Here is a 114,492-nt window from a genome sequence, read left to right on the forward strand (position 1 = left end):
CATGGGCGATCTCATTCCTGATCTGCAAAGCAAGGTTGCGACGCTTCAGGACCGCAATGCCCACCAGTATCGGGCGTTCCGGTTCGACGACAACGGCGCGATCAAGGCCTGTTTCACCTTCGTCCGTATGGGCGGAGCGATGGATGAGGTGCCTGCGGAGGTCATCGCATTGTCGCAGGCGGTGCAAGCGATGCTTCTGTGGTCGGACAAACAGTTCACGCAGGACAGTCCACTTGCCGTGACCGAAGAGGGCACGGTCATTCGTCCGGATGTCGCGAACCTGATGCGGGCAGCCTACGACCCGATGCTCCCCGTTGCGGCGCGCGATGCGTCCCATGCTTTGCGTCTCTATGCGCGTGTGATCGCTGGCTGAATGCGGGCATTTGTCGGACTTCCGTTGCCGGATGATTTGACGGATCGTCTGGAAGAGCTCGCTGCGGGGCTGCGTTTTGGTCGTGCCGTCCCTGCAGAGAATATGCATGTGACGCTGGCGTTTCTGGACGAACAGCCGGAAGACGTGCTCGCAGAACTTCATGCCGTCCTCGAGGAAGTTGAGTGTCCCGCTCCGACCATCAATATTGAGGGGCTTGGGCTTTTCGGCGGTGACAAGCCGAGGTTGCTGTTTGCGTCCGTGGAGCAAGGCACGGCTCTGAGTCATCTGCGCGAAAAGGTGCGAACTGCAGCCCGGTCCGCGGGGGTCACTCTCGCGCATAAGCGGTTTCGCCCCCACATCTCGCTCCGACGTTTTCAGCGCTTGGCGCCGACCGAACGGATGGAGCTGGACACCTTTCTGGCGGCAAGAGGTGCCTTCACATGGCCAGCCTTCGACGCCTCTGAAATGCAGCTTGTCCAGTCTACATTGAGCCACGATGGCGCGCATTATGATGCGCTTGCGACCTATCCGTTCGAAACCTAATCTGCGATGACCCAAGAGGACGATGAGATGACCCACGAGTTTCCAGTTCACGTGTATTACGAAGACACCGATCTCGCTGGGATCGTCTATTACGCGAACTACTTCAAATTCATCGAACGCGCTCGCACGGAATGGGTCCGTGATCTCGGCATTGATCAGGTCAAACTCAAGGAAGAGGATGGGGTCGTTTTTGCCGTTCGTCGGGTTGAAGCGGACTATCTCTCGCCCGCCAAGTTTGATGATGATTTGATTGTCGAGACCACTGTCGAGGCCATGACAGGCGCGCGCATTACGCTCAATCAGGTAGTGAAACGCGACGAGGAACGCCTGTTTGTGAGCCAAGTGACCCTCGTGGCGCTCACCGCAACCGGCCATCCGGCGCGTCTTCCGGCAATTCTCCGCCGAAAACTGCACTGAAAACGCACCAATTTTGTGATTTCACGCTTGCTTCACAGGTTAGTGTTGGCCTGTGCCCTGAGATTGAGGTAAATCTTAGGGTAATGAGAGCCGTGAAAACGCGGCCCGTTAGGCAAAAGAGCAGGTTTATGGACCACACAACACTTGGCATGGCGCAGGAGATCGATTTCTCCCTGCTGGCGCTATTCATGCGCGCAACGCTCACGGTGAAGATCGTGATGCTCCTTCTGATCGTGGCCTCGTTCTGGTCATGGTCGATCATCATTCAGAAATTCATCGCATTCAAAACGGCGCGCGCGACAGCGGCAGAGTTTGATCGTGCCTTCTGGTCCGGTGAACCGCTCGACGAATTGTATGACCAGATGCAAAATCGCCCGCTAACGGCTCCTGAACGGGTCTTTGCGGCGGGGATGACTGAGTGGCGGCGGTCCCATCGTGCGGATGGCGGGCTGATCGCAGGTGCGCAGTCGCGGATTGATCGCTCAATGGATGTGGCGATTGCGAAAGAAAGCGAAGAGATGACGAAAGGTCTCTCCTTCCTCGCAACGGTAGGCTCCACCGGCCCCTTCATCGGTCTTTTCGGCACGGTTTGGGGGATCAAGACGGCGTTTGAGGATATTGCCATGGCGCAGTCCACGAACCTCGCTGTTGTGGCGCCGGGGATCGCAGAGGCGCTTCTCGCGACCGCACTTGGTCTGTTGGCTGCTATTCCGGCGGTGATCTTCTACAACAAACTGAACGCGGACAGCGACCGCATCCTCGGGGGTTATGAGGCCTTCGCGGACGAATTCGCGACCATTCTCTCGCGCGAACTGGATAGCTGACATGGGCGCGGGTGTTGTTCAGAAATCGGGGGGAGGTGGCCGCAGAGGTCGCCGCCGTCGCCCCGCAGCGATGAGCGAGATCAACGTGACGCCGTTCGTCGACGTCATGCTCGTTTTGCTGATCATCTTTATGGTCGCTGCGCCAATGATGACGGTCGGTGTGCCGGTCGAATTGCCGGAGACCGCCGCGACCGCGCTCCCGCAAGAGGAAGAAGAGCCGCTCACCATCACGCTCACCGCCGATGGTCAGGTTCTGCTCATGGAAAACGAGACGCCTGAAACGGATCTGGTTGCCAAGCTTCAGGCGATTGCAGCCGAGCGCAATGATGACAAAGTCTTCCTGCGCGCGGATGGATCTGTGACCTATGAGCGCGTGGCTCAGGTGATGGGCGCACTGAATGCAGGCGGGTTCCGCTCTATCGGTCTCGTGACCGAGCAGGGTGGACCGCGTCTTGACGGTTCCGGTAACTGACGCACACCGAGGCAAAACGTGAACACGGGCCAATATATTTCTGCAGCGGGCCATCTGGGTCTGATTGCCTACGCGCTGTTCGGGGGGCTGTTCCTTCGTCCCGACGCGCCAGAGGCCGTGGCCGTGCAGGAAGTCGCGCTCATTTCCGAGAGCGAATATGCCGCTTTGGTGGAGCGCTCCACAGCTCCTGAAGACTTTGAGGAAGCACCGGTGGTGACCGCGCCAGAGAGCGAACTGCCGCCGGATGTGGTTCCGTCTGAAGAGGCGTCTGCGCCTGAACCGACACCTCAACCGCCCGCCGAGCCAGAGCCCGTGGTTGAACCAACGCCACCAGTCGCACCGCCTGAACCAGAGGTCTCTCTAGAAGACCCTGGCGCGAACCTTCCTGATGCAGCGGAGCCGACACCGCGACCGGTGCCACGTATCTCGGATCAGGTTGTGACAGCACCTGAGCCCACTCCCGAAATCGCAGAGGTCCCTCAAGAGGCGATCTCTGAAGAGGCCGAGACGCCTGAGATCGTCGAGGAGCAGACGGAAGAAGCCGCGCCGCAGGAAACGACGACGGAGATTGTCACAGAAGCCGAAAAGCCCGCAGGCATGACAAGCTCGCCGCGGCCTAAAACGCGTCCGAGCAATCTTGCCCAAGAAGCGGCCCAAGCACGAGAGCCTGTTGAACAACCTGAGCCACCTGTCACACCAGTTCCGGATGCGGCTGATGCCGTCGCCGAGGCTGCCGCCGCAGCAGCGGCTGCACTTGCGGCGGAAGCAACTGGCGCACCTGCCGCGCCGGAACGTCCGGCTGGACCTCCGCTCACTGCGGGGGAACGCGAAGGCATGCGCGTCGCGGTGTCCCAATGTTGGAATGTGGGGTCGATGTCGTCTGAGGCAATGCGAACTGTGATACGCGTTCGCATGTCGATGAATGAGGACGGAACACCCCAGATCGGCACAATTGAGTTGATTGACTTCGAAGGAGGTTCCCAGGCCTCCGCAGACCAAGCATTTGCCGTTGCGCGCCGAGCGATTATTCGCTGTGGCCAAAGCGGTTTCCCATTGCCCGTGGACAAATACGCCCATTGGCGCAACATCGAACTACGCTTCGATCCCGAACAGATGAGGTATAAATGAAACGCCTGAAGACACTCGCCTGCGCCCTCGCTGCGGCTCTGTCACTGGGTATGGCCGCGCCGGTCGCTGCACAGGACCCCGGTCCGCTGCGCCTCGACATTACGCGCGGTGTGATCGAACCCCTGCCTTTGGCCATCCCCGATTTCATCGCGGAAACGCCGCAGGTGGCCGAGTTCGCCCAGCAGATTTCCGACGTGATCGCGTCCGATCTCGTGGGGTCCGGTCTCTTCCGTGAAATTCCTCCGGCGGCTTACATTTCTCAAGTCACGAACTTTAGCGCACCGGTGTCCTACACCGACTGGAAGGCGATCAATGCGCAGGGCCTCGTGACGGGGGCGGTCACGCTGGATGCCGATGGCAACCTCATCGTGAAGTTCCGCGTGTTTGACGTATATTCGGAGGCCCCGCTCGGGTCAGGCCTGCAACTCGGCGGCTCCACCCAGAGCTGGCGCCGCATCGCGCACAAGGTTGCTGACGTTGTTTATTCGCGGATCACGGGTGAGGGCGGCTATTTTGACAGCCGCGTCGTCTTCGTGTCCCAAACCGGCCCGAAGAACGACCGCAAGAAGCGGCTCGCGGTGATGGATTACGATGGGGCGAACCTGCAATACCTTACGGACGACAGTTTCATCGTCTTCGCGCCGCGCTTTTCGCCGACCGGTGATCGCGTGCTCTACACTTCTTATGAGTCCGGCACGCCTCAGATCATGATGCTAGACGTCGGCACAGTGACCCGTACCCGTCTGCCTGTGCCTGCCGAAGCCGTGACCTTTGCGCCGCGGTTTTCTCCGGACGGCCGGTCCATCGTCTATTCTATGTCGACGGGCAGCAACACCGATCTCTATCGCATGGACATCGCGACGAGTCAGATTACCCGTCTGACGAACACGCCCGCGATTGAAACCGCGCCGAGCTTCTCTCCGGATGGATCGCAGATCGTCTTTGAATCCGACCGGTCCGGCACGCAGCAGCTTTACATCATGCCCGCTGCAGGTGGCGAAGCGCGTCGCATCTCCAACGGCAAGGGCCGATATGGCACGCCAGTCTGGTCTCCGCGCGGTGATTTGATCGCGTTCACGAAGCAGAACCAAGGCCGCTTCCACATTGGTGTGATGCGCACAGACGGCTCTGAAGAGCGCCTGTTGACGGCGTCCTTCCTTGATGAAGGTCCGAGTTGGGCGCCAAACGGGCGTGTGATCATGTTCACCCGTGAGAGCCAAGGCGCCGAGGGCGGCAGCGCGCTCTATTCCGTGGATATTACCGGGCGGAACCTTAAACGCGTCCCGACGACGGCGGGCGCGTCGGACCCTGCGTGGTCGCCGCTTCTGAAATAACTTTACCGGACGTGAGGCGCATATGTGTAACACGTCTGAGAAAAACGTGAAATTTGGCACTCTCCCCAACTCTGCGGGAGGGTGCTATAGTCCCCAAAAAGAGCAGTTCACGCGTTTGACGCAAAGGATGATCCAATGTCCAAATTTCTGACTACCAAATCCGCTCGCGCCGTTTTTCTTGTCGCAGCACTCGGCCTGACGGCCTGTACCAACCCGGGCCGTTTCGGTAACGGTAGCGGCGTCGGGGCCGATGGCGGCATGGCTGCGGGCTCAGTCAATGACCCAAGCTCGGTCGCTTATTTCAACCAGACCATCGGTGATCGCGTCCTCTTTGCGGTCGACCAATCGACGCTTTCTGATGATGCACGGATTGTCCTCATCGGTCAGGTGAACTGGCTCAAAGCCAACCCTGCCTACACGGCGATCATCGAAGGCCATGCCGACGAGCAGGGCACGCGCGATTACAACTTTGCGCTCTCCGCGCGCCGCGCCGCTGCGGTTCAGGAATTCCTGATCAGCCAAGGCATCGCTCCGAACCGCCTTAAGACCATTCCATACGGCAAAGAACGTCCTCTCGCAGTGTGTTCTGATGAAAGCTGCTATAGCCAGAACCGCCGTGCTGTGACTGTGCTCGCTGCGGGCGCAGGCGTCTAATCGATCAACGAGGGATAAGCGCCATGAAATCGACCTTTGCCGCATGTCTGCTTGCGTTCGGTCTGTCTGTTGGAGCGGCGGCTGCGCAGGACGCGCAAACGCTTGCCGACATCCGGCAGGAAGCAGCCGTTTTGTCGGTCGAACTCGCGAAGCTCAAACGCGAGTTGTCGACGACAGGTGCGCCGAATACCCAGATCATGGGGGCGGATACGCTTGAACGTGTCGATCTCATGGAGGCAGCCCTCACAAATCTCACAGCCAAGGTCGAAGCCATCGAATTCCGGATCGAGCGGGTCGTCGATGACGGCACCAATCAACTGGATGATCTGAATTTCCGGCTCTGTGAGTTGGAAACGGGCTGCGATATTGGCAATCTGCCGCCGCTCAAGCCGCTCGGAGGCGAGATGGGCGGGGCCATGGATGTGATCGTCACAGGGCCGGGTTCCGAACCGCCGATGGATGGCACAGCTGATCTCGCGATGACGGAGCAAATGGATTTCGATGCGGCGAAAGCGCTCTACGAAGAGGGCAATTACGCAGAATCCGCCGCCGCGTTCGAGATGTTCACGTCGACCTACACCGGTGGCTACCTGACGGGCGAGGCGCACTACATGCGGGGAGAGGCATATGCGGCGATGGGCCAGACGACGCAGGCCGCGCGCGCCTACCTCGACAGTTTTTCCGGCAGTCCGGAAGGCGACCGCGCGCCGGACGCATTGCTGAAGCTCGCGGGTTCGTTGGGGCAACTCGGACAAACGGAAAAAGCCTGCGTGATGTTCGGCGAAGTCGGCGCGCGTTTCCCAGGGTCTTTCGCCTCGCAACAGGCGCTCGTCGATGCGCAGAACCTCGGGTGTCAGTAAACGAGGGTGACTGCAATGGCGAAGGAAACCGGTGACACGGAAGGCCGCCGACCGGACACCCACGCCATGTTGCGCCATTTCGTTGGGACAGCTTTCGCTTTCGATAAGCCAGACAAGGTTGCGGTTGCTGTTTCTGGTGGCGGCGACTCGATGGCGTTGCTGCATCTCATGGCAGAGTGGGCCTCGGAGGAAGGCGTTCGGCTAAAAGTCGTGACGGTAAACCATGGTCTTCGATCTGAAGCTGCTGAAGAGGCTCGTTTCGTCGCAGAAGTTTCGAAACGTCTTCAACTACAGCACACCACGCTCAACTGGACAGGTTACACAGGCAGCGGGAATTTGCAGGATGCGGCCCGCCGCGCACGCTATCGTCTCATGGCGGATTGGGCGAAAGCGGAGGGGATTTCCACAATCGCTCTGGCGCACACGGCGGATGATCAGGCCGAGACATTCTTTATGCGCCTTGCACGCGCGTCCGGTATCGACGGGCTCACAGGGATGCAGCGTCGTCGTAGCGCGGAGGGAATCACATGGGTGCGGCCCTTGCTCCTACAGGAGCGGGCGGAACTCCGGGATTATCTGCGCGACATTCGCGAACCTTGGGTCGACGATCCGACGAATGATGATGAGGCCTATGAGCGTGTTCGCGTCCGCAAGGCTATGGTCGAGCTAAACAAACTCGGGATTGATATGCATGTGGTCGGACGGGTGATGGATCATCTCGGCCACGTCCGTTCGGCGCTCGATTTTGCGACTCACGATCACGCTCTTTCCTGCGTGCGCGAGGAAAAGGGCGATTTGATTATTGATCGGCGACGCTTTGCTGAAGCCGCACCGGAGATCAATCGTCGCCTCATCGCGCAGGCCCTGCGGTGGATTGCCTCTGCTGAGTATGGCCCGCGCGGGATGAAGCTTCAGGAATTTCTGTCCGCCATGATGCGCGGTCGTGATGCGACACTCCATGGGGTTCGCTTGCTCGGGGGGAAGGCCAGCTTTCGCCTCACGCGTGAATATGCCGCCGTGTCAAACACTCGAGTGCCCCTGGGTGAACTCTGGGATGGGCGATGGATTGTTGAAGGTTCTGAAAATATGGACTTTTACGTCCGTGCCTTGGGCGAAGACGGGCTTCTTCAGTTAGGCGAAAGACCCGAATCCGCGCCGCCGCGTGAGGTGCTCAAGGCCTCTCCAGCCGTATTTCAGGGGAATACGTTGATCTCGGCACCCTTGGCAGAACACGGTTTCGCGACGGCTCGCCTTATCCATCCTGAAAACGGGTTCTATACTTCGCTTTTATCGCATTGAACTCGGGGCGGGGATGCCTATTTTAGGTAGAAAGCTGCGCGTGGAGTCTCTCTGCGCGCCGAGACTATTTCGAGGAGATCCCCGTTGGGCAATGCGCGTAATCTCGCCTTCTGGCTCGTGCTCTTGATGTTGGTGCTGGCCCTGTTTCAGGTGCTGGGCGGCAACCAAAGCACGATGTCGTCTGAAGTCGTATCCTATTCCGAATTCATGTCGAAGGTTGACGACGGCACCGTCTCGTCAGTCGATATTGATGGCGAAAAGGTCTATTTCATTGGCGAGGACAGCCGCCGCAAATACACGATCAATCCGGGCGATGAGAGTCTTGTCTCTGAACTCCTCTCCAAAAATGTGACCGTCGAAGGACGTCCTCAGGAAGAAAGCGGCTTCATGCCCTTCCTGATCTCTTTCCTGCCGATCTTCCTGATCATCGGTGTGTGGATCTATTTCATGAACCGCATGCAGGGCGGCGGCAAAGGCGGGGCGATGGGCTTTGGCAAGTCGCGCGCAAAGCTGCTGACCGAAAAGCAGGGCCGTGTGACGTTTGACGACGTTGCCGGTATCGACGAGGCCAAAGAGGAACTCGAAGAAATCGTGGAATTCCTGCGCAACCCGCAGAAATTCTCCGCGCTTGGCGGCAAGATTCCAAAAGGCGCTCTGCTTGTTGGCCCTCCTGGCACCGGTAAAACCCTTTTGGCTCGTGCGATTGCGGGTGAAGCAGGCGTTCCGTTCTTCACGATCTCCGGTTCTGACTTCGTCGAAATGTTCGTCGGTGTCGGTGCATCGCGTGTGCGCGACATGTTCGAGCAGGCGAAAAAGAACGCACCGTGTATCGTCTTTATTGATGAGATCGACGCCGTCGGTCGTCACCGTGGCGCAGGCTATGGCGGTGGGAACGACGAGCGTGAACAAACGCTCAACCAGTTGCTCGTCGAGATGGACGGCTTTGAGGCCAACGAAGGCGTGATCATCGTCGCTGCGACCAACCGTCGTGACGTGCTTGACCCGGCCCTTCTGCGTCCTGGCCGCTTTGACCGTCAGGTCACTGTGCCGAACCCGGATATCAAAGGCCGTGAGAAAATCCTCAACGTGCACGCACGCAAAGTGCCGCTCGGCCCGAATGTGGACCTGCGTATCATCGCGCGCGGTACTCCAGGCTTCTCCGGTGCTGACCTCGCGAACCTTGTGAACGAAGCCGCACTTATGGCCGCTCGGATCGGTCGCCGCCAGGTGACGATGGACGATTTCGAACAGGCGAAAGACAAAGTGATGATGGGTGCGGAGCGCCGCTCCATGGTGCTGACGGATGAGCAGAAAGAGAAAACTGCCTATCACGAAGCTGGCCACGCGATTGTTGGTCTGAAACTGCCTAAATGCGATCCGGTCTATAAAGCGACGATCATTCCGCGCGGTGGTGCGCTTGGCATGGTGATGAGCCTGCCGGAGATGGACAAGCTTCAGATGTTCAAAGACGAAGCCCATCAGCGCATTGCAATGACGATGGCAGGTAAGGCCGCCGAAATCTTCAAATACGGTCCGGACGAAGTGTCCTCGGGACCGGTTGGAGACATTCAGCAGGCATCTCAACTCGCCCGTGCCATGGTTATGCGTTACGGCATGTCTGACAAAGTAGGTAACGTTGATTACGCAGAGGCCGCTGAAGGCTATCAGGGTAACACAACGGGCCTCTCTGTTTCGGCGCACACCAAAGAGCTGATCGAAGAAGAGGTGAAAACCTTTATCGAGGACGGCTACAATCAGGCCTACCAGATCATCTCCGAGAATGCGGATGAGTTCGAACGCCTCGCACAGGGTCTTCTCGAATACGAAACCTTGACGGGCGAAGAGATTAAACGGGTGATGGCCGGTGAGCCGCCGCATGGCGGCGATGATGACGGTGCATCAGGGACATCGGATGATGACACCGCGTCGATCACCGCGATCCCGAAAACAAAGAAGAAACCGAAATCTGATGGCGGAATGGAACCCACACCGTCGTCTTAATCGGATATGAATTCTGAAGGCCGTGCTCGTTTGAGTGCGGTCTTTTTTTGCAAGACTGAGGAGGAGGCTCATATGAGCGACTGGAGCCCAACGGATTATGCCCAATATTACGATCTGCGTCTTTTGCCGGCGCGCGACCTACTAACTGCGGTGGGAGATCTGCCCGAGGGGCGCATTCTTGATCTCGGGTGTGGCTCTGGCGGCGTCGGGCATCTGTTCAAAGAACAGTTCCCCGGGCGCACGATCGATGGCATCGAAAATTCGCCGGCCATGCGCGAAGCCGCGCAGGCAACTGGGGTTTATAATTCCGTCGAGGACGGCGATCTCGCAGCCCATGATCTCGGCACCGAGAATGCGTTGATCTTCACTAACGCGGCGCTGAACTGGGTGAAAGATCACCGCTCTGTTTTGCCGCGGATTGTCGAGCATCTCGTGCCAGGTGGCTGGTTCGCAATGCAGGTGCCGTCTCAACACGAAGCTCCGTCGCATGCGCTCGCACGCGACGTCGCGACTAAGATGGACCCTGAAGCATTCCCCGATGCGGACGCAAACTCGAATGTCCTGCCGCCGCGCAGTTATGCGAGCATGCTAGCACCTTTCGGTGACGTGCGTGTCTGGATGACGGAATACATGCAGGAACTCACCGCACCGTTCGGACATCCAGTTCGCCACTTCACACAGGCGACTTATCTGCGCCCGTATCTGAACCATTTCGAGGCTCAGGGACGTCTCGATGATTACGTGAAGGCCTATGAGACGGAACTCAATGCGGCCTATCCGATCAATCGGCAAGGTCAGGCGTGGTTCCCGTTCAAACGGCTCTTTGTGACGCTTCATAAGACCTAAGCGTCTGTAGGCTTTTCCCCGCGGGCGCTGCATGCTAAAGCGCCCGCAAGAGGAAGACCATGACGCTCAAACCACCTTCAGAAATTGCCACTATGGCTGATTTGCGCGTGCAGATCGATCAGATCGACCGCGACCTTATTGCACTGTTGGCGATACGCCAGTCCCACGTGGACCGCGCTGCCGAGCTCAAACCAAGCGAAGGCCTACCTGCGCGCATCGCAACGCGTGTGACCGATGTTTTGGACAAGGTCGAAGCTGCGGCAGATCGTTCCGGTTTTGATGCCGCTCTGGCCCGCGAGATGTGGGCTCTCATGATCGAAGAAATGATTGCGCGTGAGGAAAAAGTCCTCGGGCCCAGCAGCGAGGAGACGCAGCCATGACAGCACAGTTGATCGACGGAAAGGCATTTGCCGCCTCTGTTCGAGAGAAAGTCTCGACGCATGTGGCGCAGATCGCGGAAACGCACGGTGTGACTCCTGGGCTCGCTGTTGTGCTCGTTGGCGAGGACCCCGCGTCTGAGGTTTATGTGCGCTCGAAAGGTAAGCAAACCGTTGAAGTCGGGATGAATTCCTTTGAGTACAAGTTGTCCGCGGAGACGTCAGAGGAGGCGTTGCTCGAACTGATCGAAACGCTGAACGCAGATACGAGCGTCCACGGGATTCTTGTCCAGCTGCCTTTGCCTGCACATCTGAATGAAAGCCTCGTGATTAACGCGATTGATCCGGCAAAGGATGTGGACGGGTTCCACATTTCTAACGTGGGTCTGCTCGGGACGGGGCAGAAGTCGATGGTGCCTTGCACGCCGCTCGGCTGTCTCATGATGCTACGCGATTACCATGGATCACTGTCCGGCCTGAATGCCGTCGTCATTGGGCGTTCGAACATCGTCGGGAAACCGATGGCGCAACTTCTTCTTGGCGATAGCTGCACGGTGACGATCGCGCACTCGCGGACAAAAGACCTACCCGAGGTGGTGCGGCGTGCCGATATCGTTGTTGCTGCGGTGGGGCGTCCGCACTTTGTGCAGGGCGATTGGGTGAAACCGGGTGCAACCGTGATCGACGTCGGGATCAACCGAATCCCAGCGCCGGAGAAAGGCCTTCGCGACGATGGCAGTGTGAAAACCCGCCTTGTCGGGGACGTCGACTTTGATGCTGCTGTTTCTGTCGCTGGCGCGATTACGCCGGTGCCGGGAGGAGTTGGGCCGATGACGATTGCCTGCCTGCTCGCCAACACGCTGACCGCCTGCTGCCGTGCGCACGGGTTCGCGGAGCCCGAGGGGCTGACGGCCTAAACAGAAAATGGTTATACGGATGAAAGAGCCCCAGCGTCGTCCGCTGGGGCACTTTTCGTATCTTAGGTGTGTATCGCTTAGCTGATCGGCTTTAGCCCGCGCATGGCTTCACGGACGACTTCCGGCAAAGCGGTGTCTGCGCCTTCAGGGGCGGCATCCAAAGCGCATGTGACATCTTTAACAAGGATGCCAATTGTGTTGTCGTCCTGAAAGCCGTGATGTGCGAACTCGATTTGGTCAAACCGTGAGGTGAACCAGTTCTGCCCCGTCGCGGTGCCGATGAGGTTGAGGAGTTTTTGACGATCCACTCCGGTCTTGTCGGCCCAATCGAGCACGAGGCGCGACATAGCCGTATGTGAGGAACACAGCAGGTTGTTGAGCACTTTGCTTTGCATACCGTCGCCGAACCCGCCCATATGGTGAATGTTCGTGCCCATTGCTTCGAACATCGGCATGAGCGCAGCGACGTCCAGATCTGCCCCTCCGATCATGAAGGCCAGCGTTCCCTCGCGCGCGCCAACCTCCGCGCCCGACATGGGGGCATCGACCAATGCAATGTGATCTGGCACACGCGCCCGTAGAGCCCGCACGTAATTCGGCGAAAGGGTCGAGCAGATCACGACCGTCTTGAGCGATGCGGCGCGGGTTACAAAGCCTTGTGTACCAAAGAGCACTTCGTCGGTCTGGTCCGCATCCCGCACCACGGTGAAGAGCGTTTCTAGCCCGTCCGCAAACGCGTCCGCGTCCGAGGAGACAGGCAGGTTCGGGAAATCGCTCTCCGGCCGAATGTCAAAGCCTGTGGTCGAAATCCCCGATTTTAGCATGTTGGAAAGCATACCGCTTCCCATCCGGCCGACGCCTGCAAGGCCAAGTTTTGTCATGAATTTCCTCCCTTATCTCAAGGGAGGATGACCGGAAGATCGCCGTTTGCAAAGCCCTTCAATGCGGTTCCAATCTAGTGCGCGAACTCGCTCTCTGCGACGAACATGTTCGCCCAGGCGCGTTCGACCAGTTCAGGGGTCATGCGGTAGGGGATGCCCTCGAAGTCACAGACCGAAATCATCTGATCGATGAGGAAGGTCGGTTGATAGTTCGCGTAAACGTTATCGATTGTCGGGTATTTCTCTTTGAGGAGATAAACGAGCGCCTTTTCATCTAGAGCCATCTTCTTCTTTTTGGCGACCATCGCGAAAATCTTGAGGAAGCCCGCCTGATCGGGACCGTCGATCTTGATCTTGTAGAAAATACGACGGAGAGCCGCGGAGTCGAAGATCTTGTTCGGGTGGAAGTTGGTGGAGAAGAGGACCAAGGTATCAAAAGGCACCTCGAATTTCTCACCGGATTGCAGGGCGAGAATGTCCTTGCTCTCCTCGAGCGGGACAATCCAGCGGTTGACGAGCTTCTGCGGAGGTTCTTCCTGACGGCCAAGGTCGTCGACGATGAAGATGCCGCCGGTGGACTTCAACTGCAGAGGGGCCTGATATGTTCGCGCCGTGGGGTTGTAGACGAGGTCGAGCATGTCGAGCGACAATTCACCACCGGTGACAACCGAGGGGCGTTCGCAGCGCACATACCGGCGGTCAAACCGGTTAGCGGTTTTGCGAAGGGACGTCGTATCATCCTCTGCATCTTCTTTTTTTACGTGCATCAAAGGGTCATACACGGTGATAACGGAGCCGTTGTATTCAATCGCACGCGGCACATAGATCAGGTCGCCGAGGGCGTCGCGAATACCGTTCGAGATAGAGGACTTACCGTTGCCCGGCGGTCCGTACATCAGGATCGAGCGACCGGCACCGACGGCCGGCCCGAGCTGATTGATCAGATCCGGCGGCAAGATCAGGTGCCCCATTGCGCCGAGCAGAGCTTCGCGCGTAATTTTCATATTCCGCACAGATTGGCGTTTGACCTGCAATGCATAATCCTCAAGAGGAATAGGCATTGCGCCGTAATATTCCGACTGGCTCAGTGCATCGAGCGCACGCGATTTCCCGGTGTCGGACAGACGAAATCCCATCTCTGATCCTGCGCCAGCGTGCAGCGTGCCGGTCGCTTCTACCAGGCCTTGTTCTCGCGCGGAATCGATCAACACCTGCGTCACAGATACAGGAAGGCAGATCGCCTCGGACAAGCGGGACACCTGTTCGAGGTTTGTTCGGAACATTGTTTTCAGGAGGATGTCTCGCATCATCACGGAAGACAATCCGGTGTCCTCTGCGCGTCGCAAAGCGACAGGCGCGATTACATTTGGCGTTACTTCGACATTCATAGGTATGCTCTTTGATCTCTGGTGCTCTCCCGAATTCACGGCGGGAGACGCCCTTTCGCTCTCGCTCGCATTTTGCCGTAGGTCATTGTCAAAGGCCAACATTTTCCACGTCTACCTTTGCAAAGAAAACGGTTTGATCATAACCTTGCCGAAAAATGCACGAGGCGACGCAATGAACAGGGTATCCTCCCAAAAATATTCGGCTTATCTGGTCATCCTCATCGTCCTGATGGGCGGGGTCGGCATGGCGAAGGGGGGGCTCTACACCACGCGACATGAGGGTGATACGGCTCATATGGTCGAAATCATCCTGCGGATGTTGTCGGGCCAAACGCCGCACATTGATTTCTCGACGCCGATTGGAATTTTCGCTTTTGCTCCAGTTGCCTGGTTTTCGAAGATGGGCCTCGGAATCGGCCAGTCTTTTATCGCAGCCCAAATCTTCATTGCAGCCATCCTTGCTCCGATGGTTCTACGAGTCGCGACTTCCCGACTGAACGGATTGGCCTCGTGGGCGTTTGGGGTGGTCATCATGGGGATGGTGATGGCGCTCGTGCATGGCGAGGACTTCACTGCGCTCTCGGTCTCTATGTATTATAATCGCTGGGGCTGGGCCTGCGCCTTCATCGCCATTCTGCTCTCTGTGCTGCCGCCGCATGAGAACGCTAAGGCTCCCCGCCTTGACGGTATGATTGTCGGTGTCATGCTTGCAGCTCTGGCTCTCATAAAATCCACGTATTTTGTCGCATTCGTGATCCCTGTGGCGCTCGGGTTTCTTGTTCGAGGAGATAAGAAGGGCCTGGTCATCGGAATAGCGACGGGGCTGGGTGTCGCAGTTCTCACGATCATTCTCTGCGGCGTTGATTTCTTTCCCGCCTATATTCAGGACCTCCTATCTGTGACGCAGTCCGAGACGCGGGCCAAACCGGGCGTTGCCTTGATCGAAGTTCTCAATGGACCGCGGTTTTTGATTGCGACTTTGACCCTATTGATGTCGGTGATCGTTCTCCGCCAATCCGGAGAGGAACGTGCTGGTCTTCTGCTGCTACTTCTCGGGCCGGGGTTTGTTTACGTGACGTACCAGAACTTCGGCAACGATCCGAAATGGTTGATCCTGCTCGCACTGTTTCTCATCACACTTCGGCCCTCACGGGGCAGGCGTGTCCTCTTCAACGCGGATGCGCGAAATGCAATCGCCGCGCTGGCACTCGTGGCTTTCGCGCTGATTGCACCGTCGATGCAGAATATGTTCACGAGCCCCTTCCGTCATCTGGCCACGAGCCCCGACGGTTTCGCAGCCCAGTTTGCAGAGATTGAAGAGGTAAGTGACGTATTTGTCAGGACCGAGCGCACAGGAATGGTCCTCGCCCGTGTTGCGTTTGTGGATGAGCATCCCGAACTCGCGCCTTACACCGTTGAAGATGATATGTTTGAGCCAGTGACTTTCCTCGGTGAGACGCTACCGCGCTGCATGTTGATGGCCGGTGATTCTTCTCTGCACGGCTACATGGCCGACCGCCTCGCCGAACCGCCTTTCAATTTCCCGCCGGAAACACAATTCTTCGTCACCGACATTGCCTCTGCAATCTGGATTCTCGGTGGCTTCTCTCCCCTTCAGGGTGGCGCGCCGTGGTATTATTCCGGCACGCCGGGTCTCGAGAACGCGGATGCGATCATTGTGCCGACTTGCTCGCTTGATATGGAAATCGAACGCAATGCGCTTGCCGCAGTGGAGAGGGCGGGGCTGACACTACGCCCTCCACTGCGTGATCCGCTGATGCTGGTGTATCCGATCGTAAAAGATGCCGAGGCGGTCGTGAACTGACCGCCGGGCGTTTTACAAAAACGCAGCGAGTGCGAGATAGCTGACCATTGTGCCCGCGAGCGCGAGGCCCATCGGGAATTTCTTGTTATCCCAAGACACCCAGTCCGGTGTTGCCCGTCGCACCGCCGAAACAGTGCGCAGCGCGCGATGTGCAGCAAAGGCCGCGAGTAGGAACGCAGCAAAGAGTGTGAGGACAACACTGAGGTCGGCCAGCGGGATGAAAAGTGACATGGCCATCGCAAACTTCCCGTCGCCGGCGCCAACGCCGAGATACGCGTATGCGAACAGAGCTACGGGATACATGACGATGCCGTGAGAGATGCCCCAGAGATAGGTGTCGATTGGCAACAGGAATATCCCCATGAACAGATAGGTTCCGGCGAGGCCGAGAACCAAGTCGTTCGGGATTTTCATCCGCTTGAGATCGTGAAAGGCGGCGATGAAGGAAATCAGAGCCACAGGCCCCAAGAACCACAGCGCCGCCATTGCGGGCAATGTGAACATCAGCCGTTTGAAACGTTGGCTTCTAGAGCACGCAAGCTGCGCACAGCTGCCTCAAAGTGCTGCGGATGCGTGTCGATGGCTTCTTTGATCAATCCTGTGCCGATCGCGATATCACCAGCTTTCACTGCCGCAAGGCCGAGGGTGTAAAGCAGTTCTGCACGTTCGGTCTGGGTCATTTCCATGACCGGAAGATCGTATTTACCCTGCGCGCCCCGCGCGAGAACGAGGTTGTTCTTCGCTGTGAACATCTTCGGGTCATAGGTGACCGCTTGCGAGAAGAGACGCTCCGCGTCGCCGAATTCACCGCGTGTGAGCTTTGAGTAGCCCCAGTTGTTGAGCACGCTTGCGGGACGGGTCGTCAGCCCTGCTGCAGTCTCATAGAAACTATCGGATTTGTCCCATTCTTCGTTACTATCCGCGACCATCGCTTCGAGCCGATAGCGCTTGTAGGTTTCATGGGTTGGCGGCACGCTGTCGAGTTGCGCTTCAGCCGCATCCCAATCACCGGTGCGGATCAAAGCGTCCGCGTAATCGATGCGGTCATCTGCGGTGGACTCGGAATGTGCGATAACCGCTTTCCATGCCGTCACCGCGGCATCATTGTGCCCTCCCCGGATGAGGGATTTGGCAAGGCCGCGTTGAAGGTCGATGCGCTCGGGATCTTCGTTCAGAGAGCGCGTGAAATACGCGATGGCTTCATTCGGATCCGCAGCATTGAGCATGATGTCCGAGAGACCGCTTTCATCAATGGCGTTGACGGTGGTGTCGGCACGCCGCACGTCGCCAACGTTTTCCTCACAGGCCGATAGGGCCAGTGTGCCCGCCATAGCGAGCATAATCACACGAATATTGCGCATGGTGCCTGCACCTCGTTTTCTGCTCGGATCACGGGCTTTGCGCCTCTGTTGGATCCTATTGCCTCTATGTCCTTCACCGTTGTTCTTGCCGCGCCCGATTTTCAGGTCATTTGGCCTAGCGTGCGAGGATCTGATAGTCTCCAGTTCCGCGCCGCACCAAGGTGAAGCCGCTCGTATATTCTTCACTATACGTAGGATTTTCGAGTTTTGCGAGCGCCAAGCGCAGGTTTTCGCGAATTTCGGCAGATTGGCCACTATCGAGAGCGAACGCCGTTCTGAAGACCCGCTCAGCCTCGCCGTAGTCACCCTGTTCCATCAAAACGACGCCGAGATTGTTCCACGCTGGCACAAAGGTTTCATCCATCTCGATTGCAAGCCGAAGATCCTGCTCAGCCTGCCCGAGGCGTCCCAAGCGCAATTTCGCAGAACCGATCGCAGAGCGCGTATCGACAGTCATTCCTTCATGCGCTGCGGCTCTATAATAGGCCTTTAGGGCCAGCTCATACTCCTCGGCGGCCATGAGGCGATGCCCAACTGTGAGGCCATCGACAGAGACCTCGCTGGGGTCAACGCCCGGAGGCGCATAAGCCCCTCCATCCTCAAGCGGAGCGAGAACGCCATCATCCGCGCAAGCTGCGAGTAGGGAGGCACATACGGCAGTCAGAACGAGCGCGCGTCGGCTCAAGCGGGAAGGTTTGCCCACACCGGCACCTTTTCGTCAGAAGTTTCCGAGGAGGATGTAGATGTCATAAACCGACGGGCCGATCAGAATGATCAATAGCGGAGGCACGGTGAGCATCATTGTCGCCAGCGTCATCTTCGTAGGCAATTTGTTTGCCGTTTCCTCAGCGCGCATCACGCGTTTGTCACGCATTTCTGTCGCGTAGACACGCAACGCGTCGGCGATTGACGTGCCGAACTGTTGCGACTGGATGAGCACCGTCACAAACGACCCAACGTCTGTCACACCGCATCGCTCCGCCATATCCTTGAGAACGACGGTTTTGTCTTTACCTGCTTTGATCTCGTAGGAGACGATCTCGAATTCGTCGGCAAGCGAGGGAAAGCCCGCCCGTATTTCCTTTGCAACGCGAATGATCGCCTGATCCAGAGACTGACCCGCCTCCACACATACAAGCATGAGATCGAGCGCGTCAGGGAAGCCGTTCGTGATTTCCTCTTTACGGGTTTCGACGCGGCGCGTGACCCAATATTTGGGGAGCATGTACCCGATACAGGCGGGCAGGAGCACCGTCAGCACCAAGGACTTTGGTGTCATGTCCTCATTCTGCGATTTCAGGAGCGCAAAAACGAGGCCGCCGGCGAGAGCCAGAAGGCCGAGGGCGAACTGCGAAAAGTGGAATAGGCGAACGGCGTTTTTCGAACGATAGCCGGCCTGGATCATCTTGAGCTGGGCGGCTGAATACTCTTCCTCATCCTGAGGCTCGAGAAATGCAGAATATTTCTCTAGCTTTGCGCCCTTCTGTTCCTTCGTGCGCAAGCGGGCAGGTTTGACGGCGTTATCTTGTTGGGCCTTCTGCTCTTCTTTCAGACGGTCCATCGGATTGCGGCGCTTTTTAAGCAGTACCGGAAGAGTCACCAGAATAAGGATCGCACCGAGCGTCCCGATAAGGATCAGGGGGCCGAAGGGCCCGAGTTGTTCTCCGAGCAAGTTTTTGAATAAGTCCTGCATGTTCAAACCACCTCAGACCTTGATGTCGACGAGCGAGCGCATGACGAAAATGTTGACGGTGAGAAAGCCCGCGACAACCAGACATGCGGGGATAAACGCCGGGGTGTCTTTGACTGTGTCGTAGTAATTTGGCTTTGTCACAGAGATCATCAGCAGCGCCAGAAGCGGGAAGCCGGACAGGAAGTTTCCGGACCACTTCGCTTCAGCGGTGATGGCCTTCACGCGGCGGAAGAGTTTGAAGCGGGCGCGGATAACCTTCGCAAGACCGTCGAGCACCTCGGCGAGGTTACCACCGGATTGCTGCTGGATCGTCACGGCAACCGCGAGGAAGCGCAAATCCTGCATGTCGAGACGTTCGGCCATATCTTTGAGCGCTTCGCCGACGTCTCGGCCATAGGCGCTTTCGTCAGCAATCACACCCATTTCGGTTCCGAGCGGATCGGGGACCTCTTTCGACACGATGTTGAGCGCATTGGAAAACGGGTGCCCGACGCGCAAAGAACGCACCATGAGTTCCACGGCGTCCGGCAGCTGCTCTTCGATGAGCGCAAGGCGTTTCTTGGCGGTCGATTGAATCCAGACGTAAACGGCCCCCACACCCATCGCGATGGACACAATGAAGCGGATCGGTGGAGACGCGGAGGTGCCCACAGAGAGGCCGATAAACGCCACGAGCGAGAGCACCCCCATCACCATGATCAACTGGGCAGGAGAAAACGCGATATTCGCTTTCTGAGCTTTCTCGGCCAAGATGGAGTAAAGGGGGATTTGGCGCGATTTGAGGTGCTGGCTCATCTCTTTGCGCAGCTGGTTCAGGACCTCTTCGCGATTGCCCGACCCCTTTTCAAGAAGCTCGTACCGCCTGTTGACTTTAGAGTTCAACGAGATGGATTTGCCGAATACCGTTAGGTAGATGCCTTGCACCAGCAAAAGCACAGCGACAAACACAATGCCGTAAATCACCGGTTCCATTGAGATGATCATGGCTGAAATCCTTAGCGTGGGTTGGTCGGTTCAAAGAGGGAGGGCGGTAGGTCATAGCCCCACATACGGAAGCGTTCGGAATAGTGGCTGCGGACGCCTGTTGCCGTAAAGTGGCCGATGATCTTGTTGTCTGGCGTGAGGCCCGTGCGTTGGTAGCGGAAGACCTCCTGCATGGAGATCACTTCACCTTCCATGCCCGTGATTTCCGTAATCGAGACCATGCGACGCGAACCATCCTGAAGGCGCGAGGCCTGAACAATGAGGTTCACAGCCGAAGAGATCTGGGAGCGGACAGCCTTGAGTGGCATTTCGATACCAGCCATGGCGACCATGTTCTCAAGACGGCTGACGCCGTCACGTGCGGAGTTGGCGTGGATCGTGGTCATGGAACCGTCGTGGCCGGTGTTCATGGCCTGCAGCATGTCGATAACCTCTTCACCGCGGGTCTCCCCTACGATGATGCGATCAGGGCGCATACGCAGTGCGTTGCGCAGACAGTCGCGCTGGGTGACGGCGCCTTTGCCCTCTACGTTGGCGGGCTTGCTTTCCATTCGTCCCACGTGCGTCTGCTGGAGCTGAAGTTCCGCTGTATCCTCAATCGTCAGAATGCGTTCGTCATTGTCGATGAAGGAGGACAATGCATTGAGCGTCGTCGTTTTGCCGGAACCGGTACCACCAGACACGATCACGTTGAGACGCGTGGACACAGCGGCCTGAAGATAGGCTGCCATCTCTTCCGTGAACGCACCAAAACGGACGAGATCGTCAATGCCGAGTTTTTCTTTTTTGAATTTACGAATGGACACCAGAGAGCCGTCCACAGCGACCGGCGGCACCATCGCGTTGAAACGCGAACCGTCGGCGAGGCGGGCGTCGACGTAAGGGTTGGATTCATCGACGCGGCGGCCAACGGCGGACACGATCTTGTCGATGATGCGCAGCAGGTGTTTTTCGTCTTTGAAGGTGATGTCGCTCAGTTGCAGTTTGCCGGCGCGCTCCACAAAGATTTGTTGCGGCCCGTTCACGAGAATATCGTTGACCGACTCATCTTGCAGGAGCGGTTCAAGAGGACCGAGGCCGCGGACCTCGTCGTAAAGTTCCTGGTTGAGAGCGACACGCTCTTCCCGGTTAAGAACCAGCCCCTGATCGGACAGAAATTCTGTCGTGATGTCCGAGATCTCGGACTTGAGATCTTTTTCCGTCGCAGTTTCGAGAGCCGCGAGGTTCAGGTCTTCGAGGAGACGTTTGTGCATCTCGACCTTGATGTCGCTGAGGCGCTCCTTGCGGCGGCGTTCCTTATCGACGGGGGCGACCTGAGCAGGACGGCGCGCCTCGACGCGCTTCGCAGTCGGCTCTGGCGCGGGTTTTTCCGCTATCGGCGCCGCCGGTGCGTCCGGTTTCGGTGCTGGTTTGGCTGCGGCGTCAGCTGCAGTTTTGGTGTCACGTGCGTCCGTTTTCTTATATCTCGAAAACATTTACGGTGTCCCTTATGAGAGCCAATCTCTACTGAGCTGCTTCGAGCTGCTCGTGGTGGCGGGCATGAATTGAAGTCGCCAGTTTCTGAATTTCTTTACACATCGGATTTTTAGGAGCTTCGATCCCGAGCGGAACGCCTTGGTCGCACGCCTCGCGCACCGCCTTGCCTCCGTCGGGGAATTGCACATCAATCGCAATCTCCAAATTCTCTGCCATCCGTTTGGTGCGGGCTTTGGCCGTGAGGTCCATCCCCTTCGGGGCGTAATTCAAGAGGAAACGATATTTGTCGAACGGTAGCTCTTCGGCTTTGAGCGCATTGCGGATGCGAAGAATGTTTTGAGCGGACCGCAGATCAAGTGTGATAGGCGCAAAATAGAACTCAGCGGCTGTGAGGACAGTTTCGGTCCAGCTGACAAGCGTGCTCGGCATATCGATGACAACGTAGTCGAAATGTTTGCGCGCCATGTCGAGAATGCGTTCGACATCTGCTGGCTCGATAATGTCGAGCGGCAAAATTTCCGGCGGAGAGGTCAGAACCGACAGTTTGTCGTGAAAATTCATCAACGCGCCCTTGAAGCTATCGTCGTCCATGATCTCGGTTGCGGACAACAGTTCATACACGGCTTCGCGGCGTGGCATGTCGAGGTAGGTTGAGACAGCGCCAAACTGCAGGTTGAAATCCATCAGGATCACGCGCGGCTGAGGGCCCTTCTTTTCAACGTTGGCGAGTTCCCATGCGAGGTTCACGGCGATAGTCGTCGCGCCGGCACCGCCAGCAACTGACTGAACCGGCAGCACGATCCCATTTGCGCCACCGCCTGCCGAGCCGCCATGGGCGCCGGCCGAGGCAGCGACCTCGACAGCGGGCGCATTGGCCTGCTTTTCCAGTCGCTCGATGGCCTCATGGAGTGCGTTTTCAGGAAGGGGGTAGGGGATGAAGTCTTCTGCGCCGAGCTGAAGTAACCGGTGCAGCGCCATCGGGGACACTTCGTTCGCGATAACGATGACTTTTACATTCTGTGCCTTCGCCGCGTTGATCAGATCGACAACGCCATCGAGCACGGCCTCGTCTTCATGGTCGAGTGCAATGGCAACGAACTTCAGCCCGCGGCTTTCTGGTTGGCGGAAGAATAGTTTTGCGTCGTCAAAAGAAAGATCGCCCCAAGACTCGCCGAGTTCGGTCTCCATGTCTTCGATCAACAGATCGAAATTCTGCACATCTCGACTCACGGTGCATGCCACCAATGGCGCCGGTTCATTGTGTGACAGAGTTTCACTCGTCATGGTTCGTTTGTCCTTTTTATCATACACCAGTCCTCCCATTGGCCCTGCCGGCCCGAAAGGGGACAGCACAGCCTGCGAATCCTTAGCGCATTCTACCCGACTTGGTTTTGGGCACACTGCTCCGATGAGGCTCCTATGGAGCCCGGGAGCTGGTGCGCCATTGGGGCTGAACCAGCGAACTCATTCCTAAACTTCGGACGATATTATCAATCCGGGACGATTTCTCTAGCGCCAAAATTCACGAGATCAGACGGCGCAGTTGCACTCGCAATATATTCTCTGTGAATGATTTCTGCATAGCGTGCATCCATCACCAGTTGCTCGTTTTCAACGAACCCTGACACTTCGGTCACAGTGCGACGGTTCTGGCGCTCGGGCTCCTGAGTCACGATCAGAGGCTGTGTTTCGCCATAGGAAACAAGGGCTTCCAAGCGCGACTTCGAAATTCCGTTGCGCGCCAATTCATTCACAACTGCGTTTGCACGTTTCAGTCCGAGTGACTTGTTGTAGGCGTCTGAGCCCACGAGGTCGGTGTGGCCGTAAACACGGAAGCGCACTTCAGGGAACTGCGCCATGAACTGGGCCTGCTTGCGAATCGAGTCGCGTGCAACGCCGTCGAGAATCGCAGAGTTGAATTCGAAGTTCACGGTTGCAGGGACTTCTTCAACGAAGCGGTTGTTGAAGTCGACCACATAGGACAGCTGTCCGGTCTGCACGAGGGTGTTGTTCATCGTGGAGTTGCCGAAGGTGCCAGCGTCGAGGTAGCCGCCTGCCTCCTGGTACCAGGACGAGAAAATCTTCTGGTCGGAACATGCGCCGAGAGACAACAGGGCTGATGCTGCGAGCGTTAGTTTCAATGTGCTGCGCATGGTCTTACTCCATCACGTATCCGTAGGACCCGGAGAAGTCCTGTTTAGCAACTTCTGCGGCGGTCCCTTTCGGAGCACGCTCTGTGCCGCCGTAGGTTCTGCCGAAGAGGAACAATTCGCTCTCGGTCGGGATCTTCACCCGATCCGTCGGCAGCGCCAGCGCGAGACCATTCGTCGGGGAGACCAGGTGCGGGGTGACGATGATCACGAGTTCGGACTGACGACGTGAGTAGTCGGTCGAGCGGAAGAGGGAGCCGAGCACAGGGATATCACCGAGCCACGGAACCTGACCGACGAGATCTTCGAAGTCATCCTGGAGAAGACCAGCGATTGCAAAGCTCTGGCCATCACGCAGCTCTACCGTTGTAGAGGCTTCGCGGCGTCTGAAGGAGTTGAGCGTAAAGCCGTCCACAGAATAGTTCACGGTCGAGTCCACGCCGGAAACGGAGGCGCGCAGCTCGAGGTTGATCTGTTCGCCATTCACGACACGCGGAATGAACTCAAGCTCCACGCCGAATGGTTTGTAATCAATGTAGATGCCGTCGCTGCTCGAAACCGGGATCGGGTATTCGCCACCAGCAAGAAACTTTGCCTGCTGGCCGGAGAGGGCAGTGAGGTTTGGTTCGGACAGGGTGCGGACGAGACCTTTTTCTTCCATCGCCTCGAGCAAGATGGACACTTCAGTCGAGCCGATGCCCGCGCCAAGCTTGATCGCACCAAGCGCGCCGTCCCGAGTCTCGATGGTCCCGCCTTGAGAGTTGTCGCCGGAAAGGAACGTGCCGGTTTCGCCAGCGCTCCAGTTCACCGCATTGCCATTCGAGTCATAGCTCGTCGGACCTGTTACCGCGAGCGAGCTCGACAGGTCTTTCGATACAGAGCGCGACATCTCGGCAAAGCGGACCTTCAGCATGACCTGCTGTGTGCCGCCAATGTTCAAAAGATTGGATACGCGACCCGGGGCATACCGCTCGGCGAGTTCTACAGCGCGTTCCATCATCGTAATCGAGGAAATGACACCGGAAAGCACGATGCCGTCATTCGCGGTCCGCACTTCGATGTTCTCACCCGGCATGATCTGCCGCAGGCGTTCTTTGAACTCTGTAATGTCGGGGGTCACCTGAATCTGGACGTTGGTGATCAGCGTTCCATCAGGCGCCAGGAGCGTCATCGTTGTCAGGCCTGGAGTGCGGCCCAAGACATAGATCGAGCGATCCGAAAGTGTGGAGATATCTGCGATTTCCGCATTTGCGACGGAAATCTCTGCGAAGGGCTCGTCACTTTCGACGACCACTGCGCGGTTCATGGGAACATTCAAAACGCCCGACGGAGAGCCGGTCAACACACGAAGTTTCTCAGCGTGCGCCCCGGTCGGGACGGCGCCAAGAACGGCGAACCCTACGAGGGCTGCCTTGACGAAATTCAACATTTTCATGTGACCCTGCCTCTATCGATCACGCCTCAGGATTGGACTCTTCAAGGTCCGATTGTGGCGAGGATGCGTCAAATTCGCTTTTTTTGCAACTATCAATGTGTTGGTGGATTTGGGTGATGTGGATAAGTCACAGATTTAAAGACACTCCATCCTTCGTATCGGCAAAAATAAAAGACGGCCGAATCTTGCGGCCGCCTTGTCATTTTCGAACCAAGTCGCGCGTTAATCAGAGCAGGGGATCGGCGTGTCGATGATCTCGCCGCCTTTCCGAGTGCGGATTGTGCAAACGCGGGGGGCCTGCGGCGTGAGGATGACTTCCTCTTCTTGCTGGACGATGCCGAAAAGGGTTTCCTGATCAACTTGGACAGCATCAACAACTGTGTCATCGCCGCGACCCACGAGCGCGAGCGACAGGCGGCCCGAGCTTTGCGCCGTCGCAAGTCCCGCGACCTGCGTTGGCGTGGCTTCAACAGTCACTGTTCGCGCAATCGTTGAAGACTGACGGTCTGCATCAGAAGACTGGTCAACCGCAATAAGGCTCATTGCGGGGAGAAGTAGTCGCGTCACTTCGGAGGCCGATCCCGGAAGGCGACCGGTCCAGTAGACATCCACACGGTCTCCAGGCCTCAACAGGCCGGAAACGCCGCTCGAGACATCCACACGTATGGCAAACGCGCGCATACCTTTAGAGAGGCGGAATGCAACACCCGCAGTCTCACCTGGGAGTGAAACCTTGATGCCCATGAGCGGCTCCATCGGTTCCATCGTGCGGCGTGCCACGCGTTGAACATCTGGACCATCAGGAAAAAGTTGCTCTTCGGCAAAGAACGGTTGTTCAGGCACAGCTTCAACGGGCCATTTTACCTTTTTCACCATTTCCGGAGTGATCGGCTGTCCGTAGGCAATCCGCACAGCGGCGACATAGATTTCAGCGGTGTCGACTGCTTGCGCCCGAAGGGACTGTTCTCGGTCCTGATAGGTTGCAAGATAGCCGCGCGTCATATGAACGGCGAATCCTGCAAGCGCGACGCCGATGATCAGCACCAATCCAAAAACTATTCGCATTCCTTGTTCCTTTTGCTGGAGGTGGGTGCCTCAAAGAAGCACTCACCAATCGCGTCAGTGGTCAACTTGAGTCCGAAATAAGGCAATTTGGTGTTCATGCCTCACGTCATTTAAAAATTTCTTCTCATTTGGCAACAAAAGGCCCGAATCGATAGCTCTGTTTACCGCCCGGAGCCGAGTTGGACAAAAGTCAGAAGTCTCCACGACTTCTCTCACAAAAAAACCGCGCTTCGCAAGGCGAAGCGCGGTCACATCTTTTTTTCGGCCTTACGCCTGACTGGATCAGTATGCGATCACAGTGCGGGAGGTCAGGTCGGAGGAGATGGTGGAGCCGAGAGACTTGGTACCGTTGGAAACGGTGGTCAGAACGGCGATGCCGAGGCCCACAACAGCAGAGGTCAGAACAACCCAGTCAACGGTCACAGCACCGTCTTCGTCGCGGGAGAATTTGTTGGCGAGTTTAAAGAATTTCATGTCTTTTCTCCAGTGAAGCGCTAGCGATTAGTAAGCGATAACGGTGCGGGACGTCAGGTCGGACGAGATGGTGGAGCCGAGGGATTTCGTACCGTTGGACACGGTGGTCAGAACGGCGATGCCAAGGCCCACAACAGCAGAGGTCAGAACAACCCAGTCAACGGTCACAGCACCGTCTTCGTCGCGGGAGAATTTGTTAGACAGTTTGAAGAATTTCATTGGTTATCCCTCCAGAGGATATTTTCAGCACAGTTTCCACGTAATGGCGATTTGGAGCAGCGGCCTTTCCACAGGGCCTTTCGTCGCTCTTCTCGCCGTCGATTAGGTTAATTAGCCGCTGAACTGGGGCAAGATTTAGGCAGCATTGGTACGATTTTGGAAACGGAAGGAAATCGGGGGCGTTTTAAAATAAATTATTGATAAAAATGAATAAATATTTTGATCAAATTGTTGAGCGAAAATCATGTTGATAATTTGAAAGCGCTTTCATGCTTAAAAAAGACCCCGAATTGAGTCGTGATACTGGCCGGATCATCGAATTTTTGACAAAATGACGACAAATAAGCGGAAAATCCGCTGCAATCATGAGCAGTTTTAAAATGATTCTATTAACCATCTGGGCGAGTGCGACACGGACCGCTGCGAGAATCGCGATGATTCTCGGAGTATTAACTCTTCCGGGATACGCAGAAGACGGAACGGATCCGCCTCCTTGGCCGGAGGTGCGCCCGAAGCGGATCGGAGTTCCGACGGGACAGGCGGGCAATCTCATCGACATTCAAATCAGGCCCGGATCGAAAACAGTGAAAGCGCCTGCTGCCGAGGAAGCTGAAACGCCGGCGCAGGTGGATTTGCTCGACTGGTATTGGAATGCAGTTCCGCACGACCTGAGTGGTGCGGGGCCTGAGAGGTTTCCGGCCGCGATCGCTGCTCTCGATCTTGATCCCGGGGGTGCCATCCCGCGCCCGACTTTTCAGCAAATCACCGATCTCGCAAATCTGTATGGGCCGACGCTCCTGTTGAATTCGGTCGGAACTCAGGTCAGCCCCGCGCTTGCGCTCGCAGTGATCGCGGTCGAGTCCGCTGGTGATGTCGCGGCAGAGAGCAGCGCAGGCGCGAGAGGTCTCATGCAGTTGATGCCCGCGACTGCGGAACGCTTCGGGGTCGATGCGACGATCCCGGAAGAGAACATTCGAGGCGGGATCACCTATCTCGATTGGCTTCTGACAGAGTTCAACGGGGATCTCGCATTGGCTCTCGCGGGATATAACGCTGGCGAGAATGCCGTGAAATCCGCGGGCGGCGCGCCGCTTTTTGCCGAGACGCGCCTTTATGTGCCGAAGGTCATGGCGGCGTGGCAGATCACTAAAGATCTTTGCATCACACCACCGGATATCTATTCGGACGGCTGCGTCTTCGCAACGAACGCCCTGCGCGCCAAGAATTGAAAAGGGGGCGTCATTTGGCCCCCTCTGCCTTTTGCGTGATGCAAATACTCAGATCGACATCTTCTTGAAAACCATTTCCGGAATATGCCGGATGATCAACATGATGTAGCGCCAGAAGAACGGCGTGTAGATCACGTTCCGCTTTTTCTCCACGGCTTTGAGGATGTCTTTTGCGACGTCATCCGGTGAGGCCACGAGGAACATGCCTTCGATCCCCCACGTCATTGCTGTGTCTACGAACCCCGGTTTGACTGTGACCACATGCCCCCCGGCGCGGGTTAGTCTGTTCCGCAATCCGGAAAGATAGGTCGCAAAGCCCGCTTTTGCCGAGCCATAGACATAGTTCCCGATCCGCCCTCTGTCGCCCGCGACAGAGGTGACGCCGACGACTGTCCCCATTCCGCGTTCTTCCATGAGGGGGGCGAGCATGGACAGGAACGTGGCCGGTCCGGTGTGGCTGTCCTGAATGACACCTGCAACGAGGGTCGGGTCCGCATCAATCGCGGATTGCTCGGGCATGGACCCAACGAAAACGGCGCAATTGATTTCGCCTGCCTGCGCACGTGCTGTTTCGATGATCGGCGCAAAGGTGTCCGTATCTCGGGCGTCGAACTTTAGTGCCACTGCCTCCGATGCTCCTCGCGCGCGCGCATCCGCCGCCGTGGCTTCCAGATCGACGATGTCGCGGCCGCAGAGGAGAAGCGTCGCGCCCTCTTTCGCCAATCTGCGTGTCATAGCGCGCGACATTGAAGACGTCGCGCCAAGGATGATCCATGTCTTATGCATCTGCAGCCTCCCGAAGTTTCAGGCGTTTCACGAGATCGGTGGATAGGGCTCCGTTCGGGTCGACTTTTGAGGTGGCCGTCTGCCACTTCTCCAGATCCGGATACATTCCCTCAAGCTGATCTGCGCGGGCGAGGCTGTCTTTCGCAAAATAGATCCGACCATCCGCCAGCCGCGTCCTGTCGATCAGGTCCGTGATCAGGTCAGATGCGTCCTGTCGGTTCGGGAAATCAACGGCGAGTGTGTAGCCCGCCATGGGAAACGACAGGTAGCCCGTTCCTGCGGCCCCTGTCTTTTTGAGCACGGCGAGGGGTGAGGCGAGGCGGGATGCAGCGATCTGGTCGAGCATCTCGCGCAGCACGTCTGCGTTTTCCGCCGGGACAACGCATTGAAATTGGTGGAATCCCTGTTTGCCGTAGAGTTTGTTCCACTCGAGGATCGCGTCGAGCGGGAAGAGCACTTTAGAGATCGGCTTGACCGAAGAGCGTCCGTTCTCCGGCACACGATTGAAATAGGCCGTGTTGAACGCGCGCACGACCGGGGCGGAAAGCGCCCAGCGGGGGGCATTCAGCGGCACGGATTTCGAGGTGTCATCGCGTTCTGCGACACCCGACACGACTTCGCTCTCCTCAAAGATGCCGCGTCCGAGCGCGTCGCCACGTGCCGTGGCGTCGACCCAACCCACTGTGTATGGCGCTTTGCTCTCGTCAAAGGCACTCAGAAACGCGTTGAAGTTCGCTATCCGCCGCTCGCGCAGTTGCATCACTTCACCGGCGCATGGGATCAGCTGAATTTTCGCCCGCGCGATGATACCGGTTTGCCCGAGGCCCCCGATGGTCGCCCTCCATGTCGCGCCGCTTTTCGGCGTGATCGTTTTTTCGCCGCGGGCGTGGATCAGAGTGATCTCGGTGACATGCGCGCCGAATGTTCCGACCTCATGGTGGTTCTTGCCATGCACATCGTTGGCGATGCAGCCGCCAATTGTCGCATAGCCAGTGCCGGGCATCACCGGCGGCAACCAACCCCGCGGTGCGCAGGCGCGGGCGAGATCACCGATCAAAAGACCTCCCTCGACATGAACGATGCCGGTCTGAGAATCAAGCGCGAGGACACGATCCAGCCGCGTCATATCGTAAGCATGGGCCCCGTCGCGCAAGGCAACATCACCGTATGACCGACGTTGGCCATGGGCGGGGGCGAGTGTTTCACTCGCCTGCCGGATCAACGCGGCTTGGCGTTCTGGGCGTGCAACAGGGCCGGTCGCAGACTGCGCGCGGCCCCATCCTGAGTAGGAAATATTATTCCAGGTCATGTTGGACCTTCTTTGAGTGACGTTCCGCGACTGGAAAGACCGCAAGGCCGATCAGGATCGCGAACCAGAGGGTTGTCAGGCGGATGATGGCGGTGGCAGGCACAGACATGGCGAGAGGCACGCCTTCGAGCGAGAGAAGCGCGATCATTGCCGCTTCGGCGCCGCCAACGCCACCGGGGGCGCCCGTGAGTCCACCCGCGAGCGTAGAAAAGAGGAAGATCGCGATGGCTGTGCTCATCGTCGTCTCAGCCCCCATCCAATGAAGGAGGAGATAGAAGGCGACCCCTTCAGCGAGCCATCCGAAGAGAGCCAGAACCGATCCTTTGAAGAGTGCGCCACCTTTTGAAAACGGTTCGAGTGCTCGCGCTGCGCGGCGGACACGCGCGAAAAGGCGCGGGAGCCGTCCAGTCAGGCGATGGCCGAGTTTCGCGACCGAAGCCAGCAGTTGAGGACGGGTCGCGACGAACGCTGCGAGGAGCGCCAAGATGACGACAGGAAATCCGCCCGATATTTCCGTGCTGGACAATAGCAGGGCAGCGCCCATCAGGATCGCCATTGCGGCAAGGTCGGAGGCACGATCCACGAGAACGAGGGGTGCGGAGCGTTCGAATGCCGTCCCTGTCTCTCGCGCGATCCAGCGCATCCGGACGAGTTCCCCGACGCGTCCCGGTGTGACCGTCATGGCGAAGCCGCCAAGGAAGTGAATAAAGTTGGTGAGTAGGGGCAATTTCAGCCCAAGGTGCCCCGAGAACAGGTGCCAGCGCAGCCCGCGCAATCCGTAGTTCGCGAGCGAAAGAAGAAGAAGCAAGACGACCTGAAGTGCTGAGAGCTTTGCGATCTGATCGAGCGTTTCTTGCCAGCCCGTCGCGGCGGCGGCCCCGATCAGGCCGATGATCACAAGCGCCAAGAGACCGAGCAGCACGAACCGGTCACGCCCGCTCGCGGAGCGTTTGACGGTCTGTAGGGGTGTCTGCTCAAGTTGCATCGTCATCTACGGCTTTCGGGCGCGGGCCTGTTCTACGAGTCTTTAGAAAACAACTACGGCGACAATATGAATTCGTTTCATCATGGCGCGTTTCACAGGAGCCGGAAACAACAATGCGGCCCTGTGACAGAGCCGCATTGTGTGACGATTATTCGTGTCGAAATCAACCGATGATTGTCGCCTCGGTTGCGGCCTTGATGTCGTCTTCGGTGATACCGTCGGCGCACTCGAGAATCTTGAGACCGCCTTCGACCACATCAAGCACACCGAGGTTAGTGATCACGCGGTCTACGACTCCTTGACCCGTGAGGGGCAGGGTGCACTCTTTTAGGAGCTTGGATTCACCATGTTTATTGGTGTGATCCATCACCACGACCACGCGGCCAACGCCCGCGACGAGATCCATCGCGCCGCCCATGCCCTTGACGAGTTTGCCGGGGATCATCCAGTTCGCCAGATCGCCTTTCTCATCGACTTCCATTGCGCCGAGGATCGCCATGGCGATCTTGCCGCCACGGATCATGCCGAAGGACGTTGCGCTGTCGAAATAGGCGGTGTTCGGGACCTCGGTGATCGTCTGTTTGCCTGCGTTGATTAGATCCGGATCTTCGTCGCCTTCATACGGAAACGGCCCCATGCCGAGCATGCCGTTTTCCGATTGCAGCGTGACGGTCACGCCCTCGGGGATGAAGTTCGGAACGAGCGTCGGAATGCCGATCCCGAGATTCACATAGGTGCCGTCTTCAAGCTCTTGCGCGGCGCGCGCCGCCATTTGGTTGCGATCCCAGCCTTTTTTCACGTCGGCCATGTCTTTCTCCTCCTATCAGGATAATCCTGTCTCATGTTCTTCCGCCTCTGCGATTGGCAGAGGTCGAATCTCCAATTTCGTTTCGGCATAGGCGCAGAAGACCTGCCAGCCATAGTCCGCATTCATGTGTCGGTTGTCGACCTCGTCGTCCGGCACTCCGGCCGACGAAGGTTGCCGCGAAAAATGATCTTGTGTCGTCAGGAAGGTCTCGCGCGTTTCGAGCGGCTGCGGGACCAAGTCGAGGCGCGCTGCTGCCATTTCTGCCGCGATAATCTCTTCGTACTTAAGCCCCCACGTGACACCCGTCTCTTTGCGCAGGACGGCTTTCAAGGCCTTCTCCTGAGCGGGCCCCTTCAGGGTGCTGCGATCGAGCGGGTAGGGGGCAGCCAGAAAGCTAAATCTCGGATCGCGTCCGAATTTGGTGATCAGCCCCTCAACCTGCTGGGCGATAAGCGCCTCTAGCAAACCTGACATGGCGGCTTCTGACATGAGAGGACGTTTGCTGCGCGTCACCTCTTCCAGAATGTCGTAGCTCATGATCAGGCGCATCGCAGAGCCAAAGGCGAAGCGTTGGCCAACGAACAGGGCGCGGTCAAACTGTCTTACATCAATCTCACGGCTGTCCATCCAGTCGAACTGTCGCTGGCGCTTTTCCGGGGCGCGGAAAATGCCATTCTCAAAGGTCGCATGAAAGTAGGCCGATCCTGGTAGGCCGAAATAGTGGACATCCAGAGATGGAAAGGCCTGTGCGATCCGGTGACGTGCGGCTTGGAATGCGCCTGTGTGTGAGCTTCCGAGGATCAGAATACGCTGTTTCTTCATCATGCGCGCCCCGCCTCGATAAGGGCCTCTTCGCAGACCAGTTCGCGCGCATCCTCGTCGTCGCCTCCTGAGCGGAGTGATGTGCCGCGTAGATCGCTTGCCTCATGCGCGGAGAGGAACATGTCCATGACGGCCGCGACGCCCGACATTGAAACCGTTCTGAGATTCGCATCGTAGAACGTGCCCTTCGCAGAGGGGGCGGTGATCAGCTCGTAGGACGGAAAATAGTCGACGTCCTTATACATGTCCGCGACCTCGGCAGCGGCGGCGCGGAGGACAGACTTAGAGTAGGTGGTCGCCGAGAGGACATGTGTGCCAGATCCCGTTGCCGTGAGGGGGACGGGCGAGACGGTCAGCAGAATTTTCATGCCGGGTTTGATCTCGTGGAGCGTCGTCCGCAAATCGTCGAGATCTTGCTGAACCTCGGCCATCGTGAAGTTGTAGAACACGTACTTCTCAGGATCGTGCTCACCCGCGAGAATGCCCGGAGCACTCGGGTAGACAGTGCCGTCGTCGCGATGGACCCATGCTTCGGTCAATCCCAAGGTGAAGACAAAAACATCTGTGCTACGCACCGCGCGCAACACGTGCTTCAAATGATCTGCGCGTGCCTCGCGCACGAGACGCGGTCTGCCGAGACCTTCCGGTTCGACATTCGGGCGCAGAGCGTCGAAGAAGCGTCCGTCTCGCTGCCAAATGGGCTCGCTGGGTGTGCGTCTGCCAAGGGCCTCTTCGAGAAGCTGCACCATCTGGCGCGCTGTGTAGATGTTGCCATAGCGGGCCGAGAAGAGGCCGTAGCCGTATCGATTGAGCGCCGCCCGTGGCAGAGCGATGCTCGGTGTTTCTGTGTCGATCACATTCCATGCGCGATCCTGGAGATGACGGTGGACATGTTGCGCAAAGCAACTGCCCGCCGTCATAATCGCGGTGTCAGGTGTTATCGGAAATTTGCGCACATACAAACCCTCAAGCGCAGTTGGCACCAATTCGGCGACCGCGCTTTGCCACTCGTGCGTGGCAGGAGAGAAGGGTGTGCCCAAGTGCGTCGTCCTTACGCTGCAGGGCGCGGGCGTGTGGTGCGCTGTTCGATGCGTTTCTCGTGCTCGCCCTGAATGAGGCGGTGCACGTAAATGCCCGGCAGGTGAATGCAGTCCGGATCGAGCGAGCCAGTCGGCACGATTTCCTCGACTTCCATCACGCAGATCTTGCCGCACATGGCCGCCGGCGGGTTGAAGTTGCGAGCGGTCTTGCGGAAGATCGCATTGCCGCTTTCGTCGGCTTTCCACGCCTTCACGATGGAGAGGTCAGCAAAGATGCCCTCTTCCATGATGTAGGTCTCGCCGTTGAACTCTTTGTGCTCTTTGCCCTCAGCGATCACGGTGCCCACGCCGGTTTTGGTGTAGAACCCCGGAATGCCGTGACCCGCCGCGCGCATACGCTCGGCCAGAGTGCCCTGCGGGTTGAATTCGAGCTCCAGTTCGCCAGAGAGATACTGACGCATGAACTCCGCGTTCTCGCCGACATAAGACGACATCATCTTTTTGATCTGGCGCGTCTCCAGCAGTTTGCCGAGGCCGAACGCATCCACGCCCGCGTTGTTGGACGCTACAGTGAGGTCCTTCACACCGCTCTCGACGATCGCGTCGATCAGCAATTCGGGAATCCCGCACAGGCCAAAACCGCCCGCTGCGATCAGCATCCCGTCCGTCAAAAGACCATCGAGGGCCTCGCTCGCCGAACCGTAAATTTTCTTCATATCTCTCCTCCGCGAAATGCTTTGTTCACTACTAATCGAAAACCCGCCACGCCTGTCAACGACTTGCTGCACTGCAGTGACGAGTGGCCGCTATATGGACAATAAGTTCGCATTCCGAAGTTTATTGCCCTTCTTGACGACAAGAATGTTCTCGGATGCCTCTATAACTTTGGATGTATCGGCGAGAATTGATCCAAAATCGAATAGCGGGTGCGGCCATCTCAGGCTTAGCGTTGAAACAGTTCCCTTTTCGACTGCAACTGGAGATGACCGATGAAGTTCACTAGCCTGAAAGCCGCCGCTGTTTTCGCCCTCCTGGCGTTGCCGGCAACCGCACAAGTCACAGAAGAAGCGATCATCGAAATGCTCGCAAAAGACGGATATACCGAGATTTACCTGTCCCGATCGCTCTTCGGAAACCGGATCATCCGTGCCGAAGGTCCCTCAGGTGAGCGGAATATCGTGATCGGGAAAAACGGCACCATCTTGCGCGATTACACGGAAACGCACTCTGATGATGACTACGACGACGATAAATACGATGATCTTTATGATGATCATGATGACGACGATGATCATGATGACGACGATGATCATGATGACGACGATGATCATGATGACGATTATGACGACGACAGCGACGATGATCACGACGACGATAGCGATGATGATCACGACGATGACAGTGATGATGATCGTGATGACGACCGGCGTGACCGTTTCGACCGCTAAGCGAGTCTGAATCTGAGCCAAAGGGGGGAAGGGCGACATGAACACTGATACTTTGACCCGGATCGGGATCGTATCATACGCCGTGTCGGCCCTCGCCTTTTGTCATGAACTCATGCGGGAAATTCTCGGTGTCGGCCTTTATCGCTCAAGCTGGGTCGTTCATGAGTTTACCGAGCTTGCGACGCTCTTCGGCTTCGTCATTGGCGGGGTGTTGATTTGGGCAAGCCACCGGAAAATGCGCTCACGAAATGCCGAGGTCGAAAACCTCCTGCGCGCGGCGCAGGGGGAATTTTCTGCGATGGTTCAGGCGCAGTTTGAACGCTGGGGGCTCAGTCAGGCCGAACAAGACATCGCGCTGCTCACGGCCAAGGGGCTCACGGTTGCAGAGATTGCCGAGGTTCGCGCGACGAGCCTCGGGACCGTCAAATCCCAGAACAACGCGATTTACAAAAAGGCGGGGGTGAGCAACCGAACACAGCTCGTCGTCGCCCTGATCGACGAGTTGCTCGTAAACCCAGACACGTCAGAGCCAGAGTTAAAAGCATCCTGAGCGTGTATCCTCAAAGCAAAAAGGCGCCCGTGGGCGCCTTTTCTTATTCTTCAGACTTCTTTTTTGCCGCTGGCTTCTTGGCAGGGGCTTTCTTTTTAGGAGCCGCCTTCTTCTTGGCCGGCGCTTTTTTCTTGCCGCTCTTGGCTGCCTTTTCCGCGATCAATTCGACAGCCTGCTCCATCGTCAGGTCCTCGGGTTTGATGTCCTTGGGCAGCGTTGCGTTGACCTTTTCCCATTTCACGTAGGGGCCGTAGCGACCCTCCATCACGTTGACCGCGCCGCCGCTGTCCGGATGCTCGCCGAGCTCTTTGAGCGGTTTGGCGGCAGCAGATCGACCACGACCCGGGTTGTTGCGCTTTTCCGTGATCAGTTCGACGGCGCGGTTCATGCCGCATTCGAACACATCGTTCGGGTCTTTCAGGTTCGCATAGACCGGTTTGGCCTCATCCGGCAGCTGGTGCATAAGATAGGGACCAAAGCGACCGAAGTTTGCGGCGATCATACCTCCCTCCGGATGCTCCCCGATTTGGCGCGGGAGGCTCAGGAGCGTGAGCGCCTTCTCAAGATCCATGTCGTCTTTCGACCAGCCCTTCGGCAGAGAAGCGCGAGGCGGCTTTTTGTTCTCCGGTGTCGGTTCGCCGCGTTGGACATAGGGGCCAAATCGACCGGCCTTGAGCCAGATTTCGTCGCCGCTATCTTCGCCGAGCAAACGCTCGTCACCATCAGCACCTTCGCCGGCAATCGGGCGTGTGTAGGTGCATTCGGGATAATTGCCACAGCCGACAAAGCCGCCGGTGCGCGAAGTTTTGAGATGGAGTTGACCAACGCCGCATTTCGGACAAATACGCGGATCGGAGCCATCTTCGCGCGGCGGATACAGCGTCGGGGCGAGGGCTTCGTCGAGTTTGTCGAGCACCTCGGAAATACGAAGCTCGGAGGTCTCTGCGATGGCAGCGTGGAAATCACGCCAGAACTTCGCGAGCACCTCTTTGTAGTTCAGATCGCCTGCGGAAATCTCGTCAAGTTCCTCTTCGAGGTTCGCGGTGAACTCGTAGCCGACATATTTGCGGAAGAAGTTCATCAGGAAGATCGTCACGATCCGTCCTTTGTCCTCAGGGATTAGGCGGTTCTGTTCCTTGCGCACGTACTCACGGTCCACAATCGTGGTGAGCACAGAGGCATAGGTGGACGGACGGCCAATGCCGAGTTCTTCCATGCGCTTCACGAGCGTTGCTTCGGTGTAGCGCGGCGGCGGGTTGGTGTGGTGTTGAAGACCGAGCACAGCCCCGTCGCCACCCAGCGCGGCCTCTTTCTCAGCGGCCTGAGCGGTCAGTCCGCCGGCGACCTTCTTGAGCGCTTCGCCTTCGCTGATTTGCGGCAGACGGCCTTCGTCGTCCTCTTCCACATCGTCGCGGCCCTCGGTGTAGACGGCCATGAAACCATCGAACACGACGACCTGACCAGTCGCACGCAAAACGACCTCGCCATCGTCCGACGTGATATCGACCGTCGTGCGCTCCATCTTTGCGCCTTCCATTTGGGAGGCAATGGTCCGCTTCCAGATCAGGTCATAAAGCTTGCGCTGATCCGCGTCGGTGAGGTTGAGCTTGTCCGGGGCGTTGAACATATCCGTCGGACGGATACATTCGTGGGCCTCTTGGGCGTTCTTTGCTTTGTTCTTGTAGATGCGCGGGCTGGCCGGAACGTATTTGTCGCCATAGCGATCCTTGATCGCATCGCGAGCCTGCGCCACGGCTTCGGGCGCCATATCGATACCGTCGGTACGCATGTAGGTGATCAGACCTGCCTCATAGAGACGCTGCGCGGCATTCATCGCCTGACGGGCGCCCATGCCGAATTTGCGGCTCGCTTCCTGTTGGAGGGTCGACGTCATGAATGGCGCGGACGGATTGCGGGAACCGGGCTTCGCCTCGACCGTTGCAACTTTGAGCGCGCGGGAACTGACGGCTTGTACGGCCATCTCAGCCGACATCCGGTCTTTGAGATCGAATTTGTCGAGCTTCTTGCCAGAGAGCTGCGTTAGGCGGGCTTCGAAATTCTGGCCCCGCGGTGTTTCAAGCAGGGCTTTGACCGACCAGTATTCTTGCGGATTGAAGGCCTCGATCTCTTGCTCACGTTCGACGATCAGACGGAGACACACGGACTGCACGCGACCGGCAGAACGGGCGCCGGGCAGCTTGCGCCAGAGAACCGGCGAGAGGTTGAAGCCCACGAGATAGTCGAGCGCGCGGCGTGCGAGGTAGGCATCCACGAGCGGCACATCCACCTGACGCGGATGCTGCATCGCCTCAAGGATGGCCGGTTTCGTAATTGCGTTGAATGTCACGCGGGACACGGCCGTCGACTTCTTGATGGCGCGACGTTTCGTCAGAGCCTCTTGGAGGTGCCAAGAAATCGCTTCACCTTCGCGATCAGGGTCGGTTGCGAGAATCAGTTCGTCATCGTCTTTGAGCGCATCGGCGATGGCTTTGACGTGTTTACGCGAGTCTGCCCCGACTTCCCATGTCATCTCGAAGTCGTGTTCCGTATCCACAGAGCCGTCTTTGGGCGGCAAATCACGGACGTGACCATAAGACGCGAGAACTGTGTAATCCTTCCCGAGATACTTGTTGATCGTTTTGGCCTTGGCAGGAGATTCGACAACGACAACGGGCATGGACAGTCCTTGGGATTAATTTTGGGGCCTATGGCGGCGGAAAATGGTCCGAGGAGTGGCAGAATGTCAATGCATACTCGGGAATATTGTCTTTTGGACGCAGCCCGAGCGCGGACGAACACCGTCACTTTTGCGGGAGGCCCGCCCCGCGCGGTTCGGATACAGCCGGCATGTAGGACTTAGCAGAGCGCGATCAAGCCGCCCGGTTTGCGGCTGATCTTTCCCTCGAGTTCGAGCGTCAGGATTTCTGACCCGATGCGATCCGACGGCAGACCGATGTCGCGAATGAGCTCGTCCTCGGCAACGGGGGCACCGGAAAGGCGGGCAAGAATTTCCGAATGAAGCGCGGAGTGGTCTTTCAAGCCGAGAGATTCTGCTTTGGGTTCGGGGACGATGATTGCCTCGTCCGGTGTCTCGATGGCTGTCCGTGCAATCGGTGAGGCAGCGGCCAAAGTGTCGATCACGTCCCGTGCGCTGCGCACGAGTGTCGCCCCGTCACGAAGCAGGAGATTGCATCCGGCCGTGCGCCCGTCGAATGGATGGCCTGGAACGGCCATGACCTCACGCCCCTGATCGAGCGCATTTCCTGCCGTCAGAAGCGACCCTGATCGTGCCGCCGCCTCGACAACGATGGTGGCGCGGGACAGGCCCGAGACGATTCTATTTCGCATCGGGAAGTGACGCGCGATTGGTTTCATGCCAAAGGGCTGTTCAGATAGGAGAAGGCCTTTCTCCGCGATCTCATGATAGAGCGCCTTATTTTCCGCAGGATAAATCTGATCCAAGCCGCCAGCGACGACCGCGAGTGTTCCGGTTTCAAGCGACGCCTGATGCGCTGCCGTATCGATGCCGCGTGCCAGCCCGGAGGTGATCACGAACCCTTCCGTTCCCAAGTCACGCGCGAGTGTTCGTGTAAATCGTGTCCCTATGGAAGATACGTTGCGGGCGCCCACGATCGCGAGCATCGGATGCTCCAGAAGAGAGGCGTCTCCCTTGATCCAGATTGCGGGCGGGGCGTCATCCAGAAGAGACAGGAGCGCGGGGTAATCCGGATCACCGTTTAGCAGGAGGCGCGCACCCATCTTGCGACCTGCACGCAACTCGGCATCGATCACACCTTTCGGACAGATTTGGTAATCTTTGACTCCAGCGTTCTGAGCGACTTCGGGAAGCGCGCGAAGTGCATCTGCGGCGCTGCCGTGCTCCCGCATCAACCTATAGAATGTGGCGACCCCAACGCGACGGGAGCGCAAGAGCCGGAGCCAATTGGCCCGATCTTCCTCCGTGTGGGGTGGGGTGAGGGGGTGGTGGGGAGGGATGAACTCCAAAGGCCAACTCTCTCCGTCTCTTGCCCCTTCACTTTCCCCCAAAATGGTTAACTAGGCGTTACCGGAATACGGATTCTTTTCGGTATCTTCATTATGTGCCGAAATGACCAAAATTCCGTTCACAGCGGTTAGGCCGCAGAGCCACCCACCGTCAGCCCGCCGATGAGCAAGGTCGGTTGACCGACGCCCACAGGCACCCATTGCCCCCCCTTGCCGCAGTTGCCGACACCAGTATCGAGCGCCATGTCGTTCCCGACGGCGCGCACGTGCTGCATTGCGGTCGCGCCGTCGCCGATCAGGGTCGCGCCTTTGACAGGCTCTTTGATTTGCCCTTTTTCGACGCGATAGGCCTCAGTGCAGTTAAAGACGAATTTGCCGTTTGTGATATCGACCTGACCGCCGGAGAAGCCGACCGCATAAATGCCATCGTCCATTCCAGACAGGATTTCGTCGGGCGCGAGGTCTCCGCCGAGCATATAGGTGTTCGTCATGCGCGGCATCGGCGGGTGGGCATAGCTTTCGCGGCGACCGTTTCCGGTCGGCGTTACTCCCATCAGGCGCGCGTTTTGTCGGTCCTGCATGTACCCGACCAGAATGCCGTCTTCGATGAGCACCGTTTTCTCTGACGGGGTGCCTTCGTCATCCACAGAGATTGAGCCGCGGCGATCGGGAATGGTGCCGTCATCAAGAATCGTCACGCCTTTTGCTGCGACGCGCTCCCCCATGAGGCCGGCGAATGCGGAGGTTTTCTTGCGGTTGAAGTCTCCTTCTAGACCGTGCCCGACCGCTTCGTGCAGCAGCACGCCGGGCCACCCCGGCCCGAGCGCCACATCCATCACGCCTGCCGGCGCGGGCACGGCCTCGAGGTTCACAGTCGCGATACGGAGCGCTTCGCGGGCGACGGGTTTCCAATGCGTGGGATCAATCAATCCGGTCAAGCCATAGCGACCGCCACCGCCGGAGGTGCCACCTTCGCGACGGCCGTTCTGATCGACGATGACAGAGATGTTCAGCCGCGCCATCGGGCGGATGTCTGAGACGAGATCTCCCTCTGGTCGAAGAATGTAGACTTCCTGATGTGACGCGGCGAGGGACGCAGACACCTGAACGACACGTGGGTCGAGGTCGCGCACATAGGCGTCGATCTCGTTCAGAGTTTCGAGTTTGACGTCGAACGCGGCGCTTTCGAGCGGATTTTTGTCTGTGTAGAGACGGGAATTCGTCGGGCGTGGGGCAGGGGCAAGAGTGCCGCCTCCGTCACCTACCGCGAGACGTGCCGTCTCGGCCGCACGACGAATCGCGCTCTCGGAAATTTCGGTGGAATGCGCATATCCCGCCGTCTCTCCTTTCACAGCCCGCAGGCCGAATCCCTCGGAGGCATCGTAGGAGGCGTTCCGGATACGACCATCGTCGAGGACCAGGCCCTCGGAAACGCGGCGTTCGAGGAAAAGTTCGCCATCTTCTGCGCCTGCAACCGTTTCTCGCAAAATCGAGAGCGCTGTTTCGAGCTCGATTTCAGAAGTAAATGGGTCAAAACGTCCCGAAGCCATAGATTTTCTCCTTCTGGACTTGATCTAAATCAAAAAATCCGGTCAAACCGGCGCGGAATTCTTGTCCCGTCACGCCTAATATGGTTTTTGATAGGGAAGACTCAAACGAAAATGCACCCGGTCTAACTGGGGCTGCAGCTGGGCTACCGGCCCGATTGCATAAGGGAAGAGACAATGCGCACAAAACCCCTCGGGTCCGCTCTCGCGACCATTCTCACCGCAACATCGATGGCCGTTCTCGGCGCTGGCCAGGCTGTGGCGCAACAAGCGGGCGAGTTGCTCGGTGCGCCCGAGCCGGGCAAAATGGGTTTCCAAGCTCCGGCAACCGAACTGGCACGCGACCTTCAAGGCCTCGACCACATGCTGCTCGTGATCATCACCGTGATCGTTGCTTTCGTGAGCGCGCTGATCCTCTGGGTCATCGTCCGCTACAACGCGAAAGCGAACAAAACGCCGGCGACCTTCACGCACAACACCCCAATTGAGGTCGCTTGGACCCTCGTTCCGATCCTGATCCTCGTGGTCATCGGCGCCTTCTCCCTTCCGGTGCTCTTCAAACAGCAAGAGATCCCTGAAGGTGACATCTACATCAAAGTGACCGGCTACCAGTGGTTCTGGGGCTACGAGTATGTTGACGAAGGCATCGCATTCGACAGCTACATGATCGGTCAGCCGGCAACCGGCGGCGAATACATGCGCTCTGCAGAAGTTGACCAGATGCTGATCGACGCAGGTTACACTCCGGATCAGTTCTTGCTCGCAACCGACACCAAAGTTGTCGTACCTGTTGGTAAAACCATCGTGATGGGCGTGACCGGCGCAGACGTGATCCACAGCTGGACCATCCCGGCCTTTGGCGTGAAACAGGATGCTGTTCCGGGCCGTGTCGCTGAACTGTGGTTCAAAGCTGAGAAAACCGGCACCTTCTTCGGTCAGTGTTCCGAGCTTTGCGGTAAAGACCACGCCTACATGCCGATCACCGTTCAGGTCGTGACCCAAGAGGAATACGACGCATGGCTGGTCGAGGCGAAAGAACTCTACGCCGCAAACGACATGGCAACGCCGTACGTCAAACTCGCATCTGCTGAGTAACGACTTTGTGGTGAGGGCGGGTTGATCTGCCCCACCCCATTAACGACCCACGCACGAAAGGCCCCTGACCAAATGGCGAAAACGCCAAGACGGGGCAAAAGCTCAGGTGAATGACGCGATGACAGACGCGACCATTATACTCGATGACAGCCGTGAAGCCGGCTTTGGTGACTATTTCGCGCTGCTCAAGCCGCGCGTGATGTCCCTTGTGGTCTTCACCGCTTTCGCCGGTTTGATCGTTGCTCCGATCGGCATTCACCCGTTCCTCGGGTTCTTCGCGATCCTCTGCATTGCCATCGGTGGCGGCGCATCCGGCGCGCTGAACATGTGGTATGACAGCGACATTGACGTCGTGATGAAGCGCACCAAGTCGCGCCCGATCCCCGCCGGGAAAGTGACCCGCGAGGAAGCGCTCGGCATTGGCCTGACGCTTTCCGTGTTCGCGGTCATCATGCTCTATCTCGCGACCAACTGGGTTGCGGCGGCCCTGTTGGCGTTCACGATCTTCTTCTACGCGGTCGTCTACACCATGTGGCTCAAGCGCGCGACGCCGCAAAACATCGTGATCGGCGGCGCATCCGGTGCCTTCCCTCCGATGATCGGCTGGGCGGCTGTGACCGGTGACATCACGCTGTCGTCCGTGCTGATGTTCATGCTCATCTTCATGTGGACCCCGCCGCACTTCTGGTCGCTGGCGCTCTTCATGAACGCTGACTACGACAAAGCGAAAGTGCCGATGCTTACGGTCACGCATGGCAAGCGATCCACGCGCAACCACATCCTCGCCTACACCATCCTTCTGGCTGGGTTCGCGGCCGCAATGTTCGCAACGCCGCTGGCAGGTTGGACCTACCTCGTCGTAGCTGTCGTCATGAACCTGCTCTTCGTGAAGGGCGCGATCGTTCTGTGGCGCCGTGATGAGGAACAGGCTGAGGCCGATGGCTACAAGGCCGAGCGCGCATTCTTCAAACTGTCGCTTGCCTACACCTTCCTGCACTTCCTCGCGCTGATGGCTGACAAAGCCCTCTTCGCAGCTGGCTTCGGAGGCCCGTTCTAAGATGGCGATTACGAAACTTCACGAAGTGCACGAACGCCGCCGTTCCCGCAATGTCGGCCTTGGTGTTGTGCTCGGCATCTTCGTTGTGCTGATGATCGGCCTGACGGTTGTGAAAGTGACCGTGCTTGATCCGTCCCGCATGACGCAGGAGGTGTCTCAGTAATGGCGATCACCGGCCCCAAGAAAACAGTGCTTCAGCTTGTCGGTGTTGTCACCGTCATGGGCGCATTGGCGTGGGCGTCGGTGCCGTTCTATAGCTGGTTCTGCCGTGTGACCGGATTCGGTGGAACGACGAGCGTCGCCGTTGCTGCGTCTGACACCATTCTCGACGAGACGATCAAAATCCGTTTCGACGCGAACACGGACCCGAACATGCCTTGGGTCTTCAAAGCTGTCGAAAACACGATGGAGATCCGTATTGGTGAAACGGGCCTTGCTTTCTACGAGGCCTACAACCCGACCGACCGCACCATCGCAGGGACTGCGTCTTATAACGTGGCCCCGTTCGAGGCGGGCGGCTTCTTTACCAAGATCGACTGTTTCTGTTTCACCGAGCAGGTTCTCGAACCTGGAGAGCGCGTGCTCATGCCGGTGACGTTCTATGTCGACCCCGAAATCACCACGGACCGGGATTCCAAATACGTACATCGTATTACCCTGTCCTACACATTCCATGAAACCGAATTGCCCGAAGATTATGCCGCGCTTGACGATGGCACCTCGGAGCAGACAAGTCTGAACTAAGCCCGAACGGGTTCTCTTAAAGGGAGAGGGACGCATAATGGCGCACGAAAAGAACCACGACTATCACATCCTGCCGCCGTCGCCGTGGCCGCCGCTGGCTGCGCTTGGTGCCTTCATCATGCTGTTTGGCGCTGTGCTCTGGATGGCAAACGGCAACCCGTTCATCTTCCTGATCGGTCTCGTCGGTGTGCTCTATGTGATGTGGAGCTGGTGGTCCGACACCATCAAAGAAAACAAAGCGGGCGATCACACGCCGGTTGTGCGCATCGGCCTGCGCTACGGCTTCATCATGTTCATCATGTCCGAAGTCATGTTCTTTGCCGCATGGTTCTGGGCGTTCTTCAAGAACACGCTCTACCCGATGTACGAATATGCCGGCACCGAATACGTTCAGCCGAACATTCACGCGATTGACGCCTTCCACCTGCCGCTGATCAACACCCTGATCCTGCTGTGTTCCGGTGCTGCTGTGACTTGGGCGCACCACGCACTCGTCCATGGCAACATCCGCAAAGACCTCGTGGCAGGTCTCGCTATCGGTATTGGACTCGGCGCTCTGTTCACCGTGTTCCAGGCCTACGAATACTTCGAACTCGTTGTGCATGAGGGCTACACCTTCGGTGGCGACTTCTTCTACGGCTCCTTCTTCATGGCGACCGGTTTCCACGGCATGCACGTGATCATCGGGACGATCTTCCTGACCGTCTGTCTCGTGCGCGCGATGAAAGGTGACTTCACGCCGGAAGATCACATCGGTTTCGAAGCCGCTGCGTGGTACTGGCACTTCGTGGACGTTGTCTGGCTCTTCCTTTTCATGGCCGTGTACATCTGGGGCATGTAAGCCTTTAGAGTATTTAGATCACGAAAAAGACCTGATAGAAGGGCGCGGTTTTCGCGCCCTTTTGCATTGGAGTGGCTATGTTGAAACGGATGATCTTTCCCATTGTGATCGGCTTGGTCGGTTGCGCGATCCTGATCATACTCGGAACGTGGCAGTTGCAGCGTCTCTCTTGGAAAGAGGGTGTGCTCGCGGAGATCGAAGCCGAGATCGGCGCCGATCCTGTTGCGCTTCCTGCCGTGATCGACGAGTCGATGAAGTACATGCCTGTGAGGGCGGAAGGTGTCATCGCACCGGAAGAGTTGCATGTCCTTGTGTCCCGCAAACAGGTCGGGGCAGGGTATCGGATCATTGCGCCGCTTGAGACGAGTGACGGGCGTCGTATCCTTCTTGATCGTGGGTTTGTGCCGGATGAGGCAAAGGATGAGGCGCGCCCGACCGGTCAGGTCGCAGTCGTTGGCAACCTGCACTGGCCCGACGATATGAACAGCTCGACGCCAGCGCCAGATTTGGGGCGGAACATTTGGTTCGGTCGGGATTTGCCTGCGATGGCGGAGGCGCTCGAGGCCGAGCCAGTCCTGATCGTCGCCCGCGAAAGCACGGGGGAGGGGATTGACCCAATGCCTGTCGGCGTCGAGGGTATTCCGAACGATCACCTTGAATACGCAATCACATGGTTTTCACTCTGTATCGTCTGGTTTGGGATGACTCTTTTCCTTCTCTGGCGTATCAGAACCCGAACAGTCTAAAGAGCAGAGACAATGCGCTATATCTCGACCCGCGGCCAAGCGCCGGTATTGAATTTCGAAGAGGCCATGCTGACCGGTCTTGCGTCCGATGGCGGGCTTTATGTGCCTGAAACCATCCCGGCGATGAGTGCCGAAGACATCGCGGCCCTCGCAGGTATGTCCTACGAAGACGCGGCGTTTGCGGTGATGAAGCCGTTCATCGGCGACACCTTCACGGATGAGGAATTCAAAGGGATCATCGCGCGCGCCTATGCGGGCTTCAAACACGATGCGCGTGCGCCTTTGGTGCAGCTCGGGCCGAACCACTTCCTTCTGGAACTGTTCCACGGTCCAACGCTCGCGTTCAAAGACTTCGCGATGCAGCTCATCGGCCAGCTTTTCCAAGCCGCTCTGTCCCGATCTGGCAAGCATGTCACCATCGTGGGTGCGACCTCCGGTGATACGGGTTCTGCTGCCATCGAGGCCTTTAAAGGGCTTTCGAACGTAGACGTGTTCATTCTGTTCCCGCACGGCCGTGTGTCCGACGTTCAGCGCCGCCAGATGACGACGCCGCCCGAGAGCAACGTGCACGCACTCGCCGTCGAAGGCGATTTCGATGATTGTCAGGCGGCGCTCAAAGAGATGTTCGCGGATATCGACTTCCGCGATCATGTCAAACTCGCGGCTGTGAACTCCATCAACTGGGCGCGTGTTCTGGCGCAGGTGGTATATTACTTCACCTCCGCTGTGTCCCTTGGTGCGCCGCATCGCAAGGTGTCCTTCACCGTGCCGACCGGCAACTTCGGCGATATCTTCGCGGGCTACATCGCAAAGCGTATGGGCCTCCCGATCGAGACACTCGTCATCGCGACGAACCAGAACGACATCCTGCACCGCACGATGGAAACCGGCGCCTGCACCAAAGAGGGTGTTGTGCCGTCGATTTCCCCGTCTATGGATATTCAGGTGAGCTCCAACTTCGAGCGCGCGTTGTTCGACGTCTATGACCGTGAAGGCAGAGCAATTGCGCAGCTGATGGACGAGTTCAAATCCGGTTCTTTCTCGATCTCCCAAGGCGCGATGGATCGTCTTCGTGAGACGTTCGAGTCCGGCCGCGCTTCGGAAGATGAGACCAGCGCGACGATCACCGACATGTATGCCCGCACGAACGAAGTCATGTGCCCGCATACAGCTGTGGCAGTCAAAGTCGCAGAGGAACATCTTTCCGACGTGCCGATGATCTCGCTATCGACGGCCCATCCGGCGAAATTCCCTGCGGCTGTCGAAGCGGCCTGTGGCGTGCATCCGGCGCTGCCGCCGCATATGGCAGATCTGTTTGACCGCGATGAGCGTTTCACAGTTGTGCCGAACGACCTCGAAGGTCTCAAGACCCTGATCAAGGAGCGCCTTGCGTGAGTCCTCGTTTTCACACCCTGTCCAATGGTTTCCGGATCGTCACGGAATTGCAGCCGTCGATGCAGAGCGCGTCGATCGGGGTATGGGTGATGGCAGGTGGACGCCATGAGCGCATCGAGCAAAACGGGATCGCGCACTTTCTCGAACATATGGCGTTCAAAGGCACGCATCGCCGCACGCCGCTCGAAATCGCCGAAGTGCTCGAGAATGTTGGCGGGTATCTGAACGCATATACGACTCGTGAGACGACAGCCTATTACGCGCGTGTCCTGAAAGACGACGTGCCGCTGGCGCTCGATGTGATCGGAGATATCGTTCTTAATCCGATCTTCGATCCGCATGAGCTTGAGGTCGAGCGCGGGGTGATCCTGTCTGAGATTGGTCAGGCGCTCGATACGCCGGATGATGTGATCTTTGACTGGCTGCAGGAAGCGACTTTCCCGAAACAAGCTCTCGGGCGCACGATCCTCGGCCCTGCGGAGCGGGTCCGCGCGTTTTCCCGGGATGACCTCGCAGGGTTTGTTGATGAACACTACTCACCCGAGCGCATGATCTTGTCCGCCGCTGGCAACATTGATCACGACCGCATTGTGGCTGATGCAGAGAAGATTTTCGGTGACCTGAAGCCCCACGGCCGCGACTATGCGGACCCCGCGCGGTTTGAGGGGGGCGAATATCGCAAGGTGAAGAAACTCGAACAGGCGCATTTCACGCTCGCGTTTGAGGGGCCGGGGTATCGCGACGAGGATATCTACGTCGCGCAAACGGCGACTACGGCTCTTGGCGGTGGTATGTCCTCGCGCTTGTTTCAGGAACTGCGCGAGAAACGGGGCCTTTGCTACACGATCTACTCCCAGTCCGGCGCCTATTCCGACACCGGCCTGACGACGATCTACGCGGGCACCTCCGGTGATCAGATCGGTGAGCTTGCAGAAGTGACCATTGACGAAATGAAGCGCGCCGCCGAAGAAATGAGTGCCCAAGAGGTCGACCGCGCCCGTGCTCAGATCAAGGCCGGGTTGCTGATGGGGCTTGAGAGCCCGTCGTCGCGTGCGGAGCGCAATGCGCGCATGATCGGCATTTGGGGGCGGATTCCGCCGCTCGAAGAGACCGTCCAACGTATTGACGCTGTAACGCTGTCCGAGGTGCGCGACTTCCTTGTAGCAACCGGAACTGGTCGCGCGTCGATGGCGCTCTATGGTCCTGTGAAAGCAGCACCGGAACTCGACCGTCTGCGTGAAAGGTTCGCCGCCTGATGATCAAGCGCCGTGCCAAGGTCCGGATTGATACCGAAAGACTGGTGCTAAGGTTGCCCCAGCATTCGGATTACCGGGCTTGGGTGGCGCTTCGGTCTCAAAGCCGTGACTTCCTCCAACCGTGGGAACCGACGTGGTCGGAAGATCACCTGACGCGCAAGAGTTTTACGAACCGCGTGATTTGGTCCGAACGCACCTACAAAAACGATAGCGGGATGCCGGTGTTCCTGTTCCGTCGCGAGGATGATGCGCTTTTGGGGGCGCTGACACTCGACAACGTGCGACGCGGCGCGGCACAGGCGGGCACGATCGGATACTGGATCGGCGCGCCCTATGCGCGGCAAGGCTACATGAAGGAAGCCATCGCAGGCATGGTGCATCACGCGTTTATGAAGCTGAACTTGAGCCGCATCGAAGCCGCCTGTTTGCAAGAGAACGCCGCCTCGCGCGGTGCACTTGAGAAGGCCGGTTTCAAATACGAGGGCGTCGCGCAAGCCTATCTCCAAATCAACGGTCGCTGGCGCAATCATGTGCTCTACTCGGCGCTGCGCAATGATCGCAGGGGACAGACAAACGTCGGTCTGGTGTGACCCCGCAAATATAGGAAGACTTCCGATGACACAGACTGCTTCGCCGGACTTTCTCGCCAATCTCGAAGCCGCTCTCCCTGCCGGTACGCTGCGCGACCGTCTGCCAGGCGAGTTGGAAGACCCGCGCGGTCGGTATTCCGGACAAGCTGTGACGATTGCGATGCCGCGCACGGTCGATGACATGTCCACTGTGGTGCGCATGTGCAATGAGGCGAATGTCGGCGTTGTGCCTCTGGGCGGCGGCACGGGGCTCGTGCTCGGGCAGGTGGCCTATGAAGGTCCGGCGCCGGTTATCGTGTCTCTCGAACGAATGACGAAAATTCGCGCGGTCTATCCGGAAGAGAATGTGATCGTAGCGGAAGCCGGAGCAATCCTCGCCGACGTTCAAGACGCGGCGGAAGACGCTGGTCGCTTGTTCCCGCTGTCGTTGGCTGCTGAGGGGAGTTGCCGTCTCGGTGGAAACCTCTCCACGAATGCGGGTGGTCTGAATGTCCTGCGCTATGGAAACGCGCGAGAACTGTGCCTTGGAATTGAGGCGGTCTTGCCTGACGGGCAGATTTTCCATGGCCTCAAGCGTCTGCGAAAAGACAACACCGGCTACGATCTGCGTAATCTACTCATCGGGGCGGAGGGGACGCTCGGCGTGATTACCGCAGCATCGATGCGACTTTTCCCGCGTCCGGAACGGGAGGCAGCGGCCATTCTCGTGGTGCCCTCTCCTGCGGCGGCGCTCAGCCTGTTGTCGATGGCGCAGGAAATTGCGGGTGAGGGGATTTCCGCATTCGAGCTGATCGCGAGAATGGGGTTGGACTTTCTCGAAGAGACCATGCCGGATATCCGGCAACCTTTTGCAGAGCCGCCCGAGTGGTGCGTGCTTATTGATCTGGGTGTGTCCGGTGCCTCCGATCCTGACGAGATGCTTGCGACCCTATTTGAGCGGGCCTCCGAGGCCGGTCTGGTGTCGGATGGTGTCATTGCGCAAAGCGAGGCGCAGAGGCAGGAGTTTTGGACGCTACGGGAATCGATCCCCGAGGGGAACAAACGGATCGGCTCCATTTCGTCGCATGATATCTCGATCCCGCTGTCGCGCATTCCGGAATTTATTCCAGACGGCATTGCGCGGCTAACAGCGCTCGGTGATGTGCGTGTGAATTGCTTTGGCCACCTCGGTGACGGGAACCTGCACTACAACGTCTTCCCTGCGAAAGGGCGCGACCGATCCGAGTATGAAAACATTCGCGCCGCCGTTAAACGCTGCGTGCATGACCTCGCCTCGGAATATGATGGGTCCATCTCCGCAGAGCATGGGGTTGGGCGCCTGAAGGCAGAGGACCTTGAACGGTATGGTGATCCCGCAAAGCTGTCAGCGATGCGGGCCATCAAGGCGGCTCTGGACCCGAACGGGATTATGAACCCTGGCGCAGTGCTCCGCGTGTAAGTGGCTGCCTCAGGTGCCTTCGAACTCACAGAGCACGTGAATGTCGTATCCCATGTCGGCGAGGAGCTTGTGGCCACCGAGTTCCGGCAGGTCGATGATGAAGGCACATCCGACAATCTCGCCGCCGAGACGTTCGACCAGTTTGATCCCTGCCTGAGCCGTGCCGCCGGTCGCGAGTAGATCATCGACGACGAGGATTTTCTCACCCGGTTGGATGGCATCGTCATGCACCTCGACAACGGCTTCGCCGTATTCGAGCGTGTATTCTTCGGAAATGACCGCGCCAGGGAGTTTGCCCTTCTTGCGGATTGGCACGAAGCCGATGGACAGTTGGTGCGCGATGGCGCCGCCGAGAATGAAGCCGCGTGCCTCCAACCCGACCACTTTGTCGATCCGTTGTCCGACATAGGGATCGAGCAGCTGGTCAATTGCCAAACGCATCCCGCGCGGGTCGGCAAAGAGCGTGGTGACATCGCGGAACATGATGCCTTCGTGGGGGAAGTCGACAATGGTGCGGATGTAGTCTTTGACGGTTTTTTTCTGCATCGGATTATCCTTTCAAGACACGCCCTGCGACGGTCGAGAGTTTTTCGATCATGGCGGGGTCTCGTTTGTCGGGGGCTGTCATGATCGCGTATTCAAGCGCATGATCGCAGCCGTGTTCACAAGGGGCGTAGGCCGCGGTCACAAGTTCCGGCAGAGCCGCGACCAGTGACTTGGCGTGCGCTGTGTTGGCCTTGAGGGTGGCGAGAATGTCGGTGATCTGCACCGCGCCGTGATCGGGGTGCCAGCTGTCATAATCAGTGACCATGGCAACGGACGCGTAGCAAATCTCCGCCTCACGGGCGAGTTTCGCCTCCGGCATGTTCGTCATGCCGATGACATCACAGCCCCAGCTTTCGCGATACATCTTGCTCTCGGCGACAGAGGAAAACTGCGGGCCTTCCATGGCGAGGTAGGTGCCGCCCTTATGAACGGTTACGCCCGTCTGACGCGCGGACTCATAGGCTAGGCCAGAGAGACGTTCGCAAACGGGATGAGCGACGGAGACATGCGCAACGCAGCCGGTCCCGAAAAATGACTTCTCACGCGCAAAGGTGCGGTCGATGAATTGATCGACAATGACGAAATCACCAGGTGCCATCTCTTCGCGGAACGATCCCACCGCAGACACGGAAAAGAGATCGGTGACGCCCATCTGCTTCATCGCGTCGATATTGGCGCGGTAGTTCACGGTCGAGGGAGAATGCACATGCCCGCGACCGTGGCGGGGCAGGAACACCATTTTGACGCCGTTCAACGTGCCAGTCAGCAAAGCGTCTGACGGAGCGCCCCAAGGTGTCGTGACCTCCTGCCAGATTGCGTCTTCCAAACCGTCGATCTCATAGACACCTGAACCGCCCATGACGCCAATAACACGTTCTGTTTTCGCCATTCTTTTCTCCTGTGCTCGTCGGGCCAACCTTGCTTCGCGTGGATTTCGGGCGCAAGGGGCAATTGGGCACTCTGAGACTTCGTCTCAGGATATCTGCGACATAAGGCGAGGGGATGCTTGCCAAAGCGGGCCCGCTCGCCGTAGAACTCCGCGCGTCCGAACACGCTGGGGATGAGATGCGGATCGAATTTGATACGGGGCCTTTGAGCGAAGGGAGCCTGTTCCAGTCGCCGAAAGACGTGATCTTCGCCCATCATCCGGGTGAAGTCGCGGAAGCTTTTGCACGCCTGGAGACAGCACTCGCGGACGGGTTCTGGATCGCGGGTGCGTTTTCCTACGAGCTCGGCTATTGCTTCGAACCCCGTCTTCTGCCGCTTTTGCCGACCGAGCGCGACGTGCCGCTCTTGGAAGTCGGGATTTATGAAGCACCTGTCGAGCCAACCGCGAGACCTGTTGCGACCGAAGGAGCGACGAAGAAGCAGCCGATTTGGGACGCAAATCGCTACGCCGAAGCGTTTGACGCCGTGGCGCGGTATATCCGTGCGGGCGACATCTATCAGGCCAATCTCACCTTCCCGCTGACGCTCACGTCGGACCTGTCGCCACGTGTGCTTTATGATCGCCTCAAGGCGCGCCAACCGGTGGGGCATGGCGCTTTGATTGAGCGTCCAGACGGCTCCGCGATCCTGTCGCGGTCTCCGGAGTTGTTCTACGAGACCGACGGTGAAGGCGGTATCACCGTGCGCCCGATGAAGGGCACCGTGCCGCGTGGGGCTACGCCTGAGGAGGACGCTGCGTCCAAAGACTGGCTCGCCGGATCAGAGAAAAATCAGGCCGAAAACTTGATGATCGTCGATCTCTTGCGCAATGACCTGTCGCGCGTTTCGGAAGTGGGGTCGGTCAAAGTGCCTAAACTCTTCGAGATCGAAAGTTATGCCACGGTCCATCAGATGACCTCGACTGTGACGGCCCGCCTTTTGCCTGAGATCGGGCTTTATGAGCGGTTCCGCTCGCTGTTTCCCTGTGGCTCTGTCACGGGTGCCCCCAAAATCCGCGCAATGCAGATCATCCATGAACTCGAAGCCGGTCCGCGCGGGCATTACTGCGGGTCCATTGGCTGGGCGGCGCCGGATGGGCGCTCGTCATTTAATGTCGCAATCCGGACGTTGGAGATGGCCGAGGGCCGCGCCAAACTGCATGTCGGTGGAGGCGTGGTCTATGACAGTGATGCGCAGTCCGAATACGAAGAGGCGTTGCTGAAATCCCGCTTTGCCGATCTGGAGCCTGTGACGTGAGCGACGGCTTCCGCATCATCGAGACCTTCGGCTATGTGCCCGACCAAGGCATGACCAGAGGCGCGCGGCACCTAGCGCGGATGGCGCGGACGGCAGAGAAGTTGGAGGTGTCGTTCGATCAGGATGCGGCAGAACGCCTGATGAATGCGTTCCAAGCTGACGCTCCGCGTCGCATGCGCCTGACGCTGGATCGGGCGGGGGCGCTAGAGTTGCAAGACGCGCCCCTCGCGCCGTCCAAGGACCTCTTCCGTGTGCAACTGCACGAAACGCGCCTTGATGCGGCCGACCCGTGGCTCAACGTTAAGACGACTGAGCGTAGCCTCTACGACGAAGCACGCGCTGCTTTGCCCCAAGGCATCGACGAAGTCCTGTTTCTCAATACAAGGGGCGAGCTGTGCGAAGGCACGATCACCAATGTGTTTCTAGAACGAGACGGCGAGATGCTGACCCCCGCGCTGTCTTCGGGGCTTTTGCCGGGTGTGTTGCGCGAAGAAATGCTGGCCGAGGGCCGTGCGCGTGAGGCGGTTCTGTTTGAGGCGGACCTGCGTGCGGCGCAGCGGCTTTGGGTCGGGAACTCGCTCCGCGGTTTGATTCCTGCCCAATTGGTAGACTGAGGCGTCAAACCTGTTGCGATGAGGCCACTCGGGGCAGGGCCACGCGTGGCTTTTGTCTTTCGACACTCCGGCAATCGCGTTAAGACGGGCCCAACGCACATATCCTGACATCTGGGAGCCTCCCGTGATCCAATCCGCACTCGCGTCTTTCGCGAAGAACCTTTCTATTTCCGGAACCACATCGACCAAGCTCACGCCTGCGCAGGCGAAGACAGATGTGCTGTCTGGCCTGACCGTGGCTCTGGCGCTCGTGCCTGAAGCTGTGGCGTTCGCTTTTGTCGCGCACGTGCACCCGCTCGTAGGTCTCTATGCTGCCTTCATTATGGGCCTTGTGACCGCCGTGTTTGGTGGGCGACCCGGGATGATCTCCGGCGCGACCGGCGCCATCGCGGTCGTGTTCGTGTCGCTCGTCATTGAGCATGGCGTTGAATATCTCTTCGCCACCGTCGTCCTGATGGGCATCCTGCAAATCCTCGCGGGGATTTTCCGGCTCGGGAAGTTCATCCGCCTCGTGCCGCATCCGGTGATGCTGGGCTTCGTGAATGGCCTCGCTATCGTGATCTTCCTCGCGCAGATGACGCAGTTTAAAGTGCCCGGCACTGATAGCTACATGACCGGTATGCCGCTCCTGATCATGCTTGGGCTCGTCGGCCTCACGATGGCTGTGGTGCATTTCCTGCCGAAGTTCACGAATATCATTCCTGCACCGCTCGCCGGTATTTTGATCACAGCTGTTGTCGTCATCGCCTTCGGTATTGATGTGCCGCGCGTGGGCGATATGGCGCAGATCAAAGGCGGTTTGCCGACCTTCCACATCCCCACCGTGCCAATGTTCGAGAGCATGGACAGCTTCCTCGCAACCATGCACATCATCCTTCCATATGCACTCATCGCTGCGGCCGTCGGCCTCATCGAGAGCCTTCTGACCCTTAACCTCGTAGGCGAGATCAAAGGTGAGCGCGGTGGCGTGTCTCAGGAATGTCTGGCGCAGGGCGCTGGTAACATCATCTCCGGTTTCTTTGGCTCCATGGGGGGCTGCGCCATGATCGGTCAGTCGATGATCAACGTGAAGTCCGGCGGTCGCACGCGCCTCGCAGGGATCACTGCAGCGCTGTTCCTGCTGCTCTTCATCGTGGTTGCCTCTCCGCTGATCGAACAAATCCCGCTCGCGGCTCTTGTCGGCGTTATGTTCATGGTCGTTATCGGCACCTTCGCGTGGAACTCCTTTAACGTGATGCGCAAAGTGCCGCGTGTGGATGCTTTTGTCATCGTCCTCGTGACCGTCGTGACCGTGCTCGAAGACCTCGCAGTCGCCGTGGTCGTCGGTGTGATCGTATCGGCACTCGCCTACGCATGGCAAAACGCCTCGCGCATCCACGCCAAGACCTACGAGAGCCCGGAAGGCGCGAAGGTCTACCAGATTCAGGGTCCGCTGTTCTTTGGCTCTGCGGAGGGCTTCCTCGAACTCTTCGATCCGGCTAACGATCCGTCGATGGTCATCGTGGATTTCGCAGACAGCCGCGTGGCCGACCAATCCGCACTCAACGCGATTGAAAGCCTCGCCGCAAAATACGAGGCTGCGGGCAAGCAGATCCAACTCCGCCACCTGTCCCGCGATTGTCACAACCTGCTGACCAACGCAGGGCACCTGATGGTCGATAGCGATGACGATCCGGATTACGAAGTCGCAACGGACTACAAAGTGCGTACCGGCGTTTTGGGCGCAGGGCACTGAGGACGAGGATTCTTGGTAAAAGACAAAAAAAGGGGCCGCGCGGCCCCTTTTTCTTTTTCGAATGTCGAAATTGGGCAAGTTCAGTCGTTGGGCCGCGTCAGCTCGAATACCTCTTTCACCTCTGCGTAATCGCGATAGCCGAGGCGGGAGAGCATGCGGGCTTTGACGACGTCGAAGCGGCCATCGACGACGAGATCAGGGCGGATGTGGATTCCCACGACTTCGCCGAAAACCGTGTGATTGTCTTTGCCCTTCAGCGTCACGATCTGCGTCACTTTGCATTCGAGAGATGCAGGGGCATCTTCCACGCGTGAGCACGCGATTTCGCGGCAGGGCGCGCGCAACGCACCGGAATGAACAAACTCATCCTCCTCGAAATCGAAAGAAGCGGATGAGGTATTCATGACATTGATCTGATCCGCGCCGACGAGATTGACGCAGAATTCGCCCGTTTCGCGGATGTTGCGCAGAGAGTCTTTTGAGCCGATCGAGCTGAACATCACCTGAGGCGGCACATAGGCGACCGCGTTGAAGAAGGAGTAGGGCGCGAGGTTCTCGTGCCCGTCGGCAGAGCGCGTCGAAATCCAGCCGATCGGTCGCGGAGAGACGATTGCATTGAACGGGTTATGCGGAAGGCCGTGGCCATCAGTCGGGCGATAATACATCTCTTGCGTCTGTCCTCTATGGGCTGTGCTTTGCTACGCGTTGCTCCTGATCTAGCGCCGTGATAGCAGAATTTCGACTCTTAAGGGACGCACATCGCATGTGTTTCCGAGGGTGGGGCGAGAGGAAAGGACGTGGCGTGTATCGCATCGAAGTCGAAAAAGAAGAGGACTGGTGGGAGGTGGAAGCCCTCTATGACACCTGTTTCGCGCCGGGTCGTGAGCTTCTTTCTTCGTATCGACTGCGGGAAGGCGTCGCGAAAGTTGCGGATCTGAGCCTCATCGCCCGTGACGAAAACGGGGTTCTTGCTGCGGCGATCCGGTTCTGGCCTGTCCGGGTCGGTGAGGGGGAGCATCGCGTGCTGCTCCTAGGCCCCATTGCCGTTCACCCGACGCGACAGGGGGAAGGGCTCGGCGCGCTTCTCATGATTGAGTCGCTCACGGAGGCGGTTCGGCTTGGCTGGGATCGTGTCATGCTCGTTGGCGATGCGCCGTATTACGAGCGTTTCGGCTTTGAAAAGCTCGAGCATGTCGAGATGCCGCCGCCGACAAACCCTGAACGCGTGCTTGGGTTGTCGCTGCAGCCGGATGCATGGGTTGGTGTGGAGGGGCTTGTCCACCGCGACGCCTGACCCCATCTTTTGGACATGTCCAAAGAATTGCCCACTCTTTCAGATCACGGCCACGCGGTCCTGCAGGCGCCGACGCCACAGGCCATCCGTGCGCTCGCGCGCCGATACAAACGCGCAAACCATCCCGGAATGCAGATTCTGAATATGGTTGGGGGAAAAGCGGACAGTCTGTTCGACAAGCTCCCCGCGACGATGCGGGGGCAATTGGAGGCGGCGACACTCTCAGCGCTCGAAATTGCATTCGACGGCGCGACCCGAGGGCGCAAGGCCGTCAAAGGCGGCACATGGCTCTCGCGTGCGGTGTCCTCCGGTCTCGGCGCGGTTGGCGGCGCGGGCGGACTGCCGACAGCCATGGCGGAATTGCCCGTCACGACGACGGTGCTCCTACACGCCATCCAATCGGTTGCAGAGGACTATGGTTTTGATCCGGAGCGGGACGATGTGCGCAAAGCCTGTATTCAGGTCTTCGCGGCGGCAGGCCCCCTGACAGATGACGACGGCGCCGATCTCGGGTTTCTGGCGGCTAGGACGACCCTCACGGGCGCCACGCTCAACGGCCTCATTGCGCGCGTTGCACCGCGTCTATCGGTGGTTCTGGGGCAGAAGCTCGCTACGCAGACCATCCCCGTGCTCGGTGCGGTTGCGGGGGCGACGACGAATTACGTCTATACGGCCTATTACCAAGATATGGCGCATGTGAGCTTCGGTCTCTTGAGACTCGCGGAAGATAGCGATCAGACTTTTGATGCTCTCAAGGGTGCTCTTCGGGAAGAGCTTGAAGCGTAGCAACTTCACGCTCTCGTGGTCAGGACAGCAAACCCTGACTGGTGAGATATTTCGTCAGATCCTCTCGCACGGATTGCGCGCCTGCATTTGCGGCCTCGTCGATGACCTGCGCAATTTCCGTGAGGTCCAATCTGCGGAGCATTGCCTTGACCGGACCGATCGATGCCGGGCGCATCGACAATGTGCGAACGCCCATGGCTGCGAGTGCGACCGCTTCCAGCGGACGACCGGCATCCTCACCACAGAATGAGACGGGCGTCCCGAATTGATCGCAGCGGGCGACGATCTGTCGAATGAAGCTCAGGAATGAGAAATTCAACGTGTCATAACGACGGCGCACCCGCTCGTTTTCGCGGTCGGCTGCAAAGAAGAACTGCTTGAGGTCGTTGCCCCCAATGGAGATGAAGTCGGTCTCTTCAAAGAACTTATCCGGCGCGAAAGCGAGGGACGGTGTCTCAAGCATTGCGCCCACTTCGACGGAAGACGGGAGAATATGGCCGAGCTTTTTCTCGTAGGCGAGAACGCTGTCAAAAATCTGCTTTGCTTCGCGGTATTCGTCGAACTGGGCGACAAAGGGGAACATGATGGTCAGCGGACGCCCTGCGGCTGCGCGGACGAGCGCCTGAAGCTGCATCCGCATCACGCCGCTCTTGTCCAGACCCACACGGATCGCCCGCCATCCCATCGCGGGGTTCGGCTCATCCTGCGGCTTCATGTAGGGCAGCACTTTGTCAGACCCGATGTCGAGCGTGCGGAAGACGACGCGCTTGCCGCGCGCAGCGTCCATCACGCGGGCGTAGATGGATGCGAGTTCCGCACGACGTGGCACGGTGTTCCGGATCAAAAACTGCAACTCGGTCCGGAAGAGGCCGACGCCTTCTGCGCCGGATGTCGCAAGTGACGGCAGGTCTGCCATGAGCCCCGCATTCATCTGCAAGGACACGGTCGTTCCGCAGAGGGTTTGCGCAGGCAGTCCCACCAGACCTGCATAACGTTTCTGCGCCTTTGCCTGCATCGCGATTTTATCGCGGAAGGCGGAGGCGACGGTGTCCTCAGGCCGCAGGTGCGCGAGGCCCTGATCACCGTCGATCAGGATCGGGTCGCCGTTGAGGGCTTCGGTCGTGATGCCTTCTGCATGGATCACAAGGGGGATCGCCCATGCCCGTGCTACAACAGCCGCGTGAGAGCCGACGGAGCCTTGTTCAAGGACGATGCCCTTAAGTTTTTTGCCGTAATCGAGCAATTCCCCCGGCCCGATGTTGCGCGCCACAAGGATCGGGTTGTCGGGCATTGCTGCGCCGGTCTCTTTACCCTGACCCGTCAGGATGCGCAGGAGACGGTTTGAAAGATCGTCGAGGTCCTGAAGACGCTCACGCATATACGCATCGGGGACCGTTGCGAGGCGGGAACGCGCGACGGACTGTTCTTTCTCCACGGCCGCTTCTGCAGAGAGGCCGCGTGCGATGTCCTCTTGCATCCGACGCATCCAGCCGCGCGAGTTCGCGAACATCTGGTAGGCTTCGAGCACCTCGTGCTGGTCTTTGTCTGTCGGTGCAAGGCGGCGGAGCATATCCGCGACTGACATGCGGAGAGTATCGACAGCTTCTTCGAGGCGCTTGGATTCGGCCTCTGGGTCGTCAGCGACGGGGTTGGTCACCACAACGCGCGGCTCGTGGAGATAGACATTCCCCTCTGCGACACCTTCCTGACCGGTCGCGCCGCGGAACATGACGGGATGGGTGTGACGCGCCGCCATGCCGCCTTCGTCGCTCACAAACGCGCCGAGTTCCGTCATCTCGGCAAGCACCATTGCGACCACCTCGAGGGCGTAAACCTCATCCTCGGTAAAGGCGCGAACCTGTTTCGACTGCACAACGAGGACGCCGAGGATTTCGCCTAGGCGCTGGATAGGAAGGCCGAGAAAGCTCGAATAAATTTCCTCGCCGGTCTCGGGCATGTAACGGAATCCCGGTTCGGCAGGTGCGTCTGCGGTGTTCACCATACAGCGGCTTTTGGCGACGCGGCCGACGAGACCCTCACCGATCCGCATACGTGTTTTGTGAACAGCTTCTGCTTTGAGACCTTCGGTCGCGCAAAGTTCGAGGGTGTCTTTGTCGCGGAAGAGGTAGATGGAGCACACTTCGGTCTGCATGCTGTCAGCGATAAGGTGGGTAATCCGGTCAAGGCGTGCCTGACCGGCACTGTCCTCAGCCAGAGTGTCCCGCAGCCGACCAAGAAGCTTTCGGCTTTCGCTTTCCAGATTATGCACCATGTCCCCGCCGCATTCCGCACATTTATGCGCAGCTGTTATTAGCGCACAGATGTGGCGATTGCCCAGAGGGAATCAACCTGCGGGGGTGCGGTTGGTGCTAAATTGCCTGTAAATTCTGCATAAAAATCCGGCACTTGAATGTGCAGGCGCAGAAATGTGATGCTGCACCTGCGCAATCAGTCCGATTTAGGTCCGATCCGGCCTAAATGCGTGATCCCGAACGCTTCTGCGGATTTGAGACCATACCCAAGTGCGCGATCAAACCCAGCATGGGCGATCCACAAGAGGCCGAGTCTGATCCACACTGGCCCGCCGAAAACCACCCCAATAGCTGCGAGGATGAGGCCGAAAGCGTAAATGTGCAGAGCATTGTAGGCAACGGCACCGACGCGCGGGCCGAAAAGATAGCCGAAGAACGCGAGGTCTGGCGCGAAAAAGAGGAGGACCGCCATCCAGATCGGTATGTAAATCCCGACTTGCGTCAGAATGAGGAGGGCGCTTAGGCAGACCAAGCCGCCCTCGATCCTTTGCCATATGATCATTGTCTACTCCCGCTTACGAGGCCTGCGTCGCTAGGATGACCGGCCATGACCAAAAGAAAACCCCCTTCCGCATCGAAAGGGGGTCTTTTCTCGAATACGCGTTTCAGCGAGGCGTTTAGGCTTTATCAAGCTCGAATGCGTCGTGCAGAGCCTGCACCGCGAGTTCGGTGTATTTGCGGTCAACGAGCACAGAGATTTTGATCTCGGAGGTCGCGATAACCTTGATGTTGATGCCTTCGTTGGAGAGCACCTGGAACATTTTTGCGGCGACGCCGGACTGAGACCGCATGCCGATGCCGACGAGGGAAATCTTTGCAACTTCGGTGTCGGAAATCAGTTCGTGGAACGAGACCTCACCTTTGTCCTGCGCTTCGTTCAGAGCGGCGGTTGCGCGCTGCACCTGATCGACGGGGCAGGAGAAGGTCATGTCCGTCTCGCCGTCTTCAGAGATGTTCTGAATGATCATGTCGACGTTCACGCCGGCTTCCGCGAGGGGGCCGAAGATCGCCGCAGCGATGCCGGGGCGGTCAGCCACGGAGACGAGGGTCATTTTGGCCTCTTCACGGGAGGCGGCGATGCCGGAGACTGGTTTGTTTTCCACGATTTCCTCCTCGGCACAGATCAACGTGCCGGCATTGGGGTCATATTCCTCGAAAGACGACAGCACGCGCAGTTTCACCTTAAAGCGCATGGCGAGTTCGACAGAGCGGGTCTGAAGCACTTTGGCGCCGAGCGACGCAAGTTCGAGCATTTCCTCGAAGGAGACTTTCTCCATCTTGCGGGCTTTGCTCTCGACGCGTGGGTCGGTCGTGTAGACGCCGTCCACATCGGTGTAGATGTCACAGCGTTCTGCATCGAAGGCTGCGGCAAAAGCGACGGCGGTCGTATCCGAGCCACCGCGACCGAGCGTCGTGATGCGGCCTTCATGCGAGATACCTTGGAAACCGGCCACGACGGCAACTTTCATGCCTTCGCCAAACTTCGCCATGATGTTGTCGGTCGGAATCTCTTCGATCCGCGCGGCGCTGTGAGCGGAGTTGGTCTTGAGCGGCACTTGCCAGCCCTGCCAGCTGCGCGCAGGAACATCCATTTCCTGAAGCGTCAGAGCCATCAGGCCCGCGGTGACGTTTTCACCCGAAGATACAACGGCGTCGTATTCACGTGCGTCATACATCGGCGATGTTTCGTTTACGAAGCCGACGAGTTTGTTTGTCTCGCCCGACATGGCCGAAACGATGACAATAACGTCGTATCCATTTGCGACCTCACGACCGACGCGTTTTGCGGCGCGGCGGATGCGGTCCAGTGTGGCGACGGACGTGCCGCCGAATTTCATCACGAGAATTGGCATTTCGGCCCTGTTCCCTGTCCTCGAAAGTGGTCACGGTTCTCTAAGAGGCTTGCCGTCAAAGCGCAAGAGCGGGGGTGTCGGAATGCATGTTTTTGAGGCTAAAACGCGCCTTTTGTCCTGCTTGGCCGCGTTTGATGTGTCAGTTCATCTTGCGTTTTGGCGTGAACGGTAGCGGCAGAACGGGAATCCCGTCCTCCAAGAGGGCTTTCGCTTCGTCGAGTTTGGCTTCGCCATAAATCGCACGGTTGGGGGTTTCGCCCTCGTGCATTTTGCGTGCCTCGGACGCGAAATTCATCCCGACGTAGTCGGAGTTGGCTTCGACCTCCGCGCGCATCTGGGAAATTGCCTGTTCGATCTGTTCTGGTGTCGGCTCAGAGGGGGCGGGCGCGGCAGGTGCGCTCGTCGTCTCTTCAGTCTCCTGTGGGGATTGCGCTGCGTCTTTTGTGCGCACTTGTGGCGCCATGATCGCCTTCGTGACGTTGGTCTCGCCGCACTGCGGGCAGCTCACTTGGCCCTGCGCATTGAGGGTGTCGAAGTCCTCAGCAGAGCGGAACCAGCTTTCGAACTGGTGCTGGTGGGAGCATTTGAGCGCGTAGCGGATCATGCAGTCATCCAAGTTGAACAGAGACCAAGATTAGGCTCCGGAACGTGGTTTGGCAATATTTGCGCGGTTTAGAGGCCGAGACGTTTCGGGTCGAAACGGCGGACTATTTGCGAAAGTTCAGGAGAAACAAGTTTCTCCGCCGCTTTCTTTGGAGACATCCATTTGCGCTTGCGTTCGAGCGCCTCCGGATAGCTGTCGGCGACCTCGCGCGCCTCGAGCGGGAAAACTGCGACCACGCATGGGAATGGAATGTCACTGTCGCGCGGCAGTTTCATATAGGAATAGAGGCCGATGCAGATCGATGAGGCTCGGCCTTTGACGCCCGCCTCTTCCCATGCTTCGCGCGATGCGGCACCAACCGGCGTTTGGCCATGCACGGGCCACCCTTTCGGGATGATCCACCGTTTCGAGCGCCGTGATTTCACCAGCAGTATCTGGATTTTATCCTTGCGCCTGCGCCAGATGAGCGCCCCGAACTGGATGCGCACACCATCTTTGCCCGCGTCCCCGAGCTGAACTGGGTGTTGTCGTGCTCTGAGCAGAGACATTGCGCACCATCCTCCTCAGCGGTTAGTCGAGCCTCAGAGATCAAGTCGTAACAAGAGAGCCGCACTGCGCAAAGAGAATTTGCGGATGCGCCCGAGCTTTTATGCGAGTTTGTGCAAATCAGGTGCGTTTGCGACGGCCTTCCAAAACGCCTCACGCTTGGAGGGGCTGTCGCGGAGGTCCTGAACGATCCGGCTCGCTTCTGTCGTCATCTCAGCGCGTTGATCCGGCGCTTTGAAGAGCCTTGTGACAGCGGCGGCGAGGTCCTCTGTGCCGAGAATCGCAATCGAGGCCTGCGCCACATCGAGCGCGCGGTAGGCTGCCATATGGTTCGAGACATGCGGGCCGTGAAGAATCGCGGTCTCCAGTTGTGCTGGCTCGAATGGGGTGTGTCCACCGCGCGGTACGAGAGACCCGCCAACAAATGCGACACCTGCGATCGAATACCAGAGTGCCATCTCCCCGAGCGTATCCGCGAGCAGGACGGCTGCTTCCGATGGATCGTCCCCCCTGGAGCGACGCGCAAAACTCAGTCCGGAACGCGTCAGCTCAGCGATAATCGCATCTGCGCGCGCTGGGTGCCGGGGCGCGAGAATGAGGCGGGCCTCAGGGATTTCCGCGCGCACCAGTTTGAACGCATCGAGGACGATCCGTTCCTCTCCTTCGTGGGTTGAGGCCGCGAGAAGAGTTGTCGCGCGCGGGAACATCCGTTCCAATTCCGGTAGATTTGCCGTCTCCGGGATGGCCATGTCCACCGTGGATTTCAGGTTCATCCGCGGAAGGAGGACGCGGGCAGGGACGCCAAGTTGCAGCAGGCGTTGCTCCGAAGCGGTGTCTTGTGCGGCGAGATAGGAGATCGCTGAAATGGCGTTGCGCATAGTGCGCCCGAAGAGCGGCCGCATCTTCTGCCACCGGCGTGCGCTACGCTCTGACATTCGTGCTCCGGCGACAATCACGGGAATGTCCGCCTGTGAGGCGAGGACAAATCGGTTCGGCCAGATTTCGTTTTCTAACGTGATGAGCGCAGCAGGAGTGTAGGCCCGCAAGAATCGTGAAAGCACTGGTTGAAAATCTAGTGGAGCGAGCCGTGCAGACACACGGGGCAACGCCCAAGCGGTCAACATGTCCCGCGCCGAAAGCGTGTTTGTGGTGATAAGCAGGTTCAGTGTTGGATCTCGGTCGAGAGCTTCTTCGATTATACTGCGAGCGGCCGTCAATTCGCCATTCGACGCGCCGTGTAACCAGAGATGAACATCGGTGGAATCTTTGCTGGGCCGTAGCCCCACTCCCAACCGCTCTGTGATATCCGATACCGTCTCTTTCCCTCTCAGAATCCGGCTCAGAAACATGAGCACCATGAGTGGGCTGAGTGCCGTGAGAAGAAAACGGTAGAAGAACAACGTAACCTCGGAGCGATACGGGTTCCTCGGGAATTACTTGCCCGAGCGGGGCTTTGGCAAGTCTTGAAGGAAAAAAGCGGCGATTAACGGGTCAGAATGCGGATGGTCACTGAGCCGGATTCAGGGCCAATCCACTGAGAAGACTGAACGATTTCACCATTCGCCAGAGAGGCCCAATAGACGTTACGGAATTCTGTGTCGCGGTTGCGGCAGCTTTCCGAATACGCGCGCGTCTGGATCGAGATGCCGTCACCGAAATCGATCGGCCAAACTTCCGCGCGTTCGATCTTGCATTTGAAGGCAAATGTTTCTGCGTGATCCTCTCCATTGAGCACGGTCACAAATCGATCGACAATGCCAGAGGAGCCTGCGCGCAAAACGGCGAGTGATTGCGACGCATCAATTGCGAGAGCATCCCCGAGAAAGCCGCGCGTGCCAACGATCATGCCGCCTTTGGTGGCCAGCGAAAGGTTGTCCCCCGAAATCCAGATTTCTTCGCCCTTGTTGTTCGTTGTTTTGCGGGAGAATGCACTGAACGCATTCTCGCGGTTCGCGACAGCAAGGATCATCGTAGGCTCTCCGGCCTCAACGAGTGACACGAACTCCGGATCGACCTCAGGGATTTCTGGTCCGCTCAGATATTGAAGAACACGCGAGGTTTGGTTCGGATCCGACGAACAGGCCGCAACAAGCAACGCGCTGAAAAGGCTGAGCAGGAGTGTCGAAGTTTTCATTGGGTCAACCTTGTTTGCGTGGCGTGCAAGTTGTTCGGGGAGTATAGGCAGGCCGGTCTTGCATAAAAACGCTTTCTGAATTTCCGCTAACAACATTCCCCGGCATATCGCCTATCTTTGCTCTGTCGGGGCGCTGCCTGCGGAGGGTAGAGCCCTCGGACCGCGCCCCGTCCAATTTACCTATCTCCAGAACCGGCCCCAACGGTCTTCCAACTCGTTGGTCTGTGTACCGCGTACGACCTCGTAGAGCCTGTTGCGGACCTCAAGACGAGCGCCGCCGTCACGCTGAACAGGGCGAATGGTTGTGCCGAACCCGCCGAGTGTTGGTTCACCGCTCAGCCAGTCAATTGGGACACTAAACCGGATGCCTTTGTCGAAGGAGCCTTCGCCGAAGTCATCGAAGGGCACATCGGTCAGAGTGAAGAACGCGCCAACGCGGAAGCCATTGTCGAATTCTCGGTCGAGAGAGAATGTCGCGCCGATATCACCGGCGAGATAGCGTCCAACGTCAACCTGCCCGAGATATCCCCCTCCGAAATCGTAATATGCGGAGGCATGGCCGGTGACGACGTCGTAGTCCTGAAAGCCGAAAAGCTGATCGAAGTCACGCTTCTTGGCGTAGTTCACTTCCGCGCCGAGAGCGAGCGGGCCGTTCACTGGCTTCCAAAGGACTTCCGTCGAAACGCCGCCATACATGGTTTCGAGGTAGCCGGCAGTGACACGACCATACAGGTTCGTGCCTGGGCGGAAGAAATATTCTGCCGTCAGGTGTTTGATCTGCGTATCCGATTGCTGCGCATAGGCCACAGCATCCGTTCGCACGTGCGGGAGGACTGATGTCGCAGGACGCGTGCTGTTGTCGAGGTTTCCGATCAGAGGTTGGCGGACCGCGCCAGACAGGATCACGCCGCGCGTGGGTGTAAAGCCGACAACGCCCTGAATGCCGACATCTGCGCGGATAGGATCGTCCGGATCGAACAGGCTCGGGTCGAGATAAGGCGTCACGCGCCAATCGAAACGAGGGTAGGTGCCCTTGATGTCTGCGGCTTCGGTGCGCGGCGCATCTTCGAAATCAGCGCGCGCGAAGCTGAGCCAGGTGCCCTCAAGGTCGAACTCGAGCGCTTCCAGATCTGACCGGCGAAGCGTCATGCGCGATGTGGGCATTCCTGCGGCGGTGCTCTCCAACCGGAAGGTCGTGACCGTGTCGGGAAGGTGGTTTGCAAGGACCCTTGCCGTGCGACCGAGGGACTGGGACTTTGCAGGATACCGTGAGTCGGAAATCCGGACGGTCGCAGTTGTGCCTTGGACCGAAATCCCCTCGAGTTTGATACCCTGTTCTTCGAGCGCTGCGTAGAGAGGGCTTTCTGTCGTCCTCACGCTCTCTTCGTCCCACGAGAGTGCTGCGGCGCTTTGGCGTGGCATGATCACTGGCGGCGCCTCTTCGAGGCCGCCGACATAGCTCGGGCGTCTCGGGTTGATCGGCACGCTGGCCATGAAGCCGACTTTCGAGCCGTGCAGCGAATAGGCAGTCAGTTCCACGCCGTTGTCGAACCCGTACGAAAGCGCGGCATTGAACGGGGTGTTGTGCGCGAAACCGGTCCGAATGACTTCGTTTTCATAGGCGTCGGAAGAATATTCCAACGTGAGGCGCACGCGGTCGGTCATCTGGTAGGAAGCTGCCGCAAACACCGCCGCATCCCCGGTGAACCATTCTCCGATCGGAACCTTGCCAGCGTCGCTGACCTGACCCACGGTCGACATGTCACGATCTGAAAAGTGATCGCTCAAAAGCGAGAGCGGGTTCGAGAAGCCGTTGTAGGTTCCGAGGCGACCCCATCCCAAGCCGCCCGTCACGAGGAGGCGGTCATCCATCAAATGCTTGCTCGCGACGATATATTCCGCCGCAAAAACACCCGTACCCGCGAAATCCTGCAACCCGACCGCAAGGCTCGGGAAGTAGTCGGTTTCCTCGGTGATCCCGAACTTGAGATCAAAGCTTCGGTCAAACTGTGCGATGTTCCCATTTTGCTGCCGACTGAAATCATCGAGGATCGAATACCGAAAAGATCCCATTAGCCGTGGTGAGACCTGGAACGTCATCGCATAGAATTGCGCATCGTCGCGGAAGTTTGTGGTCAGCTGCAGATAGCCATCGGGTAGCATTTCAGCCGAAGGCACATCGACATATCCTGGGGTGCCGTAGATCGTCGTGGGGAAGCGGAGCTGTCTGTCCTGTTCCTGTGCGGTCAAAGGGGCGCTGGCAAGCAAGGTGACGGCGACTAGGCAAGACCGGAAAGATCGTTGAAAAACCACTCAAATACCCCTTGGAATTTCCGGGACCATAACCTGTGATTGACGCGGAAAAAACCGAGCGACAGCGTCTGTCATCTGAAATGCGGAAAGTGTGTCTTTCATGCACGCGACGGCCCGCTTTCTGATCATCGACCGACTGGCGTCGAGAGGAGACTCAATGGTCTAAATTTAAGCAAATATGACCGCTAGGAGTTGCGCTGAAGTTGCCACGGGATAAATCTCCAGAAAACAGTTTACACTAAGTTTTGTGATGGATATTCCTCGGGGAGAGAACTGTTATTTTTGATGTCGCGCCGCAGATTGGCGAGGTTTCATGACCGTTTTTTCGGTGCTTGAGGGCTTCGGTTGGGGTGGTCATTTTGATGATGGTGAAGTTGGAGAGTTGACCTCTGTCTGATCTGTTCAGCGAGACCAGTGACGTATGAGTGCTCGTAGAGCGTAAGGTTGAGAGATGAAGATTGCGGTTGCCGGGCTTGGCTATGTTGGGATGTCGAACGCGGTTTTGCTCGCACAGCATCACGAGGTGATCGCTGTAGATGTTTCGGAAACTCGCGTTGAAATGGTTAATGATCTCCGGTCACCGATCGTGGACGCAGAGCTCGAAGATTTTCTGTCTCACAAGGACTTGAAACTGACAGCGACCACGGATGCGGAGGCTGCATATCGTGACGCAGATTTCGTGATCGTCGCTACACCAACCAACTACGACACAGTGAACAACTATTTCGACACGTCGTCGGTAGAGGCAGTGATCGCACAGGTTATTGCGGTCAACACCAAGGCTACGATCATTGTCAAATCGACTATTCCCGTGGGCTTTATCAGTCGTATGCGGGAGGAGATCGGGACCGATCAGGTGATCTTCAGCCCTGAATTCCTGCGTGAGGGCCGAGCGCTCTATGATAACCTGTATCCCAGCAGGATCATCGTCGGAGAACGATCCGAGAGGGCGCAGATTTTTGCCAATCTGTTGCTTGAAGGAGCAGTGAAAAAGGATGTCGACGTTCTTTTCACAGACGCGGACGAAGCAGAGGGAATTAAACTGTTTGCGAACACCTACCTCGCGATGCGGGTGGCGTTCTTCAACGAGCTCGACAGTTACGCAATGGCGCGCGGGATGGATACACGCCAGATTGTAGAAGGCGTGTCGCTTGATCCCCGCATTGGCGATCATTATAACAACCCGTCTTTTGGGTACGGCGGGTATTGTCTGCCGAAAGACACAAAGCAGTTGCTCGCGAACTATTCCGACGTGCCGCAAAACCTGATCGCTGCGATTGTGGACGCCAATCGCACGCGCAAAGATTTCTTAGCAGATCAGGTCATCGCGAAAGAACCAAAGGTCGTTGGCGTTTATCGTCTCGTTATGAAAGCGGGATCAGACAATTTCCGTCAATCTTCGATTCAGGGGATCATGAAGCGGATCAAGGGGAAAGGCATCGAAGTGATTGTCTATGAACCCGTGATAGAGGATGCCGATTTCTTTGGGTCCCGGGTCGTTAAGGATCTGAATACGTTTAAGGCTGAGGCGGATGTGATCATTGCCAACCGAATGACCGCTGACGTCGCCGATGTCGCCGAGAAGGTTTTCACCCGCGACCTCTTTGGCTCTGACTAAAATTCGGGTTTTGTCCTATGATGAGCCTTTTCGAGGGCGACACAGAAAAATTTGAGACACTCTTACCGAGGGAAACACCTTGCATCTGAACATCATTGGAACACGTGGCGTTCCAGCCGCTCACGGCGGCTTCGAAACATTCGCAGATCACTTGTCCCGGTATCTCGTCAAGAAGGGCTGGTCGGTGAATGTCTATTGCCAAGATGATGATGCGCTCTTTTCAGAAGGTGAACAAGATGTCTGGGAAGGCGTGACAAGAACGCATTTTCAAGTCAAACGCAGCGGTCCGGTTGGCACAATGGAGTTCGATCTCAAATGTGTTAAGCATGTTTTGAAAGAGCCGGGGATCGACCTCGTTCTCGGATACAATACAGCTGTCTTTTGTCTTTTGGAGCGCTTTAAAGGGCGTCGCATCCTGATGAATATGGATGGTATCGAGTGGAAGCGCACCAAGTGGGGGATCGTGCCGAAAGTTTGGTTCTATCTGAATGAACTTATCGGGGCCAATCTCGCTCATGTGCCCATTGCGGATCACCCGGAAATTGCCAACCACGTGCGGGCGCGGTGTTTCAAGACCCCGGTCATGATCCCTTACGGAAGCGACGAAATTTCGAGCGCCCCGTCCAAGTGTCTAGAGACCTACGGCCTCGAATCTGACCGTTACTTTGTTTCGATCGCACGTATTGAGCCGGAAAACTCGATTTTGGAATTGGTGCAGGGCGCAGCCTCTTTGCCTGACGGTTTCAAGATGATGGTGCTCGGCAAGTTCGATCCTGAAAACGCTTATCAAAATGCCGTCAAAGCTACTGCAGGTCCGAATGTCGTGTTCCCGGGCGCAATCTACGAACCGGAAATTGTGCAGGCGCTTCGTTTCCATGCGCGCGGGTATATTCATGGTCATCAGGTCGGGGGAACCAACCCCTCTCTCGTTGAGGCGCTCGGTGCCGGAAACGCCGTTTTGGCCCATGACAACAAGTTCAATCGTTGGACGGCCGGTGCGGAGCAGTTCTATTTCTCGAATGCGGAAGACGCCGCACAGCAAATTATCCGTATGTGCAACGATTCTGACGCCGTGGCGACAGCGCAAGCGGCAGCACGGTGCCGTCACCGCGAGAACTTTACTTGGGATCATATTCTGGGCACGTATGAGAAGGCTCTTCTGGAGCAGGTGAAAAAGGCCTGAGCCGGGTCATAATCGCATCCTCCATCGTAGAAAATGGACGTCGTGCCGTGTCTTGTGGTGAGTGTGTTGCGTCTGTGAGACGGGGGCGAACGGTCGGTTAGGCCATGTTTTGCCTTTTGGAGTGATATTTCCTCAAGCGTCGGCGGTGTGGCCGAATTGCTTGCTAGAGGAGATAGAAATGATAAACCCATTTATCGGGCGTGCTGCGCCTTTGTCCGGGCCTGCAAAGGACGTCTTCCCGATCACGCCCGACGATGCACTGGATCTGCCGAATGTTGCCGTTGCACTCTACGTCGAAACCGGCGGTGCGCTTCGCATCACAACGGTCTCGGGAGCGATCCGAACTCTCTCGGTTGACGACATGTGCATCCTTCCGGTCGGGGTTCTGCGGGTGCATGCGACCGGGACGACGGCGTCCGCAATTCACGGGTTTTCGCTCGCATGAAACTGTGTTGTGATCTCTCAATGACATCGCGGTCTCGTCGATCACGATGGGCCGCTCCATACGAGCGGAATGGAACACTTCCGAGGGCTGTCGCAGACTATGAGAATGATCGTTTTGGCGGTGCAAATCGACGTTTTTTCGAAGAGTTTCACAGTTTCTCACGACCTTCCGACGCGTGGCATTTTGATGCCGAAGGCAATGCGACGCAAGTCGGTGCTGATCAGGCGCGCCGCACCGCGAGTTTTGGAGACGGGACGCGGCGCGGGCTGCTTTTGGAAACCGAGCGTCGAAATGAGTTGCCTTACTCGAACATGGATGGTGCCGTGCCCGGAAGCCTCGTGAGCGGCGGTGCTTTGCCCGTAAACTGGGCGGTTTCAGGCATTGCTCAGTCTGCTCTGACCGTCGAAAATGTGTCCCTTGTCAACGGCCTGCCGAACCTTCGATTGCGTGTGAGCGGCACTTTGCAAGGGACGATGTATGTGTTTTTGTCGTCCGCAACGTCCATTCCAGCGTCGGTTGCCGAGACGTGGTCTCTGTCGCTATGGGCCGGACTTGCCTCCGGTTCAATGACCAATGTCTCCGACATCTCTCTGCATGCATCCGGCTGGACCAGTGGAGCGGGTTATGTGAGCGGTTCTCCTTTTTCCGGCCTGGACTTCTCAACGGTGTTGAGCGCGAATCCGGTATTGTTTGAGTGTCAGGGATCTCTCTCCGGCGCTCAGACCGAGTGTATCCGTCCTGCATTGCGACTCGCTGCGTCGGGCGAAATTGACCTGACACTCGATCTCTTGATGCCGAATGCGACCGATGGAAAACGTGCCTTCGCGGGCCTTCCCACGAGCGCAATTTCTGCTCAGCAATCTGCCGAAAACATCGTGATCACGGGGATCGCCCCTGCAACCTACGATGTTGTCGTTCGCTCAGAGGCGCTCGGCGAAAGTGTACGGTCAAACGAACAGGTCACGGATGCCTATTGGCCCAAGGGAGTCTCGGATGACATTGTTAGATCTGTTTGTTTTTACCCGCCAGGCACTCAGTAAAGCACCTTTCGCCTTTGATCTAAGGGCCGGTGTGATAGGCTGCTTTAAGCAGATAAAACAAGAAACGGTTTGGGAATGTTGACAGTACTTTGCGTTCATCAGGGCACGGAAAAATACGGATCTGACAAGAGCTTTATAGCCGCCGTTTCAGCGCTTGAGGCGGCGTCGGGGATCGACACTCAAATCCTGCTTCCGGGCAGCGGTGGGATCGACGATCTCATCAAGGACGCAAAGCTGTCACCGGCGCACTCCCGATATCTTTGGGTCTTGCGCAAAGCCGGATTTGTGAAATCCATGACGCTCGGTCTGCCGCGCAATCTGGCCGCACTTTTCAGGGCGATGAGCGACCTGAAAAAATATGACCTTGTCTATGTCAACACGGCTGTCATCGTCGATTTTCTTTTCGCCTCAATCCTGACACGGCGCCGAGTGATCGTGCACGTGCGAGAAATTCCGGTGGGAATGGCGATGACAGTCATTCGCAAGCTTCTGATCCTTGCGAAGTCGCAGGTCATTTTTAACTCACATGCGACGGCAAAAGCGTTCGACCTGCCGAAGGGGCAAGATCAAGCGGTCGTCTATAATGGGTTTGAACCTCCAGAGCCGTTCGAAAAGGCACCGTATGATGGCGAGCGCCCCTTACGCGTTTTGTGCATCGGTCGTCTGAACGCGTGGAAGGGGCAGGAAGTGCTCGTGCAGGCCTGTGCGCTGCTCTCTGAAGAAGAGCGCAAACAGCTTAATGTCCGGATCGTCGGCGGCGTTTACAAAGACCAAACCCACTTTCGCACCAATCTCGAGAAAGCGATCGAGACCGCACATCTTTCCGACACGATTGTCATGCAGGATTTTGTGGATGATCCGGCGAGTGAATACATCAATGCAGATGTTGTCATTGTCCCCTCGACGCTCCCCGAACCCTTCGGGCGCGTGGCAATCGAGGGCATGGCCTATGGGGCCTCTGTTGTCGCGTCCGATCACGGTGGGCTGAGTGAAATCGTTGTTGATGGCGAAACCGGCACATTAGTGCCGCCAAATGACCCTGAACGCCTCGCAGAAGCCCTTCGAATCGCATTACACACCCCCGCTCTGGTGCGTGCGCAAGGCGCGGCTGGTCAGAAACGGTTCACGGATGTGTTTACGCAAAAACAATGCGATGAAAGTTTGATAAAAAGTATCAACTTGGTGGAGAAGAAATAGCATGGGTCAGAATGAAAATGCTTCCGATACTAACGAAATGCATACTGCGTTTCTGGTGATTGGGTCTATGAAATCTGGGACCTCGTCATTCTTTGACGACCTTGCAAAACATCCTGATATTTTTCGGCCCGCTACCAAAGAACCCGATGATCTTGCATATGATGCCGTGCTTCTTCCTGCGGGCAAAAAGAAGTATCTGGATCTTTTCGCAAAAGCATCTCCCAATCAGCTGATCGGCGAAGCTTCGACGATCTATACGAAATTTCCCCACTTTGAGAATTGCCCAGAACGGGCCAGAGTTGTGCTAGGTGAGGGGGTCAAGCTGATTTTCCTCGGAAGAGACCCGTTGGATCGCTTGAAAAGCCATTACAAACATGAAGTCCAGAATGGGAAGATCGATCGTCCCTTGTCCGAGGTTCTAGACAATTGGCCAATTCTTTTTGATGTGTCCAATTACGACATGCAACTTGAGGAATGGCTCAAAGTTTTTCCCCGTGAGCAGATGCTTGTTTTGCGCACTGAAGAATACATTGAGAATACGCACGATGTGCTTAACCGGGCTGCAGAATTTCTCGGAATTCCTCCGTTTGATAAGGCCATTCTTCATGAGACAGGCGGTGTTCGGAATGCCTCTGCGTCCAAACGTCAACCCCGCGGCCTGATGCGAACGATAATGTACTCAGACTTCATGCAGAGAAAACTGAAACCGCTTATGCCAAATAAGCTTCGGCAATTTTTGCAGGTTCTTCTAATTTCCAAAAAGGCACAAAGCTTTGATGTGTCGCTATCACCTGAGAGAGAAGCCGATCTGAGGAAGATGCTCGAAGGCCGAACGCTGCTGTTCAGGGAAATGGCTGCGCAAGACTGCACAGCCTGAAAGTTCAGTCGCTGGAGCGCCAACCCTTAAGGAACTTAATAGAACGAAACTTCCATGAGTGAAGCAGCGACAAATACAGCATGTAGATTTTGGGCATTACATTCATCTGGTTGCGATCAGAATGCATCCTCAAATATGACCAGCGCCTGTTTCTAAAGCGGAAGAGGCGTTGATCAAGCGGCAAATCCTCCCGCAATGCGGACTCATGGGCGATGCTTTCTTCGAGAATGACAAACGCGGGTTCGAGGTCCCGGAACTTCAAAAAGAAATCCGTATCAATCGCATAGAGCCAGAGGTTCTCATTGAAACGAATAGTGTGGGTGTCAAACAGGCTGCGCCGGATGACAAGGCCGCTTGTGACGACTGTTCGTCCTGCCGTCGGCTGACGCCCGGAGGTGAGCGTGGCAGGTTGCGAGCCTTTGTAACTGTTAAAGCACCCCGGCGACATGACCTCACCATTGGCATAGACTTTCGGCGCGAACAGATAAATCGACGGCTCCGCCGAAGCGGTCTCTTGTGCTGTCTTCAGGTAGGTGTCTGACAAATCGGAGTCTTGATCGAGCAAGACAATCAAGTTTTCAGAGCTTTCACGAATGGCCGTGTTGTAGAGTTTGGAGAGCGGTGTGTTCTCCGGTGTGTGCCGATAGTCAACCTGCGCAAACCGTGACTTGAGCTCTGCAACAGAGACATCGTCCCACATCGAAATGGGACTATTGTCCCAAATCAGCAGTGAAATATCCGAACCATCACAGGCTTGGCGGGCCAACGTCTTGAGCGTTCCACTGTCGCGCATATTGGTTTTGTAGAGGACAACCAGGACGAACATACTCATAATTTAGGCCTCTTCAGATTTCATGACGACTTCTCATAGTTCAGTTTTGCTCTCGCGAGATAGGCAAATAGGAAGGTCAGATAATAAGGTTTCCCACCGACCGAGTAGTGAAACGCGAACACAAAAATGGACGCGAGAATCAGATAGACCGTAATCTCACTCCATATGCGTGTCTCTGTGCGCATCATCGGAACGCGCAGGTTTTGTGAAATCGTGACCAATGGGCGAAAAATGAGGCCAAAATATATGATTGATAAGATGCCATATGTATTAAAAACAGAGACATACAATGTGTCGCGATATGTTGGCGAATTGTTGGAAACCGCACCTGTCCCGTAACCTTGGGGGCGAAACTCCCCCAAGACGGACACATATTGAATGATACGCCCACGGGTTGAGGCGTCCCACAGGCTCGGTGTGAGTGCGACGACTAACAAGAAAACGATGGCTGTCAGCCCCGGTATCCACGCAAGCCGAGTAATCTTTTTGAGGCGGAAGGTGCGTGCAAAGAAAAAGAGCGCGGCCGCAAAGAGAAACGAGATGATGCCGGAACGTGTCTGTGACAGGAAAACCGCATAGATGTTCGCGACAAGGACGATGAACAACAGAAGTGCTCGGACGCTATTGTTGCTGCGCACAAGTCCGACGAATGCCGCAATAGCCATGAGCGCACTCAGAAAACTATACTCGACCGAGGATATAAGAACGCCGGTGGCACGTAAGGCGCCGTCTCTCAGGAATTGATATTGGATAAGCCGTTCAGCTGTATCGAGTTCGAGTTTTCGTGCGGCGACGAAATCGTAGTACCAGAGTTCTTTGTACTCGGTTCCGACGTGCCACGCAGTCCAGATTGAATAGCCCACCGAAAACATTGAGGCGCTGAGGATTGCTGCGAACACAATCATGTAGTTGTGAGCCCCGGACACTCGCGGCATCAGAAAGATACAGGGCAGCAAAAAGGGAAAAATATACCGGCGGGTGGTCCCGTAAATTTGGGCGAGTCCGTCGCCGCTGACAAACGCTACGGCAATGCCGAAGACTGCAATGACAGAAATACGGATAAAGTCTTTGCGTAGCTGCGTGTCAATTCGATGTCGTAAAAAGAGCAGTCGCGTAAAGCCGATCACCAAGAATATTTCTTGCCACGCCTTTAGGAGAACGGCGTAGGGACTATTAACATCATTAAAAAACTGAATCAGCACGAAATCAGTGAAAACGATAAAGAGCGCGTAGAGCATTATGAACGCTGGAAACGCCCAGTACGCCGCTGCAGCGGCATATACATAAACTCCCACAACGACCAGAAAAGCTAGAAATTCCACATTAAAGCCTTTTCATACTCGTGGCTGGTCTTGGAGTGAGTGAGGTAAAATCTGTCGCATGTGACATGATAGGCGATGACTGTTTTTAGTTTTGCTCGAAAGAACTCAAATTCTTGAGATCGTCTGCATAATAGTCTTCCACGAAAGTTCGAACATAGTCGAGTTGCGCGAGATCGATGCCGCCAGACTTTCGCTCCTTGAAAACAAATTTCATCTTTCGATTTCATGATAAGTTAGCTTCAGACCTGCCAAAAGTATGAACACCAAGCCAAGAATGACAAAAGTCTTCGCAATCAACCCTGTGTAAAAAACTGATATCAGAACCAGAAATGTTGCTGCCAGCGCAAGAACATCGACGGCGAACTCTCGGAAATCGCGGGAAATATAGCGCGACACAAAATGTCTCAGAATAATCATGTTCAGGCACACTCGCGTGGTCCATGCAAGCGCCACGCCAATCAGCCCAAGCCAATTGATGAGCGCATACAGGAGGATCGCATAAATCGGCAGTTCAATTAAGTTAGCATAAGCCGTGAGTTTTGCGTGCCCTTTCGCTTGAAGGGTGTTGAAGGCTGCTCGAGCAACAAAGTTACAGATTAGGCCGGCCGACAAAATGCTCAGGAACTTCCAGCTATTTTCTGCAAAGTACTCTCCGAGCCAGAGGCTGAGCACTGATTTACCTAGGGACACGATGCAAATCGCTACCAAGATCATGAATCCCCCGAGGATTGCCTCAGAGGTTCTGTGAAGCCGTCTGAAGCCTTCAAAATTGCTGCTTTGCTCGCGAGATGCTTTCGGGAATATGACTGCGAAAATCGCTTCGGGAATGATCGACAGCCTGGAGATCACGTCATAGGGGGTCGTATAGAACGCGACACTTGCTGGACCGGAAATTGCCGAAACGATAAAACGGTCGAAGTAGACCATTATTGGGGACACGAAATTCGATACTGTCATCCATCCTGCCATCTGCATTGACTTGAGCGGTGATATCCACCCTTTGAAGGCAAAAAAGTTATTACTTTTGAATGTGTTAAAGATTATCAACAGTGGAATTGCGAGGATCATATACCTGAATATACTTATTGCCATGACAGCTGTCGGAAGGTCCGCAGAGACAAACTTTGCTGCCAGGGCAGGGCCAGCAAAAACCCAGGATCCTACAGCTGCCCTTAAGAGTGCTGCTGCTGTAAATTTGCTAAACGCCTCTAAAAGGCCGCGCGCTGCTCCAAAGAAGATTACGGAAGGAATCGTTATCCCCAACCAGAGAAGAGCATGATTGAAGTCATCGCCCATTTCCTCGGGCACATTGAGCCATTGATGGATGTTTGTCTGCGATAGCACAAGGATTAGACAGCACCCGATCGCTGCAAAAATAATCAAGAGTGCAGTGATTGAACGAACTGTACTCCAAATCTTGTCAAACTCTTTGGCAGCTAAGCAAATGGAGACCTCACGCGTCATTACACGTCCGAGCCCGAGATCGAAAATACTAAAATATCCGATCAACACCCAAACGAGGCTCAGGTATCCAAACGCTTGCAGTCCCAGGGTCTCAATGAGATACGGGATGCAAAATATGGCGAGGCCAAACGGTATAAATGCAGTTAAGATATATGTTATAACTGCTGCGTAGGTTTTGTTCATAAGCCTGACAGTCGTAAGTGAAGATCGCGAAAGATCGCGATCATCTTGCGGTTTCACTTTCCAAGAGTCTCATCAAATACCGACCATATTCGGTTTTTTTGAAGGTTTCAGCATGTTCCCGCATTTTCTCATCGTCGATCCAGCCTCGCTGATAGGCGATCTCTTCGGGGCAGCCGGATTGCATGCCTTGGCGCATTGAAAGCGTGCGCACGAAGTTCCCTGCGTCGAGGAGTGATCCGTGCGTACCGGTGTCGAGCCAGGCATAGCCGCGGCCCATGCGTTCGACGGACAACGTGCCGTCTTTCAGATAGCTTTCGAGGAGGGTGACGATTTCGAGCTCGCCACGCGGGGAGGGCTTTACTTCTTTGGCACGACGCGGGGCATCGCCGTCGAGGAAGTAGAGGCCTGTCACGGCGTAGTTCGATGGCGGGACGTCCGGTTTCTCAATAATTTCTTCGACTGTGCCTTCGGCATCGAATTTGACCACGCCGTAGCGCTCCGGATCGGCGACGTGATAGCCGAAGACTGTGCCGCCTACGTCTTTCGAATCCGCCGCATTGAGCATCTCGGGCAGGCCGTGACCGAAGAAAATGTTGTCGCCCAAGACCATCGCGGACGGCGCGCCGTCGAGGAAGTCTTCGGCAAGGATATAGGCCTGCGCGAGACCATCAGGCGATGGCTGGGTGATGTAGGTGAGGGACAGACCCCATTGCGAGCCGTCACCGAGCAGGCGTTTGAACTGATCCTGATCCTGTGGCGTTGTGATCATCGCGATCTCGCGGATGCCGGAGAGCATCAGAACGGACAGCGGATAATAGATCATCGGCTTGTCATAGATCGGCATGAGCTGTTTGGAGACGGCCATGGTCAGCGGGTAAAGGCGCGTGCCCGAGCCTCCGGCGAGGATGATCCCTTTACGGTCTGTCATGATGTCGTCTCCACTTCACTCAATACTTGCGCAAGCCCTGCGCGCCAGTCGGGGCGGTCGATCCCGAATGTGTCTTTTGTCGTGCTGCAATCCATCCGGCTGTTGCCCGGGCGTTTTGCTGGCGTGGGGTAGGCGGACGTCGGGATGTCCTCGACCGTCATCTCTTTGCCCGCCTGCGCAAAAATCTCGCGGGCGAAATCGGCCCAGCTCACATCCGGTGCGCCCGAGAAATGATAGGTGCCGGATTTGCCCGCATCCGCGAGCAATTGCTCGGCGATGGACACACAGGCTTTCGCGATGTTGCGGGCCGGGGTGGGGCCACCGATCTGGTCCGCCACCACCGTCAGCTTGTCGCGCGATTCCGCGAGGCGGAGCATGGTCTTCACAAAGTTGCCGCCATGCGCCGAGAACACCCAAGACGTGCGCAGGATCGCAAACACGCAGCCCGCTTCACGAATGCCGTTTTCACCTTCGAGCTTGGTTTCGCCATAGGCGCCGAGCGGACCGGTCGGATCGGTCGTTTTGAATGCGGTCTCTCCCGCGCCGTCGAACACGTAATCCGTTGAGATATGAACGAAAGGAATGCCCATCTCGGCACAGGTCTCCGCCATCTCGGTGGGAGCCGCCGCATTCACGAGCGTCGCAACCAGAGTGTCGTCCTCGGCTTTATCAACCGCCGTGTAGGCCGCCGCATTGATCACCGCCGCAGGTTTCAAATCGCGGATCTGAGCCGCACAGGCGCGCGGGTCCGTGAGATCGGCTTCATCGCGCCCGAGAAAGCGGGCTTTGGGCAGGAGTAGCTGCAACTCGGTCGCAACCTGTCCGGTTTTGCCGAAGACGAGGATCATGCCTTGACCCCCAGACGCTCGCCAACGCCGTGACGTTCCTGAAGGGCGCGCCACCAGTCCTCATTGTCGAGATACCACTGAACCGTTTTGCTCAGGCCCTCTTCGACAGTCACAGACGGACGCCAGCCGAGTTCTTCGCGGATGCGGGTCGGGTCAATCGCATAACGCGCATCGTGCCCAGGACGGTCGGGCACAAAGGTGATCTGATCGGCATAGCTGCCGCTCTCTTTCGGCTGTTTCTCATCGAGAATGCCGCAGAGCGTTTTGACGAGTTCGAGGTTCGTCCGCTCGTTCTCGCCGCCGATGTTGTAGCTGCGGCCAAGTTCGCCCTTTTCTACGACGAGCAAGAGCGCATCTGCGTGATCCTCAACATAGAGCCAATCGCGAATGTTCGATCCGTCGCCGTAGATCGGAAGCGGCTTTCCTGCGAGGGCGTTGAGAATGATCACGGGGATCAGCTTTTCGGGGAAGTGGAACGGGCCGTAGTTGTTGGAGCAGTTCGTCAATACGACCGGCAGGCCATAGGTCTCATGCCATGCGCGGACGAGGTGATCGGAGCTTGCTTTCGACGCGGAGTAGGGCGAACGCGGATCGTAAGGTGTCTCTTCGGTGAACTGCACCGACCGATCGGCGGGCAGGGAACCGAACACCTCATCGGTCGAAATGTGGTGGAAGCGGAAGCTCTCCGGCTTGCCGCTCTCGACCCAATATTTGCGCGCCGCTTCCAGCATGTTGAACGTGCCGGTGATGTTCGTCTCGATAAAGTCGCCCGGCCCGTCGATGGAGCGGTCAACGTGGCTCTCCGCCGCGAGGTGCATCACGGCGTCCGGTTTATGCTTGGCGAACACGGCATCGAGACCCGCGCGATCACGAATGTCGACCTGTTCGAACGCATAGAGCGGGCTTTCTGCGGCATCAGCGACGTTGTCGAGGCAGGCTGCATAGGTGAGCGCGTCGACGTTCACTACTTCATGACCGCGACCTACTGCGAGACGCACGACTGCCGAGCCGATAAATCCGGCGCCACCTGTGACCAATAGTTTCATAGCTTGTCCTTTGTGAAAGGCGTCACAAACTCTGCGAGGGTCTGTGCCTTTTCGTCTTTCTCAGAGATCGCCGGGGTGATCCCCTCAAGCGGCCAGTCAATGCCGCAGCTGTCCCATTTCACAGCGCCGTCGCATTCTGGCGCATAGTGATCAGTGCATTTGTAGATAATTTCGCTGTCCGGCTCCAACGTCATAAACCCGTGCAGGAAGCCCGCGGGAATCCAGAGCTGTTTGCCATTGTTGAAAGAGAGCTCTTCGCCAACCCATTTCCCATAGGTGTCCGAGCCTTCTCGCACGTCCACAGCAACGTCAAAAATCCGGCCCTTGCCACAGCGGACAAGCTTGCCCTGTGCGTGCGGCGGGCTTTGGAAGTGAAGGCCGCGAACCGTGCCGACTTCACTCGACAGAGAATGGTTGTCCTGAACAAACTCGGGCAGGAAAAGCCCCGCGTCTTCGAGTTTCTTCTTGTTCCAGCTCTCGGAGAAAAAGCCGCGATGATCCCCGAAGCGGGGCGGTGTTATAATAACGACGTCTTCAATGGTCGTGCGTTCGATCAGCATAGTGTCTTCACCAGATCTGTTACATGTCTCAAACTCAAACTCAAACTCTGCTGAACCCGCATTCAGCATCTAGTATGGCCCGTCCGGGCCGTTCGTTATTCCTCTGGTCTCATCAATCTTCCAGTATAGGCATCGACCCGCCCAAGCGCGCCTTGCTAGCCGTTTTGTCTTTCATGTTGTAGGGGCAACTCCATCTTGGGTCGCCCCCAGATAAGCGTGACCAGTTCCGCGAGAGAAAGGCGCCCCATTGAAAAAGTCTCGTATGATTTTTGCAGGGCTGAAACCAAAAAACTGATTCTTTGCTCGAAAAGTTTCGCCGCGTTGCAGAAAGCCATCATGTGGCCACAATCCGTCAGTTTTTTCAGTGTCAAGACGCGAAGAGAGTGCGGGGGGAGAACACCATATCCCCACCTCTCGTGCAGCGTGCGGAGCGGACGCCAAGGCATTAAAAACTGCACGCCAGCTGATCACTCTTCTTAGAAACACACGTACCCCCTAATCTTGAGGCGTGTATATCTTGCTTGACCGGTCAGTAAAACAAAACCCAGTCTCTGGGATCGCAAAGATGCCGAATTTTTGTCCGACGCTTAAAGATTGACCATGCGTAAACCTGTGATGAGCTGTTGTTATCTTCGGCAGGTATCACTTTCGTATGTCCCGCAGCTTTGACGGGAAATTTCTACATGCTAGGCTATCCTTCACGCGAAGCGGAACGTTAATCATCTTCGGATGGTTGCCTCCTGACCTATCGCAATAGGCATTGCGACTCCCCGCTCTGATGATGCATTTTAAACAATAGATTGTGTTAGATAAACTTTCTCAGCGCCTCGCGGTTTCTTCAGAGCACTTCGAGAACTACCCTTTGGGATATACATTCGACGAGTGCGACAGCTTTTGCCTCGCTCTTTGCCTGCGAATAAATCCGGAATTCCGGCGCATTGCCGGAGGGACGCAGATGCAGGACGTCTCCACTCTCAAAGTCGATGCGCAGCCCATCGGTGAGGTCTGTAGCAGCAATCGTCCCGAACGGCGCGAAAAAGGTCGACCGTTTGGATTCATCGCCGATCAACCCGTTGAGGAAAACCTCTGCTTTTGCGCGATCGATCTCCTGAACGCGGTCGGCCGCAGTGAAACAGGGCGGCAGGCTGGTCATGACTTCCGACAACGGCTTTCCGGCCTGTTGAGCGGCGATGAGGGGCGCGATGATTGGCAACATACAGTCACGTGTGGGCAGTGGGGACAAAGGGCCTGCAACCTGCGCCTCAAACCCCAACAGGAAGCCTCCATTCGCCTCGAAGCCCACGACTTCGGGATTTGCGGCCTCTCCCATGCCCGCGATCACAAAAGGAGACCCGATCCGAGTGAGGATCACCTCTTCAAAGTCAGGGAGGCAGCGCACCATATCGTTGGAGGAAACGGGTGTTACAACGGATTTTGCGGCCAGAAGCCGCGCAGTCAGAACTCCGAGAATGTCGCCGGGGATCACCTTCCCCGTCTCATCTGTCAGCATCGGTCGATCAGCATCGCCATCGGTCGACGCAATTGCATCGAGACCGTTTTCCTGACACCAACCCCGTAGCTTTTCGCGGGTTTCAGGATCGACCGCTTCCGTGTCGACGGGAATAAACGTGTCGGAGTTTGCAAGGGGCACGACCTCCGCGCCGAGCCCGCGGATCACCGCTTCCATCGTGTCGCGCGCGACCGACGAATGGCGGTACACCCCGATTTTGAGCCCCTTCAATGCGCTTGCGCCGAAGGCCTCGAGATACCGGGCAATATAAGGTGTTTCCGCGTCGATCTTGTGAAGTGTGCCGGAGGCGGTTCCACAGTAACGAATTTGCGCCACATAGGCCTCGTTGATAGCTAATTCGTCCTCTTTCGAGACCTCGCCATCGGGCAAATAGAATTTCAATCCATTGCGGTCGGCGGGAATATGGCTCCCTGTGACCATGATGGCTGGCGCTTTCGCCGACATGGAGGCCAGCGCGAGGGCAGGGGTCCCAAGTGCGCCGCAATCGACCACGTCGACACGGGAGGCCCGAGCTGTCTCAAGGATCACCTTAGCAATGTGCGGAGAAGACGGACGCAGGTCACGTCCGAGGTAGAGCGTATTGTGACCAGTGCTGCTCAGGAAAGCATGCAAATAATCCGCGACAAGTTCGTCGGTCAGCTCGGTCACGAGGCCGCGCAGACCGCTGCTGCCGAATTTAGGAGCCATCGTGCTTTATCCTTTCGCACCCTGTCCGCGCGAGTAGACATCTTCGTAACGGATGATGTCATCCTCACCGATGTAGGAACCCGTTTGCACCTCTATCAAAACCATTGGCACTTTGCCGGGGTTTTCCAGACGATGAACCGCGCCGAGCGGGATATATACGGACTGGTTCTCGCTCACGATATGCACTTCGTCATCCATCGTGACGCGCGCCGTGCCCTCGACCACGATCCAATGTTCGGAGCGGTGAAAGTGGCTTTGCAGGCTGAGCGCTGCGCCGGGTTGAACGTGGATACGTTTCACCTGAAAACGACCGCCGACTACGAGGCGCTCGAACCAACCCCACGGGCGATGATCTTTCTGGAATTTCTGCGCCTGCTCCGCACCTTTGGTCCGAAGTACTGATACGGCTTTTTTCACGTCTTGCGCACGCGACATATCCGCGACGAGCACGGCATCACTCATCGCAATCGCCATCACATTTCTAAGGCCGATCCCGACAATCTCCAGATTTTCGCTATCGGAGCGGAGTAGGCTGTTTTCACATTCGATTGCCGTCGCGCCGCCGAAGGTCACGACACCGCTCTCATCCGGTCCTGCTTCACGCCAAACCGCATCCCAACCGCCGAGATCGGACCAGCCGCCATCAAACGGCACAACAGCGAGATTGTCTGTCTTCTCCATCACGGCGTAGTCTATCGAGATGTCCTCCGCCTTCGCCCAGCTTTTCGGGTCCAGACGCAGGAAGCCGAGATCGACCTGAGCCGCAGAGACAGCGGTGCTCACCGGCTCGTTCAGTGCAGGAGCGAATTTTGTAAATGCTGCGATGATGTCTTTCGCCTTGAACAGGAAAATACCAGCATTCCATAGGTACGTGCCAGCGGCCACCATTTCGGCGGCGCGGGCGGCATCAGGCTTTTCGACGAACTGTTTGAGGTCGACAGTTGCGCTCGAAGCCTCCGGTTGGGCGATCAATTCAAGATAGCCATAGGCCGTCTCCGCATGAGTCGGCCTAATTCCGAAGGTGACCAGTTTGCCTGCCTCGACAGCGGAAAGGCCACTCTCGATCGCTGCATGAAACGCACTGACGTCGGGCACCACTTGGTCCGAGGGCGCCACCAACATCACGGCCTCCGGATTCTTCGCAAAGTGATAAAGTGCCGCCGCAAGAATGGCGGGCGCAGTGTTTCGGCCTGCCGGTTCGATCAAAACTGCGCCGGGATCAATGCCGATTGCAGCAAGTTGTTCGGTCACAATAAAGCGGAAATCCGAGGCTGTGAGAACCGTTGGCGCCGCAAAGTTCAACGCCTTGTGTGCCCCGCTCAGCCTTTTCACAGAAGCCTGAAAAAGGGACTCTTCATCGACTAAAGGCACGAACTGCTTTGGATAGCTTTTGCGTGACAGTGGCCAAAGTCTGGTGCCGGATCCCCCGCACAAAATGATCGGCGTGATGAGTGGCATCGATCGTTCCTAAATGACGAAACACTGGTTTTCTTATGTTTCGTCGATTTTGGTGAATCGAATGTTAACGCGGGAGACTGTCGCTTCCGTCAGATGCAAAATCTATGACGAGGCGCATTCGCTCATTTCTCAGCTCGCCACGACTTTTAGATAGCTCCGGCAATCCGCAATTTCGGGGGTAGCTCAAAATGTCGGAGCGTGCTTTTCCCAAGAAGAGCTTTGGCAGCCGAGTGAAGCTTGAATGCAAACTAAACACTCTCTCCACGTCAACAAGATGCTCGAAAATTGATCTAAGCGATTCGCTTGACGCTAGAATGGGCAACTGCTATTTTTTGACGAAACTGCATTCGGTGGCTCAGGACTTTTAAGGTTGGCCTGTGCCCTTCCTCCCTTAGGGAGTCGAGGCCGGTGTAAGATGACGCCGAGAGGCTCCCTTAAGGGCTGGGGCGGAGTAATCACTAATGGTTGCGTCCGCCTCGTTCTGTGTCACGTCCCAAGCAGCGATGAGACGGTCAGTCCGCATTAGCGGATAGCGGGACGTTTGGAGGCTGAAATGGCATCCGATACTGATGACCTACGTCTTCTCGCTGCGGCACTTCCGCCCGAACTGAAGGCAGACCAAGAAAATCTGATAGTGGTAATACACCGCTGGGCTAAAGCTCGACCAGGCTATTTCCTCGAGCCGATCACTAGTCGTGAGTGTGCGGCACTTCTTGGAGTGACCCCTGGAGCCTTGCGTGTCGCTCGCAGCCGTAACGGCAGTGATCATCCCGAGTTCCTGCACCTGCCGTGGGTCGGGTGGCGCTACCGTTCGCGATTGAGTGTTTTGGAATGGGTTCATGACAAACGTTCCCGTGAAAACAGCTCTTCCATGCGGGGGGGGGAGTGATGGACGCCACCAGCCAAATGAAGAAATTCTCCGGAAGCAATCATCCCTTCGAAACCGCAGCAGCCAGCTACGCTCAAAAGGGTTTGAGTGTGTTCCCTGTCGCTCCGATCGGCCAAGGCCCCAAACGCCAAGACGGCAAAGAACCTTATCCGGGAACTCGAGGCTTTAGGGATGCCTCTAGCGACCCCGAACAGATCGCTGCTTGGGCCAAACAATACCCAGATGCAAACATCGGGCTGGCCTGTGAACTGAGCGATTTGGTCGCCGTCGATGTGGATTTGGATCTGGACGATCCTGAGCAGAATGCGCGCTGGGAGCGGTATCGAGCAGCAAACGATCTGCCCCCGACGTTTGAGCAACGGACCGCAGGCGGTGGGCTCCACCTCGTATATAAGGCCAGCAAAGGAGCGAAATACCCAGGGAAGCTTGAGGACGGTGAAGGAAAGATCGCGGACATAAAGTTCAACGGCTATATACTGCTAGCGCCCTCCATCGCGCAGTCCGGCCGGCGTGACACTCCGGGCACCTACGAGCTGCTCAACGATTGCGAACCAGTGGAGGCTCCCGATTGGCTTTCGAATGCACGCCCCAAAGGCCGCACCTCGCCACCCGCCAACGGGCCGTTGGCTCAGTTGGCGCGCGATGCGCGTGAATTTGCCCGCAAAGAGACCGACGACAAGCTGATCCAACTCCTCCAATCGAAGAGAAATACGATCGCGAGCCGCGATGAATGGCTACGTCTCGGGTTTGGCCTCCACGCTGGTTACGTCGGTACAAAATGGGAAACTGAAGCGCTCTTGGCTTTCATCAAGTTTTCTGAGCGTTGGGAAGCGCCTCGGGGAACTCGGATGGCTGACTTTGGTGAAAATGCCGAGGAAGTTTGGAGGAAAGCTGTCGCTCAAAAGCAAGGCGGGGTCCTGCCTGCGACCGCGCATATGATCCTGAAGAAGCTGCCAGACCTACCTCCGGCCGATGTGAAGCCGGTGCAGCTGCCGGAAAGGATCCAGCAGCCTGCCCAGGCTCAAATACGGTTGCCCGGTTTGGCTGGTCGCATCGCGGATGTCCTGCGTGAAGCGAGTGATCGAGACTTGCGTGTTCTTCCTGAAGCAGGGGCCCTCGCAGCAATGAGCGCTCTCGCTGCGCCAAGGTTTGTTCTCCAGGGCCCACAAGGCAAAGTGCCCCTAAACGTGTACACCCTTCTTCTCGGCGGGACCGGAAGCGGAAAGGAGGCGGCTCGTGATGCAACAGACATGGCGCTCAAGGCAGCCAACCGTCGTGGAGAGTTCCTCGCTTCAGCGGCTTCAGACAAGGCCCTTCATCGAGCCCTGGCAGAGGGCGGTGCTACATCTGGTCGAGACCAGGGAAGCGTCGGGGCCAGAGTTCTCGCGATGGATGAAGGCGGGCTTCACCTGGACGCGATTCGGAGCGGGAATAATGGGCATCAAAAGCAACTTCTGACGCTCATGATGCAACTCTTTGGCCGTGGCCTCGGTCAACTCCCTGCGCACAAGTATGCTGACCATAGAAATGAGATCCCGAGTGTGGACTGTCCACGCCTGACGGTCATGTTGACCTCGACGCCCGGTGCGCTTGAGAAAGCTGTAGGCCAAGAGGATAGCGAGAGCGGGATGTTGAACCGGTTTCTCGTCTTCGAAGAAGATGGATACCGTGAACTACGTGAAGGAAACGTCAATCGCGATCTCCTCCACACCCCGCCCGAGGATATTGTCAAAGCATGCCAAAGGTTCCCGGCTCGGGATGCTAGCCATGTCGTAGCGACTGCACTGAATCGAGCTCCGTCTGATGAAGTGGTGGTCATGTCGACGTCTGCAGAACGGATCTTTGAAGACTTCCGTACCGGAGAGGTAGAGGACTGGCGGCGGCGCAAAGGTCAAGTCGGAGAAAGCTGGGCTAGAGCTGCGGAATACGCTTTGCGTGTCGCGGGATTGCTCGCTCTTTCTGACGCGGCCATGGAGGGCTCAGGCCCGTTGCACGATATCACCTGCGAAGACCAGCATATGAGCCTCGCCATTGAGATCGTCCGCCGCGCCGTCTCGGGCGTTGCAGACCTCGCAACCAGCGCCGGCAGAACGAGCCTTGAGGCCTTGAAGGATAAGATCAAAGAGGCAATTGCAGAACTCGCAGGGAAAGATGGCTTTGCGAATGCCCGAAAGGTGAAAAAGAAAGTCCTGAGAGGAACCGAAAAACGTCAACGCGAAAACGTTCTCGACACAATGATTGAGGATGGGGAAATAACTCAGGAATTTAGGCCCACAGGTGGCCGTCCAAACGAGTGGTACGCCATTGCAGAGGAGAGCAGCGATGATGCTTAGATGTCGATCTACGACGACCTGCGTTGAGAACTCTGCTTTTGTCCCGGACCAAAAGGGAAGGTTGGGGACAAAAGTCTGGAGGGAGAAATCCTCGATCGCCCAAAGGGTTAAGAGAGATTTTTATTATATATATTACCTTTTGTCACATTTTCTCTCTGCCCTGTGCATCCCGAGGTTTGAGCGCTTCGTGGAGAGAGAGGGGGCTGCCAAAAGGTCCAAAAGGTCCAAAAGTACAATTTGCAGGCTAGGTCCGAAGTGGATTGCCCCAGATGGCTACGCAAATGTCTTCACTTTGTGGCCCCAAGAGTGGGCCCACAATCTCTGCCCTGACCCCAAGAGGGCATCGTTGAAATTTTGTAAAAGCGCCCCTCTTTATGTTATCTCATAACAAATGATTTCGAGGATGAGCACATGCCCCCGCGTTCAAAGAGACCTCTGGCTGATAAGATGCTGCAACTGAGCATTCGACAGGTTGTCGAGGCTGGACTGCTGAATGACAAAGGCATCGTCTCGATCGCGAAAACACCGCAGGGTTTGGACTTCCCTGCCATTGTTGATGGTCATGGCGATTATCTGATCATCACCGTACACGGCGGCTGGGGGAACACATGCGAGGCTGTCGCAGTGACCGAGACCCCCTGTCACTTTGGCGGGACGCGCCATTGGTTCTTCTGCCCCTCCTGCGCGCGCCGGTGTGGGGTGCTTTACATCGGTCGCGAAACGATCACCTGCCGGACATGTCACGACCTCACCTATGCGTCTCAATACGAGGCTCCGCGGGAGCGCATGCTTCGACAGCTCAAGAAGATCCGCAAAGCCATTGGCGCCGACATGGATATCTACGGCCCGTTCAACCCGCCCCCGAAAGGCATGTCGAAGAAGAGATGGCTGGAGATGATCGAGGAGTTCAAGGCCCTGCGACAGGCCTATTTGCACGAGTGTGAGCGACCATGCCGGTGGCGCAACGATGCGCCGAAGACGAGCGAGTTCCGGAAGGGTGGGCGCTCTGAGCACTAACATCGTGTTGCTATTCATCTTGTGAGGTCTCTACTCAAAGTCGCACTGATCCTTCTCTCCGGCATCGAACGCGGAAGGAGGCATATTTGACCAAACGGGACGAAATAATGGCAGCATGAAATCTGAACGGGGTCCACTTAAATAACGCGACTAAACTTTCCTAGAAACAGCACCACTTCTGTCGACGATTTTTGAGGCCACATGTCAGCATTCTCTCTACCTAGAACCGCGAGCTTTGGCCTCTTGTTATCCCTGAGGCACACTTACGACATGTGGGAATTTGCCACCACTTAGCTATGAGCCTCGGAAGCCAGACGGTAGACCAATTTGTACCTCTTGACCCGTGTATACTGTCGCTGTTAGTTCTCGTCTTGCCGAAAATATTGAACGAAGCGCTGTCAGTAACAAGCCTTTAGCGAGCGAGGCGGGGCCCCCGGGCACCATCTCTTTACGGAAAGCGTTGGTTTTGCTTCGGTTTGTCGAAATTGACTGGAGCCGTAGACCATGCCGCTTCACGCGATCGATTTAATCCACTTCCTGGTGACACCCAGCGGGTAGCCCGAGCCGTAGCTTTGTCCAACTCCGTCTGTCTGCCAGCCGCCAATCTGGTCCACGATATCAGACGGACACTCGACGGCCCGAAGCCTGTCTCGCAGCGCGTGTCGGAAGCCGTGCATCGTGATGGTTTCTCCCGTCAGTGTCTTGATCCATTTGTTCAATGCAGCACTTGCTGAGTTTGCGTTGGTGGTTTCGCCGTGGTTGTAGCTTGGGAAGGCAAATGGGGAGTTAGAGGCATGCGCCAGGATGCGCTCCGCGGCCCATCGCGATTGCCCCTCTAGAGGTACGATGCGTTCGCTCCCCTTGGTTTTTAGGCTACGCCAAGGGTGCGGTTGGATCACCACATGCATGGCCCCATCTGTGTCCGTCTTGATGTCCTCCCGCAAGATACCTGTAGCTTCCGCTAAACGCAGGCCTGTATCAGCAATCAGAGCTATCAGCCAGCGACGCTCATCGTCATGCTCCAGACATCCCTCCGCGATCTTGAGCAGTGCGTCCTGGGATACAGGCTGACGCTTGGAAACTCCCGCTTCCCTGTCGAAGTAGACCTTGGCGAAGGGGTTGGTGAATTCCAGGCCCATTTCACTCGCTGCGAAGTTGGTCACGGCCCGGACAGTGCCAAAAATGCGAGACATGGTGCTGCCTGTTAGGTCGCGTCCCAGAAGCGCATCGCGAAAGGTGTTGGCGTCTTTCTTGGTGTAGGTGTTCAGAGGCTTATCGCCACAAATGTCCAAGACATAGCCACAGGAACGACGCGCCATTGTGTGGAAGGTCTTCGCTTTTCCGTTCCCCTTGAGCCTCAGATAGATATCTACAGCCTCGGAGAGAGTCACAGAGGACGACTGGGATGCCACATGCGCAGGCGAGGGGGTGTCGACCCTAGGCAAGCTAGCGACCTTGCTTAGCATGTGCTGGCCTGGCAGCTGCGTGTCGTGCGACTTCAGGTGATACCAGTATTCGTCAAGCTGGTCAGCTGCGCGTCTGGCTCTGGCTTTCGCGATTCTGGCGCAGCGTGTCCTGAGGGAATGTACGATACGGGGCGAAGTGTAGTGATGTTGCAGCGATTTCGGGATGCGGCGGCTAAAGTAAAAGACACCAGCTTTCACGAAAGTAAACGAGGGTGAAATGGTCTCCGGCATGGTCTACGGCTCCAGTCAATTTCGACAAACCGAAGCAAAACCAACGCTTTCCGTAAAGAGATGGTGCCCGGGGGCGGAATCGAACCACCGACACGAGGATTTTCAATCCACTGCTCTACCCCTGAGCTACCCGGGCACCGGGAGCGATTTCTCGCTGAACGACGTGTCGTTCGGGTAGCGGGTTTCTATGCGGAGGGCGCGGGAGTGTCCAGAGGAAAAAACAGCCTTTAGTGAGGTTTTTTTGCGGGGGCCTCGGACTCGGCGCGCAAGGCTTCCTCAACGGCCTCTGCGACCTCGTCGGGATCAATCTCGCGCATGGACGGGACGGCGTAGGAGCCGTTCATCCATTTCGCCAGATCAATATCCGCGCAGCGTTTCGAGCAGAACGGACGGTATTTCTGGGCCGCGTCTTCTCCGCAGATCGGACAGCTCATGCGAGCGCCTCGCTGAGCGGGATGCGTTCGCGTTTCTTCTGGATCTCGAAATGGCCCAGAGGTGTCCATCCGGCGAGAATCGTGTCCTGCCCTTCGGATTTAAAGGCGGCTTTGAGGGACTGCTCGAACTGGCGGCGGTCTTTCTTGGCCATGGGCGCAAGGTCGAGGGTGATTTGTCCGGCGAGGCCGCGGATGCGCAGCTGGCGGGGCAGGTCGCGGGCGAGGGCGATGTTGGCCTTGAGACCCGCCGCCGGAGAGAAATCCCCGCCGGTGTTCACATCGACCGCGACGAGCGCGCGGGTGGGTTCAATAAAGGCAGAGCCCGCGCCCTTGAGCGACACGCGGGTGTCGAGGGCGGCGTCGAGCAGGTCCAGAACACCATGGTTTTCAAAGGCATCTTCGCTCTCGTCGAAAATGTCGGCACCCGCCCAGTCGCGCCACGCAGCTTCGTGGGCGTCGGGGCCGTCGACCAGCAATTCGGGGTCACCGGATTCGTCGGCGAGCACAGCTTCGGCGAGCGCACGCATTGCGGAAATGTCTTCGAGCACGTCGTCGTCAGAGGTGCCTTCGCAAGCGGAGCGCAGGATGAGGCCGAGCATCTCGTCCGCACCCTCCATCGCCTCGGTGGCGAGATCGTGGAGACGTAGCTGTTCGTCTTCGTCGTCGATCCGACGGGAGATATTCAGGCCAGGTGCATTGGGCGTGATGATCGCGTATTTGGATTTGAACAGCAGGCGCGTGGTGACAGGCACCGCTTTGCCGTCCTCGGCGATATGCGTGACTTGGACGAGCATCGGCGCGCCGGGTTTGAGGCCCTTGTTGCCGCGCAGGTAGGCTTTTTCGCCGTCCGGCAGATCAAGCAGCGCACCACCCATCCCCTTGAGGCTCCGGCCACCTTTCGCGCGGAAGATCGCGCCCGGGGCAGGGGGCGCATCTTCGCCCGCGTCGACGATGAAATCTTCGAGTTGACCGTCCACGATCCGTGCGGCGGCCTTTTGTCCGTTGATCTCGCCGAGTGCGATGACGCTGCCCTTCATGCGGTGTCTCCATAGACAGGATAGCCAGCGGCCATCAGTAGATTTGCAGTTTCCGCCACGGGCAGTCCCATGACGGCGGAATAGCTGCCCTGAATCCACGGGATAAACGCGCCTGCGGGGCCTTGGATGCCATATCCGCCCGCCTTGCCGCGCCAGTCGCCGGAGGCGAGGTAGCTGTTCACTTCGATATCAGAAAGCCGCTTCATTTTCACCGTGGTGACCACGTCGGCCTCCCACACACGATCGCCATGCGCCACGGCCACGGCCGTGATCACCTTGTGGCGACGACCGGACATGGCGAGCAGGAATTCGGCGCATTCTTTCTCGTCGACGGGCTTGCCCATGATACGGCGGCCAAGCGCCACCGTGGTGTCGGCGCAGAGTACGACCTCATCCTCCGCGCGCGGCACGGCCATCGCCTTTTCCCGCGCCATACGGGCGCAGTAGGGACGGGGCAACTCGCCCTTCAGCGGGTCTTCGTCAATGTCGGGAGAGCGGATGTCGTCGGGGGTGAGGCCCAGCTGCGCCAGAAGTTCCTTCCGGCGCGGGCTGCCTGAACCGAGAATAAGCTTCATGAGGAAGCCGATACCACTTAGCGGAAGCGGTAGTTGATCCGACCCTTGGTCAGATCGTAAGGGGTCATTTCGACCTGAACTTTGTCGCCGGCGAGAACGCGGATGCGGTTCTTGCGCATTTTGCCTGCCGTGTGCGCGATGATCGTGTGGCCGTTTTCCAGCTCGACCAGGAATGTCGCGTTCGGCAGGAGTTCCTTAACGACACCGGGAAATTCGAGCATTTCTTCCTTGGCCATGATCACTCCATAGTTGTTCCGCCCACCACAGTTGTGGGCGCGCTAGTAAATGCGCTTTTAAGCCCGCATTTTCAAGGTTCATTTAGCGCAAAATGCGTGTTTGTAACGCATTTGCCGGGGTTTCGGTTTCCGCCCAATGGCTTCTGACGCTCACTTCGGCCCATTTTCGGGCCTGTGCGACCGACTCAGCCAGATCTTCGAGCACAGCGACGCCCTGCGCGTTTCGCGGCCCTCGGGCCAAAACGCCATCCTCCGGCGCGCTGCCATCCGGCGGGCAGAACACGCGGGCCTGACCGACGTTAACGTCGATCACCTCGCACTCGGCAACATCGCCCACGAGCGGCGCCATTGCGACGATCATCTGACCTTCGAGGGCACGGGCGCGGCATCCGATCTCCACACGGCTCGCCCCCTGTTCCGTGTCGGTGCAGGAGGGCACCAACAGGATTTCGGCTCCCGCCATCGCACAACGTCGTGCGAGGAGAGGGAACTCACTGTCATAACAGATTACGGCGGCAATCTTGCCGAACCGTGTGTCGAGAACGGGCATCGCGTCGCCGCCGACCATACCGAGCGCGCGCTCATACGGTGTCGGCATCTGCTTCTCGAGCCACTCTTCGCCCTCGGGGGCGAAGAACAGCGCGCGGTTCACGATCTCTGCCCCCTTGCGGGCAAAACCCGACCCGCCGAGGATCGTCGCACCTGTCTCCGCCACAAGCTGCCGGATGCCGTCGCAATAGCCGCCGAATGTATCCGCACCGCGGGTCATCCACTCCGCTGCCGTGCCACCCGTCTCACCATGAAACGCGGCCTCAAGTGCTGCGTATTCCGGAAACACGATGAGCGTGTCCCGATCCGCGCCGATCTCTGCCAAAGCCGCGCGGTAGCGGTCGAGCCAAAGGTCCGGCGCGTCGTGCCAGAGCGGGTGCCAAGTGGCCGCAATCAGTCTCACAGATGTTTTCCCCAGAATTGAAGCCGTTTGTCAGAGCTCTCGCTCTCGTCCACGTCTTTCCAGTCGAACGTGGCGATCACGCCGTCCATCGGTGTGTAGCCGCGCTTGCGCCAGAAAACATCGTGGCTCCGTGCGCCTTCAGGGCGCAGCGGATGGTCCTCCGCACGGATCACTGAGCAGAATGCAGAATATTTGAGGCCGAGCGCGCGCGCGTGCTCCTCCCGCGCGTCAAAGAACGCATGTCCCGCCCCGAACCCGCGATACTCCGGCAAAAGCACCGATTCCGCGCAGTAGAAAATCTCGTCCATCGGCCAGTCGTGACCCTCGAACGCAGAGGCGAAATCTTCGGCATGTTCGGCGAGCGGTGAACCGGTCGAAGCACCGACAATCCGGTCGCCGTCGAACGCGGCCACGAGAACCGCGCGGTCATTGCCGACGTAGCTCGACATATAGTTCCGCTCGTAGTCCAGATCGCCGTCATAGAGATACGGCCAGTCGTGGAACACGGTGATCCGGAGGCGGGCCAGATCATCCAGCGCCGCCGCCACGTCCGATCCGCGAAGGGTGCGAAAGGTCAGACTCATCACACCTGCCTCACGAGACCTGCGCAACCCAGTCTTCGGCGTTGTAGAACACCGAAATGCGGCTGATCTTGCCATCTTTCAGCGTGAAAAACGCACCGGCAGGGAGGTCATAGCTCTGACCATGCGCTTCCGGATAGCCCTCTGCGGTTTCGAGATATTTGCCCAGCACACGGAATTCTGCCGCCGCACGGGTGCCGTCCTCGGATGCAAAGAGCACCATATCCTCCAGCTCTTCGGAGTAGGCGGTGTCCATGCCGGTCATGAATTTCGCAAAAGCCTCTTTGCCGTGCTCGACCGGTCCCTGATTGATCCGGTGCTCGATGTCATCTGTCAGACAGTCGAGCATCGCCGCGTGGTCATGCGCCGCAAACGCGGCATAGTAATTGGTGAGCAATGCCAGAGTGGCATCCTGTGCAGTCGTCATGGGGAGGGCCTCTTCAGAGAGCGTTGAGTGTCGCGGTGGATGGGCCAAAACGTGCCAGCATCCGCTTTAGAATCTGATCGCGCGCCTGTCGATAGGCGTCGAGTTTGGCATCACGGGTTTCCCCGATGCCGGTCGGGTCCATGATCGGCCAGTATTCCACCTCGAGGTGGTAAAAACGGGTGAGATCGAGCACGCGGCGCTGCGACGCCGGAGAGAGCGCGATGATCAGATCATAGGACGAAATGTCGTCGCCCCAGTCCTTCAGATCGTCGAAAGAGCGCGCCTGATGGCGGTGGATTTCCATGCCCATCTCTTCACAGACGGCGACGGCGAACCCGTCCACGTCGAGATCCGAATGCACACCCGCCGACTGAACATAGGCTTCTCCAGGATACAGCTTTTTCATCAAAGCCTCCGCCATCGGAGATCGCACCGCGTTGTGGTCGCAACAGAACAGAATCGAATGGGGGATTCCGGTCTTCACGTCGCTCACCCCCAGTGCAACACACAGATCAGGGTGAAGAGGCGGCGCGCCGTGTCTATGTCGATCACGGCCTTGCCTTCGAGACGCTCTTGCAACACGCGAGCGCCTTCGTTGTGAATGCCGCGTCTCGCCATGTCGATCGCTTCGATCTGCGAGGGCGGCATCTTTTTGACGGCGTCAAAGTAGCTTTCGCAAATCTGGAAGTAGTCTTTGACCACCTGTCGGAACGGCCCGAGGGACAGATGGAACTCTGCGACCTTCTCGTCCTCCTCTGTGCTCAGTTCGAACACCAGACGGCGCTCGCGAATGGCGAGCAACAGGTTGAAGGGGCCTTCCGGCACGTCGCGATCGTCGCGGGCGGGGAGGTCGAAGGAATTGTCCTCCAGCAGATCGAAAATCGCGACCTTGCGCTCCTGTTCGATCTCCGGAGTCGGCGGCGCCAGCCCTTTGTCGTCAATGTTGACGGAAACCAGCTTACTCATCATCGCCCTCATTCAGTCGCGCAAGCCGAGCGCGGACAGAAAGGCCATGCGCTTCGAGACTTTCGGACTTTGCCAGACGTTCGGCTGCTGGGCCAATGGCTTTCAACGCCGCAGGCGACATTTTTGCGAGCGTCGTGCGTTTCATAAAGTCGAGCACGGACAAACCTGATGAAAAACGCGCAGAGCGGGCGGTCGGGAGCACGTGGTTCGGCCCGCCGATGTAGTCGCCAATCGCTTCCGGCGTCCAAGCGCCGAGGAAGATGGCCCCGGCGTGCGTGATTTTCTCCGAGAGGGCATCCGGATCAGCCACGCAAAGTTCAAGGTGCTCGGGCGCAAAACGGTTCGAAATCTCCGCGGCTTCGTCCAGATCCCGCACGGTGATCACGACCCCGAAATCTTCCCAGCTTTTACCAGCAATCGCGCGACGCTCCAACGTCTCAAGCCGTGCCGTCACAGCCTCCGCCACAGCATGCGCAAAACCCGCATCATCCGTGATCAGAATGGACTGCGCGCTCTCGTCGTGCTCGGCCTGCGACATGAGATCGACCGCGATCCAGTCCGGATCGTTGTCCTTGTCCGCAATGACCAAAATTTCTGAGGGACCGGCGATCATGTCGATGCCAACCTTGCCGAACACGCGACGTTTCGCGGCGGCGACAAAGGCGTTGCCCGGACCCGTGATCTTGTCCACCGGCGCAATCGTGTCCGTCCCATAGGCCAGCGCGGCAATCGCCTGCGCCCCGCCAATGCGGTAAATCTCGTCGACACCCGCAATCCGCGCCGCCATGAGTACGAGCGGATTCGCCACCCCGTCCGGCGTCGGCACGGTGATCGCGAGACGCGGCACACCCGCGACCTTCGCAGGGATCGCATTCATCAGGACAGAAGAGGGGTAGGAGGCCAGACCACCCGGCACATAGAGCCCCGCTGCCGACACCGGGGTCCAGCGCCAGCCGAGCGTCGCTCCGTCCGGATCGGTCCAGCTCTGATCGTCCGGCATCTGGCGCACGTGGTAGGCGCGGATGCGCTCCGCCGCGAGTTCGAGCGCCGCGCGCTCTTCGTCCGACACCTGCGCACAGAGTGCGTCGATCTCTTCATCAGAGAACCGCAGCGTCTCTGCCGTGAGTGTCATCCGGTCAAACTTCGCCGTCAGGCTGAGGACCGCCGCATCGCCACTGTCCCGCACATCCTGAATGATCGCGGCCACCGCATCGTCCACGTCGGGGCTATCCTCACGTTTCATCGTGAGAACATGCGACAAACGGGTCTCGAAATCAGGATCGGTCGTAGACAGGAACTGGGGCATATCGGTCTCCTTGGTGGAGACCGACATAGCGTGCACGCGCGCCAGTCTCAAGCACGCATGAGGATCATCTGCTCACGCGATAGCTGCCGGCCTTATGGTCCAGATAGAATTTTTGGTTTCTCTCGGCCGGCAGGTCACTGAGATAGCATTGCGCGGGGTCTCCAACATGGCCGTCCACGCGCCCTTCGTTGGGCACTTCCTTGAAAAAGCGCAGGTCGCGTTTGACCGTCTCACCCGCCTCGGTGACGATCCGCGAACTTTTGAGCATTTCGCGGTTCAAACGTGTGTATTTCGAACTGCCTTTGGTCGAGATGAGGCCGCACACCTCAACCTTTCCGTCCGTTTCGCGGATTCCCCAGCGGGCGTACATATCGCCGTTGCCGTCCCAATTCCCGGTCGCAATTCCAAAGTTGTCGTCTACAGGAATGGTGCCTGTCTTCTTGCCCGCGTGAGCAGTACCTGCGATGCACAGCATGAGCATTGTTACCAAAGTGATTTTTTTCATTATGTCCCTCGAATAATGGATAATTAAAAGTGTGTTCTCTGCGGGCAGTTCGCGCCCGATGTCGTGATTACATACGGAAGGTGTCTTTATCCAACTCGTACTCGAATGTGCCGTCGGCAGCGGCCGAGCTGGGTGTGGTCGTGACTTTGCAATTTGCAGACTGCCCCACAAGTTCATTTGCGAGGTGCTGGTTCGGCACATCGTTGAAATAGCTCAAGTTGGTGATCACTGTTTTGCCGTTGAGCTTGATCCGCGAAGCCAGGAGCGCTCTCTTTGTAAAGGTCAGTGTGCGGGAGCCTTTCGACACAGTGTAAGCACCGCAAATCGCGATATAGCCATCGTGATTATAGGCACTCCAGCGGATGAACGTCTCTCCCGACGGAGACCAATGTAGCCTATGGATCGCAAACCGCTCATCGACGTTGCGCGGGTTAACGGTTTCTGCCGCGCTGGCCACGGTTGGCACCGCAATGAAAAGGGCGAGAATGCTGGCTTTCAAAGCTTGCATCTTAACCTCCTGAACGCCAAATCTGATCTAGAGCCACACGCAAAGCGGGTGCCCGATGATCAATTACATTCAGAGCGATTAATGGCTGACTGTCAACTGTCGTGCGTCGGCACGCGGTGCGACGGGGCTACATAGGGGCGGGTCACGTCTTTGAGCGTCACGTCCAATGCTTCGACATCAAGCGCGATCACCCCGTCACCGGCGAGCGTGATCTCCACCGTGCCCGCGCCGTCATCAGTAGGGGTGAAAGTGACGGCCAGAACGGACAGGATCATCTCCTTGTCGCCCGCAGGCACACCCGAGGAGCGCGCCGACATCACGTCGTCAAACACCAGAACCGCCTGCACCCGTTCCACCGGACGCTTGCGGCGCTCGGCGGCCTCCACGTCTTCCCAACGGAACCGGTTGATCAACAGGGCAAAGCGACGCTCGCTCGCCTTGTAGGAAATCTCGCCCATCGGCACGACCGCATCCTGCACCAGCGCCGAAATGACCGTCAGGTCCTCCGCGTCCAGAGCCTTGAGATAGAGCGGGCGTTCGCCGCCATCTTCGAAACGGGCGTCTTCCACCATCAGGCTTTGATCCTCTCGATATGCGCGCCGATCCCGGACAGTTTCTGTTCGATGCGCTCGTAACCACGGTCGAGGTGGTAGACACGCGACACCACGGTTTCGCCCTCTGCCGCCAGACCCGCGAGGATCAGCGACACGGAGGCGCGAAGATCGGTCGCCATCACCGGCGCGCCTTTGAGGCGCTCCACACCATGCACCGTCGCGTGACCGCCGTGCACCTCGATGTTCGCGCCCATCCGCGTGAGTTCCGGCGCGTGCATAAAGCGGTTTTCGAAAATGGTTTCTTCGAGGACAGATGTTCCCTGCGCCGTGCAGAGAAGCGCCATCATCTGCGCCTGCAAATCGGTCGGAAAGCCCGGGAACGGCTCTGTCGTCACATCCACTGCTTTCACACGGTCGCCATTGCGGCGCACCGTCAGGCCGCGCTCGGACTCGGACACGGAAATTCCCGCAGCTTCGAGTTTCGTGACAAAGCTCTCCACGAGCGAATTCTTACCGCCGAGACAGGTCACTTCCCCGCCGCAAATCGCCGGCGCCAACATAAAGGTGCCGAGCTCAATCCGGTCCGTCACAACAGGGTGCGTCGCGCCATGTAGACGGTCCACGCCCTGAATTTCGATCCGAGAGGTGCCAGCCCCCGAAATCTGCGCGCCCATCTTGTTCAGGCAGTCACACAGATCGACGATCTCCGGCTCCCGCGCGGCGTTCTCCAACACCGACGTCCCCTTGGCGAGCGACGCCGCCATCACGAAGTTCTCAGTCGCCCCCACGGAGGGGAAGCGCATCTTGTGCACCGCCCCTTTGAGACGACCACCCGCGACCTTCGCGTGCAGATAGCCCTCTTTGAGCTCAATCTCCGCGCCGAGCGCCTCAAGCGCCGTCGTGTGCAAATCCATCGGACGCGCGCCAATCGCACAGCCGCCCGGCAGCGACACCACCGCATGACCCAAACGCGCGAGCAGCGGCCCGAGCACCAAGTTCGACGCCCGCATCTTCCGCACGATCTCGTAATCCGCGATGGGCGTCACTTCGCCGTGGCTCGACATCGCCTGCACCTTGCCGTCCTGAAGAGACGATACCTCGGCCCCCAGAGACGCCAAGAGTGCGGTCATCGTTTTGATGTCCGACAGACGCGGCGCATTGGTCAGCGTCAGCGGCTCTTCAGAGAGCAATGTCGCAGGCATCAGCGCGAGACAGGCGTTCTTCGCCCCCGCAATCTCAATGTCACCGCTCAGAGGGCCGTTGCCCCGTACCAGAATCGAATCCATCCGCTCGTCTCACTCGCCCTTGCCGTCGCTCTCATCCGAAACCGTGCGCGCACGCGCCTGCGCCTTGCGCCGCTGAAGGTTCGCCTTCAACGCCGCTTTCAAACGCTCGTCCCGGCTTTTCGGCGCGGGCTTGGCTTTTTTCCGGTTGGGATCGGTCTTGTTGTCCATGCAGATCATCTAACCAATGCCGTCCGGCCCGTCCAGCCTTGGTGGGGGAACGCCGCCGAGAGAGGCACGCGAATGTGAAACGGGCCAACCGCCATCCGTGGTAAACTCCGCGGAGATGAACCGGAAAGATGATCAGGGAGGACATCATGAAACATCTGCTCACCGCCGCATTTCTCACCGCCATCGCCAGCCCCGCGCTGGCCTTCCACTGCCCCGCCGACATGGCCGCCATCGACAAAGCCCTCGAAACCGCGATGCTCAGCGAAGACGACATGGCCCGCGTCACCGAACTCCGCATGATCGGAGAAACCGAACACAACGCTGGCAACCACCAAGCCTCCGTCGACGCCCTCGCCGAAGCCATGGAGATCCTCGGGATCTGAATTGCGGACCGGCCAGCCCGATGGAGAGGAGGGGTGGCCGGTTGCGAAGACCTTTTGGGGAGGCAGGGAGGCATAAATCCCTCCATGAGAACAAATCGTGCCTTTCCCGAGGGAGGCATTTAGGCGAGACTGAGTGTTATTCACTTGCGGAATTACGATGCTCAGTCGGATCAGGATATTTTTAGTCAAATTTGCAATTAGCGTTGCCTTGAAGCGTAAGGCCCCTAAGCAAATCCCGCTGTCTGGAATAGAGAGGCTGCGCGAGAGAAACTACTATTCCGTTGTGCTTCGCGAAGAGCGAACCCAAGCGAGGTTTCGCGTGGAAAGCGTAAAGAAGCAGGGTTTGGAAGGCTACTGGTTCGAGTTCGGGAGCCATGGGCAAGAGGCATCTCTACCAAATCAGAACATCAAACGTCTTCACCTCGAAATCAAACATTACGCCTATGAGCTTGAGATAACCCATCGAACGGGAATAGACTTTCTGATGGCATGCCTGACTTTCAAGCCGCAGAGAGAGGTCTTGTGGTATCGCTTTAAGGTCTGGGTATTTTCCAAAAAGAAGCTCCCACGAGAAGATCGCATGGAAGTGCTGGCTTGGGCGTACGAGTGGACGCTTCACAGCGAGGATCGAAAGCCCGCTTTTACACCCCAAAGTTTTTTAATTCACAAGCACGGCGACTTGATAATGCGGCACCCCGAAAAAGATCGGCTGATGAAATATTATCGCATCTTGTTTGAGTCCCTTGTCGCGTCCGGAGATTTTGAAGACATCAAGTCCTTGTGGAGCTTTGCGCTACTCCCCAATGCGCTAGCGACACTGGACAAGTATGAAGAAGATGATCGTCGGCACGCTGATAATTTGCGTCAGCAGAAGATTCTTGGTTGGCTAACATTTGCTCTCGTCTTGATCGGTGTGGGTCAAATCCTCGCTTCGTTCTTTGGCTCTGAATGAAGTCGTGGGCCGTGAGCCGAAACGCATCTTAGACACCTCTCTCAAATCCCTTACCCCACCGTGCGCAGGGTCCGACAAAAGTCCGACACAAAGCCGACGCAGGGCAGACCGCAAAATTTGAGCGGATTCTGGGCTTTGCGGGCGGTCGTGGGGGAGGGGGTGCGCGGCGGAAAACCGCGCCCGAAAAAGAAACTTTGCCCGAGGATGATTTTTTCTGGAAATTGCGCTTGCACCGCGCGCGGATCACGTCTAATTAGCCGCCCACAGCGACGGTGAACGTGATCACCACCGCATCCGGCGCTGCTGTAGCTCAGAGGTAGAGCACTCCCTTGGTAAGGGAGAGGTCGAGAGTTCAATTCTCTCCAGCAGCACCATTTCCCAACTAATTGACGCAGTTTTTAGGCCGTTCTAGCGGTCCTTTTTTGATGTCGTCACCACGTCGCCCACGCAAATTTTGCGTCGCTGGGGCGCGGGGAGGGTCTGCGCTTTTTCGGCACATATATCTGATCTTCACTCGGGTGGCTCTGGTTCCGTCTGTCAGGCCTGTCCGTCATTCCAAGAGGCGCCCGAAAGCCGTCTCCGGCCCACAGCCCTCGCTGTTTTGCCGGCATTTCACGAGAATCATTGCGCGTTCCGGCGCGACACAACGCCATGAGGGGATTTTTAATCTGCTCATTTTGTATTCAATCAAAGTTTTTTTTAATATTTTGTATACAAAAATTGGGCGTCAGTTTAAGGAATGTCCTTAATTTCTTAGGCGATCTGCATTTTGGGCGCTTCACTATCCACAAGACATCCTCCCCATGAAAGGAACCAAAATGGACAGACGTAAGTTTCTCGCAGCCTCCGCTACACTCGGTGTCGCGCCTCTCGCAGCGCCTTCGATCGCGCACGCCCAGACGACCTTTAACTGGAAGATGACCAACGCTTATGGTCCGGGGTCGCCATTCTATGTTGAAGGTCCGGGCAGCCCGACGGATTTCTGCAAGAAGGTTGAGGCCATGTCCGACGGACGGATCAAGATCCAGCACTTTGCAGCTGGTGAGTTGATCCCCGCGCTCGAAGGGTTCGACGCGGTGCGTTCCGGTGCCGTCGAAATGAACGCAGGCAACGCATACTTCTGGGCCGGTAAAATTCCGGCGGCTCAGTACTTCACGACCGTGCCATTCGGCCTGAACTTCCAGGGCATGAACGCATGGCTCTACCACGGTGGTGGTATGGAACTCTGGGACGAGCTTTACGCGCCGCTCGGCCTCAAGGCGCTTCCGATGGGCAACACCGGCGTTCAGATGACCGGTTGGTTCCGCAAGCCGATTGAAAGCGTCGCCGATTTCAAAGACCTGAAAATGCGTATTCCGGGTCTGGCGGGCAAAGTCTACGCCGCACTGGGCGTGGACGTGAAACTGCTTCCGGGTGGTGAGATTTTCCCGGCTCTGGAACGTGGTGTGATCGACGCTGCCGAATTCGTCGGCCCGTATCAGGACCGTCGCCTCGGGCTGCAAAACGCCGCCAAATACTACTACACCACCGGCTGGCACGAGCCGTCGAACGTCACTGAGCTGTTGATCAACGAAGCAGCGTGGTCGAGCCTGCCCGCCGACCTTCAGTCCATCGTGTCTACGGCTGCCATGGCCTGCAACCTCGAGAGCCACACGTGGTGCGAAGCCAACAACGCCGCTGCACTGCGTGATCTGGTTGAGAACGAAGGCGTGATTGCTCAGGTTCTGCCGGAAGACGTGGTGGCTGAACTCAAAACCGTGACCGACACGGTTCTGGCCGAGTTCGCAGCTCAGGATCCGGCAGCGCAGAAAGTGCATGACGCATTCATGGCGTTCAAAGCAGAACATCACGAATGGGCGGCCATTTCCGAGAAGCCCTATCACAACCTGCCGGGTTAATCGCGATGATCTCGCTCATTGAAAAACTGTCGAACGGTGCCGAGGGCACCGTTCGTATTATCGGCCAAATCTCGGCCTGGACGGGGCTCGCCCTCGTTCTTCTCGTCGCGTTCAACGTGTTGTCGCGCTACCTGATCTCCTTTGGCACCGTCGCGCTTCAGGAGGCCGAATGGCACCTCATGGCCGTGGGTGCCCTGTTCGGCATGTCCTATGGACTCAATCAGGGTGGCGAAGTGCGCGTTGATATCTTCTACGCCCGAATGTCTCCGCGTCTTCAGGCCTTTGTCGATCTGCTGGCAAACATCCTGATGACCTCGGTCGCACTGATTATCGCGTGGCTCTGCATTGCTTATGTAAAGAGCAGTTTCGCGATCAATGAAGGATCCCCCGATCCGGGCGGCCTTGGGTATCGCTACCTCCTGAAAGGCACCATGCCTGTCGCCTTTGCTGTGTTGGCGCTGCAATGCCTCGCCATGACCGGGCATAGCGTCGTGTCACTTCTGCGCCCAAAGAAACAAGCCCCCGAAAAATCCTAAGAGCTTCGCAATATGCCCATCAACGAAATCCTCGCCCTGTGTATGATCGGTGGCTTTTTCATCCTGCTCCTAGGCGGGATACCCGTGGCGGCCTGCCTCGGGATTACCGGCCTCGTCTTCGGATACTTCGGGTTCGGACCCTTCCTCTTTAGCCTCCTGCCAGCCCGCATCTTCGGGGTCATAACCAACTACACGCTTCTCGCATTACCACTATTTATCTTCATGGGAATCATGCTGGAGAAGTCGAAAATAGCCGAAGAGTTATTAGACGTCATAGGACTCGCCATGGGCGGGCTGCGCGGCGGTATGGCGCTTGCGATCATCCTTGTGGGTGTTCTGATGGGCGCGGCCTCCGGTGTCGTTGGCGCCACCGTTGTCACCATGGGCCTGATCGCCCTCGGGCCGATCCTGCGTCGCGGTTATGACACGGGTGTCGCTGCCGGTGTGATCTGTGCCTCCGGCACGCTCGGACAAATCATTCCCCCCAGCCTCGTTCTCATCCTTCTCGCTGACATCATGGGCGAGTCCGTCGGCACCTTGTTCGCAGCTGCGCTGTTCCCCGGACTGCTACTCGCCGGTCTGTTTGTGGCCTACGTCCTGCTCCTCGGGATATTTAAGCCGCAGATGGTCCCCGCAATTCCAGCCGAAGAGCGCGCACAATATTCTCGCGCCATGCTCGGCCAGAAAGTCTTTCAAGTGGTGCTCCCCCCGATTGCACTCATCGTCGCGGTTCTCGGCTCGATCATCGGTGGCATTGCCGCCCCGACCGAAGCTGCTTCGATGGGTGCATTGGGTAGTATCATTCTCGCCGCGATCTCCGGTCGCTTGAACCTGTCCGTCCTCACAGAAGCGGTGCGCGGTGCATTCGTCACGAGTGCGATGGTCTTCCTCATTCTCATCTTCGCGCAACCTTTCGGCCTCGCCTTCCGCGGGCTGGGCGGTGAAAAGCTTGTGCAGGACGCATTTGCCCTCGTGCCCGGCGGTTTGAACGGTCAGATTTTCTTCCTGATGGTCCTCCTCTTCGTGCTTGGGTTTTTCCTCGAATGGATCGAGATTTCCTATATCGCGCTGCCGCTGTTCTTGCCGATCTTCATGAATGCGGGCGTCGATATGTCCTGGATCGCAATTCTGGTTGCGGTCAACTTGCAAACCTCGTTCTTGACGCCGCCCTTCGGCTGGGCACTTTTCTTTCTCAAGGGCGTGGCGCCAGACTCCGTCAAAACCTCCCAAATTTATAAGGGGGTTCTGCCCTTCATCGGATTGCAGCTGATCGGGTTGCTGATGGTTTTCTTTTTCCCGGGCTTGGCCACATGGCTTCCCGAAGCGATTGGATGGTGAGGCATGCTACACTCAGCTCTTGGTTATAAAGGGGCCATGTCCGCCCCCCACCGTGCGGCGGCTCTTGCTGGGCGCGAGGTTTTGGAAGCCGGAGGCACTGCCATTGAGGCGATGGTCGCAGCGGCCGCCAATATTGCCGTCACCTATCCGCATATGAACGGCATCGGCGGCGACGGGTTCTGGGTGATCCATCGCCCGGGCGAAGCGCCTGTCGGAATTTCCGCCTGTGGTCAGGCTGCCGCTTTGGCGACGCCGGAGTGGTATGCCGCGCAGGGGATCACGGATGCGCTTCCGACCCGTGGCGGGATGGCGGCGTTGACCGCCCCTTGCACAATCCGTGGTTGGGGCAAGGCATTGTCGTTGGTGCCAGAAGAACGGCGCCTGCCGCTTTCGAAATTGCTCGCTTCTGCGATTGATTATGCCGAGAACGGGATGGCTGTGACGGGCAACCAGTCCCGCACGACCGCCGACAAACTCGACGGCCTGAAAGATGTGCCGGGCTTTGCGGGTCACTTCCTTCCCGACGGAAACGTCCCAGAGCCGGGTCAATTGCTGCGCCAGCCCGCCTTGGCGAAGACGCTAAAGACGCTCGCCGAGACTGGGCTCGACAGTTTCTACAGCGGTCCGATTGCAGAAGCGCATGCCAAGACATTGGAAGAGGTCGGAAGCCCGCTTCGCCTCGCCGATTTCGTAGCCTGCGAAGCAGAGATCGTGACGCCGCTCACGGTTGAGACCTCGCACGGCAAGCTCTACAACATGATCGCCCCGACGCAGGGCGTGGCCTCCCTGATGATCCTCGCTCTGTTTGATCGACTTGGTGTGACCGAGGGCGAAAGTTTTGCCCATATTCACGGCCTCGTGGAAAGCACGAAGCAGGCCTTTATCAAACGCAATGCCGAACTCGGCGATCCTCGGACGATGGAGACGCCTGCGCAGAGCTGGCTCGAAGACGAGCGCCTCGACGCAATGGCGGCAAAGATCGACCGCGAGACGGCCCTTGAGTGGCCGTATGAGCCGAAAGATGGTGATACGATCTGGATGGGGGCGGCGGATGCCGATGGCACTGTCGTGAGCTTTATCCAGAGCGTCTATTGGGAGTTCGGCTCCGGTGTGACCTGTCCGGAAACCGGCGTCTATTTTCAGAACCGCGGCGCGGGGTTTTCTCTTGCGGAGGGACCGAACCAACTTGCCCCCGGCAAGCGTCCATTCCACACGCTCAATCCGGCCTTGGCCGAACTCAATGACGGACGCGTTCTCGCCTACGGCACCATGGGCGGTGAGGGACAGCCGCAGACGCAATCCGCAGTGTTCAGCCGCTATGTGCAATTCGGCATGGATTTGCAGGAGGCGGTCACGGCCCCGCGCTGGCTTTTGGGGCGGACGTGGGGCGATGAGGCGACGTCTCTAAAACTCGAAGACAGGTTCGATCCCGCGCTTGTCGCGTCTCTCAAAGCGGCGGGCCACGATGTTGAACTGATCCCGCCCTTCTCCGATCTGGCGGGGCATGCAGGTGCTGTCCTGCGCCATCCAAACGGGCTTCTCGAAGCCGCAAGCGACCCCCGCGCAGACGGGGCAGCGCTCAGCTACTGAAACGATGACTGATATGACTTTTCTCGAACTCTTGCCGATCCTGGTCGGCGTTGTTGCCACCGCGATCCTCGCCGGTATCATGGCCGGGCTTTTGGGCGTCGGGGGTGGCATTGTGCTCGTCCCCGTCCTGTTCTGGATCCTGTCCCTGACGGATTTTCCCCCTGAGCTTACGATGCACATGGCCGTCGCGACATCTTTGGCGACGATCATTTTTACCTCCGTCTCCTCGGCGCGCGCGCATTACAAACGGGGCGGTGTCGATACCAACCTGCTCAAACTGTGGGGGCCGGGCCTCGTTCTCGGTGCGCTGAGTGGCGGCCTCGCTGCGAAATACATCGATGCGAGCGGTCTCAAGCTCATCTTCGGCGGCATTGCTCTGCTGGTCTCGATCAACATGGCGACGCCGAAAACACTCGTCCTAAGTGACCACATGCCGAAAAGCCGCGGGATCAATGTCGCGATTTCCTATGTGGTGGGCGGGTTCTCTTCGTTGATGGGGATCGGGGGTGGCACGCTATCTGTGCCGATCCTGAGCGCGTTCTCATTCGAAATCCGCCGCGCCGTGGGAACGGCGTCGGCCTTTGGTATCCTGATCGCCATTCCGGCAGTGATCGGATTTGTCGTCTCAGGCATGGGAACACCGGATCGCCCGCCGTTCTCGCTCGGGTTCGTTAGCGTGCCCGCCGCGCTTCTGATCCTACCGTTCACCGTCAGCTTCGCGCCGGTGGGCGCCGCACTCGCGCACAAACTGGATGGCAAATGGATCAAGCGCGCTTTTGCGGTGTTCCTCGCCATTACGGCATTCCGCATGTTGTCCAGCGCGCTGACCTGACCCGTCAGGACATTGTGGTGATGACTTCTGCGGCGGCGCTCATGAGGTGCCGCCGCAATGCTTTTTCCGCGCGTTTCGATTCACGGTCGAGCAGGGCGGAGACAATGGCCTCATGCTCGGTGTTGGAGCGCTTCATGCGCGTATGGCTTTTGAGCTGCGATTTACGGAACGGCGCTAGTTTCAGCCGAAGCTGGTTCGCGAGTTCGATCAATTCGGCGTTGTGCGAGGACTGGAAAATGAGCTGATGGAATTGGGAGTTCACGGCCTCATACGCGGTTGCATCGCCGCTCTCGGCCAAATCTGACATACGTTTGTGCAAACCTTCGAGTTCGATGCGCTCGCTCACCGTCATACGCTCCGCCGCGAACCTTCCGCAGAGAGCCTCGATTTCGCCCATGGCCTCAAACATTTCTTCGATGCGCTCTTTGGTGATGTCGACAACAAGAACCCCGCGATAGGGGACCCGCTCGGCCAGAGAACGCGAGACAAGCTCGTGCAACGCCTCTCGGATTGGCGTGCGTGAGACGCCAAACCGTTTGGTGAGTGTCTGCTCATCAAGCTTTTCTCCCGCCTTGATCGTACCGTCCACGATTTCAGTCTCCAGTTGAGCAGCAATCGAAGTGCTGTGGAGTTCTCGAGGCGTTGATTTTGAACTGATCGCGGAGTCTTGCATTGCGGCGCGTTTCTTTGCTGATGAGCGATTTTATCGTTACAATTGTAGAAACACGGGCGATTTTTGACAATGCAGTTCCCTGTCAACATCAGTGCAATCACATGGAAATCTGAAAATCTGAGATGCGACTGCAAACCGTTTGCGCAGATCGCATAAGAGGCGCTTTACCAGCTGCCGCGGGATCTCTTAGGGACCGAGGGGGAAGGCGGTGCTAGCCCAGAGGCGTGGTGTGCTTGATCTTAGTCATGGATCGCTGCGCTGGCCTGCGTGAGGATCAACAGATGCACGCATCTGAAGTGATCTTTGACCTGACCCGTGTCGGCGCTGCGATGTTCGTCCTGCTCGCGTTGCAGTGGATTCTGCAGGGTATCTACTGGCTGTGCTCGTCAGGGGACTGGACGAATTCCGTCCGTGCGATTGTCCTATGGGGTGTCTCTGCCAGTGCCTTCTTGATTGTCGGTCACATTTTGAGTTGGCAACTCTGGCAACTCGACGGCGTAGAGCGCCCATTCCCAGCAGAACATATCGCTTCGATCGCCGGTGCGACGCCGTTTGCAATTCTGGTGCGGATTGTCTTCTCTGCATCTTCCTAAGATGCGGAAGATTTGTCGTAGTGCTTACTTGGTGGGGCGTGTCGGATGGCGTCTCGAGAGCAGTCTACTGGCGCCGTATAGCCTCCTTCGTCATCGGGCTTATTGGGGGCGAACCGAACCTCAGCTCAGCGGCGCAACGTCGAATCGCCATCGTCGCTTTGCGCCTCATATGTGCGTGTGTTTGTTTTCGAAGGCTCTCAATGGAGTTGCGCCAATTGATTTGGCGAAATTTCGGAAGATTTTCCTGACGCGAGGTCAACATTTACGCCCTTTTGAGCCCTGGCGCGCCTCAAAGCCAACTATAGTTTGATCGAAAGTCCGTGTTCTGCTAGCCAAAAGGTGTTTTTTGATACTGGTTTTGTTGTTTCCCGGGGGGGGAGTGCGCATGGATTATCGTGGAACCAAAGGTCGCGATATCATTGAAGGGACTATCTGGGATGACCGCCTTCTTTTGGAAGGGGGCTCGGATATCGGGAGCGGCAAAAGCGGTAACGATACCATCCGTGGCAACAACGGCAGTGACACCCTAATCGGCGGTCGGGGCGATGATGTGCTCTACGGAGGCGGGTCAAACGACCGGCACCCTCTGGAGGATGGCGAGCACGGCAACGATGGCGACGATATCCTTTATGGCGGGAGCGGAGATGACCTCCTTTTCGGCGGCGCGGATTCAGATACGCTGAGAGGTGGAGATGATGATGACACGCTGGTCGGGGGGAGCGGCAACGATTGGCTCTCCGGTGGAGCCGGTGCAGATGTCTTTATGTTTCTGGAAGTGGCGCAGGATCGAGACAAGATCGTCGATTTCGAGCAAGGCCTCGATGTAATCGACCTGTCACGTATTGATACATCTCAGTTGACATTCCGCGGCGAACTCGAAGACGTCGGGGACGGACGTATTCGCCCGTTTTCCGTCAATTACTATGTCGCGGATGACAAAACTGTCATCGGTGTTGAGGCGACTGGGGACCGACGACCGGATCTCACGATCGTTCTGACGGGTGAGTTCTCACTGACGGCCGACGATTTCATCCTTTAAAGCACCTCTGGTTCAGGCGCTTCCGGTAAATGCACCGAGACCTGCCCACTATGCACTGCAATGAGCACTTCTTGCGCCGGGTTTTCCTTACGCGATCGCGCTGTCCGGGTCTGATGGAACGCCATCGGTTTCTTCCGCGTGAAGGCCGTAGAGCACCAAGGCGGCAAACAAGAGCGACAAGCTACCTGCAAACGAGAAGAGCGGCAGGGCAACCCACAGCGGAGCACCGAGCCAAAGGCTCAAGCCGGTCACAGCCAGAGCAGAACATAGTGAAATCATGATAAGTGCGGCGATCACGGATGTCTCCTTTCGGTTCCGGCATGCGGTGCACCCCAAGCGCAGCCCTGTTGCCGTTTGACTGCACCCTTGTTGCCAGAGCGAGTGTTAAGGAGAGGTAAATCTGTCGATGATCAAAAGTTAAAGTTTGAAAGGTTTACGGCGCCACCGAAGCGTGCGTCGATGGCGCCAGTGTCTTAATCCTCGGCCCATTCCCAAGGGCGAGTGAAGCTGCCGAGCACGCGTTCTAATGCGTCCTGTTCCGATTTGGCCGATGGGTCGATGCGCGCGACGAGCCCACGCTTTTTATCGTCAATGACGCTCACGACCCGCGCACTCAGACCGTCGCTCTCAAGCGCCGCATTGTAGACGCGTGTGATCGCCCGTTTGCGCAGGTCAGGCTTGAAAACCTTGCCCACGGCCGTCTTCGGCAATTCGTCCAGAATCTCTACGTGTTTCGGAATTGCGGCGCGCTCATGAATGTGGATTTTCGCGTAGGACTGCAGTTCCTCTGCTGTGACAGCCGCTCCTTCGACGAGTTCGACATAGGCACAAGGTAGCTCGCCCGAATGGGCATCCGGCTGACCAATTGCACCGACCATGGCGACGGCCTCATGGCCGGCAAGTGCCTCTTCGATTTCCGCCGGATCAATGTTGTGCCCGCCGCGGATAATCAGATCCTTTGCGCGCCCTGTGATCCAGAGGTAGCCGTCCGCGTCGATCCGACCGAGATCGCCCGTTCTGAGATAGATGTCATGATGGAAGAGGTCGTGGTTCTTGTCCTTTTCCGTGTAGGTCGACCCCTCGAAAACACCGGGGTTGTCGATGCAAATCTCGCCGACTTCATCGGTGCCGCATTCGACAGGGCCATCTGGCGTTGCTCTGAGAATTTTGACGTCGGTGTGCGGGAAGGGAATGCCGACAGAGCCAATTTTTTTCTGTCCGCCGATCGGGTTCACAGAGACGAGACAGGTGGCCTCGGTCAGGCCGTAGCCTTCAATGATTTCGACACCCGCTGCGGCTTCGAACCGTTTGTAGAGTTCGACGGGCAGGGGGGATGAGCCGGAGAACGCCATTTTCACAGAGGAGATGTCGGCATCAACGGGGCGTTGCATGAGGGCGGAGATCGCCGTCGGCACCGAGATGATGAAAGAGATTTTCCACCGCTCGCAGAGCTTCCAGAAATTATCAAAAACGCCGTCGCCACGATAGCCCGCTGGAGTGGGATAGACGCCGTGCGCACCAGAGGCCAACTGGCTCATGACGATCACGTGGCAGGCGAATACATGAAAGAGCGGCAGAGGACACATGATGTTGTCCGTCTCGTCGAACAGCAGTCGGGATCCGAGCCAGCCGTTATACATCATGCCCGAGTATTTGTGCTGCGCGACCTTCGGCATGCCGGTCGTGCCGCCCGTGTGGAAGTATGCGGCAACGCGGTCGGACTGGCTGTCCGCAAAGGTCAGTTTGTCACTGGGGTATTTGGCCATCTCGGCGTTGAAATCGAGCAAGTCAGCATGGTGTGCGGCTGCATCCGGATTTTTCGGGCGAATGAGCGGAACGATCCATTTTTTCGGCGGAGTCAGGTAGCGCAGGAGATCGACTTCGAGCACTGTGTTCACGTTGGGCGCGTGTCGCACCGCCTCGGCCACTTTCTGCGCGACATCCGTTTTCGGAAAGCTCTTGAGCGTCACGACCACCTTGGCGTTCGTCTCGCGCAGGATTGCGGCGATCTGCTCCGGCTCTAGCAGGGGGTTGATCGGGTTCACGATCCCCGCCACCATGCCCGCGAGGAAGGTCACAACGGTCTCGTTCGCGTTTGGCAGAATATACGCAATCACATCCGTTTCACCGACACCGAGCGCGCGGAACATGTTTGCGGCCTGCGTCACCTGCTTGTGCGTTTCCTGCCAGGTGAGCGTCTCTGCCTTGTCCTTGGCGCCAGAGGTAATCTGGTAGGAGAAGGCGGGGCGATTGGGGAACTTGCGCGCGGTCTCGGAGAGGCGTTCATAGATTGTGACGGGGATGTCGCGTTGTTCCCAAGGCATCTCCGCGTCGATCGCGTGCCGCGCACTCAATGAACTAAAATCTGATGGCATAATGTCCTCCCATAACCCTTTTCGGGCCTGCTAACCGACTGCGTTCAAACAGTTCGATCACTCCTCGACTGTATTTTGAGGAGAAACCAAATGCCGTGCAAGAGCGCCCGTCCGCTCATGGCGGCCGGAAACGCAGCGTCATCCTAACAGGTGAACGTAAAGACGCCACGTCACGTTTGCAGTTTTCCGGTTTGGGGTGATGGACGCCCATTTTGCGCGGACCTAAGTTGCCACGGACAGAGGTTTCTGTGACGGAGGACTGGCATGCAAGAGGTTGTGATCAGCGGGACGGGTGTCTTTACGCCGCCGCATTCGATTTCGAATGACGAACTGGTAGAGGCCTTCAACGCCTACGTCGATCTCTACAACGCAAAGCACCTTGCAGAGATTGCATCTGGGGAGGTTGAGGCGAAAACCTATTCCTCGTCGGACTTTATTTACGCGGCCTCCGGCATCGAGAGCCGCTTTGTCATGGAAAAAGCCGGCATCCTCGACCCGACGCGTATGTGCCCTCGCTACGATCCGCGACCTGATGATCAACCGTCGATGATGGCGGAGATGGCCCGTGAGGCAGCGCAGGTGGCTCTCGCTGAGGCAGAGATTGATGCCGCCGATATCGATCTGATCCTCTGCGCTGCCTCCAATATGGAACGCGCTTATCCCGCGATGGCGGTGGAGATACAGGCGCTTCTCGGGGCAGGGGGCTTTGCGTTCGACATGAATGTCGCCTGCTCGTCCGCGACCTTCGGCATTCAAACGGCGGCGGATATGATCAAGTCGGGGTCGATCCAGCGGGCGCTTGTGCTTTGTCCGGAAATCACGTCCGGCCATCTCGAATGGCGCGATCGGGACTGCCACTTCATCTTCGGGGATGTCGCTACTGCAGTTCTGCTCGAGGCTGCCGATGTCGCCAAACGACCTCAGTTCAAGCTGCGTTCCACCCGTTGCGCGACGCGGTTCTCCAACAACATCCGCAACAACAACGGCTTCTTGCGGCGCGCACACGATCAGATGGAAGACCGGCGAGATATGCAATTCATGCAGAACGGGCGTAAAGTCTTCAAAGAGGTGCTTCCGCTCGTCTCTGACCATATCGCCAAACATCTTGAGGACGAGGGCCATGATGCGACGGGGCTGAAACGGCTGTGGCTCCATCAGGCGAACAAAACGATGAATGATTACATTGGGAGAAAGGTGCTCGGACGCGTTCCTACCCCTGAGGAGCAACCGAACATTTTGAAGGACTACGCCAATACCTCGTCCGCTGGCTCCATCATCGCCTTCGCGCAGAACAAGGACGGGCTGAGCGCAGGTGATCTCGGGTTGATCTGTTCGTTTGGCGCTGGCTACTCAGTCGGGTCTGTCGTGGTCGAGGCGCTTTAATCGAGGCGGAAGGCCTCTCTCAGACGCGCTTTCTCTGTGTCGAGCGGCTGCGCTTGCTCCGCATAGTCCAGAGTGCGACGCGCCATATCGCGTGCGGCTGAGGCGATGTTTTCGTCTTTAAGGCCGGCGAGACAGGCGAGATGTTTGAGCATGATCTCCGAAACTTCAACGACACCTGCGCCGTCGCGGGCGGTGGCGGCAAAGGCCGCTTCGATGAAGTCGTGATAGGTGTGCGGTGGGCAAAACACCTTTGTATGCCTGACGGGCGTGGCCTCGATATGTACGGCGTCCCAGAGTAGCCCCGACAGACGGGTGACGGCCTCAATCGCCGTGCCCGGATCGTTCACACCCGGCGAAAGCGCTTTCGACGAGATTTCGGACAGGGTCATGAGGCTGAAGACCGGATCCACCTCATCCGTCCGGTCCGGTCCGATGACGAAGGCTTTCGCCATTTCCTTGCGCGTGTCTTCCGACACGGGGCCCGCGACTTGTGCGAGCATCTGTCCTTCAAAGACAAAGGTCCCGGGGCGGTGCAGTATGTAAACAAGGCCGTCAGCCCCCGCGCAGCCGTTGAGGTCAGCCATGTCGATGAGCTGGATGTA

116 protein-coding genes and 2 tRNA genes (2 of these 118 running past the window's edge) are annotated in these 114,492 nt (G+C 57.6%); 52 read left to right on the top strand and 66 right to left on the bottom strand.

Translation table 11 applies throughout. The features are described 5' to 3' along the window. From LA304_RS11025 to folD, 14 genes are all read left to right on the top strand, one after another. A protein-coding gene (locus LA304_RS11025) for a hypothetical protein (RefSeq protein ID WP_224503211.1) crosses the window boundary here: on the top strand, window positions 1-373 show its 3' portion. The gene continues 257 nt to the left of window position 1, outside the view; only the last 373 of its 630 coding nucleotides appear in the window; its start codon lies off the left edge, out of view; it ends in the stop codon at window positions 371-373. Further along, window positions 374-916 carry an RNA 2',3'-cyclic phosphodiesterase gene (gene thpR / locus LA304_RS11030; protein ID WP_224503212.1) on the top strand — a complete coding sequence of 181 codons (543 nt, stop codon included), beginning with the start codon at window positions 374-376 and terminating at the stop codon, window positions 914-916. It abuts the gene before it with no gap. Between the two features lie 27 nt (window positions 917-943). After that, complete coding sequence (gene ybgC / locus LA304_RS11035) at window positions 944-1,333, top strand: tol-pal system-associated acyl-CoA thioesterase (protein ID WP_224503213.1); 390 nt, start codon at window positions 944-946, stop codon at window positions 1,331-1,333. Between the two features lie 128 nt (window positions 1,334-1,461). Beyond that, window positions 1,462-2,157, top strand: a complete 696-nt coding sequence (tolQ, locus tag LA304_RS11040; RefSeq protein ID WP_224503214.1) for a protein TolQ — start codon at window positions 1,462-1,464, stop codon at window positions 2,155-2,157. A 1-nt stretch (window position 2,158) separates the two neighbouring features. Beyond that, on the top strand, window positions 2,159-2,629 hold the full coding sequence (gene tolR / locus LA304_RS11045; RefSeq protein ID WP_224503215.1) for a protein TolR: 471 nt from the start codon (window positions 2,159-2,161) through the stop codon (window positions 2,627-2,629). A gap of 18 nt (window positions 2,630-2,647) precedes the next feature. Further along, on the top strand, window positions 2,648-3,757 hold the full coding sequence (locus LA304_RS11050; protein ID WP_224503216.1) for an energy transducer TonB: 1,110 nt from the start codon (window positions 2,648-2,650) through the stop codon (window positions 3,755-3,757). After that, window positions 3,754-5,091 (top strand): Tol-Pal system beta propeller repeat protein TolB, encoded by a 1,338-nt coding sequence (gene tolB / locus LA304_RS11055; RefSeq protein WP_224503217.1) that lies wholly within the window; start codon window positions 3,754-3,756, stop codon window positions 5,089-5,091. The genes LA304_RS11050 and tolB overlap by 4 nt, the downstream gene beginning before the upstream one ends. 135 nt (window positions 5,092-5,226) lie before the next feature. Further along, on the top strand, window positions 5,227-5,745 hold the full coding sequence (locus LA304_RS11060; RefSeq protein WP_224503218.1) for an OmpA family protein: 519 nt from the start codon (window positions 5,227-5,229) through the stop codon (window positions 5,743-5,745). Between the two features lie 23 nt (window positions 5,746-5,768). Next, window positions 5,769-6,605, top strand: a complete 837-nt coding sequence (ybgF, locus tag LA304_RS11065) for a tol-pal system protein YbgF (protein WP_224503219.1) — start codon at window positions 5,769-5,771, stop codon at window positions 6,603-6,605. Window positions 6,606-6,620: 15 nt separating this feature from the next. After that, the gene (gene tilS / locus LA304_RS11070; RefSeq protein ID WP_224503220.1) at window positions 6,621-7,904 is read left to right on the top strand and encodes a tRNA lysidine(34) synthetase TilS; all 1,284 of its coding nucleotides are present in this window, start codon (window positions 6,621-6,623) and stop codon (window positions 7,902-7,904) included. Window positions 7,905-7,988: 84 nt separating this feature from the next. Beyond that, window positions 7,989-9,905, top strand: coding sequence for an ATP-dependent zinc metalloprotease FtsH (gene ftsH, locus LA304_RS11075; RefSeq protein WP_224503221.1), 1,917 nt, complete (start codon window positions 7,989-7,991; stop codon window positions 9,903-9,905). A gap of 72 nt (window positions 9,906-9,977) precedes the next feature. After that, entirely contained in the window at window positions 9,978-10,751 is a 774-nt protein-coding gene (locus LA304_RS11080) for a methyltransferase domain-containing protein (protein ID WP_224503222.1), read from the top strand. Between the two features lie 59 nt (window positions 10,752-10,810). Next, window positions 10,811-11,131: a chorismate mutase gene (locus LA304_RS11085; RefSeq protein WP_224503223.1), complete on the top strand. Its 321-nt coding sequence runs from the start codon at window positions 10,811-10,813 to the stop codon at window positions 11,129-11,131. After that, window positions 11,128-12,045, top strand: coding sequence for a bifunctional methylenetetrahydrofolate dehydrogenase/methenyltetrahydrofolate cyclohydrolase FolD (gene folD, locus LA304_RS11090; protein WP_224503224.1), 918 nt, complete (start codon window positions 11,128-11,130; stop codon window positions 12,043-12,045). Before LA304_RS11085 ends, folD begins: the two co-directional genes overlap by 4 nt. Before the next feature lie 77 nt (window positions 12,046-12,122). Here folD and LA304_RS11095 read toward each other — a convergent pair whose 3' ends face one another. Next, complete coding sequence (locus tag LA304_RS11095) at window positions 12,123-12,926, bottom strand: NAD(P)-dependent oxidoreductase (protein ID WP_224503225.1); 804 nt, start codon at window positions 12,924-12,926, stop codon at window positions 12,123-12,125. Between the two features lie 74 nt (window positions 12,927-13,000). After that, window positions 13,001-14,314 carry a P-loop NTPase family protein gene (locus LA304_RS11100; RefSeq protein ID WP_224503226.1) on the bottom strand — a complete coding sequence of 438 codons (1,314 nt, stop codon included), beginning with the start codon at window positions 14,312-14,314 and terminating at the stop codon, window positions 13,001-13,003. 172 nt (window positions 14,315-14,486) lie between these two features. Here LA304_RS11100 and LA304_RS11105 point away from each other — a divergent pair, with 172 nt between their 5' ends. Then, entirely contained in the window at window positions 14,487-16,139 is a 1,653-nt protein-coding gene (locus tag LA304_RS11105; RefSeq protein ID WP_224503227.1) for a hypothetical protein, read from the top strand. 12 nt (window positions 16,140-16,151) lie between these two features. Here LA304_RS11105 and LA304_RS11110 read toward each other — a convergent pair whose 3' ends face one another. The 12 genes from LA304_RS11110 to LA304_RS11165 all read right to left on the bottom strand — a co-directional run bounded on the left by LA304_RS11110 (window position 16,152) and on the right by LA304_RS11165 (window position 26,996). Next, the gene (locus LA304_RS11110) at window positions 16,152-16,643 is read right to left on the bottom strand and encodes a prepilin peptidase (RefSeq protein ID WP_224503228.1); all 492 of its coding nucleotides are present in this window, start codon (window positions 16,641-16,643) and stop codon (window positions 16,152-16,154) included. Further along, on the bottom strand, window positions 16,643-17,500 hold the full coding sequence (locus tag LA304_RS11115) for a tetratricopeptide repeat protein (protein WP_224503229.1): 858 nt from the start codon (window positions 17,498-17,500) through the stop codon (window positions 16,643-16,645). Before LA304_RS11115 ends, LA304_RS11110 begins: the two co-directional genes overlap by 1 nt. A gap of 115 nt (window positions 17,501-17,615) precedes the next feature. Then, a complete protein-coding gene (locus LA304_RS11120) occupies window positions 17,616-18,203 on the bottom strand; it encodes a tetratricopeptide repeat protein (RefSeq protein WP_224503230.1) in 588 nt (195 codons plus the stop codon). A 15-nt stretch (window positions 18,204-18,218) separates the two neighbouring features. Then, entirely contained in the window at window positions 18,219-19,193 is a 975-nt protein-coding gene (locus tag LA304_RS11125) for a type II secretion system F family protein (protein WP_224503231.1), read from the bottom strand. Window positions 19,194-19,205: 12 nt separating this feature from the next. Beyond that, entirely contained in the window at window positions 19,206-20,177 is a 972-nt protein-coding gene (locus LA304_RS11130) for a type II secretion system F family protein (RefSeq protein ID WP_224503232.1), read from the bottom strand. A gap of 11 nt (window positions 20,178-20,188) precedes the next feature. Further along, entirely contained in the window at window positions 20,189-21,652 is a 1,464-nt protein-coding gene (locus LA304_RS11135; protein WP_224503233.1) for a CpaF family protein, read from the bottom strand. Between the two features lie 28 nt (window positions 21,653-21,680). Next, on the bottom strand, window positions 21,681-22,937 hold the full coding sequence (locus LA304_RS11140; protein ID WP_224503234.1) for an AAA family ATPase: 1,257 nt from the start codon (window positions 22,935-22,937) through the stop codon (window positions 21,681-21,683). A 206-nt stretch (window positions 22,938-23,143) separates the two neighbouring features. Next, on the bottom strand, window positions 23,144-23,806 hold the full coding sequence (locus LA304_RS11145; protein WP_224503235.1) for an OmpA family protein: 663 nt from the start codon (window positions 23,804-23,806) through the stop codon (window positions 23,144-23,146). 4 nt (window positions 23,807-23,810) lie between these two features. Beyond that, window positions 23,811-25,238, bottom strand: coding sequence for a type II and III secretion system protein family protein (locus LA304_RS11150; RefSeq protein ID WP_224503236.1), 1,428 nt, complete (start codon window positions 25,236-25,238; stop codon window positions 23,811-23,813). A gap of 222 nt (window positions 25,239-25,460) precedes the next feature. Then, window positions 25,461-26,303, bottom strand: a complete 843-nt coding sequence (gene cpaB, locus LA304_RS11155) for a Flp pilus assembly protein CpaB (protein ID WP_224503237.1) — start codon at window positions 26,301-26,303, stop codon at window positions 25,461-25,463. A 282-nt stretch (window positions 26,304-26,585) separates the two neighbouring features. Next, complete coding sequence (locus tag LA304_RS11160) at window positions 26,586-26,777, bottom strand: Flp family type IVb pilin (protein WP_224503238.1); 192 nt, start codon at window positions 26,775-26,777, stop codon at window positions 26,586-26,588. Window positions 26,778-26,804: 27 nt separating this feature from the next. Then, the gene (locus tag LA304_RS11165; protein ID WP_224503239.1) at window positions 26,805-26,996 is read right to left on the bottom strand and encodes a Flp family type IVb pilin; all 192 of its coding nucleotides are present in this window, start codon (window positions 26,994-26,996) and stop codon (window positions 26,805-26,807) included. 434 nt (window positions 26,997-27,430) lie between these two features. Here LA304_RS11165 and LA304_RS11170 point away from each other — a divergent pair, with 434 nt between their 5' ends. Then, complete coding sequence (locus tag LA304_RS11170; RefSeq protein ID WP_224503240.1) at window positions 27,431-28,225, top strand: lytic transglycosylase domain-containing protein; 795 nt, start codon at window positions 27,431-27,433, stop codon at window positions 28,223-28,225. A 48-nt stretch (window positions 28,226-28,273) separates the two neighbouring features. Here LA304_RS11170 and LA304_RS11175 read toward each other — a convergent pair whose 3' ends face one another. The 7 genes from LA304_RS11175 to LA304_RS11205 form a co-directional block, all read right to left on the bottom strand. Continuing rightward, window positions 28,274-29,011 (bottom strand): SDR family oxidoreductase, encoded by a 738-nt coding sequence (locus LA304_RS11175; RefSeq protein WP_224503241.1) that lies wholly within the window; start codon window positions 29,009-29,011, stop codon window positions 28,274-28,276. Next, window positions 29,004-30,320, bottom strand: a complete 1,317-nt coding sequence (locus LA304_RS11180; RefSeq protein ID WP_224503242.1) for an FAD-binding protein — start codon at window positions 30,318-30,320, stop codon at window positions 29,004-29,006. Before LA304_RS11180 ends, LA304_RS11175 begins: the two co-directional genes overlap by 8 nt. Next, complete coding sequence (locus LA304_RS11185) at window positions 30,307-31,311, bottom strand: lysylphosphatidylglycerol synthase transmembrane domain-containing protein (protein ID WP_224503243.1); 1,005 nt, start codon at window positions 31,309-31,311, stop codon at window positions 30,307-30,309. The genes LA304_RS11180 and LA304_RS11185 overlap by 14 nt, the downstream gene beginning before the upstream one ends. A 157-nt stretch (window positions 31,312-31,468) precedes the next feature. Further along, a complete protein-coding gene (locus LA304_RS11190; protein WP_224503244.1) occupies window positions 31,469-32,113 on the bottom strand; it encodes a 3-oxoacid CoA-transferase subunit B in 645 nt (214 codons plus the stop codon). Window positions 32,114-32,128: 15 nt separating this feature from the next. Continuing rightward, entirely contained in the window at window positions 32,129-32,938 is an 810-nt protein-coding gene (locus LA304_RS11195) for a hypothetical protein (protein ID WP_224503245.1), read from the bottom strand. Continuing rightward, window positions 32,935-33,975 (bottom strand): GSCFA domain-containing protein, encoded by a 1,041-nt coding sequence (locus tag LA304_RS11200; protein WP_224503246.1) that lies wholly within the window; start codon window positions 33,973-33,975, stop codon window positions 32,935-32,937. Before LA304_RS11200 ends, LA304_RS11195 begins: the two co-directional genes overlap by 4 nt. An 11-nt stretch (window positions 33,976-33,986) precedes the next feature. Continuing rightward, window positions 33,987-34,691, bottom strand: a complete 705-nt coding sequence (locus LA304_RS11205) for a CoA transferase subunit A (protein ID WP_224503247.1) — start codon at window positions 34,689-34,691, stop codon at window positions 33,987-33,989. A 273-nt stretch (window positions 34,692-34,964) separates the two neighbouring features. Between LA304_RS11205 and LA304_RS11210 the strand changes: the two genes are divergently transcribed. Together LA304_RS11210 and LA304_RS11215 are read left to right on the top strand one after the other, a co-directional pair. Then, complete coding sequence (locus LA304_RS11210) at window positions 34,965-35,423, top strand: hypothetical protein (RefSeq protein ID WP_224503248.1); 459 nt, start codon at window positions 34,965-34,967, stop codon at window positions 35,421-35,423. A 37-nt stretch (window positions 35,424-35,460) separates the two neighbouring features. After that, window positions 35,461-35,973 carry a helix-turn-helix transcriptional regulator gene (locus LA304_RS11215; protein WP_224503249.1) on the top strand — a complete coding sequence of 171 codons (513 nt, stop codon included), beginning with the start codon at window positions 35,461-35,463 and terminating at the stop codon, window positions 35,971-35,973. 43 nt (window positions 35,974-36,016) lie between these two features. Here LA304_RS11215 and topA read toward each other — a convergent pair whose 3' ends face one another. From topA to tldD, 3 genes are all read right to left on the bottom strand, one after another. Next, on the bottom strand, window positions 36,017-38,650 hold the full coding sequence (gene topA, locus LA304_RS11220) for a type I DNA topoisomerase (protein ID WP_224503250.1): 2,634 nt from the start codon (window positions 38,648-38,650) through the stop codon (window positions 36,017-36,019). A gap of 179 nt (window positions 38,651-38,829) precedes the next feature. Next, a complete protein-coding gene (gene dprA, locus LA304_RS11225) occupies window positions 38,830-39,978 on the bottom strand; it encodes a DNA-processing protein DprA (protein ID WP_396022186.1) in 1,149 nt (382 codons plus the stop codon). A gap of 128 nt (window positions 39,979-40,106) precedes the next feature. After that, entirely contained in the window at window positions 40,107-41,528 is a 1,422-nt protein-coding gene (gene tldD, locus LA304_RS11230; RefSeq protein ID WP_224503252.1) for a metalloprotease TldD, read from the bottom strand. 174 nt (window positions 41,529-41,702) lie between these two features. On the opposite strand from tldD, the gene coxB reads away from it, so the two are divergent. From coxB to LA304_RS11280, 10 genes are all read left to right on the top strand, one after another. Further along, entirely contained in the window at window positions 41,703-42,620 is a 918-nt protein-coding gene (coxB, locus tag LA304_RS11235) for a cytochrome c oxidase subunit II (protein ID WP_224503253.1), read from the top strand. A 118-nt stretch (window positions 42,621-42,738) separates the two neighbouring features. Beyond that, window positions 42,739-43,677: a heme o synthase gene (gene cyoE, locus LA304_RS11240; RefSeq protein ID WP_224503254.1), complete on the top strand. Its 939-nt coding sequence runs from the start codon at window positions 42,739-42,741 to the stop codon at window positions 43,675-43,677. A 1-nt stretch (window position 43,678) separates the two neighbouring features. Beyond that, window positions 43,679-43,840 carry a hypothetical protein gene (locus LA304_RS11245; protein WP_224503255.1) on the top strand — a complete coding sequence of 54 codons (162 nt, stop codon included), beginning with the start codon at window positions 43,679-43,681 and terminating at the stop codon, window positions 43,838-43,840. Next, window positions 43,840-44,421, top strand: coding sequence for a cytochrome c oxidase assembly protein (locus LA304_RS11250; protein WP_224503256.1), 582 nt, complete (start codon window positions 43,840-43,842; stop codon window positions 44,419-44,421). Before LA304_RS11245 ends, LA304_RS11250 begins: the two co-directional genes overlap by 1 nt. Window positions 44,422-44,458: 37 nt before the next feature. Then, on the top strand, window positions 44,459-45,262 hold the full coding sequence (locus tag LA304_RS11255) for a cytochrome c oxidase subunit 3 (protein ID WP_224503257.1): 804 nt from the start codon (window positions 44,459-44,461) through the stop codon (window positions 45,260-45,262). 77 nt (window positions 45,263-45,339) lie between these two features. Continuing rightward, window positions 45,340-46,008 carry an SURF1 family protein gene (locus LA304_RS11260; protein ID WP_224503258.1) on the top strand — a complete coding sequence of 223 codons (669 nt, stop codon included), beginning with the start codon at window positions 45,340-45,342 and terminating at the stop codon, window positions 46,006-46,008. Between the two features lie 12 nt (window positions 46,009-46,020). Then, a complete protein-coding gene (thrC, locus tag LA304_RS11265) occupies window positions 46,021-47,403 on the top strand; it encodes a threonine synthase (RefSeq protein WP_224503259.1) in 1,383 nt (460 codons plus the stop codon). Further along, complete coding sequence (locus LA304_RS11270) at window positions 47,400-48,659, top strand: M16 family metallopeptidase (RefSeq protein WP_224503260.1); 1,260 nt, start codon at window positions 47,400-47,402, stop codon at window positions 48,657-48,659. The genes thrC and LA304_RS11270 overlap by 4 nt, the downstream gene beginning before the upstream one ends. Beyond that, window positions 48,659-49,249, top strand: coding sequence for a GNAT family N-acetyltransferase (locus LA304_RS11275; RefSeq protein WP_224503261.1), 591 nt, complete (start codon window positions 48,659-48,661; stop codon window positions 49,247-49,249). The genes LA304_RS11270 and LA304_RS11275 overlap by 1 nt, the downstream gene beginning before the upstream one ends. A 25-nt stretch (window positions 49,250-49,274) precedes the next feature. Then, window positions 49,275-50,687, top strand: a complete 1,413-nt coding sequence (locus LA304_RS11280) for an FAD-binding oxidoreductase (RefSeq protein WP_224503262.1) — start codon at window positions 49,275-49,277, stop codon at window positions 50,685-50,687. Window positions 50,688-50,696: 9 nt separating this feature from the next. On the opposite strand, the gene LA304_RS11285 is transcribed toward LA304_RS11280, so the two are convergent. Both LA304_RS11285 and LA304_RS11290 read right to left on the bottom strand, forming a co-directional pair. After that, window positions 50,697-51,233: an adenine phosphoribosyltransferase gene (locus LA304_RS11285; protein ID WP_224503263.1), complete on the bottom strand. Its 537-nt coding sequence runs from the start codon at window positions 51,231-51,233 to the stop codon at window positions 50,697-50,699. Window positions 51,234-51,237: 4 nt separating this feature from the next. Beyond that, complete coding sequence (locus LA304_RS11290; RefSeq protein ID WP_224503264.1) at window positions 51,238-52,122, bottom strand: S-methyl-5'-thioadenosine phosphorylase; 885 nt, start codon at window positions 52,120-52,122, stop codon at window positions 51,238-51,240. Between the two features lie 176 nt (window positions 52,123-52,298). Between LA304_RS11290 and LA304_RS11295 the strand changes: the two genes are divergently transcribed. From LA304_RS11295 to LA304_RS11305, 3 genes are all read left to right on the top strand, one after another. Continuing rightward, on the top strand, window positions 52,299-53,417 hold the full coding sequence (locus LA304_RS11295) for an aminodeoxychorismate synthase component I (protein WP_224503327.1): 1,119 nt from the start codon (window positions 52,299-52,301) through the stop codon (window positions 53,415-53,417). After that, window positions 53,414-54,031 carry an aminotransferase class IV family protein gene (locus LA304_RS11300; RefSeq protein ID WP_224503265.1) on the top strand — a complete coding sequence of 206 codons (618 nt, stop codon included), beginning with the start codon at window positions 53,414-53,416 and terminating at the stop codon, window positions 54,029-54,031. The genes LA304_RS11295 and LA304_RS11300 overlap by 4 nt, the downstream gene beginning before the upstream one ends. A gap of 124 nt (window positions 54,032-54,155) precedes the next feature. Beyond that, window positions 54,156-55,766, top strand: a complete 1,611-nt coding sequence (locus LA304_RS11305; protein WP_224503266.1) for a SulP family inorganic anion transporter — start codon at window positions 54,156-54,158, stop codon at window positions 55,764-55,766. An 80-nt stretch (window positions 55,767-55,846) separates the two neighbouring features. On the opposite strand, the gene LA304_RS11310 is transcribed toward LA304_RS11305, so the two are convergent. Further along, window positions 55,847-56,431, bottom strand: a complete 585-nt coding sequence (locus LA304_RS11310) for a flavin reductase family protein (RefSeq protein ID WP_224503267.1) — start codon at window positions 56,429-56,431, stop codon at window positions 55,847-55,849. A gap of 137 nt (window positions 56,432-56,568) precedes the next feature. Between LA304_RS11310 and LA304_RS11315 the strand changes: the two genes are divergently transcribed. Both LA304_RS11315 and LA304_RS11320 read left to right on the top strand, forming a co-directional pair. Beyond that, window positions 56,569-57,060 (top strand): GNAT family N-acetyltransferase, encoded by a 492-nt coding sequence (locus tag LA304_RS11315; protein WP_224503268.1) that lies wholly within the window; start codon window positions 56,569-56,571, stop codon window positions 57,058-57,060. 129 nt (window positions 57,061-57,189) lie between these two features. Beyond that, on the top strand, window positions 57,190-57,846 hold the full coding sequence (locus LA304_RS11320) for an EcsC family protein (RefSeq protein ID WP_224503269.1): 657 nt from the start codon (window positions 57,190-57,192) through the stop codon (window positions 57,844-57,846). Window positions 57,847-57,865: 19 nt separating this feature from the next. Here LA304_RS11320 and ptsP read toward each other — a convergent pair whose 3' ends face one another. From ptsP to LA304_RS11360, 8 genes are all read right to left on the bottom strand, one after another. Next, a complete protein-coding gene (gene ptsP, locus LA304_RS11325) occupies window positions 57,866-60,118 on the bottom strand; it encodes a phosphoenolpyruvate--protein phosphotransferase (protein ID WP_224503270.1) in 2,253 nt (750 codons plus the stop codon). A 176-nt stretch (window positions 60,119-60,294) separates the two neighbouring features. Next, on the bottom strand, window positions 60,295-60,660 hold the full coding sequence (locus LA304_RS11330; RefSeq protein ID WP_224503271.1) for a DUF4260 domain-containing protein: 366 nt from the start codon (window positions 60,658-60,660) through the stop codon (window positions 60,295-60,297). Between the two features lie 115 nt (window positions 60,661-60,775). Continuing rightward, window positions 60,776-62,011, bottom strand: a complete 1,236-nt coding sequence (locus tag LA304_RS11335) for an aspartate kinase (RefSeq protein WP_224503272.1) — start codon at window positions 62,009-62,011, stop codon at window positions 60,776-60,778. 139 nt (window positions 62,012-62,150) lie between these two features. Further along, entirely contained in the window at window positions 62,151-62,615 is a 465-nt protein-coding gene (locus tag LA304_RS11340; RefSeq protein WP_224503273.1) for a DUF1178 family protein, read from the bottom strand. Window positions 62,616-62,683: 68 nt separating this feature from the next. Continuing rightward, window positions 62,684-63,163 (bottom strand): NUDIX hydrolase, encoded by a 480-nt coding sequence (locus LA304_RS11345; RefSeq protein WP_224503274.1) that lies wholly within the window; start codon window positions 63,161-63,163, stop codon window positions 62,684-62,686. A gap of 99 nt (window positions 63,164-63,262) precedes the next feature. Next, a complete protein-coding gene (locus tag LA304_RS11350) occupies window positions 63,263-64,519 on the bottom strand; it encodes a 3-deoxy-D-manno-octulosonic acid transferase (RefSeq protein WP_318010692.1) in 1,257 nt (418 codons plus the stop codon). A 125-nt stretch (window positions 64,520-64,644) separates the two neighbouring features. Beyond that, on the bottom strand, window positions 64,645-65,295 hold the full coding sequence (locus LA304_RS11355; RefSeq protein WP_224503275.1) for a YjbF family lipoprotein: 651 nt from the start codon (window positions 65,293-65,295) through the stop codon (window positions 64,645-64,647). A 180-nt stretch (window positions 65,296-65,475) separates the two neighbouring features. Next, complete coding sequence (locus LA304_RS11360) at window positions 65,476-67,545, bottom strand: YjbH domain-containing protein (protein ID WP_224503276.1); 2,070 nt, start codon at window positions 67,543-67,545, stop codon at window positions 65,476-65,478. Window positions 67,546-68,059: 514 nt separating this feature from the next. Between LA304_RS11360 and LA304_RS11365 the strand changes: the two genes are divergently transcribed. From LA304_RS11365 to LA304_RS11390, 6 genes are all read left to right on the top strand, one after another. Beyond that, window positions 68,060-69,226 (top strand): nucleotide sugar dehydrogenase, encoded by a 1,167-nt coding sequence (locus LA304_RS11365; RefSeq protein WP_224503277.1) that lies wholly within the window; start codon window positions 68,060-68,062, stop codon window positions 69,224-69,226. A 79-nt stretch (window positions 69,227-69,305) separates the two neighbouring features. Next, window positions 69,306-70,409 carry a DUF1972 domain-containing protein gene (locus LA304_RS11370; protein ID WP_224503278.1) on the top strand — a complete coding sequence of 368 codons (1,104 nt, stop codon included), beginning with the start codon at window positions 69,306-69,308 and terminating at the stop codon, window positions 70,407-70,409. 178 nt (window positions 70,410-70,587) lie between these two features. Then, window positions 70,588-70,854 carry a spike base protein, RCAP_Rcc01079 family gene (locus tag LA304_RS11375; protein ID WP_224503279.1) on the top strand — a complete coding sequence of 89 codons (267 nt, stop codon included), beginning with the start codon at window positions 70,588-70,590 and terminating at the stop codon, window positions 70,852-70,854. 272 nt (window positions 70,855-71,126) lie between these two features. Next, the gene (locus LA304_RS11380; protein ID WP_224503280.1) at window positions 71,127-71,894 is read left to right on the top strand and encodes a hypothetical protein; all 768 of its coding nucleotides are present in this window, start codon (window positions 71,127-71,129) and stop codon (window positions 71,892-71,894) included. A gap of 75 nt (window positions 71,895-71,969) precedes the next feature. Next, window positions 71,970-73,091, top strand: a complete 1,122-nt coding sequence (locus LA304_RS11385; RefSeq protein ID WP_224503281.1) for a glycosyltransferase family 4 protein — start codon at window positions 71,970-71,972, stop codon at window positions 73,089-73,091. Between the two features lies 1 nt (window position 73,092). Continuing rightward, window positions 73,093-73,968 (top strand): sulfotransferase domain-containing protein, encoded by an 876-nt coding sequence (locus LA304_RS11390; protein WP_224503282.1) that lies wholly within the window; start codon window positions 73,093-73,095, stop codon window positions 73,966-73,968. A 4-nt stretch (window positions 73,969-73,972) separates the two neighbouring features. Here LA304_RS11390 and LA304_RS11395 read toward each other — a convergent pair whose 3' ends face one another. The 10 genes from LA304_RS11395 to LA304_RS11435 all read right to left on the bottom strand — a co-directional run bounded on the left by LA304_RS11395 (window position 73,973) and on the right by LA304_RS11435 (window position 84,827). Then, a complete protein-coding gene (locus tag LA304_RS11395) occupies window positions 73,973-74,800 on the bottom strand; it encodes a glycosyltransferase (protein WP_224503283.1) in 828 nt (275 codons plus the stop codon). Window positions 74,801-74,820: 20 nt separating this feature from the next. After that, a complete protein-coding gene (locus LA304_RS11400) occupies window positions 74,821-76,122 on the bottom strand; it encodes a hypothetical protein (RefSeq protein WP_224503284.1) in 1,302 nt (433 codons plus the stop codon). An 85-nt stretch (window positions 76,123-76,207) separates the two neighbouring features. Beyond that, a complete protein-coding gene (locus tag LA304_RS17855) occupies window positions 76,208-76,336 on the bottom strand; it encodes a hypothetical protein (protein ID WP_263491385.1) in 129 nt (42 codons plus the stop codon). Continuing rightward, a complete protein-coding gene (locus LA304_RS11405; protein ID WP_224503285.1) occupies window positions 76,333-77,826 on the bottom strand; it encodes an oligosaccharide flippase family protein in 1,494 nt (497 codons plus the stop codon). Before LA304_RS11405 ends, LA304_RS17855 begins: the two co-directional genes overlap by 4 nt. Further along, complete coding sequence (gene rfbA / locus LA304_RS11410; RefSeq protein ID WP_224503286.1) at window positions 77,810-78,697, bottom strand: glucose-1-phosphate thymidylyltransferase RfbA; 888 nt, start codon at window positions 78,695-78,697, stop codon at window positions 77,810-77,812. Before rfbA ends, LA304_RS11405 begins: the two co-directional genes overlap by 17 nt. Then, a complete protein-coding gene (gene rfbD, locus LA304_RS11415; protein ID WP_224503287.1) occupies window positions 78,694-79,545 on the bottom strand; it encodes a dTDP-4-dehydrorhamnose reductase in 852 nt (283 codons plus the stop codon). The genes rfbA and rfbD overlap by 4 nt, the downstream gene beginning before the upstream one ends. Then, complete coding sequence (gene rfbB, locus LA304_RS11420; protein WP_224503288.1) at window positions 79,542-80,591, bottom strand: dTDP-glucose 4,6-dehydratase; 1,050 nt, start codon at window positions 80,589-80,591, stop codon at window positions 79,542-79,544. The genes rfbD and rfbB overlap by 4 nt, the downstream gene beginning before the upstream one ends. After that, a complete protein-coding gene (gene rfbC / locus LA304_RS11425) occupies window positions 80,588-81,151 on the bottom strand; it encodes a dTDP-4-dehydrorhamnose 3,5-epimerase (protein WP_224503289.1) in 564 nt (187 codons plus the stop codon). Before rfbC ends, rfbB begins: the two co-directional genes overlap by 4 nt. A gap of 838 nt (window positions 81,152-81,989) precedes the next feature. Then, window positions 81,990-83,369 carry a phosphomannomutase gene (locus LA304_RS11430; protein ID WP_224503290.1) on the bottom strand — a complete coding sequence of 460 codons (1,380 nt, stop codon included), beginning with the start codon at window positions 83,367-83,369 and terminating at the stop codon, window positions 81,990-81,992. A gap of 6 nt (window positions 83,370-83,375) precedes the next feature. Further along, window positions 83,376-84,827, bottom strand: coding sequence for a mannose-1-phosphate guanylyltransferase/mannose-6-phosphate isomerase (locus LA304_RS11435; RefSeq protein WP_224503291.1), 1,452 nt, complete (start codon window positions 84,825-84,827; stop codon window positions 83,376-83,378). An 888-nt stretch (window positions 84,828-85,715) separates the two neighbouring features. On the opposite strand from LA304_RS11435, the gene LA304_RS11440 reads away from it, so the two are divergent. Next, complete coding sequence (locus tag LA304_RS11440) at window positions 85,716-88,049, top strand: bifunctional DNA primase/polymerase (RefSeq protein WP_224503292.1); 2,334 nt, start codon at window positions 85,716-85,718, stop codon at window positions 88,047-88,049. Between the two features lie 411 nt (window positions 88,050-88,460). Further along, the gene (locus tag LA304_RS11445; RefSeq protein WP_224503293.1) at window positions 88,461-89,066 is read left to right on the top strand and encodes a hypothetical protein; all 606 of its coding nucleotides are present in this window, start codon (window positions 88,461-88,463) and stop codon (window positions 89,064-89,066) included. Window positions 89,067-89,578: 512 nt separating this feature from the next. Here the strand turns inward: LA304_RS11445 and LA304_RS11450 are convergent. From LA304_RS11450 to LA304_RS11530, 17 genes are all read right to left on the bottom strand, one after another. Further along, complete coding sequence (locus LA304_RS11450) at window positions 89,579-90,763, bottom strand: DUF6538 domain-containing protein (RefSeq protein ID WP_224503294.1); 1,185 nt, start codon at window positions 90,761-90,763, stop codon at window positions 89,579-89,581. A gap of 61 nt (window positions 90,764-90,824) precedes the next feature. Then, a tRNA-Phe gene (locus LA304_RS11455) sits at window positions 90,825-90,899 on the bottom strand. Window positions 90,900-90,990: 91 nt separating this feature from the next. After that, on the bottom strand, window positions 90,991-91,197 hold the full coding sequence (locus LA304_RS11460; RefSeq protein ID WP_224503295.1) for a DNA gyrase inhibitor YacG: 207 nt from the start codon (window positions 91,195-91,197) through the stop codon (window positions 90,991-90,993). Further along, window positions 91,194-92,234, bottom strand: a complete 1,041-nt coding sequence (locus LA304_RS11465; RefSeq protein WP_224503296.1) for a ribonuclease E/G — start codon at window positions 92,232-92,234, stop codon at window positions 91,194-91,196. Before LA304_RS11465 ends, LA304_RS11460 begins: the two co-directional genes overlap by 4 nt. Beyond that, a complete protein-coding gene (locus LA304_RS11470; protein ID WP_224503297.1) occupies window positions 92,231-92,809 on the bottom strand; it encodes a Maf family protein in 579 nt (192 codons plus the stop codon). Before LA304_RS11470 ends, LA304_RS11465 begins: the two co-directional genes overlap by 4 nt. A gap of 17 nt (window positions 92,810-92,826) precedes the next feature. Further along, window positions 92,827-93,045: a translation initiation factor IF-1 gene (infA, locus tag LA304_RS11475; protein ID WP_009573923.1), complete on the bottom strand. Its 219-nt coding sequence runs from the start codon at window positions 93,043-93,045 to the stop codon at window positions 92,827-92,829. A gap of 82 nt (window positions 93,046-93,127) precedes the next feature. Continuing rightward, on the bottom strand, window positions 93,128-93,997 hold the full coding sequence (locus tag LA304_RS11480) for a nitrilase-related carbon-nitrogen hydrolase (protein ID WP_224503298.1): 870 nt from the start codon (window positions 93,995-93,997) through the stop codon (window positions 93,128-93,130). Further along, on the bottom strand, window positions 93,994-94,581 hold the full coding sequence (locus LA304_RS11485) for a GNAT family N-acetyltransferase (RefSeq protein WP_224503299.1): 588 nt from the start codon (window positions 94,579-94,581) through the stop codon (window positions 93,994-93,996). The genes LA304_RS11480 and LA304_RS11485 overlap by 4 nt, the downstream gene beginning before the upstream one ends. A gap of 10 nt (window positions 94,582-94,591) precedes the next feature. Beyond that, window positions 94,592-95,005: a ketosteroid isomerase-related protein gene (locus LA304_RS11490; RefSeq protein WP_224503300.1), complete on the bottom strand. Its 414-nt coding sequence runs from the start codon at window positions 95,003-95,005 to the stop codon at window positions 94,592-94,594. A gap of 13 nt (window positions 95,006-95,018) precedes the next feature. Next, window positions 95,019-95,426, bottom strand: coding sequence for an arsenate-mycothiol transferase ArsC (locus LA304_RS11495; RefSeq protein ID WP_263491392.1), 408 nt, complete (start codon window positions 95,424-95,426; stop codon window positions 95,019-95,021). A 68-nt stretch (window positions 95,427-95,494) separates the two neighbouring features. After that, window positions 95,495-95,971, bottom strand: coding sequence for a UPF0262 family protein (locus LA304_RS11500; RefSeq protein ID WP_224503302.1), 477 nt, complete (start codon window positions 95,969-95,971; stop codon window positions 95,495-95,497). After that, window positions 95,964-97,277, bottom strand: a complete 1,314-nt coding sequence (gene hisD / locus LA304_RS11505) for a histidinol dehydrogenase (RefSeq protein WP_224503303.1) — start codon at window positions 97,275-97,277, stop codon at window positions 95,964-95,966. Before hisD ends, LA304_RS11500 begins: the two co-directional genes overlap by 8 nt. A 64-nt stretch (window positions 97,278-97,341) precedes the next feature. Then, window positions 97,342-97,782, bottom strand: coding sequence for a hypothetical protein (locus tag LA304_RS11510; protein WP_224503304.1), 441 nt, complete (start codon window positions 97,780-97,782; stop codon window positions 97,342-97,344). Between the two features lie 67 nt (window positions 97,783-97,849). Beyond that, a complete protein-coding gene (locus LA304_RS11515; RefSeq protein ID WP_224503305.1) occupies window positions 97,850-98,290 on the bottom strand; it encodes a hypothetical protein in 441 nt (146 codons plus the stop codon). A 92-nt stretch (window positions 98,291-98,382) separates the two neighbouring features. Continuing rightward, a complete protein-coding gene (locus tag LA304_RS11520; RefSeq protein ID WP_224503306.1) occupies window positions 98,383-98,862 on the bottom strand; it encodes a DUF2948 family protein in 480 nt (159 codons plus the stop codon). Continuing rightward, complete coding sequence (gene murA, locus LA304_RS11525) at window positions 98,862-100,130, bottom strand: UDP-N-acetylglucosamine 1-carboxyvinyltransferase (RefSeq protein ID WP_224503307.1); 1,269 nt, start codon at window positions 100,128-100,130, stop codon at window positions 98,862-98,864. The genes LA304_RS11520 and murA overlap by 1 nt, the downstream gene beginning before the upstream one ends. 9 nt (window positions 100,131-100,139) lie before the next feature. Next, entirely contained in the window at window positions 100,140-100,298 is a 159-nt protein-coding gene (locus LA304_RS11530; protein WP_224503308.1) for a hypothetical protein, read from the bottom strand. A gap of 146 nt (window positions 100,299-100,444) precedes the next feature. Between LA304_RS11530 and LA304_RS11535 the strand changes: the two genes are divergently transcribed. The 8 genes from LA304_RS11535 to LA304_RS11570 all read left to right on the top strand — a co-directional run bounded on the left by LA304_RS11535 (window position 100,445) and on the right by LA304_RS11570 (window position 107,827). Further along, the gene (locus tag LA304_RS11535; RefSeq protein WP_224503309.1) at window positions 100,445-100,681 is read left to right on the top strand and encodes a hypothetical protein; all 237 of its coding nucleotides are present in this window, start codon (window positions 100,445-100,447) and stop codon (window positions 100,679-100,681) included. 157 nt (window positions 100,682-100,838) lie between these two features. Further along, entirely contained in the window at window positions 100,839-101,633 is a 795-nt protein-coding gene (locus LA304_RS11540; protein ID WP_224503310.1) for a hypothetical protein, read from the top strand. Window positions 101,634-101,932: 299 nt separating this feature from the next. Beyond that, window positions 101,933-102,007 (top strand) — tRNA-Thr (locus LA304_RS11545). Between the two features lie 444 nt (window positions 102,008-102,451). Then, window positions 102,452-103,531 carry a TRAP transporter substrate-binding protein gene (locus LA304_RS11550; RefSeq protein WP_224503311.1) on the top strand — a complete coding sequence of 360 codons (1,080 nt, stop codon included), beginning with the start codon at window positions 102,452-102,454 and terminating at the stop codon, window positions 103,529-103,531. 5 nt (window positions 103,532-103,536) lie between these two features. Continuing rightward, on the top strand, window positions 103,537-104,067 hold the full coding sequence (locus tag LA304_RS11555) for a TRAP transporter small permease subunit (RefSeq protein WP_224503312.1): 531 nt from the start codon (window positions 103,537-103,539) through the stop codon (window positions 104,065-104,067). A gap of 12 nt (window positions 104,068-104,079) precedes the next feature. Further along, the gene (locus tag LA304_RS11560) at window positions 104,080-105,405 is read left to right on the top strand and encodes a TRAP transporter large permease (protein ID WP_224503313.1); all 1,326 of its coding nucleotides are present in this window, start codon (window positions 104,080-104,082) and stop codon (window positions 105,403-105,405) included. Between the two features lie 36 nt (window positions 105,406-105,441). Next, the gene (locus LA304_RS11565; protein ID WP_318010693.1) at window positions 105,442-106,995 is read left to right on the top strand and encodes a gamma-glutamyltransferase family protein; all 1,554 of its coding nucleotides are present in this window, start codon (window positions 105,442-105,444) and stop codon (window positions 106,993-106,995) included. A gap of 4 nt (window positions 106,996-106,999) precedes the next feature. After that, the gene (locus LA304_RS11570; RefSeq protein ID WP_224503315.1) at window positions 107,000-107,827 is read left to right on the top strand and encodes a sulfite exporter TauE/SafE family protein; all 828 of its coding nucleotides are present in this window, start codon (window positions 107,000-107,002) and stop codon (window positions 107,825-107,827) included. Window positions 107,828-107,831: 4 nt separating this feature from the next. Here the strand turns inward: LA304_RS11570 and LA304_RS11575 are convergent, their stop codons facing one another. Next, entirely contained in the window at window positions 107,832-108,500 is a 669-nt protein-coding gene (locus LA304_RS11575; RefSeq protein WP_224503316.1) for a GntR family transcriptional regulator, read from the bottom strand. A gap of 281 nt (window positions 108,501-108,781) precedes the next feature. Between LA304_RS11575 and LA304_RS11580 the strand changes: the two genes are divergently transcribed. Together LA304_RS11580 and LA304_RS11590 are read left to right on the top strand one after the other, a co-directional pair. Next, a complete protein-coding gene (locus LA304_RS11580) occupies window positions 108,782-109,093 on the top strand; it encodes a hypothetical protein (RefSeq protein WP_224503317.1) in 312 nt (103 codons plus the stop codon). Window positions 109,094-109,478: 385 nt separating this feature from the next. Further along, window positions 109,479-110,132: a calcium-binding protein gene (locus tag LA304_RS11590; protein WP_263491393.1), complete on the top strand. Its 654-nt coding sequence runs from the start codon at window positions 109,479-109,481 to the stop codon at window positions 110,130-110,132. A gap of 87 nt (window positions 110,133-110,219) precedes the next feature. Here LA304_RS11590 and LA304_RS11595 read toward each other — a convergent pair whose 3' ends face one another. Together LA304_RS11595 and LA304_RS11600 are read right to left on the bottom strand one after the other, a co-directional pair. Next, window positions 110,220-110,429, bottom strand: coding sequence for a hypothetical protein (locus tag LA304_RS11595; protein WP_224503318.1), 210 nt, complete (start codon window positions 110,427-110,429; stop codon window positions 110,220-110,222). Window positions 110,430-110,605: 176 nt separating this feature from the next. Further along, window positions 110,606-112,507 (bottom strand): acyl-CoA synthetase, encoded by a 1,902-nt coding sequence (locus LA304_RS11600; RefSeq protein ID WP_224503319.1) that lies wholly within the window; start codon window positions 112,505-112,507, stop codon window positions 110,606-110,608. A gap of 264 nt (window positions 112,508-112,771) precedes the next feature. Here LA304_RS11600 and LA304_RS11605 point away from each other — a divergent pair, with 264 nt between their 5' ends. Continuing rightward, the gene (locus LA304_RS11605; RefSeq protein ID WP_224503320.1) at window positions 112,772-113,890 is read left to right on the top strand and encodes a beta-ketoacyl-ACP synthase III; all 1,119 of its coding nucleotides are present in this window, start codon (window positions 112,772-112,774) and stop codon (window positions 113,888-113,890) included. Here LA304_RS11605 and LA304_RS11610 read toward each other — a convergent pair. Next, a protein-coding gene (locus LA304_RS11610) for a DUF2254 domain-containing protein (protein ID WP_224503321.1) crosses the window boundary here: on the bottom strand, window positions 113,887-114,492 show its 3' portion. It continues 642 nt past the right edge of the window; the window shows 606 of its 1,248 coding nt (coding positions 643-1,248); its start codon lies off the right edge, out of view; the stop codon is at window positions 113,887-113,889. The two genes, LA304_RS11605 and LA304_RS11610, sit on opposite strands and share 4 nt — an antisense overlap.

This window comes from Celeribacter litoreus (assembly GCF_020165855.1).
Lineage (GTDB): Bacteria > Pseudomonadota > Alphaproteobacteria > Rhodobacterales > Rhodobacteraceae > Celeribacter > Celeribacter litoreus.

Coding starts and splice junctions, on each gene's coding strand:
- thpR (WP_224503212.1), top strand. CDS start 374: ATGCGGGCATTTGTCGGACTTCCGTTGCCGGATGATTTGACGGATCGT.
- ybgC (WP_224503213.1), top strand. CDS start 944: ATGACCCACGAGTTTCCAGTTCACGTGTATTACGAAGACACCGATCTC.
- tolQ (WP_224503214.1), top strand. CDS start 1,462: ATGGACCACACAACACTTGGCATGGCGCAGGAGATCGATTTCTCCCTG.
- tolR (WP_224503215.1), top strand. CDS start 2,159: ATGGGCGCGGGTGTTGTTCAGAAATCGGGGGGAGGTGGCCGCAGAGGT.
- tolB (WP_224503217.1), top strand. CDS start 3,754: ATGAAACGCCTGAAGACACTCGCCTGCGCCCTCGCTGCGGCTCTGTCA.
- LA304_RS11060 (WP_224503218.1), top strand. CDS start 5,227: ATGTCCAAATTTCTGACTACCAAATCCGCTCGCGCCGTTTTTCTTGTC.
- ybgF (WP_224503219.1), top strand. CDS start 5,769: ATGAAATCGACCTTTGCCGCATGTCTGCTTGCGTTCGGTCTGTCTGTT.
- tilS (WP_224503220.1), top strand. CDS start 6,621: ATGGCGAAGGAAACCGGTGACACGGAAGGCCGCCGACCGGACACCCAC.
- LA304_RS11080 (WP_224503222.1), top strand. CDS start 9,978: ATGAGCGACTGGAGCCCAACGGATTATGCCCAATATTACGATCTGCGT.
- LA304_RS11085 (WP_224503223.1), top strand. CDS start 10,811: ATGACGCTCAAACCACCTTCAGAAATTGCCACTATGGCTGATTTGCGC.
- folD (WP_224503224.1), top strand. CDS start 11,128: ATGACAGCACAGTTGATCGACGGAAAGGCATTTGCCGCCTCTGTTCGA.
- LA304_RS11095 (WP_224503225.1), bottom strand. CDS start 12,926: ATGACAAAACTTGGCCTTGCAGGCGTCGGCCGGATGGGAAGCGGTATG.
- LA304_RS11100 (WP_224503226.1), bottom strand. CDS start 14,314: ATGAATGTCGAAGTAACGCCAAATGTAATCGCGCCTGTCGCTTTGCGA.
- LA304_RS11105 (WP_224503227.1), top strand. CDS start 14,487: ATGAACAGGGTATCCTCCCAAAAATATTCGGCTTATCTGGTCATCCTC.
- LA304_RS11110 (WP_224503228.1), bottom strand. CDS start 16,643: ATGTTCACATTGCCCGCAATGGCGGCGCTGTGGTTCTTGGGGCCTGTG.
- LA304_RS11115 (WP_224503229.1), bottom strand. CDS start 17,500: ATGCGCAATATTCGTGTGATTATGCTCGCTATGGCGGGCACACTGGCC.
- LA304_RS11125 (WP_224503231.1), bottom strand. CDS start 19,193: ATGCAGGACTTATTCAAAAACTTGCTCGGAGAACAACTCGGGCCCTTC.
- LA304_RS11130 (WP_224503232.1), bottom strand. CDS start 20,177: ATGATCATCTCAATGGAACCGGTGATTTACGGCATTGTGTTTGTCGCT.
- LA304_RS11135 (WP_224503233.1), bottom strand. CDS start 21,652: ATGTTTTCGAGATATAAGAAAACGGACGCACGTGACACCAAAACTGCA.
- LA304_RS11140 (WP_224503234.1), bottom strand. CDS start 22,937: ATGACGAGTGAAACTCTGTCACACAATGAACCGGCGCCATTGGTGGCA.
- LA304_RS11145 (WP_224503235.1), bottom strand. CDS start 23,806: ATGCGCAGCACATTGAAACTAACGCTCGCAGCATCAGCCCTGTTGTCT.
- LA304_RS11150 (WP_224503236.1), bottom strand. CDS start 25,238: ATGAAAATGTTGAATTTCGTCAAGGCAGCCCTCGTAGGGTTCGCCGTT.
- cpaB (WP_224503237.1), bottom strand. CDS start 26,303: ATGCGAATAGTTTTTGGATTGGTGCTGATCATCGGCGTCGCGCTTGCA.
- LA304_RS11160 (WP_224503238.1), bottom strand. CDS start 26,777: ATGAAATTCTTTAAACTCGCCAACAAATTCTCCCGCGACGAAGACGGT.
- LA304_RS11165 (WP_224503239.1), bottom strand. CDS start 26,996: ATGAAATTCTTCAAACTGTCTAACAAATTCTCCCGCGACGAAGACGGT.
- LA304_RS11170 (WP_224503240.1), top strand. CDS start 27,431: ATGATTCTCGGAGTATTAACTCTTCCGGGATACGCAGAAGACGGAACG.
- LA304_RS11175 (WP_224503241.1), bottom strand. CDS start 29,011: ATGCATAAGACATGGATCATCCTTGGCGCGACGTCTTCAATGTCGCGC.
- LA304_RS11180 (WP_224503242.1), bottom strand. CDS start 30,320: ATGACCTGGAATAATATTTCCTACTCAGGATGGGGCCGCGCGCAGTCT.
- LA304_RS11185 (WP_224503243.1), bottom strand. CDS start 31,311: ATGACGATGCAACTTGAGCAGACACCCCTACAGACCGTCAAACGCTCC.
- LA304_RS11190 (WP_224503244.1), bottom strand. CDS start 32,113: ATGGCCGACGTGAAAAAAGGCTGGGATCGCAACCAAATGGCGGCGCGC.
- LA304_RS11195 (WP_224503245.1), bottom strand. CDS start 32,938: ATGATGAAGAAACAGCGTATTCTGATCCTCGGAAGCTCACACACAGGC.
- LA304_RS11205 (WP_224503247.1), bottom strand. CDS start 34,691: ATGAAGAAAATTTACGGTTCGGCGAGCGAGGCCCTCGATGGTCTTTTG.
- LA304_RS11210 (WP_224503248.1), top strand. CDS start 34,965: ATGAAGTTCACTAGCCTGAAAGCCGCCGCTGTTTTCGCCCTCCTGGCG.
- LA304_RS11215 (WP_224503249.1), top strand. CDS start 35,461: ATGAACACTGATACTTTGACCCGGATCGGGATCGTATCATACGCCGTG.
- topA (WP_224503250.1), bottom strand. CDS start 38,650: ATGCCCGTTGTCGTTGTCGAATCTCCTGCCAAGGCCAAAACGATCAAC.
- tldD (WP_224503252.1), bottom strand. CDS start 41,528: ATGGCTTCGGGACGTTTTGACCCATTTACTTCTGAAATCGAGCTCGAA.
- coxB (WP_224503253.1), top strand. CDS start 41,703: ATGCGCACAAAACCCCTCGGGTCCGCTCTCGCGACCATTCTCACCGCA.
- cyoE (WP_224503254.1), top strand. CDS start 42,739: ATGACAGACGCGACCATTATACTCGATGACAGCCGTGAAGCCGGCTTT.
- LA304_RS11245 (WP_224503255.1), top strand. CDS start 43,679: ATGGCGATTACGAAACTTCACGAAGTGCACGAACGCCGCCGTTCCCGC.
- LA304_RS11250 (WP_224503256.1), top strand. CDS start 43,840: ATGGCGATCACCGGCCCCAAGAAAACAGTGCTTCAGCTTGTCGGTGTT.
- LA304_RS11255 (WP_224503257.1), top strand. CDS start 44,459: ATGGCGCACGAAAAGAACCACGACTATCACATCCTGCCGCCGTCGCCG.
- LA304_RS11260 (WP_224503258.1), top strand. CDS start 45,340: ATGTTGAAACGGATGATCTTTCCCATTGTGATCGGCTTGGTCGGTTGC.
- thrC (WP_224503259.1), top strand. CDS start 46,021: ATGCGCTATATCTCGACCCGCGGCCAAGCGCCGGTATTGAATTTCGAA.
- LA304_RS11275 (WP_224503261.1), top strand. CDS start 48,659: ATGATCAAGCGCCGTGCCAAGGTCCGGATTGATACCGAAAGACTGGTG.
- LA304_RS11280 (WP_224503262.1), top strand. CDS start 49,275: ATGACACAGACTGCTTCGCCGGACTTTCTCGCCAATCTCGAAGCCGCT.
- LA304_RS11285 (WP_224503263.1), bottom strand. CDS start 51,233: ATGCAGAAAAAAACCGTCAAAGACTACATCCGCACCATTGTCGACTTC.
- LA304_RS11290 (WP_224503264.1), bottom strand. CDS start 52,122: ATGGCGAAAACAGAACGTGTTATTGGCGTCATGGGCGGTTCAGGTGTC.
- LA304_RS11295 (WP_224503327.1), top strand. CDS start 52,299: ATGCGGATCGAATTTGATACGGGGCCTTTGAGCGAAGGGAGCCTGTTC.
- LA304_RS11310 (WP_224503267.1), bottom strand. CDS start 56,431: ATGTATTATCGCCCGACTGATGGCCACGGCCTTCCGCATAACCCGTTC.
- LA304_RS11320 (WP_224503269.1), top strand. CDS start 57,190: ATGCAGATTCTGAATATGGTTGGGGGAAAAGCGGACAGTCTGTTCGAC.
- ptsP (WP_224503270.1), bottom strand. CDS start 60,118: ATGGTGCATAATCTGGAAAGCGAAAGCCGAAAGCTTCTTGGTCGGCTG.
- LA304_RS11330 (WP_224503271.1), bottom strand. CDS start 60,660: ATGATCATATGGCAAAGGATCGAGGGCGGCTTGGTCTGCCTAAGCGCC.
- LA304_RS11335 (WP_224503272.1), bottom strand. CDS start 62,011: ATGCCAATTCTCGTGATGAAATTCGGCGGCACGTCCGTCGCCACACTG.
- LA304_RS11340 (WP_224503273.1), bottom strand. CDS start 62,615: ATGATCCGCTACGCGCTCAAATGCTCCCACCAGCACCAGTTCGAAAGC.
- LA304_RS11345 (WP_224503274.1), bottom strand. CDS start 63,163: ATGTCTCTGCTCAGAGCACGACAACACCCAGTTCAGCTCGGGGACGCG.
- LA304_RS11350 (WP_318010692.1), bottom strand. CDS start 64,519: ATGGTGCTCATGTTTCTGAGCCGGATTCTGAGAGGGAAAGAGACGGTA.
- LA304_RS11355 (WP_224503275.1), bottom strand. CDS start 65,295: ATGAAAACTTCGACACTCCTGCTCAGCCTTTTCAGCGCGTTGCTTGTT.
- LA304_RS11365 (WP_224503277.1), top strand. CDS start 68,060: ATGAAGATTGCGGTTGCCGGGCTTGGCTATGTTGGGATGTCGAACGCG.
- LA304_RS11375 (WP_224503279.1), top strand. CDS start 70,588: ATGATAAACCCATTTATCGGGCGTGCTGCGCCTTTGTCCGGGCCTGCA.
- LA304_RS11385 (WP_224503281.1), top strand. CDS start 71,970: ATGTTGACAGTACTTTGCGTTCATCAGGGCACGGAAAAATACGGATCT.
- LA304_RS11390 (WP_224503282.1), top strand. CDS start 73,093: ATGGGTCAGAATGAAAATGCTTCCGATACTAACGAAATGCATACTGCG.
- LA304_RS11395 (WP_224503283.1), bottom strand. CDS start 74,800: ATGAGTATGTTCGTCCTGGTTGTCCTCTACAAAACCAATATGCGCGAC.
- LA304_RS17855 (WP_263491385.1), bottom strand. CDS start 76,336: ATGAAATTTGTTTTCAAGGAGCGAAAGTCTGGCGGCATCGATCTCGCG.
- rfbA (WP_224503286.1), bottom strand. CDS start 78,697: ATGACAGACCGTAAAGGGATCATCCTCGCCGGAGGCTCGGGCACGCGC.
- rfbD (WP_224503287.1), bottom strand. CDS start 79,545: ATGATCCTCGTCTTCGGCAAAACCGGACAGGTTGCGACCGAGTTGCAG.
- rfbB (WP_224503288.1), bottom strand. CDS start 80,591: ATGAAACTATTGGTCACAGGTGGCGCCGGATTTATCGGCTCGGCAGTC.
- rfbC (WP_224503289.1), bottom strand. CDS start 81,151: ATGCTGATCGAACGCACGACCATTGAAGACGTCGTTATTATAACACCG.
- LA304_RS11430 (WP_224503290.1), bottom strand. CDS start 83,369: ATGGCTCCTAAATTCGGCAGCAGCGGTCTGCGCGGCCTCGTGACCGAG.
- LA304_RS11435 (WP_224503291.1), bottom strand. CDS start 84,827: ATGCCACTCATCACGCCGATCATTTTGTGCGGGGGATCCGGCACCAGA.
- LA304_RS11440 (WP_224503292.1), top strand. CDS start 85,716: ATGGACGCCACCAGCCAAATGAAGAAATTCTCCGGAAGCAATCATCCC.
- LA304_RS11445 (WP_224503293.1), top strand. CDS start 88,461: ATGCCCCCGCGTTCAAAGAGACCTCTGGCTGATAAGATGCTGCAACTG.
- LA304_RS11450 (WP_224503294.1), bottom strand. CDS start 90,763: ATGCCGGAGACCATTTCACCCTCGTTTACTTTCGTGAAAGCTGGTGTC.
- LA304_RS11460 (WP_224503295.1), bottom strand. CDS start 91,197: ATGAGCTGTCCGATCTGCGGAGAAGACGCGGCCCAGAAATACCGTCCG.
- LA304_RS11465 (WP_224503296.1), bottom strand. CDS start 92,234: ATGAAGGGCAGCGTCATCGCACTCGGCGAGATCAACGGACAAAAGGCC.
- LA304_RS11470 (WP_224503297.1), bottom strand. CDS start 92,809: ATGAAGCTTATTCTCGGTTCAGGCAGCCCGCGCCGGAAGGAACTTCTG.
- infA (WP_009573923.1), bottom strand. CDS start 93,045: ATGGCCAAGGAAGAAATGCTCGAATTTCCCGGTGTCGTTAAGGAACTC.
- LA304_RS11485 (WP_224503299.1), bottom strand. CDS start 94,581: ATGAGTCTGACCTTTCGCACCCTTCGCGGATCGGACGTGGCGGCGGCG.
- LA304_RS11490 (WP_224503300.1), bottom strand. CDS start 95,005: ATGACGACTGCACAGGATGCCACTCTGGCATTGCTCACCAATTACTAT.
- LA304_RS11495 (WP_263491392.1), bottom strand. CDS start 95,426: ATGGCGGAGGCTTTGATGAAAAAGCTGTATCCTGGAGAAGCCTATGTT.
- LA304_RS11500 (WP_224503302.1), bottom strand. CDS start 95,971: ATGAGTAAGCTGGTTTCCGTCAACATTGACGACAAAGGGCTGGCGCCG.
- hisD (WP_224503303.1), bottom strand. CDS start 97,277: ATGCCCCAGTTCCTGTCTACGACCGATCCTGATTTCGAGACCCGTTTG.
- LA304_RS11510 (WP_224503304.1), bottom strand. CDS start 97,782: ATGAAAAAAATCACTTTGGTAACAATGCTCATGCTGTGCATCGCAGGT.
- LA304_RS11515 (WP_224503305.1), bottom strand. CDS start 98,290: ATGCAAGCTTTGAAAGCCAGCATTCTCGCCCTTTTCATTGCGGTGCCA.
- LA304_RS11520 (WP_224503306.1), bottom strand. CDS start 98,862: ATGGTGGAAGACGCCCGTTTCGAAGATGGCGGCGAACGCCCGCTCTAT.
- murA (WP_224503307.1), bottom strand. CDS start 100,130: ATGGATTCGATTCTGGTACGGGGCAACGGCCCTCTGAGCGGTGACATT.
- LA304_RS11530 (WP_224503308.1), bottom strand. CDS start 100,298: ATGGACAACAAGACCGATCCCAACCGGAAAAAAGCCAAGCCCGCGCCG.
- LA304_RS11535 (WP_224503309.1), top strand. CDS start 100,445: ATGAAACATCTGCTCACCGCCGCATTTCTCACCGCCATCGCCAGCCCC.
- LA304_RS11540 (WP_224503310.1), top strand. CDS start 100,839: ATGCTCAGTCGGATCAGGATATTTTTAGTCAAATTTGCAATTAGCGTT.
- LA304_RS11550 (WP_224503311.1), top strand. CDS start 102,452: ATGGACAGACGTAAGTTTCTCGCAGCCTCCGCTACACTCGGTGTCGCG.
- LA304_RS11555 (WP_224503312.1), top strand. CDS start 103,537: ATGATCTCGCTCATTGAAAAACTGTCGAACGGTGCCGAGGGCACCGTT.
- LA304_RS11560 (WP_224503313.1), top strand. CDS start 104,080: ATGCCCATCAACGAAATCCTCGCCCTGTGTATGATCGGTGGCTTTTTC.
- LA304_RS11565 (WP_318010693.1), top strand. CDS start 105,442: ATGTCCGCCCCCCACCGTGCGGCGGCTCTTGCTGGGCGCGAGGTTTTG.
- LA304_RS11570 (WP_224503315.1), top strand. CDS start 107,000: ATGACTGATATGACTTTTCTCGAACTCTTGCCGATCCTGGTCGGCGTT.
- LA304_RS11575 (WP_224503316.1), bottom strand. CDS start 108,500: ATGCAAGACTCCGCGATCAGTTCAAAATCAACGCCTCGAGAACTCCAC.
- LA304_RS11580 (WP_224503317.1), top strand. CDS start 108,782: ATGCACGCATCTGAAGTGATCTTTGACCTGACCCGTGTCGGCGCTGCG.
- LA304_RS11590 (WP_263491393.1), top strand. CDS start 109,479: ATGGATTATCGTGGAACCAAAGGTCGCGATATCATTGAAGGGACTATC.
- LA304_RS11600 (WP_224503319.1), bottom strand. CDS start 112,507: ATGCCATCAGATTTTAGTTCATTGAGTGCGCGGCACGCGATCGACGCG.
- LA304_RS11605 (WP_224503320.1), top strand. CDS start 112,772: ATGCAAGAGGTTGTGATCAGCGGGACGGGTGTCTTTACGCCGCCGCAT.